Below are 115,343 nucleotides of genomic sequence, written 5' to 3'. Positions count from 1 at the left end.
GCATGGTCGAAGCAAGAAGCTTTTATCGAATCGCAGGAGAACAGGCTCATGAACTTCAAGACAAGCGCGGCTTTGCTTTCAGCCGCCATCGCGGTGTCTTCATGCGTCGCGCCGGGTCCATCGCAGCAAACCTCGATGGCGCCGTCCCTGTCCCGCGGGCCGGCTGTCGACGGCCGCTGGATCGACCGCAACGGCATCGTATCGACCTTCCAGAACGGCGCCTTCTCCACCCGGTCAACCGACACCAACACGCTGCTGGCCTCCGGCACCTATGTCACCATTTCGCCGACACTTTACGAAATCAATATGACGTCGCTGGTGCGCAACACGCAGTCGCGCGTCAACTGCGCCCTCGTCTCCCCGTCACAATTGAACTGCACGACGGACACAAACAGCCAGTTCTCGCTCACGCGTCAGGGCTGATAATATCACCTATTCAATAAGATAAACCCCTCAGACGCACGCCTTTGGCGTGCGTTTTTCTTTATTGCCTACCTGTCATAATTTCGCTTGCGGCGACTGCCGCTAAATGGAAACATCCGGTTTTCGAAAGACTGACATGTTTTCGGACTAAAGAATGAGCGCGGTCGGAGAATGATCAACCGGCCAGGGCTTCCGCTTTGAACAGGAGAGAGGGACCATGAAGAAAATTTTGGGACTGGGCATGCTGAGCGTTTCGGCGATAACGCTTTCCGCCGGCGCGGCTCTGGCCGATTATGAGCTCAACATTCTTCACATCAACGATTTTCACTCCCGTATCGAATCGATCAACAAATTCGACTCGACCTGCTCTGCGGAAGAGGAAGGCAAGAATGAATGCTTCGGCGGTGCCGCGCGCCTGCTGACAGCGATCAACCAGACAAGGGATGCCCTGAAGGCCGGGGGGAAAAACGTCCTGCTGCTCAATGCCGGCGATAATTTCCAGGGCTCACTGTTCTACACCACCTACAAGGGCACGGTGGAAGCGGAAATGCTGAATGCCATGAAGTTCGACGCGATGACCGTCGGCAACCATGAATTCGACGATAGCGAGGACGGGCTCGCCGGCTTCCTCGACAAGGTTCAATTCCCCGTCGTGACCGCCAACGTGGTGGCCACCGCCGCCTCTAAAATCGGCGACCGGGTAAAGCCGTCCATCGTGCTCGAGGTCGGCGGACAGAAAATCGGTATCGTCGGCGCCGTTGCCAACGATACGGCCGAACTGGCAACACCTGGTCCCAACATCACCATTGCCGAAGATGTCGCGAAAATTAGCGAACAGGTACAGAAGCTGAAGCAGGACGGCGTCGATAAGATCATCGCGCTCACCCATGTCGGCTACCCGCGCGATCTGGAATTCATCGCCAAAATTCCCGATGTCGATGTTGTGGTTGGCGGCCATTCGCATACGCTGCTGTCGAACACCGACCAGAAAGCCGAAGGCCCTTATCCGACGCTCGTTGACAATCCCGGCGGCTACAAGGTTCCTGTCGTGCAGGCCGGCCAGTACAGCAAATATCTTGGCGACCTCAAAGTCGTCTTCGACGACAACGGCGTGGTGAAGGAAAGCAAGGGAGACCCGATCCTCGTCGATTCCTCCTTCAAGCCCGATGAAGCCACGCTGAAGCGTATCGATGAACTGAAGGCGCCGATCGAAGCCCTGAAAGCCAAGGTGGTCGGCACTTCTGAGGGCCCGATCGAGGGCGACCGCAAGATTTGCCGCGTGAAGGAATGCTCGATGGGCAATCTGGTGGCCGACGCAACGCTGGCCCGCGTCAAGGATCAAGGCGTCACCATCGCTTTTGCAAATAGCGGCGGCCTGCGTTCCTCCATCGATGGCGGCGATGTCTCCATGGGTGAAGTGTTGACGGTTCTGCCGTTCCAGAACACCGTCGCAACCTTCCAGCTCAAGGGCGAGGATATTCGTGCCGCCCTCGAAAACGGCGTCAGCCAGATTGATGACGGTGCGGGCCGCTTCATGCAGGTTTCCGGCATGAAATATTCCTTCGACCGCTCGAAGCCGGCCGGCAGCCGTGTCGTTTCCGTCGAAGTCAAGGAAGGCGATGCCTTCGTGCCTCTCGATCCCGCCAAGACCTATATCGTTGCGGCCAATAACTACGTGCGGACCGGGGGTGACGGCTTCAAGGTTTTTGCGACCAAAGCCATCAACGCTTATGATTTCGGCCCCAATCTCGAGGAGGCCGTCGCGGCCTATATTACCGCCAACAGCCCCTATAAGCCCTATACGGATGGCCGCATCGCCGAAGTGACGCCCGCAGGTTACGTCGCCCTGGCGAAGCCCGCAGCACCCGCGCCGGCAGCGACGACAGCCGCTCCGGCCGCCACACCGGCACCCGCGCCTGCAGCCCCTGCCACCCCCGCACCGCCCACAACGACGCCTGCTGCAGCTGCTGCAGCCGCTAGCAAATATGTGGTGGAAAAAGGCGATTCGCTCTGGAAAATTGCTGCAGAGAAATATGGCGACGGCGCGCTCTGGCAGAGAATTGCCAAGGCAAACACGCTGAAGCATCCGAACCACATCGAAATCGGCGAGGAGCTGGAACTGCCGGCTCAATAAGCGGGGCTACAGCAGACAGGGCAATATGCCGCAGACACGAAGCCGGCCCTCGAATTTCTGGGCCGGCTTATTTTTTCTAATTAAAAACAGATACTTACGGTAACAATTTTGCCGCCTGAAGGCATGTGCCTGCCGGAATGGCGGAAATAGCCGGTGGCGGTGGTTTAATCCTGAAGAATTTCGTCTAGAACACGATGAACAAAGTAACGCCACGGGCGTATAGCTCGGGCACGTCCGGCCAAACTTCATTGCGGTTTGCGTTGGGGTCAATAAACAGACGATGGAGCGTGTCCAGCCATTATCCGAGGCGGAGCGTCCTTCGCACAACCAGTTCGAGTTTCAGGGTATCATTCATGGTGACAGAACTATCCGCACTCCCCGCGAACCATCCCCGTGTCGCATTTGGCAAGGTGGGCGTGCTGCTCGTCAATCTCGGCACGCCCGATGGTACGGATTATTGGCCGATGCGCCGTTATCTGGCGGAGTTCCTGAGCGACAAGCGCGTGATCGAATGGTCGCGCCTCTACTGGTACCCGATCCTTTACGGCATCGTCCTCAACAAGCGCCCGCAGAAGGTTGGCAAGGCCTACGAGGAAATCTGGAACCACGAGCGCAACGAAAGCTACCTGCGAACATATACGCGCAGCCAGGGCGAGTTGATGGCGCAGGCATTGAAGGATTTGCCCAACGTGGTTGTGGACTGGGCAATGCGTTACGGGCAGCCTTCCATCGCCTCGAAGATCGACGCGCTTAAAGAACAGGGCTGCGAAAAAATCCTGCTTTTTCCGCTTTATCCGCAATATGCCGCGTCCACCACGGCGACCGTGAACGACAAGGCGTTTGAACATCTGATGAAACTGCGCTGGCAGCCGGCGATCCGCACCGTGCCGCCCTATCATGACGATCCCGCCTATATCGAGGCGCTCGCCGCCTCCGTCAAAAACCATCTGGCGACGCTGGACTGGGAGCCGGAGATGCTGATCACTTCCTTCCACGGCATTCCGCAATCCTATTTCAAAAAGGGCGACCCCTATTATTGCCATTGCCAGAAAACCGCCCGTCTGCTGCGGGAGGCTCTGGGCTTGACCGAAAAGAACTTCATGATCACGTTCCAGTCCCGTTTCGGACCGGAAGAGTGGCTCCAGCCCTATACCGACAAGACCGTGGAAAAACTCGCCTCGGAAGGCATCAAACGTATAGCCGTGATGAATCCCGGCTTCGTATCGGATTGTCTTGAGACCCTGGAGGAAATTGCCGGTGAAGCCGGAGAAATCTTCCTGCATAATGGCGGCGAGAAATTCACCCACATCCCATGCCTGAATGACAGTGCCGAGGGCATGACCGTTCTCGAAAAGGTTGTGCGGCGGGAGTTGCAAGGCTGGGTGTAATCTTGCCATAACGATACGGGGGTAAAACCCTGATCATGATGTGCTGGAGGGTAAAGTGATGATCGCATTGGGCGGTTTCGACATCGTCGTCTTGGCAGCCGTGGTTCTGGTCATTCTGGTGCTGTTTGCCGGCATCAAGACCGTGCCGCAGGGATACCGCTATACGGTGGAACGTTTCGGGCGCTATACGCGCACGCTCGAGCCTGGCCTGAACCTCATCGTACCCTTCTTCGAGCGCATCGGCGCCCGCATGAACGTGATGGAGCAGGTGCTCGACATCGCCACCCAGGAAGTCATCACCCGCGACAATGCCAGCGTTTCCGCCGATGCGGTGGCGTTTTATCAGGTTCTGAATGCGGCGCAGGCTGCCTACCAGATCGCCAATCTGGAAAACGCCATCCAGAACCTTACCATGACCAATATCCGCTCGGTCATGGGTTCGATGGACCTCGATGAATTGCTGTCGAACCGCGACGCCATCAACGACCGCCTTCTGCGCGTGGTGGATGAGGCCGTGGGACCTTGGGGCATCAAGGTCACCCGCATTGAAATCAAGGATATCGCGCCGCCGAAGGATCTCGTCGATTCCATGGCGCGGCAGATGAAGGCGGAGCGCGAAAAACGCGCGCAGGTGCTGGAGGCGGAAGGCGCCCGCAATGCACAGATTTTGCGCGCGGAGGGCGCAAAACAATCCGCTATTCTGGAAGCGGAAGGCCAGCGCGAAGCAGCGTTCCGCGACGCCGAAGCGCGCGAACGTCTCGCCGAGGCCGAAGCCAACGCCACCCGGATGGTGTCGGAAGCCATTGCTGCCGGCAATGTCCATGCCATCAACTATTTCGTTGCCCAAAAATACACCGAAGCACTTGCCGAGATCGGCACAGCCAAGAATGCCAAGATCGTGCTGATGCCGATGGAGGCCTCGGCGCTGATCGGCTCTCTCGGCGGTATCGGCACGATTGCGAAAGAGGTCTTCGGCAACAACGGAGACGCGCCCACTGCTCCCGCCGCGCCCGCATCCTCCCGCTCCGTGCCGCCGACACGGGCTTCGGGCCAGACGATTAACGTCACGGCTCCCGGCAATCCCTTCGGTTCTTCCTCGGAGAAGTGACGATGCTGCAAGGGCTTGCCACGGAACTTGGACCATGGAGCTGGTGGATCGTCGCTTTCGTGCTGCTCGCTGCCGAACTCATCGCCCCCGGCGTTTTTCTGATCTGGATCGGCCTTGCCGCACTTGTCATCGGTGCGCTCTCCCTGCTCCTTTGGCAAACAGCGTTTTGGGCGTGGCAATTGCAGTTAGTGATGTTTGCCGCGCTCTCCGTCGTTTTCGCTCTGCTCGGCCGGAAATACTTCGGCAGAAACCGGGCGACAAGCGACGAGCCCTTCCTCAACCAGCGAGAGGCAAGCCTTGTCGGCCGCACGGCGACGCTTCAGGAACCGATTGTCGAAGGGCGGGGCCGTATCAGGCTGGACGATACCTGGTGGCCGGTCAACGGTGAAGACCTGCCGGCGGGAACCCGGGTGAAGATCGCTTCCGCCCGGGGACGAACGCTGACAGTCGAGCCGTTAGAGCGATAGGTTTTCAGGATCAGCCTTCTCAGGATCGGCTGGCCTCAGGCCACGCCGATTCTCAGCAGATCGTGGAAATGCACCAGCCCTATCGGCCGGTTGTCGTCATCGACCACGATCAATGCGCCGATGTGGAATTTTTCGAGCGTTGCCAGCGCACCCGTTGCCAGGACCGATTTTTTGACCGTCTTGGGCGTCCGGGTCATGATATCGTCCACGGTCAATTCGGCAAGATTGCGCGACAGGTTGCGCGCCATGTCCCCCTCGGTGACGATGCCGCACAGACGCCCGTCCTCATCGAGAACGCCGACGCAGCCGAAATGCTTGCGGGAGAGAACACCCACGGCTTCCGGCATGGCCGTTCCCCTTTTGACCAGCGGCACACGATCGCCGGTATGCATTATGTCGCTGACCAGCGTGAGACTGGCGCCCAGCTTGCCGCCGGGGTGAAATACCTTGAAATCGCCGGCCGTAAAATTGCGCGCTTCCAGCAGCGCAACAGCAAGGGCATCACCAAGTGCAAGCTGCATCAATGTGGAGGTTGTGGGCGCAAGGCCAAGCGGGCAGGCTTCCTGCTCATTGGGAACCAGCAATACGATATCGGAAGCCTTCGCCAGAGATGATGTCTCGGAACAGGTGAGCGCGATCAGCGGAATGGAAAAGCGGCGCGAATAATTGATAATGCTGCGCAATTCGGCACTTTCCCCACCCTTGGAGATGGCGAGAACCACGTCGTCGCCGCCGATCATGCCCAGATCGCCGTGATTGGCCTCCGCCGCATGGACAAAAAATGCCGGCGTTCCAGTGGACGCAAAGGTGGCCGCCAGCTTCGCACCTATATGCCCGCTTTTGCCCACACCGGTTATGATGAGACGGCCGTTCGACTGGCCGATTGTTTCGATCGCCTTGCAGAAGGGGACCGAGAGACCGTCTCGCAGAGCCGTCTCGAGGGCGGCAAGGCCCGCCCGCTCCATCGAAATCGTCCGTACGGCGGATTCGATGGCATTGTCTTCGACCAAGTTGACGGCGCGCGTAATCATGGCCGACTGTTACTCTTTCAGCCGGAATAAGTCCACTCCCTGCCGGAAACCGCCTGCTTCAGTGGCGCAGATCCGGCGGAGAAATTTCCTCCATGGTTCCCAGCCGCTTAAAGGGAATGTTTTCTTCATCGACGAGATATCGGCCAGCGGTCCTCACCCAGGAAACCGAACCGTCGGTGCGGCGCACGGCATATTCCTGATTGTAGAAGCTCGCATCCTTCAGGGTGTTCAAGGCGGTCTCTATAACCCGATTCCGATGATCCAGATCCACTTTTTCGAGTATCTGGAAAATACTGATGCCCTGCATTGCCTGTCTTAGTGGAATTCCGAGTAGTTCAGCGCACACTTCATCCAAATAGAAGCGGTCATTGGTAATATCCCAACAATAGAAACCGACCTGTTTGATATTCAAAACGGCTTTCATGAAACGACACTGTCACACAAAATAAAATTCAATACGATTTGCCGGGCAATGGAAGGTCAACTTTCGTTAATCATAGGGCGATTCCGTGCCAAATTGAAACGTTTTAATCTTTTCATATTAGGAATATTTTGCATTTGCGAACAGCCCCGCTGCCGCCAGCTCTGACCGGTGCGCGCAGGTAACGGGAGTGGACGGCACTCCAGGACGCCTCCCCGTGACATCAGGAAATTCCCGCGATCTTTATCAACTGTTAACCATAAAAAACCTATTGTTAAAACGATGTTAAAACTTGCGTCGACTGTTTGGTCCCTGGTTTGTCCATGTCGTTTCGTCGGCCTTTCTGACTGGGGCCTGCGGCAATGTATTGGCAGACTGTCGGTCCGGCATTCGGCCCATTCGCCGGGTGAAAAGGAATGACTGTGAAGGGCACCGCCACACGTCTGCCGACGTCGCGGAAAGCAGCAACCCTGCTGCTCGCCTGCACGCTTTTTTACCACCACGAAGATGCTTCCGCACAGACGGCGACTGCCGCCCCGGCAATGCCTGGCGCCGCTGCCACGGCCGATGGCATTGGCTCCGCCGCTCCCGCGCCGACCCCCGGGACAATGGCGGGCACGGCCCAGGCCACAACGGCACCTGTCCCCACGCCCCAACTCTGGCGCCCCTCAAATAATCCCGGTGACGCGATTTCCGAGCAGCAGGACGAAGCGGGGCAGCCCTATGCCGACGCAGACAACCCCTATGAGCCGACCGTGGACGGGGGCGAAAACCCACGCGTTGTTACCGAACCCGGACAGACTCCGGGAATTCGGCTGGGCACCCTTCTGCTCCGGCCTTCGATCAGTCAGACCATCAACACGGAAAAACAGAGGAATACGGGTGGTCCCTCGCGACGAAACTATCTGACGACGGGCATACGCGGAACGCTCACCAGCGACTGGTCCCGCCATGCTTTGACCGTCACCGGAGACGGCGCGTGGGAGAAAAACTTCGGTGATAAGGACGGAGAAGAACCAAGGGCGCGGATAGAGGCCGATCTGCGTCTTGACCTCGGATCAGAAACAACCGCCAACCTCAAGGCCGGTTACGAATTCAGCCGTGAAGACACGACCGATCCCAATGCCTTGACCGGCGCCGCCGTGCAGGGTGGCGAACACCGTTTCAGCGCCGGGGCATCGATAGAGCGGGATTTCGGCAAGCTGCGAGGTCTGGCTGCACTTGACCTGTCCCGTACGGTGTATACCGACGCGAAGGTTATCGATGGCCGGCCGATAAGCCTCAGTGACCGTGACCAGAATGGTGCGAATCTGCGCGGACGCCTCGGCTATGAGCTGTCACCAGCGCTGATCCCCTTCCTCGAACTGAACGCCGGCACAACGAAATATGACAGCCGCCTCGACAATTCCGGTTATGCCCGCTCCTCCAATGCCTATGGGGCGAAGATTGGGGCAGAGGTCGACCTTGGCGAAAAGACCCGTGGCGAAGCCGCCATCGGTTATCTGCGCAAACAATATGACGATGATCGCCTTGCGTCGATCGGCGCGTTGACGCTGGACGGCGACCTTAACTGGTCACCCCAGCGCGGCACGAATGTCAATCTTGGCCTGCGCACGACAATAGAGGATTTCGCCGGCGGCCCGCAGGGCGGATGGGTTTCCTATCGCCTGGATGCCGGGCTGACCCACGAATTGCGCAGCAATCTGGTAGCGCGACTGACCGGCCAAATCGTGCATCGCACATTCCCCTCCTCCGACACGGAGGACGCCGTGGAATATACGGCGGGAGCCGGCCTGACCTGGGGTCTCAACCGTTATCTCGATCTGACTGCCGATGTCAGCTACCAGTGGACACCGGTTTATGACAGCAGCGAACTTCGCGTCGGTGCAGGGCTTGTCCTGAAGCGATAAGCGCCAAATAAAAATCCCGGCGCGAAGGCCGGGATTTTGTCATCTATTCTCTGGTCTCTCACTTCAGCCCGTCGATCAGGGCCTTGATCGGCTCTTCGATTGCCGGACGGATATCGCCGCGCTCGAGAGCGAAAGCGACATTGGCCAGAATGAAGCCATCCTTGGCACCGCAATCGAAGGTCTGACCGCGGAAATGATAGCCTGCAAACTCCTGCGACTTGGCAAGCGTCAGCATGCCGTCTGTCAACTGGATTTCATTACCGGCGCCACGCTCCTGATTTTCGAGAATATCGAAAATCTCGGGCTGAAGAATATAGCGGCCGTTAATGTAGAAATTCGAAGGCGCTGTACCCTTTGCAGGCTTTTCAACCATTTCCGTGATCTTGAAACCCTCACCCACGGTCTCGCCCACGCCGACGATACCATATTTATGCGTCTGGTCGGGAGCGCATTCCTGCACAGCGATGACGTTGCCCTGGGTCTGGTCGTAAAGTTCGACCATGCCCTTCAGGCAGCTTTTCTGTGAATGCATGATCATGTCAGGCAAAAGCACGGCGAAAGGCTCGTCACCGACGATATCACGGGCGCACCAGACCGCATGGCCCAGGCCGAGCGGCACCTGCTGGCGCGTGAAGCTTGCGGTACCTGCCTTGGGCAGAAGGCCGGCCAGCAGTGTCAGCTCGGCATTCTTGTTGCGCTCGCGCAGCATCTGTTCAAGTTCAAATTGAATATCAAAATAATCTTCGATCACCGCCTTGCCGCGGCCGGTGACAAATACAAAATGCTCGATACCGGCTTCTGCCGCTTCATCGACGACGTACTGAATAACCGGCTTATCTACGACGGTGAGCATTTCCTTCGGAACTGCCTTGGTTGCGGGCAGAAAGCGCGTGCCGAGACCTGCGACGGGAAATACGGCCTTCCGAATTTTCTTATGTTCTACCACATATTCCTCCTGAGAGATAACACTTGATCACAATCCCCGCACGCTGTTGTTATTTCAAAAACAACAACGTTTTGTAAAGGGTGACGCTACCATCTATTAATGGTAAAGAATTTGTTGACGTTCTTTTGTTATCCATGATGACGCCCGATGCGTTTTCGCAATCGAAATGACATTCGAGAGAACGAAAGACAGACGATGACAAAGATGATCCTTTCAGATGTCCGCAAATTCGGCTGCATGGTGGCTGCTGGCCTGGTAATCTCGCTGGCGCCGGTTTCGGCCCGCGCCGATGCCGGATTCCGTCAGTGGATCAACCAGTTCTATGCAACAGCCGCGAAAGAAGGCATTAGCAAGGCGACCTATCAGAAAGCCTTTGCCGGCATTAGCGAGCCGGATCCCGACGCGTTGCGCAAGGCCACTTTCCAACCGGAATTCACAACGCAAATCTGGGATTATCTCGACTCCCGCGTCAATCCGTACACGGTGCGGATTGGCCGCGAAATGAAGATGAAACACGCGACGACCCTCAACTGGATCGAGCGCAACTTCAACGTCGACAAGCACATCATTCTCGCCATCTGGTCGATGGAATCGAATTACGGCGCGGTTCTCGAAAAGCCGGAGCGGCTGCACAACATCCCGCAGGCGCTGGCAACGCTCGCCTATTCCGATCCCAAGCGCGCCAAATTCGCGCGTACGCAATTGATTGCCGCGCTCAAGATCCTTCAGGCGGGTGACGTCACCCCCAAACAGCTGACGGGCTCCTGGGCCGGCGCGATGGGCCATACCCAGTTCATCCCGACAAGCTACCTGCTTTACGCGGTAGATGCGGATGGCAATGGCAAACGGGACATCTGGCATTCCGTCCCGGACGCTCTCGCAACTGCCGCCAATCTTCTCGCGAAAAACGGCTGGGAGCCCGGCCGGACATGGGGTTACGAAACCGCCGTTCCGCGTGGCGGCGCGCGGTATGAAGGCCAGACGAAGACCATCGCGGAATGGGCAAAGCTTGGCTTCACCCGCCCCAACGGCAAGAATTTCACCCGTGGTTCCGACCGCGCGATGCTGAAACTGCAGGGTGGGGCAAACGGCCCGGGCTTCCTGATGATGAAGAACTTCTTCACCATCAAGAAATACAACGCCTCCGACAGCTATGCGCTCGCCGTCGGACTGCTCGCGGATGAAATCGCCGGTTACGGCGGCATGCAGCAGAAGTGGCCGCGTCCGGACGGTACGCTGGATATTCGCGAAAAATTCGAACTTCAGACCCGCATGAAGGAACTCGGCTATTATGACGGTGAAGTCGACGGCAACTTCGGCTCCGGTTCCAAGGCCGCCATCAGTGCCATCCAGTCACGCATGGGGATGGACGCGGACGGCCAGCCGTCGCAGCGGTTGCTGAGAGCCCTTCGCAACTGATAATGTGCCGGCGAGTTCGGCGGCAGTTACGAAACGCCGCCGAAATATCCGGAAGGGCCGATGTCATGAGTACGAAACCTGCGGAAAAAACTGGAAGAACCGGCTGGCGTGTCTGCGCCGTCCTTCTTTCCGCTGTTCTTGCCATGCCGCTCGTTCCCTCCGAGAGCTTGGCACAGGAACAGCGGCGCACCCTGTTTGAAATGCTCTTCGGCAGGCCGGTGGGACGCGATGGCGGATCAGGCCGCGAATACCAGCCCCGCAACCGGCGCGATTTCCCATCCGCGCCGCGTGAAAGATCGGTTACCCGCCCGCAACCAGCAAGGAAAGCGCCTTCGGTGGTGCAGATGCGAACCGCTAAGCCGGAGCCTGCCGCCAAGCTTGAAAATGCCAGGCGCGTCCTTGTTATCGGTGATTTCCTCGCCGGCGGAATGGGGGAAGAGCTGGTCAATGCCTTTGCCAGCTCGCCGGCAATTGCGGTCGATGTGCGTGCCAATGGCTCTTCCGGCCTGGTGCGCACCGATTATTACGACTGGTTCAAAAACCTGCCGCAGTTCATAAGCGAGACCAACCCCGCCACCATCGTCATCATGATGGGCTCGAACGATCGCCAGCAGATGCAGATCGGCGATATCAAGGAAAAATTCGGCACGGAGGTCTGGCTCAAGGAATATGAGAGGCGGATCGATGAGCTTCTCACCCTCGCCGGCCGCCCGAAAGTGCCGCTATTATGGGTGGGTCTTCCCGCCTTCCAGTCTCCCTCGCTTTCTGCGGATCTCGTTGGGTTCAACCGGCTTTACCGCAGCCATGTGGAAAAATTCGGCGGCGAGTTCGTGGATGTCTGGGACGGTTTTGTCGACGAAGCCGGCAAATTCGTCATCACCGGTTACGACATGAACGGTCAGCAGGCCCGCCTGCGTGAGGCCGACGGTATCGGCATGACGCAGGCCGGAAAGCGCAAGCTTGCCTTTTACGTCGAGAAATTCGTCCGCCGGCACCTCGACGGGGCCGGACCGGACCTTGTGAAACTGGACGGCAGCAATCTGCCGGCACTCACCTCCCTGCCGGCACTTGGCATCGATGCGGGACAGGTGCGCACCCAGCCAATCAGCCTTACCGATCCCGCTCTCGATGGCGGCGACAAACTGCTCGGGGATGTCCCTCTTTCGGCCGCGCCGACACGCGTCTCCGTCGTGGAATCCCCGCGCGAAAGGCTGACCAAGCGTGGCGAAATGGCCGATGCGCCGGCAGGCCGCATCGATGACTATCGGATGACGCCCGATACCACACAGGCAAAGCAATAGAAGCTTGCCCGCCGTCTGCCGCCCAGTCGGTCGGCGTAATGTTCAGGCAATCCCACGATGACAGGATAGCTGCAGCTTTGCAGGAATGCGGAGATCGGTCACAAACCTCCGCCGCTCCACCGATTTCGCACGGCGAATGTATTCGACGGCGACGCGTCGCTTGCCATGAGCGTCACCGGCACCGTCGTTTTTTACTTCATGTGCGCGCTTCACCCTAAGCGTGCCGACAATGCCGAGACGAATTCATGCGCCTGCTGCTTGTTGAAGACGAACGTGAGATGGCAGCGGCCCTGTCTGCCGCGCTCCATCGGTTCGATATTATCGTGGATACGGTCGGAACACTGGATCTCGCTCGACACGCCATCATGGATGGCGTCCACGATCTCGTTGTACTGGACCGGCAACTGCCAGATGGTGACGGCATCGAACTGATAGAAAATCTGCGTCTGCTGCCAGTCACCCCACCCGTCATAGTGTTGACGGCCCAGGGCGGGCTCGTGGATCGGGTGAAGGGCCTGAACCTCGGTGCAGATGACTATATGGCCAAGCCTTTCGCTGTCGAGGAGCTACTTGCCCGCATTCGCGCCCTGATGCGCCGACCCGCCGGAACCGTGGCGATGACGGCGAAACTCGGCAGGCTGGAGTTTTGTTTCGAGACGCGCGAAGTGCGTATCAACGGCGCGTTTCTTCCGCTGACGAGACGGGAGTTGCTGATTCTCGAAGCCTTGCTGCGACGACAGGGCAGAACAGTGCTGCGCTCGCTGCTCGAAGAGGCCGTCTATAACTTTGACGATGAAATCCAGTCCAATGCGCTCGATTCCCACATTTCCCGCTTGCGGCGCAAATTGCAGGCCGCGGACGCCGCCGTGGAGGTGCATGGCATTCGCGGCGTGGGATATCTTTTGAGGGCGACGGGATGAGATTGTCAAAGAGAAAGTCACTGAAGCGGCGATTGACCATTCAACTGCTCCTCTTCCAGATCGGCAGTCTGTTGATCGTCAGCGTCGCATTCTTTGCCTATCTGTTGAGCGACGGTGTCGGCAGCGCTCTTCTTAGCTCGGAGGCGGCGCAGATAACTGCAAACGCTTTGATCCGCGATACGGATGGGAAGCTTACGCTGAAAGAGACGGCCGAATATGCGAAACTCCGGAAAAAAATGCCCGATTTCTGGTTTGTTGCGCTGAGCGACAAGGATGAGCTCATCCAGGGTGGCCCTGTGCCCGAGGCCTACAGCAACATGGAGAAGGAGTTAAACGACATCAAGATTTCGAACATTCGCGAAGCCGGGATGTCCTACTCCTATTTTGCCGTTCTTTACCTTGCGGTTGTTCGCCGTGCATCCGGGCCAGCCGGAGAGTTCGTGATGGTCGGAAAAGGCGATCTTTTCAGCATGACGCTCCCTGTTCTGCTGTTTTCCAACATCATGATTTTCCCGGTCCTCGTCCTCATCTCCATTGCGACCACGATAGCAATTCCCTTGATCATCCGCAGGGAATTTCGGGCACTCTCGACGATTGCCAAAACCGCGGAAGCGATCGATATCGACAGACGCGGATATCGCTTGCCCGACAATGATATTCCACGGGAAGTGCAGCCGCTGGTGCATGCCGTCAATGGTGCACTCAAGCGCCTGGACGATGGCTATGAACGGCACAAGCGCTTCATTCTCGACGCCGCGCACGAATTGCGCACGCCGGTCGCCATTCTACAGACGCGTGTCGAAACTCTGCTGGAAGGGCCCGCACGCAGCCGGATTTTGGCGGATGCCAACCGTATCGGCGTGCTGGCCGAACAATTGCTCGATCTGCAGCGTCTCGGCGGCCAGAAGGCGCCATTGGTGCCGCTCGATCTGGTCAATCTCTGCAGATCGGTTGTTGCCGATATGGCACCGCTTGCCATCTCGCAGGGTTATGAGCTCTCATTTGAACCGGAGGAAGAACCGATCCTTGCACTTGCGGACGACCCTTCCCTCCGGCGAGCCCTGATGAATATCGTGCAAAACGCCATAGAACACGGCGGCAACCGCGGAACCATAACGATGACAGTGGCAGCCAATCGGGTGATAGAGATCGCCGACGAAGGCAACGGCATTCCTGAAAAGGAGCGGGAACTCGTCTTTGATGCCTTTCATCGCCTGCAACCTAGAGACCGGGGCACGGGCCTCGGGCTTAATCTCGTGCAGGAAATCGTGCGGTATCACGGCGGAGATATTACTATCGGCGATTCATCCAGCGGTGGGGCCTGCTTCCGGATTACGCTTCCTTATTGCTGAAAAAGGAGCGCTCGTTCTCTGACATCAAAAAAAGGCCTGTTGCGGGTGCGACAGGCCTTTCCATTTTTATCCATTTGCCGGCTTAGCGCGGAAGAACGGTCGCGCCCATCAGCGCTTCGTCAATCGCACGCGCCGCCTGACGGCCTTCGCGGATCGCCCAGACCACCAGCGACTGGCCACGGCGCACATCGCCCGCCGCCCAGAGCTTGTCGACAGAGGTCCTGTAATCCGTCTCGTTGGCGACGACATTTGTGGAGCCACGGCGGTCCGTGTTGAGTGTCAGCTTGCCGTCCATTTCCTTCAGAACGCTGTCCGTGAAGGGACCGGAAAAGCCGATGGCGATGAAGGCGAGATCGGCCTTGATGATGAACTCCGTGCCGGCAATGGGCTTGCGTCGGTCATCCACCTGGCAGCACTTCACACCTGTCAGCACGCCGTCTTCGCCAACGAATTCGAGGGTCGCCACCTGGAACTCGCGGATGGCGCCTTCGGCCTGCGAAGACGAGGTGCGCATTTTGGTTGCCCAGAAAGGCCAAACCGCCAGCTTGTCTTCCTTTTCCGGCGGCATCGGGCGTATGTCGAGCTGGGTGACTTTAACAGCACCCTGACGGAACGCCGTGCCAACGCAGTCAGATGCAGTATCGCCACCACCCACAACGACGACATGCTTGCCGCCCGCGAGGATCGGATCGGCCGGCCAGCCAACGCTGTCAATGTTTTCACGACCGACGCGCCGGTTCTGCTGCACTAGATAGGGCATGGCATCATAAACGCCATGCAGATCCGCACCGCCGATGCCGGCCGGGCGCGGGGTTTCCGAGCCGCCGCAATAAAGCACGGCATCGTGGTCGGCGAGGAGCGCCTCCACCGTCACATCGACTCCGACATTGACGCCGCAATGGAAGGTAACACCTTCGCCCTTGATCTGCTCGACACGGCGGTCGATGAAGTTCTTCTCCATCTTGAAATCGGGGATGCCGTAACGCAGCAGGCCGCCGGGCTTGGATTCACGCTCATAGACGTGAACCTCGTGGCCGGCGCGGCCAAGCTGTTGCGCCGCCGCCATGCCCGAGGGACCGGAACCGATGATGGCGACCTTCTTGCCGGTGTGGATCGTCGCCGGCTTCGGCACGATGAAGCCCAGCTCATAGGCCTTGTCGGCAATAGCCTGTTCGACGGTCTTGATCGCGACCGGCGCATCCTCAAGATTCAGCGTGCAGGCCTCCTCGCAGGGGGCGGGACAGACGCGACCGGTGAATTCCGGGAAGTTGTTGGTGGAATGGAGGTTGCGGATCGCCTCCTCCCAGTTGTTATTGTAGACCAGATCGTTCCAGTCGGGGATCTGGTTGTGCACGGGACAGCCTGTCGGGCCATGGCAATAGGGAATGCCGCAATCCATGCAGCGCGCCGCCTGCTTCTGCACCTCGGCATCCGACATCGGAATGGTGAATTCGCGGAAGTGGCGGATACGATCCGATGCGGGCTGATACTTGCCCACCTGCCGGTCGATCTCCAGAAAACCTGTAACCTTGCCCACGTTTATGTCCTCACATCAAAGCGGAGCGCCTGTCGGGCCCCAGTACCAGGTGGCGAAACCCAAAGCCGCCCCAGCACGATGAACTCAAATCCGGTCTCGCCGCCCGTCCAAGTGGTCGCCACGAATGGCGACCGCTGTTATCAGCGAGATCAGGTGGTGTAGTGTCCTCACGCGGCGGATTACTCCGCCGCCACGCCCATGCGCATGCGCTCCATTTCCTCAAGCGCACGACGGTATTCAACCGGCATGACCTTGCGGAACTTCGGACGGAACTCGCTCCAGCGATCGAGTATATCCTTGGCACGCGACGAGTTCGTGTAATGGAAGTGGTTGGAGATCAGCTGGTAAAGGCGCTCCTCGTCGTGGCGAGTCATGTCTTCGGAAACGTCGACACGTCCCTTGTGCATGAGGTCGCCGCCGTGATGGTGCAGCTTTTCCAGCATGTCGTCTTCTTCCGGAACCGGCTCCAGCTCAACCATGGCCATGTTGCAACGCGTGGCGAAATCGCCCTTCTCGTCGAGAACATAAGCCACGCCGCCGGACATGCCGGCCGCGAAGTTGCGGCCGGTCTCGCCAAGAACGACCACAATGCCGCCGGTCATATATTCGCAGCCGTGGTCGCCGACACCTTCGACAACCGCAACCGCGCCGGAGTTACGCACCGCGAAACGCTCGCCAGCCACGCCACGGAAATAGCACTCGCCGGTTATGGCGCCGTACAGCACGGTGTTGCCGACGATGATCGAGTTTTCCGCGACGATACGGGCGTTTTCCGGCGGGCGCACGATGATGCGGCCACCCGAAAGACCCTTGCCGACATAGTCGTTACCGTCACCCACCAGATCGAAGGTGATGCCTCGAGCGAGGAACGCACCGAAGGACTGGCCCGCCGTGCCGCGCAGCGTCACATGGATCGTGTCATCCTTCAGACCCTTGTGGCCCCAGCGCTTGGCGAGCGCGCCGGAGAGCATCGCACCGGCGGAGCGGTCAACGTTTCTGATCGGCACTTCGAAGACCACGGGTTCGCGGTTTTCCAGCGACGGCAGGGACTTTTCGATCAGCTTGCGGTCGAGAATGTCATCGATCGGATGCTTCTGGCGTTCGGTCCAGAACGTCGCTTCCTTGGGTGCCTCGACCTTATGGAAGATGCGGCTGAAATCCAGACCCTTCGCCTTCCAATGCGCCAGCATCTCATCCTTCTCGAGCAGTTCGGAAGCGCCGATGATCTCGTCCAGCCTGGTCACGCCAAGCGAGGCAAGGATTTCGCGCACTTCTTCGGCCACGAAGAAGAAGTAGTTGATGACGTGTTCCGGCGTACCCTTGAAGCGCTTGCGCAGAACCGGGTCCTGCGTGGCAACGCCGACAGGGCAGGTGTTGAGATGGCACTTGCGCATCATGATGCATCCCGCCGCAATCAGCGGCGCGGTGGCGAAGCCGAATTCATCCGCACCGAGCAGCGCGCCGATGATGACGTCGCGGCCGGTCTTCAGACCGCCATCCACCTGCAGGGCAACGCGCGAGCGGAGACCGTTCAGCACAAGCGTCTGCTGGGTTTCGGCAAGGCCGATTTCCCAGGGCGAACCCGCGTGCTTGAGCGACGTCAGTGGTGACGCGCCCGTGCCGCCATCAAAACCGGCGACGGTGATATGGTCTGCACGCGCCTTGGCGACACCGGCCGCAACCGTTCCGACGCCGACTTCCGACACCAGCTTCACCGACACATCGGCTTCCGGATTGACGTTTTTCAGGTCGTAGATCAGCTGCGCCAGATCTTCGATGGAATAGATATCATGATGCGGCGGCGGCGAGATGAGGCCGACGCCCGGGGTGGAGTGACGGGTCTTTGCAACCGTCGCATCCACCTTGTGGCCGGGCAACTGGCCGCCCTCGCCAGGCTTTGCGCCCTGCGCCACCTTGATCTGCAGCATGTCGGCATTGACAAGGTATTCCGTCGTCACACCGAAGCGACCGGATGCGATCTGCTTGATGGCGGAGCGTTCCGGGTTCGGCTGGCCGTTCAACAGCGGCATGTAGCGGTCGGATTCTTCCCCGCCCTCACCCGTGTTGGACTTGCCGCCGATGCGGTTCATGGCAATCGCGAGCGTCGTATGCGCCTCGCGGCTGATTGAGCCGAAGGACATCGCCCCGGTCGAGAAACGCTTGACGATATCGGCTGCCGGCTCGACCTCATCGATGGAGACTGGCTTGCGACCGAGTGCTTCCGCCGACTTGACCTTGAACAGGCCGCGAATGGTGTTCATGCGCAGCGCCGTTTCGTTCACCATGCCGGCGAATTCGCGGTAGCGATCCTGGCTGTTGCCACGCACGGCGTGTTGCAGCGAGGCGACGGCGTCCGGCGTCCAGGCATGGCTTTCGCCGCGCATGCGATAGGCGTATTCGCCGCCGATATCGAGCGTGTTGGCAAGGATCGGGTCCTTGCCAAAGGCCGCTGTGTGGCGCGCCACGGTTTCTTCAGCGATTTCCGTCAGGCCGACACCTTCGATGGAGGTGGCGGTGCCGAAGAAATATTTCTCGACGAATTCCGAAGACAGACCGATGGCGTCGAAAATCTGCGCGCCGCAATAGGACTGGTAGGTGGAGATGCCCATCTTGGACATGACCTTGAGGATGCCCTTACCCACCGCCTTGATGTAGCGATAAACGACTTCATCGTCAGACACTTCCTTCGGGAAGGCGCCGTGCTTGTGCATGTCAAGCAGGGTATCGAAAGCGAGATAGGGGTTGATCGCCTCCGCACCATAACCGGCCAGAAGGCAGAAATGGTGGATTTCGCGCGGCTCACCGGTTTCGACGACGAGACCGACCGAAGTACGCAGACCCTTGCGGATCAGGTGGTGGTGCACGGCGGCTGTCGCCAGAAGTGCGGGGATCGCGATGCGATCCGGGCCAAGCTGGCGGTCGGACAGAACGATGATGTTGTAACCGCCGCGGACGGCGGATTCGGCTCGCTCGCAGAGGCGGTCGAGCATTTCGGGCATGCCTTCGGCACCGCGCTCCACATCATAGGTGAAGTCGAGCGTCTTGGTGTCGAAACGGTCTTCCGTGTGACCGATGGAACGAATCTTCTCCAGATCGCCATTGGTCAGGATCGGCTGGCGCACTTCCAGACGCTTGGCGCGGGCGGCACCTTCGTGGTCGAGAATATTCGGACGCGGGCCGATGAACGACACGAGGCTCATGACGAGCTCTTCGCGGATCGGATCGATCGGCGGGTTCGTGACCTGCGCGAAATTCTGCTTGAAATAGGTGTAGAGCAGCTTCGACTTGTCGGACATGGCCGAAATCGGCGTATCCGTGCCCATGGAGCCGATGGCTTCCTGGCCCGTCGTCGCCATCGGCGACATCAGGAGCTTGGTGTCTTCGCTGGTGTAACCGAAGGCCTGCTGGCGGTCGAGCAGCGACACGTCGCGGCGCAGCGCGCGTGGTTCGACAGGCTTCAGCTCTTCGAGGATGAGCTGCGTGCGATCAAGCCAGCTGCGATAGGGATGCTTGGCGGCAAGCTCGTGCTTCACTTCCTCGTCGGAAATGATCGCGCCCTTTTCCATGTCGATCAGCAGCATCTTGCCAGGCTGCAGACGCCACTTCTTGACGATGCGCTCTTCCGGCACCGGCAGCGTGCCGGCCTCGGAAGCCATGATGATGCGGTCATCATCAGTGACGAGGTAACGGGCCGGGCGCAGGCCGTTGCGGTCGAGCGTCGCGCCAATTTGCTTGCCGTCGGTGAAGGCAACGGCGGCGGGACCGTCCCACGGCTCCATCAGGGCTGCGTGATATTCGTAGAATGCCTTGCGTTCGGCAGACATGGACTGGTTACCGGCCCAGGCTTCCGGGATCAGCATCATCACCGCGTGGGCCATGGAATAGCCGCCGCGGACGAGGAACTCGAGCGCGTTGTCGAAGCAGGCCGTGTCCGACTGGCCTTCATAGGAAATCGGCCAGAGCTTGGAGATGTCGTCACCGAACAGCGCGGACGAAACCGATGCCTGACGCGCCGCCATCCAGTTGACGTTACCGCGCAGCGTGTTGATTTCGCCGTTATGGGCGACCATGCGATAGGGGTGCGCCAGCTTCCACGACGGGAAGGTGTTGGTGGAAAAACGCTGATGCACGAGCGCGACAGCCGATTCGAAACGCGGGTCCGAAAGGTCCTTGTAATATGCGCCCACCTGATAGGCGAGGAACATGCCCTTATAGACGATGGTCGAGGAAGAAAGGGAAACGGGATAGAAATCCTGTGTTTCCTTGCCGCCGCCTTCGTCATAGATGCGGTTGGAGAGAACCTTGCGGATGAGGAACAGCTTGCGCTCGAAATCGGCATTGCTCGCGGCATCGCGGCCGGCGCCGATGAAGACCTGCACATGGTGCGGCTCGGTCGCTGCGATATCCGGCGCCTTGGAAAGCGAGGAGTTGTCGACCGGGACATCACGGAAGCCAAGGAACTGCTGGCCCTCTTCGCCGATAACGTCGACGATGACCTTCTTGTAGTGCTCGATGCGGGAGGGATCGCGCGGCATGAAGATATGACCGACGGCGTATTCGCCAGCCTTCGGCAATGTCACGCCCTGCGCGGCCATTTCCTCGCGGAAGAAGCGGTCGGGAATCTGCACGAGAATGCCCGCACCATCGCCCATCAGCGGATCTGCGCCGACGGCGCCACGATGGGTCAGGTTTTCAAGGATGAACAGGCCGTCCTTGACGATCTGGTGCGACTTGACGCCTTTCATATGGGCGACAAAGCCGACGCCGCAGGCATCATGTTCATTGGCGGGATCGTAAAGACCCTGCCTTTCCGGCAAGCCGCCCGCGAAACGCGCTTTCGCAGAAACGGGTGCAGCCGCAGCCGCGGTGGGACAGTCAGTGGTCAGGGTTGCGGCGGCGATATCCGCCTGCGGCTTGTTTGTCATTTTTGTCCCTCCTGCAAATTACTTGCACGGTTTCATGCGAAGGTCCGGCGCGACGCAAATTTCGCCCTTTGGCAAAATCCGCATTCTCGCCGGCTGGATCAAATTTAGGACAGCAAGACTGTCTCAATTCCCGAGGATTTTGGCAGAAACCGGCGGAATTGGCAAGGGCGCGAATCCAATTAGTGAGACCGTCGTTTTATAGCGAAGTTTCGATACTGACCTATTGCGCGAAACTTTCTGTCGCAAATCCCGCCTCCCCATTGCTTTCATTGCCGGATTTGCCAATCGCGTAGTTAGGTCCTAGAACTTTGCCAGTCGTCGCTCCATGCATTTCCCAATCAGACCCCCAGCTATCGGAAAGCCTTCAGAGATGTTTTTTGCTTCAGACAATTGGGCTGGCGCCCATCCGGCCGTCAATGAACGGCTTTCGCGGGAATCCACCCGGTTTGCCTCCGCTTATGGCACCAGCGAACTCGATCTCTCCATCGAAAAGCGCTTCAACGAGATATTCGAGCGCGAAGTTGCGGTGTTTTTCGTCGCCACCGGCACGGCAGCCAATTCGCTTTCGCTGGCCAGCATCGCTCGCGCCGGCGGCCTGACCTTCTGCCATTCGGAAGCCCATGTGATCGAGGACGAATGCGGCGCGCCGGATTTCTTTTCCGGCATGCGCATGGTCGCAGTCGAAGGGCCGAACGGCAAGATGCTGCCCGAAAACCTGATCGAGCGCATTGCCCGCTATCCGCAGGATGCCGTTCACCACGGCCGTGCCGCCGCCATCACCATGACGCAGGCGACCGAAGCCGGCACCGTCTACACCCTCGACGAAATTGAAGCCATCTCCAAAATCGCCAAGGAAAACGGCCTGCCGCTGCATATGGACGGCGCGCGTTTTGCCAATGCGCTGGCCGCCCTTGACACCACGCCGGCTGAAATGACCTGGAAACGCGGCGTTGACGTGCTGTCTTTCGGCGGCACGAAAAATGGCTGCTGGTGCGCGGAAGCGATCGTTTTCTTCGATCCTTCGCTCGCTCGGGACTTCTCGTTCCTGCGCAAACGCACAGCGCAACTGTTTTCGAAGTCACGTTTCATCGCAGCGCAGTTTGAAGCCTATCTGCAGGATGATCTTTGGCTCGGTCTCGCCAGCCATGCCAATGCCATGGCTAACCGGCTGCGCGCGGGCTTCGGCTCGCTGAACAGCGCGCGCCTCGCCTGGCCGACCCAGGCCAACGAAGTTTTCGCCATTTTGCCAAAGGCAGCCGCGCAAGCAGCGACGGAAAAAGGCGCGAGGTTCTATGACTGGCTGGAACCGCGCGACATGCCGGAAAAAGTTGGCAAGGACGAAGTACTGATCCGCATGGTCACCAGCTTTGCGACGACCGAGGCCGATGTAGATGAATTCCTGTCCATCTGCGCTGCCGTGTGAGATATCGGAGGGCGTTGCCTTGCGGCGCCCTCAAACCTCCTGCAACCGGTAACCCACCCCGGTTTCTGTCAGGATGTAACGGGGCTGATCGGGGATTTTTTCGATCTTCTGGCGCAATTGGCGCACATAGACCCGCAAATATTGCACGTCGGTCATTTCATCCCATACGTGCTCCAGCAGGAAGCGGTGCGTCAGCACCTTGCCTGCGTGCTGAACCAGCACCCGCAGAATATCGTATTCCTTCGGGGAGAGCTTCACCTCCCGGTCCTCCACCCTGACGATACGCCGGACAAGATCGACCGAAAGATCGCCGGTCTGAAAGACAGGCCTTTCACCCTGGCTCTGGAGCCGGTGGCGCAGCGCGACACGGATGCGGGCGACGAGTTCGTTCATGCCGAAGGGCTTTGTAATGTAGTCGTCGGCTCCCAGTTCGAGTGCCTTGACGATACCTGCTTCATCGGTTCGGCTGGACAGGATGATGACCGGCAACGCCACCCCCTCGCTGCGCCATTTCGCCAGAAGATCGTGTCCCGACATATCCGGCAGGCCGAGATCGAGAATGACGAGATCGGGCTTGTCCTGCTCGACCAGCTCCATCGCCACCTTCGCATTCATCGCCTCGCTTACCGTATAATCCTGCGTCGACAACCCCACCCGCAAAAGCTTGCGGATCGGCGGTTCATCGTCAACGATCAGAATGTTAACGGCGGAATTGGTCATTCCAGGGTCTCCTTTGGCGGCGTAGTGGGAGCGGGGTCGCCATTTCGGCTCAGGCGGCGCCCTTTTCATGATCTAGCACAGGCGCGTTGGCGGGAACGGGCAAAGTTACCGTGAATTGCGCACCTCCCCGACCCTTTCTGTTCTCCGCACGAATCGAGCCACCCATGGCCTCGATGAAACCCTTGCAGATGGATAGCCCCAGTCCGGTTCCCGCCTGCACCTGATCGGTCTTGCGCACCCGGTAGAAGCTGTCGAACACCCGCTCCGCATCTTCGGGAGGAAAGCCCGGCCCCTCATCGGCCACGGACAGGAAGACGTGCCTTCCCTGCTGCCAGCCCCGGAGTTCGATGACCGTGTGTTCGGGAGCATATTTGGCCGCGTTGTCTATGAGGTTGAACAGGACCTGTTCGAATAGCACGGGATCGACCCTAAGCATCGGCAGATCAGGCGGAATATCCAGGACAACCTCATGCCGCACAATGATTTTCTCGGCACGCGAAAGCGCTGTCCCGACCATGTCGCCGAGGAAATGCAGCCCGTAATTCGGCTCCATTGCACCCGATCCGATCCGCGTCATATCGAGAAGATTGGAGATGAAGCGGTTCAGCCGTTCGGATTCCTCAACGATCGTCGAAAGCAGATCGGCGCGCGCATCGGGCGGGATGTCCTCGGCAAAGTCCTTCAGCGTTCCGGCCGAACCCAGAATAGCCGCGAGCGGGGTTTTGAGGTCGTGGGAAATGGAGGTGAGGAGTGCCGTGCGCAGTCGGTCGGTTTCCGCGGCCAGCCTTGCCTTGTCGACATCCGAGGCAAGCTGGATACGTTCGATCGCGAGTGCAGCCTGGTCGGCCAGCGCATCAAACAGGCGCTGTTGTTCAGGTGTCAAAAGCGGCCCGCTTCGGTCATCATCCAACCCGACGACGCCGACGGCACCGCTGCCGGTGCGGAGCGGCAGATAAAGCCGCCGGGCGCCCGGCAATGTGTCTGCGCCGCGACCAGCCGCCTTGTCGTGTTCCCATGCCCATTGCGCGGCCGCGATATCGGCATCCACCAGCGTGTCATCGGGCGGATAACCGGCCTTGACGGCAATGGCGTTATTCTCCGGCAGAAGCAGCACCACCCTCACCTTCAACATCGAAGCCATCTGGTAAGCGGTAGCCCACAACACATCATCCAGCGTGGCCGTTCCGGCAAGCTTTTTGGAAAACAGATAGAGATCTTCCGTCGTGCGCGCCCTTACCCGCGCCGAGGCCGCCTGCCGTTGCACCGCAACCGTAAGGTTGGAGGCAACAAGCGCCACTCCGAGATAAAAAAGCAACGCCAGAACGCTGTCCGGCGCGCTGACCGTCAGCGTGTATCGTGGTTCCAGAAAGAAAAAATTGAATGCGACGGCGCCAAGCAGCGAGGCATACAACGCAGGTCCAAGTCCTCCGCGAACAGCGGCCGCCAGCACGGCCATGAGAAAAACGAGCGCCAGATTCTGAACGTCGAGCGTCCGGTCAAGCACGATGCCGACAACGATGGCGAGCGCTACGAACAGCGTGCTGTTGAGATAGGAGCCTATCGACCAGCGCGAGCGGGACGGTGCGGCCTTCACCGATTGCGCCGGCTTCTCTTCATTCTTGTCGCCGGAAATGACGTGCACACTGATATCGCCGGCATGGTCGATCAGATCATGCGTCAACGAGCGCTGAAAAATTCGCTGCCACCAGGATTTTCGCGGGCGACCGATGATGATGTGGGTGAAATTGTTTGTATTGGCGTAGGAGATGATCTCCCGCGTCAGGTCAAGCGCCGGCAGGGTTACCGTCTCGCCGCCAAGCTGCTGGGCAAGCCGCATGGTGCCGGCCAGCCGGTCCTTCTCCGCCTCCGACAATTGCTGCGACCGCGGCGTGTCGAGATGCAGTGCGGTCCATGGTGCGCGCAGCCGGTCCGCCTGCCTTCGGGCATAACGCACAAGACCGGGGCCGTTGCCGCCATGATCAAGACAGACCAGAACCCTGTCTCCGGCCGCCCAGGGGCCAGAGATGGCATGGGATTGCATGTGATTGAGCAATTGCTCATCCACCCGCTGCGCGGTGCGCCGGAGCGCCAGCTCGCGCAATGCCGTCAGGTTACCGCGCGAAAAATAATTCTCGATGGCGCGCCTGGCCGTACGGGGCAGGTAAACCTTGCCATCCTGCAGTCGCTTGATGAGGTCGTCAGGCGTAATATCGATGATTTCGACATCATCGGCCCGGTCGATGATGCTGTCGGGCACGGTTTCACGGACGCGGATACGGGTGATCTGCGCCACCACATCATTCAGGCTTTCGACATGCTGGATGTTCAGCGTTGTATAGACGTCGATGCCCTGCGCGAGGATTTCCTGAACATCCATATAACGCTTGGGGTGGCGGCTGCCTGCAGCATTGGTGTGAGCAAGTTCATCGACCAGAACCAGAGCGGGACGACGCGCGAGGATCGCGTCGATATCCATCTCCTCCAGCATCTGGCCGCGATAATCGATACGTTTGCGAGGGACGACCTCCAGCCCCTCGACCAATGCCTCGGTCTCCCTGCGGCCATGCGTTTCCACGACGCCGATAATGGTGTCGACGCCATCCGCAAGCTTCGCCCGGCCTGACATCAACATTTCATAGGTCTTGCCGACACCGGGTGCGGCGCCCAAAAAAATCTTCAACCGGCCCCGCGCCTCGCGCCTGGCGTTTTCCAGAAGCGCATCGGGCGACGGCCGGCCGGGCATGTTGCTGATATCGTCAGGCATTTAACCACCAGTGGTCGAGGCTATGGCTTGCGAACAAGCCATAGCCATTTCAATTCATGAGCCGGCCGCGTCAAGAGCCATGTTGAGCGCAAGAACGTTTACAACGGGCTCGCCCATGAAGCCGAGTTCCGGAGCTTCGACGTGACGCTCAACGATGGCGCGCAATGCCGCTTCATCCATGCCCCTCGCTTTGGCGACACGCGGAACTTGGAAATAGGCGGCTTCCGGCGAAACATGCGGATCGAGGCCGCTGCCCGAGGCCGTCACCAGATCGGCCGGCACCGACGAGGCCGGATTTTCAGCTTTCGCGGCCTCGTAATCCTGTTTCACCCGGTCGATAAGCTTGGCGCTCGTCGGCCCGAGATTGGAGCCGGAGGACGAGGCCGCATTATAGCCATCGCCGGCGGCGGAAGGACGGCCATGAAAATAAGTCTCGCCAGTAAAGGCCTGCCCGATCAATTGCGATCCGACCACCGTGCCATTTTTTTCGATCAGGCTGCCATTGGCCTGCGCGGGAAAAAGCGCCTGCGCCAGGCCCGTCATGCCGAGCGGATAGGCAAGGCCGGTGATGGCCGTGGTAGCGAGGATCAGCACCAGTGCGGGACGAAGCTGTCTAAACATTGTCTTTACTCCTCAGGCGAGACCAAGCGCCGTGATGGCGAGGTCGATGGCCTTGATGCCGATAAAGGGAACGATGATGCCGCCGAAGCCATAGATGACCAGATTGCGCGATAGCAGCGCACCTGCACCGATCGGGCGATATTTGACGCCCTTCAGCGAGAGCGGGATCAGCGCGATGATGATAAGCGCGTTGAATATGATGGCCGAGAGGATGGCGCTCTGCGGCGTCGAAAGTCCCATGACATTCAGGACGCCAAGCTGCGGATAGAGCGCCAGGAACATTGCCGGAATGATGGCAAAATATTTGGCGATGTCGTTGGCAATCGAGAAGGTGGTCAGTGCACCGCGCGTCATCAGCAACTGCTTGCCGATTTCGACGATCTCGATGAGCTTGGTCGGATCGCTGTCGAGATCGACCATGTTGCCCGCCTCGCGGGCGGCCACGGTACCGGTGTTCATGGCAACGCCGACATCGGCCTGCGCCAGCGCGGGAGCATCATTGGTGCCGTCACCGCACATGGCGACGAGCTTGCCCTTCGCCTGCTCCTCACGGATAAGCTCCAGCTTGTTTTCCGGTGTCGCCTGGGCGAGGAAATCATCGACACCCGCTTCCGCAGCAATTGCGGCGGCGGTCATCGGATTGTCGCCAGTGATCATGACAGTGCGGATGCCCATGCGGCGAAGCTCCGCAAAACGCTCGCGAATGCCGCCCTTGACGATATCCTTCAGCTGCACGACGCCGAGAAGCTTGCCATCCCGAACAACGGCGAGCGGCGTGCCCCCGGTTTTGGCAATTTCTTCGGCAATTGTCCTTATGCCGCGCATGGCATCCGTTTCGGTTTTGACGGCAAGCGCCACATTGCCCTGTTGCGAAGCGCCGCCGTCAACATAGGAAAGAACGGCGTCGACCGCCCCCTTGCGAATGGAGGAGCCTTCGAAATCGACACCGCTCATGCGGGTCTGGGCGGTGAAGGGGACGAAATTGGCATGCAGCTTCTGCATGTCACGGGCACGGATGCCATATTTCTCCTTCGCCAGAACCACAATGGAGCGACCTTCAGGTGTTTCGTCAGCAAGGGACGCAAGCTGGGCCGCATCGGCCAGTTCCTGCTCGGAAACGCCGGCGACGGGGCGGAACTCGGTCGCCTGCCGGTTCCCGAGCGTGATCGTGCCGGTCTTGTCGAGCAACAGCGTGTCCACGTCGCCAGCAGCCTCGACGGCGCGGCCGGACATGGCAAGCACGTTGAAACGCACCAGCCTGTCCATGCCGGCGATGCCGATGGCCGACAGAAGCGCGCCGATGGTGGTGGGGATGAGCGTGACGAACAGCGCCACCAGCACGATGATCGGGATCGAACCGCCGGCATAGGCCGCGAAACTCGGTATGGTCGCGGCGGCCAGAACGAAAATCAGTGTCATGCCTGCGAGCAGAATGTTGAGCGCGATCTCGTTCGGCGTTTTCTGGCGCTCAGCACCTTCGACCAGGGAAATCATCCGGTCGAGGAAGGTGGAGCCGGCAGCAGCGGTGATGCGGACCCTTATCCAGTCCGACAGCACCTGCGTGCCGCCGGTGACGGCAGAGCGGTCGCCACCGGATTCGCGGATGACCGGGGCGGATTCGCCTGTTATCGCCGCCTCGTTTACCGAAGCAACACCTTCGATGACCTCACCATCGGACGGGATGATATCGCCTGCCTCTACAAGAACGACATCGTTCACCTTCAGGCTGGTGCCCGCCACCATACTGTATTGGCTACGGTCATCGCCGGTGAGCAGTTTCGCCTGGGTTTCTGTGCGGGTCCGGCGCAGCGAATCCGCCTGCGCCTTGCCGCGCCCTTCGGCGACGGCTTCGGCGAAATTGGCGAACAGCACGGTGAACCAAAGCCAGAGATTGATCTGGAAGGAGAAGCCCAGATTGGCACCGCCCGTGATGAGATCGCGGATGAACAGCACCGTGGTCAGCACTGACACCGTCGCAACAACGAACATGACAGGATTGCGCGCAAGCGTGCGCGGGTTGAGCTTTTTGAATGCGGCGGCGATGGCCGGCACGAGAATGCGAGAATCGAGGATGCTCACTTGTTTGGACTGGCTCATGAAGAGGCTCCAGCGTTTGAACAGGGCGACCGATGAGGGTCGATCAGCCCGTGATAACTTCGAGAGCGACAACGGCGGCGAACAGAGCCGCCATCATCGCGAGAATGAGATTGGAGGCGCACCAGCCGCCGGGCGTGGCGCTGCCTCTGACGGGAGCGCCGTTGCGGGCGGGAACGATGCGGCGACGTGCGGATTTGCCTTCGTTCATGACATCACCTCAAAAAAGCTGACCTGCCGCCATGACAAGATGTTCGGCAACCGGTCCGAGCGCCAGCGCAGGCAGGAAGGTAAGGCCGCCGACGATCAGGATCGTGCCGACCAGCAGGCCAACGAAAAGCGGGCCATCCGTCGGGAAGGTGCCTGCAGAGGCCGGAACGGTCTTCTTGGTGACCAGCGAACCCGCAATGGCGAGTGCGGGAATGATGACCAGAAAGCGGCCCATCAACATGCCGAGACCAAGCGTGATGTTGTACCAGGTCGTGTTCCCCGTCAGGCCGCCGAAGGCCGAACCGTTATTGGCGGCCGCCGAGGTGTAGGCATAGAGGATTTCGGAAAAGCCGTGCGGGCCCGCGGTCCCAATCGATGCCACAGCCGAGGGCAGGATGGTGGCCGTGGCGGTGAAGACCAGCATGGCGAGCGGCAGGCAGAGAATGGCCAGAACCGCCATCTTCATTTCCTTGGCCTCGATCTTCTTGCCGAGATATTCCGGCGTGCGCCCGACCATCAGCCCTGCCACGAAGATGGCGATGACGATGAAGAGCAGAATGCCGTAAAAGCCCGCGCCGACCCCGCCGACGATCACCTCGCCCAGCTGCATGTTGATGAGCGGGATGAGACCACCCAAGGCCGTGAAGCTGCCGTGCATGGCATTGACCGCGCCGCAGGACGCAGCCGTGGTGATGACCGCGAAGAGCGACGAGAGCGCCAATCCGAAACGGACTTCCTTGCCTTCCATATTACCGCCTGCAAGACCGAAACTGTGCATCAGCGGGTTTCCGGCTGCTTCCGCCCAGTAGGTGACGGCAACGCCGGCGATGAACAGCACGCCCATGGCCGCAAGGATAGCCCAGCCCTGGCGCTGGTTGCCAACCATGCGACCGAAGACATTGGTGAAAGCTGCGCCGATGGCGAAGATCGATACCATCTGGATCATGTTGGAAATGGCATCGGGGTTTTCGAAGGGATGCGCCGAATTGGCGTTGAAGAAGCCGCCGCCATTGGTGCCCAGCATCTTGATCGCGAGCTGCGATGCGACGGGGCCGACGGCAATGGTCTGCTGCGCGCCTTCCAGCGTCTGCGCGTTCACATAGGCGCCGAGCGTCTGCGGCACGCCAAGCCAGACGTAGACGAGCGTCAGCACGATGCAGAGGGGTAATAGCACGTAGAGCGTGGAGCGGACCATATCCACCCAGAAGTTGCCGATCGCCTTGCCGGAAGCGCGCGAGAATGCGCGGATCAGGCCGATGGCGATTGCCATGCCGGTTGCGGCGGAAACGAAGTTCTGCACGGTGAGACCGGCCATCTGGGTCAGATAGGAAAGCGTGCTTTCGCCGCCATAATTCTGCCAGTTGGTGTTGGTGACGAAGCTGACGGCCGTATTGAAGGACAATTCTGGTCCGACGGCCGCCATTCCCTGCGGATTATAGGGTAGCACGGCCTGAAAGCGCATCAGGGCATAGAGCAGGGCGAAACCGAGAAGATTGAAGAGAAGCATCGAGACCGCATAGGTCGTCCAGTGCTGCTCCTCCCGGTCACTTGTCCCGGCAAGGGCGTAAAGTCCGCGCTCGACCGGCACAAGAACCGGCGACAGCAGCGTGCGCTCGCCATTGAAGACACGCGCCATATAGAAGCCAAGCGGCTTCACCAGCGCAAAAATGATCCCGCAGAAAAGCAGGACCTGGAACCATCCATTGAGGGTCATGGTATCAAACTTTCAACAGCCGCCGCTTCCCGATCAGAAACGTTCGGGGCGAATGAGAGCATAGGTGAGATAGGCAGCGATAAAGACCGTGACGGCGCCGCTCAGGATATAATCAAACGTCATCGCAGCCTCCGTCTAAAGCCGGTCGCAGGCGCGCGTGTAGGCAAAGCAGAGGGCGAAGAACACCGTGGCTGCGCCGATCAGAACAATATCCATCATTGATGGGACTCCTTTTTAATCGAGGAGCCGGACAGGAAGAAAAGCGCCGTCATGTGGGACGTCGCTTTTCATTCTTTCTGGCTGGGAAGAAACACCATCCCTTCCCGCACAGAAGAATGCACCCGAACCGCATAAAGGTTCGAGACGGCCACAGGGGCAATAAAATAGGAATCCTATAGGAATTTCTATGCCCGCTGACCGGACATCGCTTCCGCCAATCAAGTCAGCTGTTGTCACCGAAAGCGGAAACGATGGTTTCCGCCGGACTTTTGTCCGCCAGCAGCGCGGCCAGCAAAATGCGCGCCTGGCCCGGACGAAGTGTGGCTGAATGCACGGCGCCCGCTGCGACGAGATCATGTCCACCGCCGCCGCCGCCGTAACTCGCCACGAGCCGCCCTTCCGGCACACGGCTGGAGACGACGACCGGAACGCCGCGTTCGGCGCAGCGCTTCACCGCTTCGGCGATACGCGGATTGGCATTCCCGGAACCAAGTCCAGCAAGAACGATGCCTTTCGCGCCCGCCTGAAGGCTTGCATCGATATGGGTGGCATCACAGCCGGGATGAATGGCAACGATATCGACGCGCTGATCGGCCACCGGGGCGGCAAGCAACAGTGTTCGGGCGGCAGCCAGTGGCCGGGTCGAGCGGAATGCGTCTGCCTCGTCCGCGCTCAGCTTGTAGAGCCCCCAGGCCGAGAGACAGCGACCGCCGAAGGAGAGAAGCACACCCTTAGCAGCATTCGCCTGATCGAGCGCTGTTTCTATGGCTCGAGCCAGATTTGCCGGTCCGTCTGCGTCCTTATGGTCTGCCGTAAACTGTGCGCCGGTGAAGACCACCGGCTTCGTGATGGCGTGCTGCAAATGCACGAGTAGCGAGGACTCCTCCATTGCATCGGTTCCGTGCAGAACCACGATACCCGCCACTTCGGGATCGTCGAGTTCGATACGAACGGCATCGCTGATGCTCTGCATGTCGGCAAGCGTCAGGCTGGACGAATCCTTCGCCATGAGGTCCACCGGCTTCAGCCGGGCGCTGATTTCCGGTACCAGCGCAAGCAGATCTTCACCGGAAAGGCTGGGCGTGCTGGCACCATCGGCACCGCGCCGACTGGCGATGGTGCCGCCGGTGGCGATGACCGCCACCAGAGGTATCGCGCCCTGCCCGCTCAATGCGATGCTCCCGCGCGTTCAGCCGCAAGGCGATAGATGCGGTCACGCAGCAGATACCAGCCGATGACGAGCGCCGGGATGATAATCAGCAGCGAAGCGATGGTCCAGGAGCCGACGGGATAGTCGAAGGCCATCAGCACCAGCACGCCGAACAGAAAGACGAGCGTGAGGATGCCGGTATAGGGCGCGCCGAACATGCGGAAATCCGGACGCACCAGTTCACCGCGCTGCGAAAGCTGCCAGAGTTTGAGCTGGCAGAGCACGATGACGGCCCAGGCGCAGATGATGCCGAGCGCTGACAGGTTGAGCGCGATTTCGAACGCGGCGGCGGGGACGACGGCGTTGAGTGCGACGCCGAACACGGTAACGACGGCAGTAACCGCGATGCCACCATAAGGCACGCCATTCTTGTTCATCTTCGCCAGCGCTGCCGGGGCCGAGCCGGAGACAGCCATGGAGTGAAGGATGCGGCCGGTGGAATAGAGCCCGGCATTGAGCGAGGACAGGACGGCGGTCAGAACAACAAGGTTCATAATGACATCGGCACCCTGCACGCCGATCGAGCCGAAGAAGGTAACGAAAGGGCTCTCACCGGCCTTGTAGGCCGTGTAGGGCAGAAGCAGCGTGAACAACAGCACCGAGCCGACGTAAAACACGACGAGACGCAGGACGACGGCGCGGATGGCGCGCGGCATGACTTTGCGCGGGTCCTCGGTTTCGCCTGCCGCCGTACCGATCAACTCGATCGAGGCATAGGCGAATACCACGCCCTGGATGATGACGAAGGCTGGAAGAATGCCATTCGGGAAGAAGCCGCCATTGTCAGTAATGAGGCTGAAGCCGGTAACGTGGCCTTCGATGGGCGTACCGAAAATGACGAAATAAACGCCGACGACGAGGAAGATCGCGAGCGCCAGCACCTTGATCAGGCTGAACCAGAACTCCAGTTCCCCGAACACCCTCACCGACAGCATGTTCATCGCCAGTACGACCACCAGCGCCGTCATCGCGAATACCCACTGATCGATGCCCGCAAGCCACGGTACGTATTGCTTGAAGAAATTCATATAAAGCGCAACGGCGGTGACATCGGCCACCGAGGTCATGGCCCAGTTGAGCCAATACATCCAGCCGGCCGCAAAGGCCATCTTCTCACCGTAGAACTCACGGGCATAGGACACGAAGGAACCAGAGCTGGGGCGATGCATGATCAACTCGCCGAGCGCACGCAGCACGAGAAACGCGAAGAAGCCGCAGAGTGCATAAACGAAAACCAGAGCCGGACCGGCCTGTGCGAGACGCCCGCCGGCACCCAGAAAGAGACCCGTGCCGATGGCGCCGCCGATGGCAATCATCTGAATCTGGCGCGGCTTAAGGGCTTTATGGTAACCGAGATCCTCTTCGGCGAAGACCTCACGTTCGGCGGGTGCCGTTTTTCCAGAATGCATGGATTTATCCTCCCGATAAAACGCTTGTAGTCGGCAATTAGCCGGAAATCAAAGTGGAACTGGCGTCGTCCCCAAGGCTGGAAATATGGCCAGCGAATGCACTCATGCTGTAAAGCTGCATGACAGATTTTCGCCGTCATAAGTCGAGACAATGGCTTTCGTCAAGAGCTGTTCGCCAATATTGACCTTCCTCCCCCGCAGGCATATGGTCATTAAATCTGTAAGACAGCTTTACAGATTTTGCAACGCTTGAAGCCAGTGGAGGAAGAAGTGAGCGTGACGCGCAGTGAGCATGATTTGCTCGGGTCGAAGGAAATTCCGGCGAATGTTTATTGGGGCGTGCACACCGCGCGCGCGGTGGAAAACTTCAAGATCACCGGGGTGACCATTGGCCATAACCCTTACCTGTTAAGGGGTTTGGCCTATGTGAAAGAGGCGGCCGCACGTGCAAATCACGAACTTGGCCTGCTCGACAGGGATCGGATGGAGGCGATTGCGGAAGCCTGCCGCGAAATCCGCGCCGGCGCTCTTCATGAGCAATTCGTTGTGGATGAAATCCAGGGCGGAGCCGGCACATCCACCAACATGAACGCCAATGAGGTCATCGCCAACCGCGCGCTGGAACTGCTTGGGCACGAAAAGGGCGAGTATGCCCGGCTTCACCCGAACGATCACGTCAATCTCAGCCAGTCGACCAACGATGCTTATCCGACCGCGGTGAACGTTGGCCTGATCGAGGCGATTGACGACCTGGCAGCCTCGATGGGCGTTCTGAAGGACGCCTTCGACCGCAAGTCGCAGGAATTCGCCGGCTTCATCAAGATCGGGCGCACTCAGTTGCAGGATGCGGTACCGATGACGCTCGGCCAGGAGTTCCGCACGTTCGTGGTGATGCTGGGCGAAGACCAGGCGCGTCTGATCGAATCCGCCGCTCTGCTGCATGAGATCAATCTGGGCGCCACCGCCATCGGCACCGGGCTCAACGCACCGCGCGGTTATGCCGAGCTTGCCTGCCGGCATCTGGCGGAACTGACCGGCCGGCCGCTGGTGACGGCCGCGGACCTTATCGAAGCCACACAGGACCCCGGCGCCTTCGTGCACCTCTCCGGCGTGCTGAAACGCGTCGCCGTAAAGCTGTCGAAGACTTGCAACGACCTTCGCCTGCTGTCGTCAGGCCCGCGCGCCGGTATTGGCGAAATCACCCTTCCCTCCGTTCAGGCGGGCTCCAGCATCATGCCGGGCAAGATCAATCCGGTCATTCCCGAAGTGGTCAACCAGGTGGCCTATGCGGTGATCGGCAACGACATCACCATCACCATGGCCGCCGAAGCCGGGCAGCTGCAGTTGAACGCCTTCGAGCCGATCATCGTGCGTGCGCTGTCCCAGAGCATCAGCCAGCTAAGCGCCGCATGCCGCACACTGGCAGAGCGATGCGTGGACGGCATCGTCGCCAATCCGGCCATCATGGCGCAGCGCGTGGAAGAATCAATCGGTCTCGCCACGGCGCTTAACCCGCTGATCGGTTATTATGCGGCGACGGAAGTCGCCAAGGAAGCGCTTGCCAGCGGGCGTACCGTGCCGCAGGTGGTTCTTGAACGTGGTTACATGACAGAGGCCGAACTGCAGCAAGCGCTTAGTCCACGGCACCTTGCCAATCTGCCAGCGGTCACGGCTGGCGAAGCCGATCTTCGCCAATGATCGTCGTCACTACCTGCTTCACCTGCCCGAGGTGAAGCTCCATCGCCTCACGCGCCTCAGGCGCTGAACCGCGCCGGATCGCCTCGACGATCCGGCGATGCTCGAAATTGGAAGCGACGCGGCGACCGGCCATAAGGTTAACCATCTCTGATTGCTGGGCGACGGCCTCGCGGGCGTCCGCCACCACCTTGGCAAAGAGGCGGTTGGCGGAGGCCTCCGCGATGGCGCAATGAAACTGGCCGTCCAGCAATACCCAGGGATGCGGCCTTTCCTCGGTTTCCATGCGGCTACAGAGATCGAGCAAAACCTGCAGTTGGGCGTCCGTGCGACGCAAGGCGGCCCACCCTGCAGCCGGCACTTCGATGAAGGGGCGGGCCTCGATCAGGTCGCGTGCGGAATAGGCACCGTAATTCAGTTCCGATGGCGGCGTCGGGGTCATCACATACGTGCCGCTGCCTGTGCGGGTCTGCGTCAGGCCGAGCGTCTGGAGAGACCGCAGGGCCTCGCGAATAATCGGCCGGCTGACGCCGTAACGCGTTGCGAGATGTGCTTCCGAAGGGAGCCGGGTACCGACCGCAAGCTGGCCTGTCGTGATGGCGGAACGGATATCATCGAACACCGCTTCCGCGGCATTCTTGCGATTGATCGGCTGTCCATCCGCAAGCCAGTCCGACAAACCGCCCATCTTTAAATCCTCCGCACTCTCAATATATCCGCGATATCGACGCAACCGCCCAAACACAAAAGGACGGCTGCCGCTCTCGCGGCTAAGCCGACCTTCCTAACATCATCCTGCACGCGGGAACAACGACGGTGGATATTTTTATTGGAGTGAGGAGGCAGTGCAGCCACCACCTCGCCCGGCATCCGATATCACGCCTCGATTTCTGCGCCCTCCGGCTTCTCATCCTCGCGCGGAATACGAAACCAGGCAACGTAGAGCGCCGGCAGAAAAAGCAGGGTAAGCGCCGTGCCGACCACAATGCCACCCATCATCGCATAGGCCATCGGCCCCCAGAAGATTTCCCGGGATATGGGGATGAGAGCAAGCGTTGCCGCCGCCGCCGTCAGCATGATCGGCCGCATGCGGTGTTCGGTCGCCTCAATGACGGCACGCCAGGCCGAGACACCTTCGCTTCGCAGATGCTCGATCTGCACGACGAGGATGACCGAGTTCCGGATCAGGATGCCGATCAGCGCCAGCACGCCGAGAATGGCGACGAAGCCCATTGGCGCATTGGAGAAGAGCAGCGCCACCACCACGCCGATCAGGGCCGTGGGCGCCACGGCGAAGACCAGGAACAACCGGCTGAAGCTTTGCAGCTGAACCATCAGGATCGTCGCCATTGCAAACAACATCAGCGGCACCACGGCGACGATCGGCGCTTGCGAATCCGCGCTGGATTCCACCGAACCGCCCGTCTCCACCTTGTAACCCACAGGAAGCGTTTTCTCGAAAGCCTCTATTTTCGGCTTCAGCTGCGTCACGATCGTTGCGGGCTGCGTCGGGCCGATGATGGCAGCCTTGACGGTGACCGTCGGTATCCGGTCGCGACGCCAGATGGTCGGTTGCTCCAGCTCGTAGCGGAAATTGGCAATGGCCGAAAGCGGCACGGCCTTGCCGTTGGTCGCCGGCAATTGCAGATTCTGCAAGGTTTCGATGGACCCGCGCTCCGACAACTGCGCCCGCGCCACCACGTTCACGAGGTAGATGTCGTCCCTGACCTGTGTGACCGTAGATCCCTCGACAATGCTGTTCATGGCGTTGGCGATATCTTCCGAGGAGACGCCGAGCTGGCGGGCCTTGTCCTGCAGCACATCCACCTTCACTACACGTGTCGGTTCGTTCCAGTCCATGACCATGTTGGACAACAGCTGGTGTTCGCCGACAATGCCCGACAATTGCTGCCCGAGCTCACGGACCTTCTGGATATCCGGGCCGCTGAGGCGATATTGCACCGGCTTACCGACCGGCGGGCCGATATCGAGCAGTTTCACGAAGGCGTCAGTGCCGACGAATGTCCGGTCCAAATATTCCTGCAATTCGGCGCGCACCTTGTCCCGCACGTCCAGCCCCTTGGTGACGATGACGGTCTGGCCGAAGGTGACATCAGGAGTCTGCACGTCGAAAGAGAGGATGAAGCGCGGCGCGCCTTCACCGACATAGGTCGTCCAGTGGTCGATATCCGGATTCTTGGCGAGCATTTCCTGCTCGAACTGCGCCATCTGCCGGTTGGTTTCGGCAATCGAGCTGTTCTGCGGCAGGTTCCAGTCAACGATGAGCTCCACACGGTCCGAGGACGGGAAGAACTGCTGCTGCACGAGGCTCATGCCACCCACGGACAGGCCGAACAGGGTTATGGTGAGGATGATCGTCACCCAGCGCCAGCGCAGCGCCCGGCCGAGAAGCCAGGAAAAGGCCGAGGCGAACCGGCCCTTCTTCTCGTGGTGAGATTTCATTGTCTTCGGCAGAATCGTCACGCCGAGCAGGGGCGTGAACAAAACCGCGACGATCCATGACACGATAAGCGAAACCGCAATCACCACGAAGAGTGTGAACGTAAACTCACCCGCTGCGCTGTTGTTGAGGCCGACAGGAATAAAGCCGGCAACGGTGACCAGCGTACCGGTCAGCATCGGGAAGGCGGTGGAGGTGTAGACATAGGTCGCCGCTTTTCTGAGATCGTCTCCGACCTCAAGCCGCGCGACCATCATTTCGACGGCGATCATCGCATCATCCACGAGAAGCCCGAGCGCGATGATGAGAGCACCGAGCGAAATGCGTTGCAGCGAAATGCCTGTGTATTCCATGTAGACGAAGGTTATCGCCAGCACGAGCGGAATGGAAACCGCCACCACCATGCCGGCCCTGAGGCCAAGGCTGATGAAGCTGATGACAAGGACGATGGCGATGGCTTCGAACAGCGCCGAGGTGAAGCCCGACACCGCCTCATCGACGACGGCAGGCTGATCGGACACCCGGTGCACATCGACACCAACTGGCAGATCCGCCACCACGCGTTTCATCTGCGCATCCAGCGCCTCGCCGAAATGCAGCAGGTTCGCGCCGGTTTTCATGCCGATTGCAAGGCCGATGGCCGGCTGGCCGTTGAAACGGAACAGCGAGGACGGCGGATCGACATAACCGCGCCGGATCGTCGCTACTTCCGTCAACGGGAAAAAGCGGTTGTTGACGCGCAGGTTGATCGCCCGCAGACTGTCTTCAGACGTAAACTGGCCGCTGACGCGCAGCGCCACGCGCTCAGGTCCTGCATTGACGAAGCCGGACTGGGTGACGGCATTCTGCGATTGCAATGTCTTGATGATGGACTGCTGATCAATGCCGAGCGCCGCGATCTGTCGCGTGGAAAATTCCAGATAGATCGTCTCGTCCTGTGCGCCGATGACATCGACCTTGCCGATATTGTCGACGGTCAAGACCTTGGCGCGGGCATCTTCCACCAGGTCACGCAATTGCCGCTGGCTGAGACCGTCGCTGGTGAAGGCGTAGATATTGCCATAAACGTCGCCGAAACGGTCATTGAAGAAGGGGCCGACCACGCCGGATGGAAACTCGCCCTTGATGTCGCCGATCATGTTGCGCACCCGCACCCAGGTCGGTTCGACATTGCGCGCCTTGGTTTCCGGCACCAGTTCCACAAAGATCGTCGTGCGGCCCGCCACCGTCTGGCTGCGCAGATGATCAAGATTGTCGAGTTCCTCGAGCTTCTTCTCGATCCTGTCGGTCACCTGCCGCGCCACTTCCTCCGCCGAGGCGCCGGGCCACTGGGCACTGATCACCATGGTCTTGATGGTGAAGTTCGGGTCTTCCTCGCGACCGAGGTTGAGATAGGAAAAAACGCCGGCGAGAACGAAAACCAGCATGAAATACCAGACAAGCGAACGGTGTTCGAGCGCCCAGTCTGAAAGATTGAATTTCTTCACTGACGGACCTCCTGATCGATCCTGATGGCCTGTCCATCCTTAAGCTTGTGAACGCCGGCGCTGGCGACGCGCTCGCCGGGTTTGACGCCGCCGGTGATGCGCACGCTGCCGCCTTCGGCAGGTTCACCCTCTATCATGACCCGGCGCGCCGTGACGGTCGCCGTGTCGGCATTAACGATCCAGACGGACCAGCCGCCCTCCGTTTTCAGCAGGGCCGATGCCGGCAGCATGATCCGCGGTTCGGAAGCAGCAAGCACGGAAGCCGTGACGACGGAACCGAGGCGGAATGCCGCCGGCGCATCCTGCAGACTGATCTTCGTCCGTCGTGTGCGCGTTGCCGTTTCGGCTGCCGGGGCGATTTCCCGCACCACGCCGGTGGTTCGGATTTTTGGATCGAGCTGCAGGGCGATCTCGAAGGTCGAGCCGATATCCAGACGCTGCGCCGCAAATTGCGGAACATCCACCACTACATCGCGCACTTCCGGGCGGGCGATGGTGACGACCGTCTGGCCGGCGGAAACAACCTGGCCGATTTCACCCGATGTGGCCGTGACAACACCGTCGAATTCCGCATGGAGCTGCGCGTAACCTAGCTGTTCTTCCGCCTTGTCCAGGTTTGCACGGGCCTTGGCGACGGAGGCGTTGGCGGTGCGCGTCGCCTGTTGGGCTTCCTCCAGCGCCGCCTCGGTGCCGCTACGCGCCTCCGCCAGCACACGCTGGCGCTGTTCGGTGGTCACGGCATTGGCGAGCTGCGCTTCGGCATTGGAAAGATCCGACTGCGCGCTCTTCACCGACAGTTCAAGCGCGAGCGGATCGATCGAGGCCACCACATCGCCCTTCTTGACCAGATCGGCGACATCGACGTTCCGCGCTATGATCCGCCCGAGGACGCGAAAACCGAGATCCGTCTGAATGCGCGATTCCACCGTTCCGGTGAGCTGCAGCGCATCCGCCGACTTTTCCTCGACCACCACCGAGAGCACCGGTCGCGGCGCCTCGGCGGCGGCCTCCTGCTTTTCCTGACAGGACGAGAGCGCCATCGCGGACAGCAGCAAAAACAAGCTTCTGTTTATCCTGAACATTATTGTGCCTGCCCCTTTTGATAGGCGATCTTTTCACCGGTCCGGAGGAATTTTGTCCCGCCCGTGACCACGAGATCGCCGGGGTTCAGCCCCGCCGAGACGACGAATTGACTGGTCTCATAATCCGCAACCTCGATCGGCCGCATGGAGACTTCGGAGGATTGCGGATCCACCACCCAGACGGCGGGTCGGCCTTTTTGCGACGTCATTGCCGACCATGGAAGCTCGATGGCATCCACCTGCCTGAAGCGGAAATGGCCGGATACCGGCGCACCAAGCGGCATGGTCAGATCGCCGTTAAGACCGACCTTCACCCTTATCGTACCATTGTCCGGATCGATCGTCGGAGAGATTTCCCGCACGGGGGCCGCCACGGCGCGGGCGGGATCCGAAAGGAGGCTGACATTGACGAGATTGTCGATGTCGCGCTCCAGGAAAAGAGATTCGTAGACATCAAACACGGCGTCACGCGGCCCGTCATGCGCCAGCGTGAACACGAGCTGGGCAGCCTGCGCCACCTGGCCTACTTCGACATTTCGCGCCGTGATCACGCCATCCGCATCGGCCCTGAGTTCCGTATACGACAGCGCGTCGCGCGCCGTATCGAGCTGCGCCTGGGCCGATCTGACCGCGCCCTGCGTGGTAAGCAGCGTCTCCTGGGCCTTGTCGACGGCCGAGCGCGAGGTGACCTGCGTCCGGAAAAGACTTTGCTGGCGATCGAATGCCAATTGTGCCTGCGTCTGTTGTGCTTCTGCCGATTGCAGGTTGGCAAGGGCAACATCGATGTCGGCCTTCTGCTCCTCCGGATCGATGCGGGCGAGCAGTTGCCCTGTCGTCACCCGCGCGCCCACATCCACCAGCCTTTCGGTGATTTTGCCACTGACGCGAAACGACAGGTCCGTCTGAACCCTCGCCCTCACTTCGCCGGTGATGATGCTGCCACGGTCGATCGGCTGCTTCTCCGCCTTGACCACATCGACAGTTCGCAGCGGCTTTTCGGCCGGCGGCTCTTCATTGCTGCAGGATGACAGGGCAAAAACGCCGCCCACCGCCCATGCGATAAGAATGGTTCTCATGCTGACCTCTTGATCTTCGCCCTCATCCATAATATTTGACTGACTGTATAGTCAATGAAATTCTTATGCCGTCGCTCTGGGAGCTGTTCGGGGTATCCCTCCCCTAGAGAAGGATCATTGCAGACTGCCCGACGCATTCGCTGGCAAGTAACGGCATATGTTGACATACGGAGCATCAAACCACCTGCAGAAATCGGTTCCGGTTTTTGCACTGGTGCGATAGGCAGACCACCTGTTATTTCCGCCGATCACGACGGGTAGAAGGGCACGCGCCGACAATATGTAAGGATCCGGGGTAATGGCGAAAACGAAACTCTCACGTGCAGAACAGAAGATACAACGTCCGCTGCAAATTCTCGACGCCGCATTTGAGGAATTCACCAAAAGGGGATTTACGGCAACGCGGGTCGAAGACATTGCCGACCGGGTGGGAGTGACGAAAGGCACGGTCTATGTCTATTTCGAAACCAAGGAAACCCTTTTTGCCGCGATGATCGAGCACGTCGGCAGACCGTTCCAAGAGGCATTCGAAGCCTACGAACGCACCTCCGACGATCCGGTCGAGGAGCTTCGCCTGCTTCTCGAATTCCTGTTCGAAACGCTGGTGGATGACCGGCGTATGCGGGAACTCTTTCGTTTCGTCGTGGCCGAGGGAGCCAAGTTTCCGGATCTGATAGACCACCACCATGATATTCTGATGGCGCCGGTGCTCGCCCGCATCAATGCTATCCTGGACAAAGGTGTCGCGAAAAAGAGATTCAGGGCCAACGCGCCCGAACTTGCGCATGTCGTCATGTCACCAATGGTCGGAACATTGGTTTTCAGGCTGATTTTCGACGACCGGCGCAGTCTGGACAAGGAGGCCGTCATCAAGGTTCACCTCGACGTGCTCATGAACGGCCTGCTCCCCTGAGCAGCCAAAACATCCTGCCCGCCGCGGGCTGGATGGAACCCCACCTGGCTGACCTACGATACCGGACCTGGATCGCTCTCCCCCGCCACGAGCACCATCGGCCATATGCAATGGCGGGCCTGGGCGGGATAAAATGGCGCATAGGCCGGCATTGTCGACAAAAGAGTCTGCGCCACCGTAACACCGAGATCATGCAGCGACATGCGGAAGCTTGTCAGGCGCGGTTCGAGAAACTGTCCGCGCGGGCCGTCACGGAATCCGATGACGGCGAGATCCCGCCCCGGTTCGAGCCCCGCTTCCGCAAGACGACGATAAAGACCGACGGCCATCAACTCATAGATCAGCACAATCGCCGTCGGCCGAGGCCGCATCTGCAGCCATTCGCTGGCGGCGTGATAACCGCCCTGCTCGCTCGATTTCGCCCGGATGACCAAAGAGGAATCATAAGCGATGCCATTATCGTCCAGCGCACGCCTGTACCCATCAAGGAACACATGCCCGAGATTGATATCGCTGTCGGGCGCGGCTACCGCGATCGCACGATGCCCGGAGGCCACGAGGCGATCGATCGCGCTTTTCGCGACGCCCTCGAAATCGAGATCCACCCAGGCATGATCCGTGCTGGAGGCGGTCCGCCCGAGCGCTACGAAAGGAAGCCGATTCTGCTTGAGAAAATCGACACGCCTGTCGATTCGCCGGGTGGCGGAAATGATCATCGCATCGACCATGCGGCGCGCCACCATACGCTTGAGATATTCGTCGGGGTCCTCTTCTCCCGGGCAAGGCAGAACGATGAGATCGAGGTTGTGACCGGAAAACACGCTTTGCAGGCCATCCGTCAAGCCGAGAAAGAAGTTGTCGGCGTTCTCCACCGTCTGCGCGTCACTGCCCGTCATCAGACCAATGACATTGGTCGTTCCCTGCCGCAGGCTGCGGCCTGACTGGTTGGCGACGTAACCCAGTTTTTCCGCAGCCTCGAGAACGCGGCGCCGTGTCTCTTCGTTCACGTCGGGCTTGCCGTTCAGCGCACGGGAAACAGTGCCGATCGATATCTCGAGGTAATCGGCAAGCTGGCGAATTCCTTTCATGCGCTCCCCTCCAAATCCCGGCCCGCAATCTGCGCGCCACTTGATGGTCTTGACATATCTAACATCATCGGCATAGTCTCGTAAACGTTTACGACGCTCTGCGCAAAGAGGAGTTTGCGAAAGAGTCCGGGGAGATGAGATGACTTTTAATGCCGTTTTATGCGGGTGCGGAGCCATGGCCAAAGGCTGGCTGCGCGCCATCCAGTCCTCGCCGGAAATCGCCGGCGAAATCAGGATCGCAGGTCTGGTGGACCTGAACGAGGGCACGGCCCGCGCGCTTGCCGAGGAATTCGCCCTCACCGGCGCGGTCATCGGCACCGATCTTCGCGCGGTTCTCGCCGAAACGAAAGCCGACATTCTTTTTGACATCGTCATCCCGCAGGCGCGTTTCGCCGTAGTCGAAGCCGGTCTCGCAGCTGGATGCCATGTGCTGAGTGAAAAGCCGCTTGCAGCCTCGATGGAGGAAGCCGCGACGCTGGTGGAACTGGCGAAAAAAGCCGGCAAAATTCACGCCGTGGTGCAAAACCGTCGGTTCGTGGCCGGCATCAGACGTCTACGCCGCGCATTGGAGGAAGGCGTCATCGGTGATCTGACCGCCATCCATTGCGATTTCTTCCTGGGGCCGCATTTCGGGGGGTTTCGCGAGGAGATGAAAAACGTCCTGCTTCTCGATATGGCAATTCACACCTTCGACGCGGCCCGTTTCGTCGCCAATGAAAAGCCGCTCTCCGTCTTCTGTGTGGAGAAGAACCCGGCGGGCTCATGGTATGCGCATGGGGCCAGCGCCAACGCGATTTTCGAGTTCTCCAACGATGTCGTCTTCACCTATCGCGGCTCGTGGTGCGCTGAAGGCGAGCGGACGAGTTGGGAAGCACGCTGGCGGCTGATCGGCTCCAAAGGCATGATTCTCTGGGATGGCGAAGACGGTTTTTCCGCCTCGGTGGCTGGCAACGAACAGGGTCTTCTGCGTGGCTTCAAGACCGTAAACGTTTCCGATGCTGTGTCAGACAGGGTCGCGCGCGGCCATGCCAGCGTCATTTTATCATTTCTCGAATCCATGCGTACCGGCGAGATGCCGGAAACAGCCTCCTTCGACAATATCAACAGCCTCGCAATGGTGATGGGCGCGATCGAAAGCGCGCGCCTTGGCCAGCGCGTTTCCATTGCAGCATAAGGACCGACAGACGTGAGCAATCCGGCAACATCCATCCGCATCGGCACCATGATCAGCGCCACCAAGGGTCAGGCGGCCGAACGTATCGGGCAGATCGCCGATCTCGGCTTTGAAAGCTTCGAGCCCTTCTTCTGGCAGACGACCAACGGTCAGGAGCTTGCCGAACTCGGCAAGCGCTGCCTTGACGCAATTGGCGACCGCGATATCACCATCAGTACGCTCGGCATGTTCGGCAATCCGCTGGAAGAAACCGATATCGACCTTCAGACATTGCAGGGCTGGAAGGATTGCATCGACAACGCCCATCATTTCGGTGCGAATTGCGTGGCAGGTTTCACCGGCCGCCTGCGCGGCAGGCCGCTGCCGGAGAGCCTGCACAGATATAAGGAAATCTGGAGCGAGCTTGCCAGGCGTGCCGCCGACAAGGGCATAAAGATCGCTTTTGAAAACTGCGCCATGGACGGCAACTGGCAGACGGGCGACTGGAACATTGCGCATAATCCCGATGCCTGGGAACTGATCTTCAACGAAACGCCGGACGAGAATATCGGCATCGAGTGGGAACCCTGCCACCAGATGGTTTATCTGATCGATCCGCTACCGCAGATCCGCAAATGGGCGAAGAAGATTTTCCACGTGCATGGCAAGGACGCGACCATCCGCTGGGACGTCATCCGCGAGCATGGCATTTTCGGCAAGGAGAAGTTCGTCTTCATGCGCACGCCGGGTTTCGGCGACAGCAACTGGACCGACATTATTTCCGAACTGCGCCTCGCCGGCTGGTCCGGCTCGATCGATATCGAAGGCTGGCATGACCCGGTCTATCGCGATGCGCTGGAAATGACCGGACAGGTGCATGGCCTGAACTATCTGAAAAAATGCCGAGGCGGCGATTTCGTCGTCGATCCGACATAACGGAAACCTTTTGGGAGAAGGTTCCCGAGATTGCAGAGACGATAACCAAGAGGAGGAGATTATGGGTATCGCAAAATGCATGATGGCCGGCGTGTTTCTGTTGGCGGGCGTGTCCGCCGGCGCGATTGCGGCACAGGCAGAGGACGTGACTTTGACCTTGTGGTCGCTGGACCGGGATATCCAGCCGGCTCCAAATCTCATCAAGGAGTTCAACGCGCTCAATAACGGCATCAAAATCGAATACCGGCAACTGCAGTTCGATGACGTGGTGAGCGAATCCATGCGCGCCTATTCGACCGGCAATGCGCCCGACATCATCGCCATCGACAACCCCAACCACGCTATGTTCGCCGCACGCGGAGCCTTCCTCGATGTGACCGACATGATAGCCAAGTCCGATGTCATCAAGACGGAGAATTATTTCCCCGGCCCGCTGAAATCGGTAATGTGGGATGGAAAATATTTCGGCGTCCCGAAGGCGACCAACACGATCGCTCTTTATTACAACAAGGATCTGTTCAAGGCCGCCGGGCTGGATGCGGCAAAGCCGCCGCAAACCTGGGATGAGCTGGTTGACGCGGCACGCAAACTGACCAACCCTTCCAAGAACGTCTATGGCATCAGCTTCAGCGCCAAGGCGAATGAGGAGGGCACATTCCAGTTCCTGCCCTGGGCGCAGATGGCTGGCGCCACCTACAAGAACATCAACACCGAGGGAGCCGTGAAAGCGCTCGAGACGTGGAAGCTGATGCTGGACGAAAAACTGGCTTCGCCCGATACGCTGACACGCAGCCAGTGGGATTCTACCGCGACCTTCAACGCCGGCAACGCCGCCATGGTCATTTCGGGCCCATGGGAAATCGACCGCATGCTGAAGGACGCGAAGTTCGACTGGGGCGTCACGCTGCTGCCGGTTCCGGCGCCCGATGCGCCGCGCTCATCGGCCATGGGCGACTATAACTGGGCGATCTTCTCGAAGACCAAACATCCTGAAGAGGCCTTCAAGGCGATCGAGTTCTTTGTCTCGCAGGACAAGGACATGTTCAAGAATTTTGGCCAATTGCCGGCGCGTTCGGACATTCCCGTACCGCCCACCGGCAATGCGCTGAAGGATGAAGCGCTCAAGACCTTCGTCGAGCAGCTCAAATATGCACAGCCGCGTGGCCCCTCGCCCGAATGGCCGAAAATCTCGAAGGCCATTCAGGATGCCATTCAGGCCGCGCTGACGGGACAGATGTCTCCGAAGGACGCACTCGACCAGGCTGCACAGAAAATCAAGCTCGTCGATGGCTGATCAGGGAGGCGGCCGGCATGTCCGGCCCCATCCGCAGGGTTCCTCCCGGTGGGGTCGCTTGCCGTGATAAGCGGCGGCGGCCCCGAGCGGAGCTTGCGAGGATTTCTTATGAAAAAGCTGCTTTCCAGCATCAGCGATGGTCGCGGTTTCGATATCGCCCTTGTCGCCTTTCCTTTGGCTTTCCTCTTCGTGATGGCGGGGTTACCCCTGCTTTACAACATCGTCATGAGCTTTCAGGAAGTCGACATGTTCAGCCTGGGCACCTTCGTGCGCCCGTTCGTCGGTTTCAAGAACTATGTCGATCTGTTCCGGCAGCCGGAAACCTGGCCCATTCTGATGAATACGGTAACCTTTGTCGTCGCTTCCATAGCGGGGCAATTTGTCATCGGCTTCGGTCTGGCTCTGTTTTTCTGGGTCAATTTCCCCGGCGCCACCTGGCTGCGGGGCCTGTTCCTCGTTTCATGGGTCATGCCCGGCCTCGTTGTCGGTGCTATCTGGAACTGGATTTTGTCCGGCGACTTCGGGGTTCTGAACTTCTTCCTGCGCGAAAGCGGACTGATATCAGGCAATATTTTCTGGCGTTCGGATGCGAATTTTTCGCTCTGGGCGGTTGTGATCGCCAATATCTGGCTCGGCACCTCCTTCAACATGATCCTCCTTTCCGTCGGCCTCGCCTCCATTCCCGGCGATCTTTACGAAGCCGCCGAGCTTGATGGCGCCAACGCCTGGCAGCGCTTCTACACCATCACGCTGCCCATGATGCGCTCCACCATCGGCGCGATCATCTCGCTCGGGCTGATCTTCACCTTGCAGCAATTCGATCTATTTGCCGCCATTACCGATGGCGGACCCAATAACAGTTCCAACGTGGCGCAATATTGGGCCTGGGACCTGTCCTTCCGGCAATATGACTTCGGCAAGGGCGCGACGATTTCAGTAATCATGATCGTTTTCGTCATGCTGGCCTCCATCGTTTATGTGCGCTCCACACGGCATGAGGTACGCGGATGAGCATTAACAACCGTAACCGCCTGATGCTGGCAATCGCCATCATTCTTGCCATCATCTACCTCTTCCCGCTCTACTGGATGTATCTGACCTCGCTCAAAAGCGGCTCGGAGATGTTCGCCAACCCGCCCTCCTTCTGGCCTGGTGAACCACAATGGCAGACCTATGCCTATGTCTGGAACAGCCGCAACATGGGCCGTTACCTGTGGAATTCGGTGCTGATCGCTTCGAGTGCGGTGTTTTTGATCACCATCCTCGGCGTCGGCTGCGCCTATGTGCTGGCCCGTTATCGCAATGTCTGGGTGGATATCGGCCTGTTCCTCATCCTGATGCTGCAAGTCCTTCCAGCTTCATTGATGATCACGCCGATCTTCGTCGGTTTCTCGCAATTCGGGCTTCTGGATTATCCACGCCTGTCGGTCATCCTCGCCATTGCGGCGAAAAGCATGCCCTTCTTCGTTGTGCTGGTGCGCGCCACCTTCATGGCCGTGCCGCAGGAACTGGAGGAGGCAGCGCTCGTAGACGGCAATTCGAGGGTCGGCGCGTTTTTCAATATCGTGCTGCCACTTGCCAGAAACGGCATCCTCGTCAGCGCCATTCTCATCTTCATGCAGGCCTTCGGTGAGTTCGTTTACTCCAAATCGATGATCCAGGCGGCGGAACTGCAGCCCGCCAGCGTCGGCCTCAATTCCTTCATGGGGCCCAACACCAGCGAATGGAACAACATCATGGCCTATGCGACCATGTATGTGACGCCCATTCTCGCCCTCTTCATTCTCTTGCAGCGCCGCATCGTATCCGGCCTGACATCAGGAGCGCTAAAATGACCCTTCAGATCGAACTATCAGGCGTCAATAAATATTACGGCGCTTTCCATGCCCTGAAGAACATCAACCTTTCCATCAAGAAGGGCACCTTTGTCGCCCTTGTGGGACCATCCGGCTGCGGCAAGTCCACGCTTCTGCGCTCGCTTGCCGGGCTGGAGAGCATCTCGGCCGGTGACATGCGCATTGCCGGCACGCTGATGAACGGTGTGCCGCCGCGCAAGCGCGATGTGGCGATGGTATTCCAGTCCTATGCGCTCTACCCGCATATGACGGTCGAGGAAAACCTCACCTATTCGCTGCGCATGCGTGGTGTCGCCAAGGCAGAAGCCCGCAAGGCCGCGGAAGAGGTTGCCGCCACGACGGGGCTTTCCAAGCTCATGAAGCGTTATCCCCGAGAACTCTCTGGCGGGCAGCGCCAGCGTGTCGCCATGAGCCGGGCGATCATCCGTAATCCGCAGGCGTTCCTGTTCGATGAGCCGCTCTCCAACCTCGATGCGGCCTTGCGGGTTCACATGCGCAAGGAAATCCGCGCCCTCCACGACCGCCTGCACGCCACCTCGGTCTATGTCACCCATGACCAGATCGAGGCGATGACCATGGCCGATCATGTCGTCGTGATGCGTGACGGGGTAATCGAGCAGCAGGGGACACCGCTGGAGCTCTATGACCATCCCGTCAACCGCTTCGTCGCAGGCTTTATCGGCTCCCCAGCCATGAACTTCATCCCGGCGACCGTGAGTCCGGATGGCGCATCGCTCCAGCTGCGGTTCGGCGACGGTGAACCCCGGCAGTCGATCAGGAGCCCCGCCCCCCTGCAGCCGGGCAAACATCTCATCGTCGGCATCAGGCCCGAACATATCAGCCCCGCTACTGCAACGGGAGCGGTGTTGACACTGCCCGTCTCCGCTGTGGAGACAACGGGCTCGGCAACTTTCCTGACACTTGGCACATCCACGGAACTGGTGATTGCGATACAGGGCCGCAGTCTGGTCAAGGCCGGCGAGGTCATCGGCCTCGACGTTGACCCGTCCGATATGCATCTCTTCGATGAAGAGACAGGCGCTGGCTTGTAAACCGGTGAACCGCAGCGAAGCGGGACGCCGGTCGTCTTCGGTTTGACGATCCCCTATCGTCCAGCCCCGGACTCGAAGCTCTGCTATGCAATGTGGAAAGGCCATGGTCCATGTCGCCGGGACGGTTCAAAAAAAAGGGGCAGCCAAATGGCTGCCCCGCTGTATTTCAGCTACCCCGACCTCATGCAGGCCGCTCTTCACCTGCGTTGGGCCTCCACGTGATCAGCCTTTTCTCTGCGACATCGAGAATGAGGTCGATGATGAGGACGAAGACCGCAAGGATGATGATGCCTGCGAAAACGCCGACCGCATCGAAATTGCCTTCCGACCGGGCAATGAGGTAGCCGAGGCCTGCAGAAGCCCCAAGATACTCTCCGATGATCGCGCCAACCACCGCAAAGCCGACGGAGGTGCGCAGCGACGACAAAATCCAGCTCGCCGCAGCGGGAAAATAGACATGACGCAGCAGATCCGTGCGCCGCGCCCCGAGGATGCGGGTATTTGACAGCACGACCGGATTTACTTCGCGCACACCCTGCATGGCGTTGAAAAAGGTGACGAAAAAGACGAGCGTAACCGCAAGGGCAACTTTCGACCACAGACCGAGGCCAAGCCAGAGAACGAATATCGGAGCCAGGACGACGCGGGGAATGGCGTTTACCGCCTTGATGAACGGATCGAGCACGCGGGCGACGAAGGGGCTGAGGCCCAGCCAGACGCCAGCGCCCACCCCGAGACCGGTGCCGATGAGATAACCGAGCACGGTTTCGCTGAGGGTAATGCCGACATGCTTGTAGAAGCCGGCATCCGCAACCCAGTCGATCACCTGCCTGACGATATCGTAGGGTGCGGGAAAGAAGAAGCGATCAATGGCGCCGGAGGACACACCGAGTTGCCATCCGCCAAGAAGCACGACCAGAAGAACGACCTGGATGATACGAACATTAACGGCTTGCATAGCTTTTCTCCACTTCGCCGCGCAGGGACGCCCAGATATCGCGATAGAGCGTCATGAATTTCGGATCGAGTTTGATTTCAGCGACGTTGCGGGGTCGTTCGAGATCGACGGGAAAGCTCTCGATGACACGGCTCTTCGGACCCGCAGCCAGAACGACGACCCGATCTCCGAGCGCAATAGCCTCCTCCAGATCATGGGTAATCATGACCACCGCCCGGCGATCCTCCTGCCACAGGCGCAGCAATTCGTTCTGCATGAGATGGCGGGTGTGGATATCGAGTGCCGAGAAGGGCTCGTCCATCAGGATGACCTTCGGCTCGGTAATCAGCGCCTGCGCCATCTGTACGCGTTTACGCTGCCCGCCGGAAAGCTGATGCGGAAAACGGTCGCCAAAACCCTTGAGGCCGACTTTTTCAAGCCATGCCGTGACCTTGGCACGCCGCTCGTCCTCGGCAACGCCCCGGAACATCAGACCAAGCTCGACGTTTTGAAATGCGGTCTTCCAGGGAAGGAGGGCGTCCTGCTGAAACAGATATCCGATATTGTTCTGCACACCCTGGACCGCTGAACCGTCGATGGAAACCGTGCCCTGCGCGGGCTTCAGCAAGCCAGCAATGGCATTGAGGATGGTCGACTTTCCGCACCCGGTGGGCCCGACAATGGAAAGAAACTCGCCATCGCCGACCTTGAGGTTAACGTCCTGGACTGCAACAAACGCACCGAATGCCATGGTGACGTTCTCGATCGCGACCATGGGCTGTGGTTTGAAGTCCGCCACTGGCTCTAGCTTTCTGACTGGGGATGACATGGCGGCCTCTCAGTTTGCAGCCTTCGAAGCCGCGGCTTCGACGAACTTGTTGGTATAGGTGGTGTTGAGGTCGATCGACGCCTTTGCCACTGCCTCGTTGAAGGTCTTGAGAACGGCAAGCGGCGTTTCGAGATCGCCGGGCTCGAATTTGCCGTCTTCGGAGAAGATAGCCTTCGCGGCTTCGACGGCCTTGATGTAGGTTTTCTTGTCCCCGGACACGAAGTCGTCAGGAAGCTTCTCGACGATTTCTTCCGCCGAATGCTGCTTCATCCAGTGCAGCGCCCGTACCGTGGCATTGGTGACCTTCTGGATCACTTCGGGATTCGCGTCGATATACTCCTGGGTCGCATAAAGCACGGAGGTCGGATAGATGCCGCCATAAACATCTTTTGCGCCCTGATCGCTGCGTGCATCGATGAGGATTTTGCCCAGCCCGCGTTCGACGACAATCGTGGCCGCCGGGTCATAATTGACGAGCAGATCGATCTTGCCCTGCTGCAGGGCCGCAACGGCGGCAGCACCCGAGCCGACGCCGATGATGGAGATATCGTTGTCGCTTAAATTGTGCTGCTTCATATAGTAGCGAATGAAGAAGTCCGAGGAAGAGCCCGGCGAGGTGATACCGACCTTCTTGCCCTTGATCGTCTCAGGCTTTGCGGGATCGAAGTCAGTATCGTTCTTTCCTGCAAGAACCAGACCCGAGTTGCGGGCGAGCTGAACGAAGCCCACGACGTGCTTGTTCTGGGACTGCATCTGGATGGTGTGGTCATAAAAACCGACGGCGACGTCCGTGGAGCCGGCGACGAGCGCCTGTAGCACCTTCGAGCCTCCCTGGGCAAAGTTCTCGGTCGTCACATCAAGCCCCTCTTCCTTATAAAAGCCGAGGCTGGCCGCAACGGGGAAAGGCAGGTTGTTGAGGTTGTATGAGCCGACGCTCATTCTGACAGATTCGGCATTGGCGGTTGCCGCCAGCGCACAGAGCGCAGCCGTTGCAAGCAGGTATTTACGCATGAGGGTCTCCTCCCGTTTCGCGATATTTTAGCCACTATGGCCTTGTCTATGCTGCGTCTTCAATCGCAGCCATCGGCTTGGCGAAGGCAAAGCCTTCGAACAGCCTGCGCGCCGTCCTTACAAGTCCGGCTGTTATGGCTCCGTTTCGCATTTCCAGCTGTACATCCAGACGGCCTGCGGGATGTTCGATTCGGATCTGGGTCGGCACGGAAAGCCCTCCTGCCGCACTATAGGCGACGGTGCCTTCCGTTACGGCCGCCGTCGCGATGCCGACAGCGCCGGTTGTCGCGAGGGCAGGATGGCACTCGTTCGGCATGAAATACCTGACCGAAAACGTTCCACCCCGCCGCGCCGGCGCAATGAGCACCGGCTTTGGGATGACCATATCCCGAACGTCTCCCATCCCCATCATCGTTCCAGCCTCGATGCGTATGCGGGTCATCCGTTCAATCAGGTCTCGATTGGCGGAGAGCGATTGCGGATCTTCGTAGCCGGTGACGCCGAGATCAGCTGCCCGCATGAGAACCATCGGAATGGCGCAATCTATCGCCGTTACATCCACCCCGTCGATCACATCGACGGGTTTTCCGGTCGGCAGCAGCCTGCCGGTTTTCGCGCCGGCTGCATCCATGAATGTCAATGCGATGGGTGCCGCAAGACCCGGAACACCGTCGATCGATGCGTCACCAAGATAAATTACCTCGCGGCCCCGCGTCGGCACCTTCGCCTCGATCAGTTTGCCGGTATTCACGTTGTGAATCCTGACAAGCGTATCGTTACCCTGCGCCGGCACGAGCCCCGCCTCAATCGCGAAGGGACCGACGGCGGCCAGCATATTCCCGCAATTGGGGGAATAATCGACATGCTGCCTGTCGGTGCGCACCTGTGCGAACAGATAATCAATATCGGCGCCGGCGACCGTGGAAGGTCCGATGATCGCCACCTTCGACGTAACCGGATTGCCCCCGCCGATACCGTCGATCTGCAGCGGATGGCCTGAGCCCATGATGGACAGCAGAGCCGCATCCCTTGCCGCCGGATCTCGGGGCAAATCGGAAGCCAGAAAGAACGGTCCGCGAGACGTTCCGCCGCGCATCAGCACACAGGGTATCTTCATCAGATCGTTCATGATTAGCCTCAATCTTGCATTTTGCGGATCAATGCGCCGCGTTGTTGCAATATGGGCAAAAGAGTCTAATCTGTTAAATGCAATGTTTTGGAGGTTTATTGCGAAATGAGCATCAATTGCGAAATACTGGATTTGCGCGCATTTCAATCCGTAGTTGAGCTTGAGAGCTTTCACAGGGCAGCGGAGGCGCTGCATATCTCCCAGCCGGCACTCACCCGCCGCATCCAGAAGCTGGAGCAGGCCATCGGCGCACCGCTTCTGGAGAGAACGACTCGACATGTCGCTCCCACCGCCATGGGCCAGGAGGTGATGCCGCTTGTCCGGCGTATGCTGGAAGAATTCGATGGGTCGCTGTTCGCCATGAAAGATGGCGCGCAACGGCGCGGCCTCATCACGATGGCCTGCGTTCCCACCGCCGCTTTCTACTTTCTTCCCACGGTTATCAAGACCTTCAGTCAGCAATATCCAAACATCAGGCTGCGCATCAGGGATCTCACGGCAAATGAGGGGCTGCAGGCGGTTGCGAGAGGCGAGGTGGAATTCGGCATCAACCTGATGGGCAATTCCGATCCCGAACTGTCATTCGAACCGCTCATCGATGACCCGTTCGTGCTGGCGATGAGGAAAGATCACCCGTTGGCAAATTTCGAAACGATTGAATGGAATCAGCTGGAAGCCTATCCGCTCGTCGTCGTGGACCGTTCGAGCGGAAACAGGACCCTTCTAGACGGCGCGCTTGCGAGACACAATCTAAAGCTGAACTGGTTTTATGAGGTGACTCATCTCAATACGTCGCTCGGGCTGGTCGAAGCCGGACTGGGCATTTCCGTTCTGCCGCGGCTGGCCACGCCGCAGGACGAACATCCATTTCTCATCACCAGGCCGATCGTCAATCCCGTCGTCTCCCGTACGATTGGCATTGTACAAAGGCGAAGCAGTGCCCTTTCGCCCGCCGCGGAAAAATTCGTCCGGCTGCTGCTGGAGACCTGGAAGACACAGTAGTCACCTGATGGGTCGGGGATGCCCGGGAGGGCCCCTGACCCCGCAATCCTGATCTCCTGAAGTCTTGGAAAGGTTTTTCGCCGTCAGGTTTCTTCGAAGCCGACCGTGCCTCGCACAATCCCGTCGACAGCCTTTGCCGGCACGTCCTGCTGTGGCCACCGCTGCAAAGCTTCGTGTCCGGCCTCTGTCAGACCGTAGACTCCCCGGTCGAGTCGTTCGAACCAGCCATAAACATTCGAAAGCAGTATCTTCCCGGCATCGGGTATATTGGACCTGACCTCACGCACGCGCATCGGACCCGACGCCAGCGCCACGGCGCAGCCAAGCGCCTGCTGGCGATACGCTGTCATTATTGGCATGCGCGTGCTCCCACCCGCCGTGGGATCGCCCCGCCGCCTCTGATGTTCCCGCATGAGCCGCGACCGCCGTTTCGGATTGGTTCGCGGCATCGGCGAAACGGCGCCGACGATGATGCTGACGTCACCGGCATCGGAGATTCCCAGCATACCGATCCCGAGCCTGCGGCAAAGATCGCGGTAACGCCTGTCAGCCTCGCGGCCCTTACCCCTGGCAGAGACCCGGGCGGCGATCCACACCTCATCTGCGATAGCTGCGCGATCGACAGCCTGCAAAATGAGCTCCAGATTGAAGCTCAGCTTTAGCTCGCAGATGACGACGACGGGGGGATCGTTATCGCTCAAGCCAACAAGATCACAGCCACCCACTTCGCCCTTGACGGTATAACCCGCCTCTTCGAGGAAATCTTTGACGGGCAGATAAAGCGAAGTTTCCATATGCCTGAAGGTTCACGTGACTATACTACCCCCAGATATATCGATCCGCCTGCACAGGACAACCTCTTGGTTGGCACGTGAAGCGTCAGACCTGATCCAGTGAAAGGGTCAGGTCGGCGATAAGATCGTCGGGGTGTTCGATGCCGATTGACAGCCGGATCGTGGAATCAAGCACACCGATACGCTGACGGACATCGGCAGGAACGCCTGAATGCGTCATCGTTGCGGGATGAGAAGCAAGGGATTCCGTGCCGCCAAGGCTTACCGCAAGTTTGAATATGTTGAGCGCATTGAGAAATTTGAAAGATGCGGCCTGCCCGCCGACAATGTCGAATGAGAAGGTGGATCCTGCCCCCGAACATTGGGCGGCAAACACCTTGCCAACCGCGGATGCCGGATCGCTGAATGGCAGGTAGTGGATTTTTTCGACCTTGGGATGGGCATTCAGGAATTCAGCCACAAGCCTGGCGTTGCTGTCCGCCCGTTCCATCCTGATTTGCAGCGTCTCCAGGGAACGTCCGAGCATCCAGCACGAGTGCGGATCGAGCTGCGTGCCGATCGCCCCACGTAGGGCCTTCACCTGCTTCATCACATCCTTGCGCCCCAGTGCCGCCCCGGCGATAAGATCGGAATGCCCGCCAACATATTTTGTCAGCGAATAGAGCGAAATATCGGCGCCATGTTCTATGGGCCGCTGGAATACAGGACCAAGAAGCGTGTTATCGCAGGCGATGATCGGCCTGTGCCCCTGCCTTTTGCCAATCACCTCGGCGACCCGGCCTATCATGGCGATGTCGACAATGCTGTTCGTCGGATTGGCGGGGGTCTCGATCAGGATAACGGACACCCTGCCTTTCGCCATCGCCTCCTCTGCCGCCGCCATGACCGAGGTTTCGCTTACACCATCGGCGAAACCCACTGCGGACACGCCGAAATTATGAAAGGTCTTCGCGAGAAGCGTTTCCGTGCCGCCGTAAAGGGGCTGGGAATGGAGCACCGTATCGCCGGGCCGGACGAAGGCGAAAAGCGTCGTCGAAATCGCGGACATGCCCGAGGAGAAGAGCGCACAGCTCTCCGTCCGTTCATAAACTGCAAGACGATCCTCGACGATCTCGCTGTTTGGATGGTTGAAACGCGAATAAACGAGACCGGCGCCTCTGCCCTCCGGCGGCTCCTTGCGCCCGGAGACATAATCGAAGAAGTCGCGACCATCTTCTGCCGACTTGAAAACGAAGGTGGATGTCAAGAACACCGGAGGCTTCACGGCTCCCTCCGACAACTCCGGATCATACCCGTAATTGAGCATCTGGGTTTCGGGATGAAGAGCATGGTTGCCGATATGGGTTTTGGACGGATGCGGCGCAGTCATTTCCGATGATCCCTCAGCTGGCGTTGAACTTCCTGCAGGTTACACGCAATGAAGTCGAAATGCCTTGCATTTTGGAGCGTTTACATGCCCCATGAAGCAATATATTGCGGAGAATTGTAATTTATGTCGCAGAAAATTGCAGACCCGATCGACCGGCGGATACTTCGGGAATTGTCCGCCGATGCACGGATCACGAATAACGAACTCGCCGAGCGCGTGGGGCTGTCGGCATCCGCATGTCTACGCCGGCTTCGACGCCTGGAAGAAATGGGTGCCATCAAGGGATATTCCGCCATCAAGGGATATTCCGCCATCATCGATCCGGCGATCGAGGGATGGACCATGACCGCTCTCGCATCCATTCGCCTCAGCCGCCAGCACGATGATGAAATCCGGATGTTCGAAGCGGCGGTTCTTGAGTGGGACGAGGTTCTCGAATGTCATCTTGTCACGGGCACGAAGGACTACATGCTGAAGGTCATGTGCGGCGGACTGGAGGATTACGAGCGTTTCATCAAGGACAAGATCGCGAAGCTGAAATGCGTGGACACCATCGAGACCAGCTTCGTCATGAACACGATCAAGACGCGGCGCATCTGGTCGTCGTAACGCGCGGACAATGTCGCGCTGGCGGCATGCTGTCCGCACCTTCCGGGGGAAATTTTGATCCGAATTAGGGTCGTGGCGGGTTGAGATGATGTACGGCAAAGGGTATCAGGTGCCCCATTCTCGGGCGGCTCTTCCGCAAGCAACAAGGCACATCCTGACATGAACCCGGACTTCCTCGTCACCCATTCCGGTGGCTTCCATGCCGATGAACTTCTGTCGAGCGTTGTGCTGACGCGGCTTTTCCCGCAGGCCCGCCTCATCCGCAGCAGGGCACCGGAATGGCTCGCTGCCGGTGCGGACCGCATCATCTACGACGTAGGCGGCGCCTACGACGCAGCAAGAGGAATGTTCGACCACCACCAGCGCGGCGCGCCGTTACGCGATGACGGACAGCCCTACAGTTCGTTCGGGCTGATCTGGAAGCATTTCGGCCGCGATTATCTTGCTGCCTTCGGCGTTCCAGAACACCACATCGAAACCATTCACGCTTCTTTCGATGCCGGTTTTGTGTTGCCTGTTGACCTTGTTGACAATGGGGCGCTCAGCCCCTCGACCGCCGGACCGCTCGCCGGGCTGACCCTGCCCGTCCTGCTCGAAACTCTGAAACCCGTTTTTGATGACACCGATCCCGAAGCGGACAATCGCAATTTCCACGCGGCGCTGGGCATTGCCCGCAGCTTCGTTGAGGCAAAAATAACCAACAGTGCCGCAAAGTTGCGCGCCGAAGCGCTTGTGAAGCAGGCTATCGTGGATGCTGGCGAAGGGCATATTCTCGAGTTGCCGATGGGAATGCCGTTCCGGCCCGCCATCGTGAAGGCAGGCGCCGATCATCTGCTCTTCGTCGTTCATCCGCGTAACAACGACTGGTGCCTGACCGGTATCCGGCGCGCCGACGAGGGCTTCGCGTTGCGGGCGGATCTGCCGGCGGCCTGGGCAGGCCTGACTGACAAGGATCTGGAAGCGGTTTGTGGCGTGGAAGGCGCGAGCTTCTGCCATAACGGCCGGTTTGTCGCAGCTGCAAAGACCCGCGACGCCGCGTTGGCCATGGCAGAACTGGCGGTAAAAGAGGCTCTCTCCTTCAGCAACAATGCACCGGCGACAGAGCCGTCAAATGGCGGGACCTGAGCGCCTGGCTGCTGATGCGGTTCGGGCGGGGCAAATCCGCGATCCTGTCTGCATTTTTTAAAACGCGGTTCTGCGCATAGCGTCTGGACGCAAATTTCTGCGGAACAATCTGTAGATGTTGAAGTTACCCTTCGTGAGGAGGAGGACCATCTATGACCAGCAGAGCCATTTTTGCGGGGGCAGCAACTGCCCTGTCGATGCTTTTTTCCACCGCCGCACTGGCCCAGACCGACCTGACGATGTGGTATCACGGCGCAGGCAATGTTGAAGAACGCAAGATTCTGGCCGGCATCATCGAGGACTTCAACTCGTCCCAGTCGGACTGGCGGGTCTCGCTTCAGGAATTCCCCCAGAATGCATATAATGAATCCGTCACCGCTGCTGCGCTTTCCAACAAGCTGCCAGACATTTTGGATGTCGACGGTCCGAACATGCCCAACTGGGCGTGGTCCGGATATTTGCAACCACTGAAGATCGACGAGGCAAAGCTTGCGAATTTCCTGCCCGGCGCCGTGGGCCGGTGGGGAGACAAGCTCTATTCGGTCGGTCTGTGGGACGCTGCCGTGGCGGTTTTCGCCCGCAAATCGGTGCTCGATGAAAACGGTATCCGCATTCCAACTCTTGAACAGCCGTGGACCGGCGAGGAATTCAACGCAGCCCTTGAGAAGCTCGCTGCCAGCGGCAAGTTCGAATATGCCATCGACCTCGGCATGGCCGATAAAACCGAATGGTACAGCTATGCCTTCAGTCCCTTTCTGGAAAGTTTCGGCGGCAGCCTGATCGACAAGGAGAATTATCGAACCGCCGAGGACTTCCTCAATGGAGACAATGCCGTCAAGTTCGGGGAGTGGTGGCAATCCCTGTTCGCCAAGAAGCTTGCACCCGGGACATCGCAATCACCCGCCGACCACGAAACCGGATTTCTGGAAGGTCGCCACGCCTTGCAATGGATGGGCAACTGGGTTGCGGTGAAGGCTCTGGAAAAATATGGAGACGATCTGCTTTTCCTGCCCGCGCCTGATTTCGGGCAGGCTCCGAAGATCGGCGCGGGGTCATGGCAGTTTGGCGTTTCGGCCACCAGCAAGCATCCCGAAGGCGCTTCCGCCTTCATCGAATTCGCCATCCAGGACAAATATCTCGCGCAGTTCTCGGATGCGATCGGTCTTATCCCGGCCACGTCCTCGGCAGCCCAGATGACGAAGAATTACAAGAAGGGCGGCCCGCTCGAAGTTTTCTTCGAACTATCCAGACGCCAGGGTACGTTGCGTCCTGTCACTCCGGCCTACGCCTTCATCTCGCCGGTCTTCTCCAAGGCTCTTTCCGACATTGCCAACGGTGCGGATGTGGCCGATACCCTCGATAATGCAACGGACGAGATAAACAACAATCTGGAACGCAATTCCGGTTACCAACCCAAATAGGGGCGTGATCGATGGCGCTCTTTTCTTCACAGGGAAAACCGGCCCGGGACAGCTTCACGGGCTGGTTCATGGCCGCACCGGCGGTGGTGCTGATCGGGCTCTTCCTGATCACACCATTTCTGCTGGGGCTGGGTTTTTCCTTCACCAACCAGCGGCTCACATCTCCCAACCCGACGGAGTTCGTCGGCTTTGAAAACTACAGCCGGCTGCTGGGCGTCGGTGTGCTAACGCTCAAGCCGGAAAGGCAGGCCGATGGAAGCATCAGCCGGGATGCGGATGGCTCCATCGCCTATCCGAGAATTCGTAATTTCACCCGCAACAACCCCGACTATCCTCATCTGGACGGAATGCGGGAATATAAGAACTTCAGCTGGGGCGAGAACCGGATCGTCATTCTCGCACGCGACGTCGTATTCCTGACCTCCGTCGTAAACACCCTTTCCTTCGTGGTCGTGGTCGCGCCGGTTCAGGCGGCGCTGGCGCTGTTTCTTGCCCTGCTGGTGAACCAGAAAATCCCCGGCGTCACGATTTTTCGTGCGATCTATTTCATGCCTGTGGTCTTGTCGGTGGTGGTGGTGGCGCTTCTCTGGCGGTTTATTTATGCCGCCGATAATGGGCTCTTGAACAGCCTTCTGAGCTATATGAGTTTTGGGCTCTTCCAGCCCGTCGACTGGCTGGGCAGAACCGATACCGCCTTATGGGCCATTCTGGTGATGTCAGTCTGGCAGGGCGTCGGTTTCCATATGGTCATCTGGCTTTCCGGCCTGCAGACTATCTCGCCCGATCTCTACGAGGCAGCGGACATTGAAGGCGCGAGCCGCTGGCAGAAGTTCTGCATGATAACCTGGCCGCTGCTGCGCAACACGGCGGTGCTCGTTATCATCGTCATCACCATGCAGGCTTTTGCGCTTTTTGCGCAGATCGATGTGATGACCAAAGGCGGGCCTCGCGACTCTACGCAGAGCATCGTCTATCAGGCGGTTGAGCGAGGATACCGCCAGCAGGACATAGCCGCGGGCTCCGCAATTTCTGTCGTCCTTTTCCTGCTTGTCCTGTGCATTTCGCTGACCCAGCGCTACCTGACAAGGGAGAAGCAATGATGCAGGCCGGACGCCGCAAAAGTCCCGTTTTTCTCATCGGCAATTACGCGCTCATGCTCGCCTTCGCGGGGATCTTCATCCTGCCCCTGTTGTTCATGGGGTTCTCATCGCTAAAACCGAACGACCAGCTGTTGAGCGATGCTACTTCGATACGAGCCTTCCTGCCGGTCGGAGATCTTTCGCTCGAAAACTATACTGCGGCTTTCGCCCGGGCGCCGATTGCAACCTTCATATTCAATTCCGTTATGGTGACTGGCGTCACCGTATTTCTCGCCCTGCTGCTCGGCTCGCTTGCCGCCTTCGCTTTTACGTTTTTGAACTGGCGCGGCAAGGACGTTCTCTTCTCTATCATTCTCGCCACGCTCATTATTCCGTTTGAGACGATTGCCGTGCCGCTGCTGCTGGAGGTCAACAATCTGCCATGGATCGGCAGCGGCGGGTTTACCTGGGGTTGGCTCAATTCCTGGCATGTGCAGATCATTCCATGGATCGCGGACGGACTGACGATTTTTCTCTTCGTCCAATATTTCAAGGATCTGCCGAGGGAATTGCTGGAGGCGGCACGCATCGACGGAGCCAGCTGGCTGCGTATTTACGCACAGGTGGTAATGCCGCTCAGCGGGCCGGTGATCGCAACAGCTGCGATCTTGAAGTTTCTCGTCATGTACAGCCAGCAGTATCTATGGCCGCTTCTCGTCACGCAGTCCGAGGCTTACCGGCCGGTTATGGTGGGGCTGCAGTATTTCTTCCAGCTCAACACGCCCTGGGGTGAAGTCATGGCCTATCTCACCATTATTACCCTGCCCGTGCTGATATTTTACCTGTGTCTGCAGAGACTTTTCATCTCCAGCATCGCAGCAAGCGGAATAAAGGGATAGCGTTTTGAAGGCTGCCCGGCATCTTAAACCGCCAGGCCCGCCGCCATCCGGTCTTCTCGCGATCCCACGACAACAACATCCTCCTTACCCCCTGCCGGGACGGGCATAATTCCGACAGGGACGCGTGCAACTGCTTTCTCTCAAAAACGGGTTCCAGTCTTTCGCCGCTAGGATTGCCCAGGCAGTAGCGCCGACATGCGGCAGTCTGAAATATTTGAAATCGGCAGAGGTCGAGGCAGGCCCGATCATCAGCCCTGTCGTCAACTCCGGCCCGACAGTGGCATAGACCAGACCATCGGGCGACACCTCAACATCAACGGTGGCAAGCAGGGCTTCGGCGCGCCCGGCGTGGCCTGCATGCTGAAACGCAAGCGCTGCCTGCGCCGTGCCTTCCAGCCAGATGCCGTCCCGGTCATCGTTGAAATCGAAGCCTTCCCCGACCGCATAGTGCCGGTCGATCCATTCCAGCACGCGCTCGGCGCGGCCGCGGAATTCCGGAACGGCGAGGATGGGCCAGAGTTCGGAATCTATTCCCGACTGGGTTAAATTGGGCCGATCGCTGCCGGGCAGGCTACCAACATAAAAACGACCCTGCTGCTCATTCCACATGGCGTCGAGGAACTTGCCTGCCCTGTCCTGCATCGTCTGCCAGGTTTTATCGTCCCCACTCTCGGTGAGCCAGCTGGCAACAGCGTAAACATCGAGATTGTGCTCTGTCGATTTCCAGTCGAGTTTCATCGGAGACGGTTCGTGGCCGAATGTGCCGCCCGTGTAACCGATGTCGCTTTCACCCTTGGTATATGCATCGATCCAGCGCATGATTTTTTCCGCGGCCTGCAAATAGGCTGGATTGTCGGAGTGCTCAGAGGCGGTAAGCAGGGCAAGGGCTGCCCAGGCGAGATTGCCTGTCGCACTGCCGACCTGATAGCCGTCTTCGACCCAGGCATTGCTGGCGGCATTCCAGAAACCGGGCAGGAGCATAAGCTCCGTTTTGCTGACGACCGGGCCGGAGCGATAGGCGTTGCGCAGGCGGCCATCACTGTAACGGCGGTCACGGTTCACGGCCAGCAGCAGCGCATCGGCAACCCTTGTTGCTTCTGCGTCTTTCCCACATGCAAAAAGAGCGATGGATGCCAGCGCATTGTCATAGGTGAAACCCGTATTCGAAAGCGCCGGATCGAGCGCCTTGCCACCGGGCGCAGGCTCGAAGCTGCGGAACACGAAGGGCGCGGGAGAACCATCCATCTTCCCGGCAAGGCCCGCGCATAAGCGCGAAGCGAGCATATCGCGGACGGATCCGGATGCAGCGCGCCCGTCACCTCCAGCCAACACTGTCATGACACAGGACATCAGGATCGCAGGGATGATCGATCTGAGAGGCATGAGCGGAATTCCCGTTTGATCGAAACCTTTCAAGGCGGCAGCCGGCCATCGGGACCGTGTTGTGTCCGGCAAAGTCCTGTTCAATCGCCCCCTGATTAGCTGAAGGCCCTTGCGAGCAACATCTGCATGGATTTTATCAGGTCGCCCTGTTCCGCCACATTTTCCGGTGCAGTGCGGAAAAGCAGCCGCAGGATAGCCCGATGCTGCTCGGCGGTTGCAGCAAGGCAGAATTTTCCGGGTATTAACTGGTCTTTTGTTGCATCGATCTGCAACCAGCCCACCTCCGGCACGAATATGGCCTGCGCTTCTGTAGAAGAAGTGAAACCCGCAAGCGTCACGGTTTCAGTCGACAGTGCCACGATCTTCACCCCTGTCACCGCATTGCCCTGCCGTAATTGTCCGCCAAGGTTTACGCTGATCGGCTCCTCCCTGTCGAAACGCGGCAACTCGATGCAGCAGATAAGGCTAATGAAGGCAATCACCATGGCGACGGCCGACCAGATAAGGTTGAGACAATCGCGCGCCGAAAATTCCACGGGTGCGTCCCATCCATAAACGGCAATCAGCACGGAGATGGCCGAAGTGAGGGTTACAAGGGCAAAGAATAGCGCCGTCGGGCCGTGAACGCGCACCTGTGACCTGTCTCCGCCCTTTTCCGTGACCTTGAAGGGGCGTCCGAAAGGTTTTCGCACGGCCTGAAAAAGCGTGATCGTGATCGGAACGGCGGTCAGTGCGTGTGTCACCTCGGTGAAAAGCGGCAGTGTGCGCTTTCCCGATATCCAGGTGGAATAGGCCCAGAACAGCGCAAGCGATGACAGACCGAGTTGCATGAACATCAACTCATCGGCCTGGAGCGCGGAAACGCCGGTCAGCCAATAGATTGAAGGCGCGAGCAGCAGGCAAAGGATGAAGGGTTTCGAAAGCCAGCAGAACAGGCCGTGCAGATAATGCAGCCGCTGCGTCAGGGTGAAATTGCCGCGCCACAGCGGCCCGGTCCGCAAAAGTCCAATCTGGATGGTGCCGAGACACCAGCGCGTGCGCTGCGTGATATACTCCGGCAGGCCTTCTGCCGATAATCCGACGCTGAGCTTTTCATTGAGCCAGCGTGTCACATACCCCCGTTCCATCAACCGGTAGGTCAGCAGCATGTCTTCCGAAAGTGCATCATGCGGGAAACCTCCGAGTTCGTTCACCGCTGCCCGCCGCAGAACGAAACTCGTTCCGACGCAGAACGCACAACCGACCGCGTCCTTTGCAGGCTGGAATACGTCGAAGAATACCCGTTGATCATCCACGAAGGAATTGCGGATACCGAGATTATGCTGGATGGGGTCGCTGTTGAAATAAAATTGCGGTGTCTGCACCACGGCCACTTTGGGATCGGCAAAAAGTCCGGTCACGCGTGACAGGAAATTGGCCTGCGGCGCAAAATCAGCATCAAGAACCATGATGAAATCTGAAATTTCCGACAGCGCATTGGTGTGGACAAGCGCATTGTTCAGGTTCCCCGCCTTTGCGTGCTTATTGTCCGGCCGCGTCACGTAATTGACGCCGACTGTTTCGCAATAGTCCCGAACCTCGGACCTGCGCGTATCGTCGCAGACGAAAACGCGCAACCGCGGATATTGCATTGCCTGAGCCGCGACAATCGATTTTTCAAGCACGTTCAAAGGTTCATTGTAGGTGCAGATGAACACATCGACCAGCGGCGCATTGGGATCGTCCGTAATCCCGGCTTCGGCTTCGTCTGCAATGGAAGACCAGTCCGTTCGTCTTGTCAGGATCAGGATCGATCCCATCGCATAAAGCACGGAGATCAGTTCGAAAGTGAAATAGATGTAATTCCAGGTGGTTTCCAGCGAAAGCTCGAAGGGAGGCAGCGTATCGGTGGCGCGCCACAAAATATAGACGCTGAGCGAGAGCAGCATGATGGTGCTGAACGCCAGCCGGTCCAGCGTTCGCCGCGGGTCGGCAAGCATGGTGAACAGGATCGCGCAGAGGGCGATGATGAGATTGACATAAAGGACGGACTGAACATCGCCCTCTGAAGTGAAATACATCGCTTGTCCTCATGGTTGACCGGATACGTCCCAAAAGCCGCGCCCGATAGCGTGCGCGAATGAGGCTGCTTCGACTGTGTGAAACAGGTGGGTCGCCCTGCGGGCGTCGTGGACGCGCCCGCAGGGGCTTGCCCAATCCATGCGGGTGTCAGGATTGGGTGCGCGGTGCTTTCGCGGTGGCATCTGCACCGCTGATCGCATGCTGCGTGATGATATCCGGCTTTGTAGTGGGCGCCGCTATTCCCGGCGGCTGTTGCGGCTGCCCGCCCATGCCCATCTGCTCGAATATTTTCTCTCGTGATGTCTCGATGAGCGTCCAGGCGGCCTGCCTCACATCGGGCATTTCGCTGGCGGATGCCTGCGCAAACTGGAAAAGGCTTGCCGATGCCTCGTGCACATATTCCCGGGTCTTGCCGAGCCATTCGCGCGGCAGACTTACACTCACCCAGGTGCCGACCGAACAGACGCCGTTGTTCATAAACTGGCTCTCGGATGTCCCGGCCATGCGGATATAAGCGTAAAGCTCCCGCCGCTCCGTGGGGGGAAACGGTACGGCATAATCGAGGTCGACGCGTTCGGTGGTTCGGGGCACCAGCCGCTCTACCACCCCGTCCGCTTCCTGCGCCCAGGCATCGGCATTTACCTTTACCCTTGAACCCACGGAAAGGGCCTGCGCCTGACGTTCGGAAAAAATTGCCACGACGAAAGCGTTGCGACAGTCGAGCGCCTCCGCCAAGGTGTCGCCGGCCACCACTTCACGTCCCGTCACGGCAACCGGCTTATAAAGCGTCGTGCCCGGCGGAATGGCGAGATCGGCGCGGGTCAGTCTGTCGATACGCGCGGCCTCCGCGGAGGCAAGCGCTTCGAGTTCGCTTTTCCGCGTCTGCATGGTCGTCATCTGCATCTGGATTTGCAGCAGATCGGCGGACCTTGTGCGGATTTCCTGCTGAAGATTTTGCAGGGATTGCAGGTCGGAACCGATATAGATGCCCTGGCGCGCGAAGCTCATTTCCTTGTTAAGCTTGTCGACGGCAACTTTCGCGGCCTGCAGTTTTGTATCTTCAAGTTGTATCGTATCGGCGATGTCGTCGCCAATTCCGAAATAAACACCCTTGGCAACCAGCTTCTGTTTGCGCACCGCTTCTGCTTTCGCGATGCGGGTCGAATAGGTCACCATCTGCAAAGCAGCCTTTGCCGCTTCAAGGTCGGATTCTGTTCTCTGCAGTAAAGCCGCTTGCTGGCTGAGAAGATCATTGTTCAGATTGTCGACCCGGCTAGCATAATCGCCGATAATCGCGTTTTTCTGGCGAAGTTCATTGTCGAGCGCCGCCAGTTGCACTTTCAGGCCGATCAGAGTGGTGTTGTCGACCTTGTCGTTTTCAACAGCCGCCCTGCCGTTACCGGATATTTTCACCACGCCACTGATTGGGGTCGTCAGCGGAATGACGGGAGCATTGATCAAGGCGCGGTTTGTCTGCGAAGTGAAGACAGGTGGAAACACGGAGGAGGAAAACACTGTGGCGACAACACCGAGAACAGTATATGAGGCCAGCCTGACCGAGGCGCCTTGAGGTTTTTCTTTATCTCTATTGCGGAACAGCATGGCACGAACTCCTGTTTTGTTGAACAGCATTTCCTCCCGCAGTATTAAAATAGTCCATCAAGTTTTTTTGCAGCGCAACATCGTTAAGATTGCATTAAGACATTTTCCGAGATTGCCGAAATACTATGCATCTGCCGGCTTTATGGACGCAAAATTTCACCCATGAAAACTTCCTGGGTCAAATTTCAGTCGTTCCATATTAGCTGTGCCTTTATAGCGGCAGCCGGCACCCGCCTTGTGCAGTTTGCTCGACCGGGGCGCACAACCTGAGAATGTACCGCGTTTCCACTATGGCAGAGAGAAAAATTTTAAAGAATCGCTTTTACGGCAGGTCGCTCTGCTCAGAGCGCCGAAAGCGGCTTCACTCTTCCGTGCTTCGCGCAAAATATTTTTACCATTCGCTCGCGCTGAAGGCTATGGGGACGGCCAGGAGGTCCAATCGCTCCCCGCTAGACAGCCGTTATATCGAGATATAATCGCGAGGCACGGCGGCCATGCCGTCACCGTTCATTCCATATCATCGAGAAACGGGTGCCTTTTTTGAGTTCCGGGTGCGTGTGCGTCTGCTCGACCCGGGCGCCAATATTCTGCGCCATCGCCATGATCAGCTTGGTGCCGAGACCGGTGCCGCGAGGGGCTGAATCCGGTTTCACACCGACGCCGTCATCCTCCACAACAAGAATGAACCGGCCGTCCTGGGCGGACAGGTTGATGCGCACTGTGCCTTCTTGATCCGGATAGGCATATTTGAGCGCGTTTGTCAGAAGCTCAGTGACGATGACACCGAGCGCAACGGCATGGTCGGCGTTCAGATCAACCTCACAGAGCGACGTTTCGACCGTGATGGAGGAAGAGCCCGGAACAGCTTGGAACAGGTCGCTTATGATCGAGGTGAGATAGGAATTCAGGGATACGAGCCCCACATTCGCGGTATTGTAGAGACTGCGATGAACGCCGGCGATCGCAGAAATCCGGCTCTGCGTCTCCAGCAACGCCGTTTCTGCTTCCTGGGACTTCAGCGTATTGATCTGCAGCCGGATCATGGCGGAAACCAGTGAGAGACTATTCGCGATGCGATGGTTCATCTCTTTCACCATCATTTCCGCATGCTCTTTGGCCTTTATCAGCAGACGGTCAGCTTCCTCTTTTGTCTGGCGCAGGCGATGGTTTTCAAGCGCCTGGTTGATGGCTGCCAGCAACAGCGGAAAAAAGTCGTCTCCAACATTCTTGATGACGTAATCGGCGGCACCAGCCTTGAGCGCGTCTATGGCGATCTGGGCCTCGTTGGACCCCGTTACGTAAAGAACGGGAACCCGGGCCGGCACCGTCTCGATAGCCGCCAGAAACTCCATTCCCGTCGCCGTCTGAAAATAGTGATCGAGAACGACGACATCGAACTGCCCGTTTTGGAAAAGCTCAAGCCCGGAAGCAACGGACGCGGCATGGACCACCTCCATTCCGTGGCGACCAAGGACGCGGCTCGCAAGCCGCGCCAGAGCCGGGTCGTCATCGACATACAAAACGCGCAGAGCCATCATGCCTTCAGGGTATCTGTATTACGGAAAAGAAAAGGCCAAGATTTTTGATGGCATTCGCGAAGCCCTCATAGTCGACCGGCTTTGTTATATAAACATTCGCACCGAGATCATAGCATTTCTGAATTTCGGTTTCGTCATCAGTGGTCGTCAAAACCACGACAGGCAGACGGCGGGTGTATTCATTGCTTTTGATCTGCTCGAGAATGCTGATGCCGGACATATCGGGGAGATTGAGGTCGAGCAAAACGAGCAGATAGCGATCCTTGCTGACGAGCCCGTCCCGGCTTTGGCCCAGGATATAATCCAGCGCCTTTGCACCGAGTGTGAACGGCACGATCTCGTTGTTGACACCTGCTCTGCGCACATTCTTCTCGATCAGACGGGCATGTCCCTCGTCGTCTTCGATCATCACGATCGTTACTTCCTGACCGGTCGCTTTCATTTGTCGCCTTCCTTCGTTACTCTTCTGAGGTCACTCGGAAGCAGCAAGATAAATTTGCTGCCTTCCCCGAGTCGCGACTCCACCCTAATGTCACCTCCTAAATTTCTGATTAGCGAACGGACATGTGCGAGACCTATTCCTTCACCGGGCTGGTCCTGTTCGCCCGCCCGACGAAACAGTTCGAAGACACGCTCAAGATCCTGCTCACCGATACCGCGCCCGTTGTCGCCAATTTCAATGGCGATCGCGCCGCGCCCGGCCGGATAGGCGCGTGCCGTTAACCTCAGAGGGCGCCCAGGCATCTGATATTTCACCGCGTTATCGAGAAGATTACCTAGAATCTGGTCGAGAGATATGCGGTCCGTCACGACTGTCAGCTTGGGCGTGTCGACATGAATCTCTCCTCCATTGGCCGTGATCTGATGGCGCACGGTCTCTGAAAGCGAGGAGAGCAAAGTTTCGATATCGACTTTCTCAGGCTGAAGCTTGCGCTGGCCGTCACGGGATATCTTCAGAATGGCGTTGATCAGCTGGTCCATCTTGCGGGTCGATGAACGGATAAACCCGATGGCTTCGGGTATGTCTTCCTCAACCGCCAGCCGCGCCTCTCGGATCACGTCCTGCGTCAGCGTTTTTCCATCTGCCAGGACATAGTTGGTGACCGGCTTCAGCGACGTATCGAATTCGGAAAGGAAGCCCATGATGTTGACAAGCGGCGCCCTCAGATCATGAGTAACGATATAAGCGAAGCGCTGAATTTCCTGGTTGGCCCGGCGAAGATCGCGTGTTCTTTCCTCGACACGCTCCTCAAGATGGCGATTGAGTTCGTCCACATCCTCCCGCGACCTGTTTAGCGCGCGAATATAAGTAAAGACGAGCAGTATCGACCCGCCGACCACGATGAGAATTGCAACGGCACCGCCAATCGTTACCCAACGAAGTGTATTGGCGGCGCCCAGTTGATCCGCAACGATGACGCGCAGGCGATCGTCGGTATCCGACTGAAGGTCCGACAGAACACTCCTGATCTCATTCATGAAGCGTTTGCCGTCGTTATTTCGAACGACCTCGGCTGCCTCGGTAATGCGACCCGCGCGCTGCAAATCGATGGTTTCGCGTGTCTCGGAGAGCTTTGCGTCGATCGCCTGCTTCAAGCCAGCGAGAGGTTGCTTATATCGCTCTTCCCCTTTCAGAAGATCGAGAAGTCGCGCCTGGCGTTCGGGCAAGCCCTGAAGGGCCTCTTCGTAAGGCCCCAGATATTCGCGATTGTTGGTAAGCAGATATCCCCGCTGGCCGGTTTCGACGTCCTGCATCGTCGTCAGCACATCCAGAATTGCGGCACGGACACGGCGCAGTTCCGCCGTCTCCTGGGAATAGCGATTATTCACCTGCACCAGCCACAAAGATGTGGAGACCATGCCAATCAAAATTGCAACGCCAACAGCAAGCATCAAAAGGCTTCGCTGGGCAAACGGTGAAAAACCAGTCACAGCAGTAACATTCCCGGTAGGCAGTTAGTTCGCGGCACAAACTAGAGTACGCAAGCGACGGATGCGAATGATTTCTTTTTACACAAGGGTGGAACCACCTCGATCTTCAGGCGTTCAGCGCTGTTGGTAAAATGTCCGGGCGCGCCTGCGACCATGTGAATGCGGTAAGCTATGCAATATGATTTTCAGGGAAAGCATATCCTCGTTCTGGAAGACGACGCCCTTCTGGCGATGGATATGGAGGACTTTCTGTCCGACCTCGGTGTCGACGTCATCGGGCCGGTTTCCGATATAGCCGCAGCGCTGGAGAAAATAAGCGCAACCGATCTGGATGGAGCGGTTATCGACCTCAATCTCAAGGGCGAGTTATCCTTTCCCGTGATCGAACGACTGAGGGCCGAGAGCATACCTTTCGTCATCTGCAGCGGATATGCCGAGATACCCGGTATTCGCACGCAATTGACAGGGCTGACGATCATTTCCAAGCCGTGCGATTTTGATAATCTCCCGAATGTTCTGGCGACCGAATTCGCGCATACCGGGTAGCGGGAAAATACCGCAACGTCCGGTAACGCTGATAGGCGAAACTTCAGTCCAGAGGGAAAATCACCCGATATTTCAGGCCGTCGCGATCATAGCGGATTTCACTGTCGCCCTGCAGCTCGTACTGGGCTCCCCGCGTAACAAGGGTCGTTCCGAAACCGGTCTCCAGCGGAGCGGAAATGGGCGGGCCACCGCTTTCATGCCAGCGCAGCTCGATAAGGTCCCGGCCTTCATCGTTACGAAGCCTTTTCCAGAAGACCTGCACCTTCCCGGTTGCTTCTGAAAGCGAACCGTATTTCTGCGCATTCGTCACCAGTTCATGTAAAATCATGCCGAGCGCCAATGCGGATTTAGGCGATACGCTAACCCCGTCCGGACCTTCGAGCTCGACGCGGCTGGCAAAAGTGTTATGGGGTTCAATTGCCCGCTTCACGACATCCTTGAGATCGGTTTGTCCCCAGTTGCTCTGGAAAAGCAGGGCATGACTTTCGGCGAGCGCACTCACGCGGGCCACGAGCCTCTCTTGATAATCCTCTACGGATGAACTGCCTTTTGCAGTGCGACGAATGATGGAAATGACCATCGCCATCGTGTTCTTGACACGATGGCTGAGTTCGCGGACGAGCAGCTCCTTGTGCATTTCCGCCCGTCTCCGCTCCTCCTTTTCCCGTGCTTCCGCGAGAGCGCGACCCACTGCGGAGGGCAGCCTCGCCAGTCGCTGCTTCAGGACATAATCAGTTGCGCCGCGCCTGAAGGCATCGATCGCCGCGTCTTCGCCGAGAACACCGGAAACGAAAATGAAGGGCGTGTCGGGTCTCGTTTGCATGACGACATCAAGCGCAGCCATGCCGTCAAAGTCCGGCAGGGAAAAATCTGCGAGAATGATATCAAACTGCTGATTTTCCAGAGCCTCGATGAAGGAAGTTTTACCCACCGCCCTGGTTACGACAGGGGGCGGAGAGATCCGTGAAAGCTGATCCTCGATCAGTTCGGCATCGACCGAGCTGTCTTCGAGAAGAAGAAGCTTGCTTTGCTCCATCTGCGGCATCGCCTCACGCACCATTGCGGCGCGCGCCCGGCGGCGGTTCGTTCAGCAGGGCCCAGAACACGCCAAGATCCTGTATCGCCTTAAAAAACTGATTGAACTCCACTGGCTTCACCACAAAGGCGTTCACGCCGAGTTCGTAGCTCTTTACGAGATCCTGTTCTTCACGGGAGGAGGTCAGCATGACGACCGGAATATGCTTGAGGTGATCGCTGCCCTTAACGGTCTGGAGGACCTCGAGCCCGTCAACTTTCGGCAGCTTGAGATCAAGAAGAACCACGGTCGGATCGCCGGCAGGCCGGTTGTGGAAGCTACCCGAGGCATTGAGATAATCAAGCGCTTCGGCACCATCACGCGCAATGACGACCTCGTTCGCCAGTTGACATTTTTCCAGCGCAGTTAGCGTCAATTCCAGATCGCGTGGATTATCCTCCACGAGAAGAATAGGTCTGAGTTCAGGCAATTTTTTCCTCTTCAACTTTCGTAACCGGCAATGTGAAGGAGAACGTGGCTCCCTCTCCGACAGTTCCCTTAGCGCTGACCGAACCGTGGTGGCGTTCAACAATTCGTCTTACCAGCGCAAGTCCAATTCCCGTTCCCTCAAAATCCTCTACCCGCTGCAATCTCTGGAACACACCAAAAAGCTTGCTGTAATAGGCCATGTCAAAGCCGACACCGTTATCCTCGACCGAGTAGGTCACGCCACCTTCGGTTTCTGCCGCGGAAATGGTGATAATCGAAACGGGTTTCTGGCGGGAATATTTGATCGCGTTGTCAACGAGATTGTACCACACCTGCCGAAGCAGGGTCGGATCTCCGAGCGATACGGGCAGATTGCCGATATGCCATTCGATCTGCCGATCAGCGATGGAATGAGCGAGGGACCGGCGAACCTCGTTCACGACTTTCTCCATGTCTACCGGCACCATTGTGATTTGGGTGCGGCCGAGCTGCGAGAAATTCAGAAGATCATCCACGAGCCTGCCTGCGCCGAGTGCCGCTTCGGAGATCATCTGCAGATAGTGGAGCGATTTTTCATCCAGGGCGTTGCTGCGTTCGCGCAAGAGCTGGGCGAAACCGACAATATGACGGAAGGGCGCGCGGAGATCATGCGAAACCGAGTAGGAAAATGCCTCCAGCTCCTTGTTGGTCCTCTGCAATTCTTTCGTCAGATCCGCCATTTCCTCCGCCTTGCGCAGGACGATGCCGATGATCGCGCCACGCAACTCCCGCGCCGCTGCAAGCTCGGGGGCTGACCACGGTGAGGCCGTGTTGCGCACCTGCTCTTTCCAGGTTTCGAACGATTTGCGCGGATGAATGCGCCCGCTCTCATGCACTGTCTTGTGCGGATCCCCGCCCCAGCGCACCGTCTTTACGACTTCCGGCCGAAACCAGATCAGCCAGCTTCCGTGCAATTCCGAAACCCGCATCGCGATGATCCCGCTCGCCACGGACGCAAATGCCGCAGCAGCGGGATAATCGCCGGCAAGACTGTCTGTGGCAAACAGGTCTGCAACCTCGCGTTCGCCGAGCCAGCGGATCAATCCTTCGACCTGCTCCTGCGAGGGGGTCTTGCCCACGAGATGATATTCATCGCCAAAAAGGAGTGCCGCTCCCTCAGCCCCCACCTGCTCCAGCAGATCGTCCTTTTCGCTCTCCCCGCCCAAGAGGCCATCAACCCATCTTTGTGCCGCCGCCATCCGCTTGAGCAGGCGAGCCTGGACATGACCAAGTTCCAGCCGGCGCGAAGCATCCTGAGAACTTTGCTCCATTGCGATCCGCATCGAAAGGAGCTGGGCGGCGAAATCGCAGGCTTCGCGCACGGCCAGCGAGACGGAGTGCGGGGCGGCGTGATGGCATGCAATCAGCCCCCACAATTTGCCATTGACGATGATTGACACCGACATCGAGGCCGCCGTCGCCATGTTACGCATGTATTCCAGATGAACGGGCGAAACGCTGCGAAGCTGTGAAAGGCTCATATCGAGCACTGCGCCCGTTTCCGCGTTGACCTGCGGCATGACAGGCACGGGCCTGTAATCGACGTCCGGGATCATACGCAGACGGTTGACCGTATAAAGCTTGCGCGCCTGCGGCGGGATGTCGCCAGCCGGGAAGCGAAGCCCGATATATGAAGGCAACGCGCCGCTGCCGGCCTCCGCCACGACATGACCGCTCCAGTCGGGACCGAAGTCATAAATGAGGGTCCGGTCATAACCGCTGATCGAGGAAACAAGCTGTGCAACTCGAGACAGTGCGTCGCTCAGCGACGGCGTGCTGTTGAGATATTGGGCGAGGCCTGTCAATTCGCTCATCAGCGCTTCGGCGGCGTCGCCCGGGCCTGTTCTCTCAAGCTCGACGATGATCACGCTTCCCGACCGATGCGCCGAGACATCGAGTTTTTTTTCGGTCCAGACATATCTGAAGCTGCTGTCGTCACCGGAATACCAAGCCGGTAATGCCTCGATAAAAGGCAATGTTCCCGGGTCTGGAATCACCCCGATCGATAGAGGTGCATCTAGAAAATCCTGCAGGTTATCGCTCGCCTGCACGACGGCCAACTGACGCGCGGACAGCACGAAGAGTGCGCCATGTTGCTGGATAGCGCCGGGAATGTGGATGGGCTCGGCGCCGCAACTATCCAGCTTCGGCGTGACTGAACTCATGACTTTCTCCAGCCGCTCTGTGATCGACGGCCTGCTCAAAACGCGGCCAGCCTAGCCATTATTCTACGGATGTAAACGTTTGCTTACGCGAAATTGTTTCGCCGTCGGCCACGTCCCTCTCAGGTTTCGGCAACAACAGCGGGCTTCATGAGATAATGACCCACACCCCAGACGTTACCGTCCTCGTGACCAAACAGCCCGGCCGTTGCGAGAAAAAACAGACGCCAGCGGCGTTCCCATAACCGCGCGTCAGCGCCATAAACACGCTGCAGGATCGGCCTTATGTGGCCGATTTCCCGATCGAAATTCTCAAGCCAGGCGAGAGCCGTGCGCCGATAATGCGATCCCGGCCAGTTCCATTCCCTTTCGACGGTGAGAACCCTGCTGAAACGATGGGGAAGATCAAAAGCGGGCATGATGCCGCCGGTGAAAAAATGCCGGGCAATCCAGTCGGCGGGGTTGTTGTGGTCGAAACGATAGGATCGGCTGCGGTGGTTGAAGACATGGAGGAAAAACTTGCCATCAGGTTTCAGCCAGGTACGAACGCGTTCGAAGAGCACCTGCCAATTCGACATATGTTCGAACATTTCGACCGATACGACGCGATCAAAGTGATCGCCGGTCGCAAAATCGTTCATGTCTGCGGTCACCACGGAAAGATTGGACAGCCCGCGCTCACGCGCGCGGCCAAGGATGGATTCCCGTTGCGATGCGGAATTGGAGACAGACGTGATCCGCGCATTGGGAAAACGCGCTGCCATATAAAGCGACAGCGAACCCCAGCCGCAGCCGAGTTCGAGAATGTCCATGCCGTCCTCCAACTCGGCATGGTCTACCGTCTCGGCGAGAGCAGCTGTCTCCGCTTCACCGAGGCTTGTCTTGTTATGGGGATAATAGCAGCAGGAATATTTCCGCTGGGCTCCGAGAACCAGTGCGAAAAATTCAGCGGGGACTTCATAGTGTTGCCTGTTCGCCTCGTCGGTATGGCTGGCGACGGGGAATTTCGCCATATCCGCCGCAAAAGCCGCCTCGGCATCCGGCGGTATTTTTGCGAGCCGCCGTTTCGTTCTTGCGCAGAGCATATCTATCCCGGCGAGTGTAACGCTGTCGTTGAGCGCCGCGCGTTCTGCGGCATTGATGGCAAAGGCGAGCATATTCATGGCGTTTCCTCGTTTTTGCGCGGCCCCGGAAAGAAGGCGTTGACGCGGCGTTGCAAGGCACGGAATTTTTCTCCGCGCGATTTCAGCATGTGCTCTTCAAGCGGCGGAATGCCGGATACATGGACGAGCAGCCAGTACATCATGACGGGCGCGGCAAGCGACGCCCAGGACAAGCCGTGCGCCTGAAAGGCCAGCAGCGGCAAGCTGCACCAGAAAAGCCATTCGAAGAAATAATTGGGATGGCGTGAATAACGCCAGAGACCGGTTTCACATATACCGGTTTTCGCTTCGGAGGTTTTCCTGAATTTCGACAGCTGGGCGTCCGAGAGCGCTTCACCTGCCAGTGCAACAAGCGCAACCATGGTGGCGAGAAGATCTATGGTACGCGGGAAAATCCGGTCGTTGCTGGCGGCTAGATAAACAGCCAAAACAAGCACAAAGGCGGCAACCGCCTGTATTTGCAGGAAGAAGAAAAGCCGCCGGGGACCGGTTTCGCCCCATTGCTCCATGAGTTTTGCATAACGCGGATCTTCCCCGCCACCCCGCGTGCGCAGGCCTATGTGTCCAGCAAGCCGCAGGGACCATACGACAACGAGACAGAATACGACACTGCGCCGCCCGCCATCGCCCTCCGCCAGCAACACAGCCAAGATGCCGCCGAGCCCGACGCTTGCCGACCAGACGGTGTCGATCCAGCCGCTCGAGCCGGTCGCTCTTTGTAATGCCCAGGCTCCTGCCATCAGCAGCGACATCAGAATGGCAAGCGTCAGGATCACGGAAAACATCACTACTTCGCTCACCACTTTTAATCGATCGAGGCCGGATTTCGTGATGGCAAATACGGCCTAACCAGCAAAAGAGTTTCAGGGTTCGAAAAAAATTCGAAAAACCACCTGCCGCTGAAACTTATCAGACGGCTGCCTCGTATCTGCGCTGTCCAAAGACAATTTCTACAATGCGATAGCGAGGATCGATGACCGACACCGAAACAATGCGACGAGACAACCGGCGCCGCATCGCGATAGTGGGAACGGGAATTTCCGGTCTGTCAGCAGCCTGGCTCTTGTCGCAAAGGCACGATGTCACGGTCTTCGAGGCGGCAGACCGCGTCGGAGGCCACAGCAACACGGTGACATTCGATACGAAGAATGGCCCGATCCATGTCGATACGGGTTTCATTGTCTATAACGACTGGACATACCCCAATCTGACCGCGCTTTTTCGAAAGCTGAACGTGCCGACCGCAGCCTCGAACATGTCGTTCGCTGTTTCCCTTGATAATGGCGGCTTTGAATATTCCGGCGGAAACGGGTTTGGCCTGCTCGCACAGAAGAGAAATGCTCTAAAACCCCGCTTCTGGTCGATGCTTGCGGACCTCCTGCGATTTTATCGCAACGCCCCGCGTGACCTGCACTCGATGGCTGACATGTCCCTCGACGATTATCTGACGCGTAATCGCTACGGCGCAGCGTTCCGCGACGATCATCTCTACCCGATGGCTGCGGCGATATGGTCCACACCGGCCATGGAAGTAGGCCGTTATCCGGCGGCGCATTTCATCAAGTTCTGCCGCAATCACGGTTTGCTGTTGCTGCGCAACCGGCCGGTCTGGCGCACCGTCGTTGGTGGCTCGCGCGAATATGTAAAACGCCTCACGGCACCGTTTGCAGACAGAATTCGCCTGTCAACGCCAGTGACGCGTATTCGCCGCCTGCCGCACGGCGTCGAAATTACAACTGCGCAGGGCGAAATTGCCCGCTTCGATGATGTGGTCATCGCGACGCATGCGGATCAGGCGCTGGACTTGCTGGCCGATGCGACACGTGTCGAAAAACGCATTCTCGGTGCCTTTGGTTATACTCGAAACCGGGCCGTGCTTCACACTGACAACACCTTCATGCCGCGCCGCCGCGCGGCTTGGTCAAGCTGGAATTATGTGGCCGACACGCGCACCGAAGCGGGCCAGCCCAGCATCACATACTGGATGAACCGGCTCCAGCCGCTCGGCGAAGCCGAGGATATTTTCGTGACCTTGAACCCGGCGCGGGAACCGCATCAAGGAAAGATCATCGCCGAAGAGACCTATCACCACCCCGTCTTTGACGCCGGAACCGAACAGATGCGCCAGGAACTATGGGCCTTGCAGGGCTTGCGAAACACCTGGTTCTGCGGCGCCTATTTCGGTTCCGGTTTTCATGAAGACGGCCTCCAGGCTGGGCTTGCCGTCGCTGAAGATCTCGGTGGCCTGTCCCGCCCATGGAAGGTGGCGGACGACAGCGGCCGGATCATCCGCCTCGATTTGGAGACGATCGCCACGGACACGCGATCCATGGAGGCGACGGCATGAAGCCTCCCCTCGTCTCTGCGCTTTTCCCTGGCCATGTTACCCACGCCCGGTTCAAGCCGAAAACCCACAAACTGGACTATCGGATCTATTCGCTGTTTCTCGATCTCGATGAGTTGGAGACGCTGGACCGGAAATTGCGGTTTTTCTCGGTGGACCGGTTCAACCTGTTTTCATTTCATCGCAAGGACCGAGGCAACGGCAGCGGGCTCGGGCTGCGCCAGCAGATAGATGCGGCAATGACGGCGGCAGGCATGACAGCGGATGGAGGGCCGGTGCGCCTGCTTACCATGCCGCGTTTGCTTGGCTGGGCCTTTAATCCGCTCAGCGTGTTCTTCTGCCATGGCCGCGACATGGAACTCAAAGCCATCCTCTGGGAAGTGGACAACACTTTCGGCCAACGGCATTCCTATCTGATCCCCGTAGAGGCCGGCATGGGCGCGGAGATCGTACAGCGCTGTGACAAGGCTTTTTATGTCTCGCCCTTCATGGACATGAACCTTCACTATGTTTTCCGCGTCATCCCGCCTGGGGAGAGGCTGAAGATCGTCATTGAAACATTCGACGATGATGGCGCCGTCCTGACCGCCCGGCATCTTGCCCGAAGGGTCGAACTGACCGATCGAGCCTTGCTGAGAGCCTTTGTCACCATTCCTTTCCTGACCCTGAAAGTCGTTCTCGGCATTCACTGGGAAGCGCTGAAAATCTGGCTGAAGGGGGTGGCGCTGAGAAAGCGCCCGCCGCCACCCGCACAGCCAATATCCTTCGTTCACCCTTCATCGTCGCAAATCGAGGCCAGAATTCATGACCCCGTTTGACAATCTCTCGGAATTACCGGTGCAGAACACCCGCGTCAGCGGCCGTATGGGCCTCGGCACTTGGCTCATCACCCGGCTGCTGAACAATATTCACCGCGGCCGGCTTCGCATCACCCTCCCCGGCGGCGGAACCATCGAAAAATCGGGGACATCGGAAGGCATCGACGCCATTCTCGTTCTGCATAACTGGCGGGCAATCCGCCGTCTGTTCGTCAATGGTGATATTGGCTTTGCGGAAGGCTTCATTGAGAACGACTGGTCCACACCGGACCTGACCGCGCTTATCCGTTTCGCCGCGCAAAATCGTGATGCTTTCACGAAATCAATGCGCGGCAGCCTGCCCATGCGCCTCATCAACCGGCTTGCGCACGGGCTGAACGCCAATACCAGACGTGGCAGCCGACGCAACATCGAGGCGCATTACGATCTCGGCAACGAGTTTTACCGGCAGTGGCTCGATCCCTCGATGCTTTACTCCTCGGCGATTTTCGACCTGATGACACCAACCCTTGAGGCAGCGCAGCAGAGGAAACTCGAGCGTATTGCGGAAAAGTTGCAGTTGACCGGCAACAAGGATGTGCTGGAAATCGGCTGCGGCTGGGGCGCGCTCGCCATTCACCTCGCCACGCAGCACAATGCCAACGTGACCGGCATAACCCTGTCGCCCTCCCAGTTGCGCTGGGCGGAAAATGCTGCGGAAAAAGCAGACAAGGCTGACCGGATCAAACTGAAGCTGCAGGACTACCGCGACGTCAAAGGTCAATTCGACAACATCGTCTCCGTGGAAATGTTTGAAGCCGTCGGCGAAGCCTATTGGCCAAGCTATTTCGGGACGCTGAAGCGCTGCCTGAAACCCGGCGGTCGGGCGGTGCTGCAAATCATATCCATTGAAGAAAACCGCTTCGATAGGTATCGGCGCAAGGCCGATTTCATTCAGAAATACGTGTTTCCTGGCGGCTTCCTGCCCTCCGATTCAGCTCTGGAAAAAGCCGTGGGGCAAGCCGGCCTCAAACTCACGGAAAAGGAGCTTTTCGGCCAGTCCTATGCGCTCACACTGGCGGAATGGCGCCAGCGTTTCCATGCCCGGTGGCAGACTATTTCCCTGCTCGGCTTCGACGAGCGCTTTCGTCGGATGTGGGACTATTACCTCTGCTATTGCGAAGCAGGTTTTGCCGAGGGAACCATTAATGTCGGGCTGTACACAATAGAACACGGATGAGGCGGGACTAAAAAACGGAGAACCACGATGAAGATCCTTGGATTGGCAATTGCATCCGCCCTGTCTCCGTTGCTGGCAGGGACAAGTGCGACCGCGGCCGATATCAACGGCAACTGGGCGCGGGGCGACGGCAAGGCGAAAGTGCTGATCGCACCCTGCGGCGAGAAAATATGTGCGACAAACACATGGATCAAACCCGGCACCCAGAAAGAAAAGACCGGCGATCGCCTGATCATGGACATAAGGCCGGGCGAGACGGGCAATTACACCGGCACGGCCTTCGACCCACAGCGGGATAAATCCTACAAGATAACGGTGACGGTGGCAGGCAACAACATGACTACGAAAGGCTGCATCATCGCCGGTCTGCTGTGCAAGGGCATAAGCTGGACCAGGATCGACTAGCCACGTCCCAGATCCTCCCTCTCTCGTCAACCAGACCAAAAAGTCGCCTGATCAATGGCAAAGGAAAAAATCGATGAAGACATATCTTGCCGCCTATTTCTTCACCCTGGTTGCCTTTCTGGTGATCGATTTCATCTGGTTGAGCACCATGGCGTCACGACTTTATCGACCGGCCATCGGCGATCTTCTGGCGGAAAATTTCCGTCTCGCTCCGGCGTTCATCTTTTATCTCATCTACGCCGCCGGCCTTACTTTTCTCGCCGTGCGTCCGGCACTTATTTCGGGACAATGGAGCACGGCGCTGCTTTACGGCGCTGCCGTGGGCTTCATGGCTTATGCCACATATGATCTGACCAATCAGGCGACGCTGAAAAGCTGGTCGACGACCCTGACCGTTGCCGATCTGCTGTGGGGCACTTTCGTCTCCGCGGCAGCGGCCGTCATCGGCTTTCTTGTCACGGTACGCATCATTGGCCCGTTGGAAAACTCGGCAGGCTGGCCATGATGACCGTCGCCTCCTGCGGTCTGCGCCCGATGATCACAGGGCGTGTCCGGAACGAACTTCCCAAGCATCTCTTGTCTTCCTTCGAAAGACGATCCTATAAAGGAAGAATAGCAAGGAAGGTTCGAATGCAGGGCACAGAGATCGCAAGCCTTATCCACCGCGTCGGCATGGGTGATCGTTCAGCATTCGTCTCGCTTTACCAGGCAACAAGCCCGAAGCTTTTTGCGATCTGCCTGAAAATCCTGCGGGACAGAACGGACGCCGAGGAGGCGCTGCAGGAAATTTATATCAAGGTGTGGCAGCGCGCCCGCACATTTGCCGCTAGTGCCGGCAAACCGGCGACATGGCTCGCCACCATCGCGCGCAACCACGCCATAGACACGATTCGCGCCCGCAGACCTGCTGGCGATGACATTGACGAGGCATATGACCTCGTCGACGAAAGCGTTCGCGATCCTGAACAGAATGTTGTTCTGGCGGATGAAGGCCGCAGGATCGACGACTGCATGCGGGAACTTGAGACTGTGCACGCACAGGCAATACGCCGGGCGTATGTCGAGGGTCTGAGCTATCTCGAACTCGCCGACGAATTACGCGTGCCACTGAATACGGTTAGAACCTGGCTGCGGCGCAGTCTTCTCAAACTCAGAGAGTGCATGCAGCGATGACGACGGGCGACCACAGCGGCGGAATGCACTCGCGCGATGAAATACTCGCAGGCGAATATGTGCTCGGTGTCCTGCCGCTTGAAAAGCGCCGCGAAGTGGAACAGCGTATCCAGGAGGACAGGGTCTTCGCGCAACTGGTGCAGCGCTGGGAGACCGAGTTTTCGGACTTTAACGCCGATTACCAGGAAGAGACGCCCAGCGCCGCTATTCTTGCCCGTATTCAAGAGCGTCTGTTCGGCAGCAGAGCGGTCAACACGAATGGCACCTTGTGGAACTCCGCATCTTTCTGGCGCTGGATATCTGTGGCCACCAGCGCAACCGCCGTGGCTGCCGTCGTTTATGCCGCGTTCCCGGAACAACGGGACGGCACAAGCCCGCTTGTGGCCGAGCTTGCGACAACCGACAGCCAAGTCAATCTCCTCGCGTCCTACGACGCGGAATCGGGCCGAATGCGTATCGTTCCCGTGGCGACCGGAAAGACGGACGAAAAGTCACTGGAACTGTGGCTCGTCATGGACGGCGGCAAGACCCGCTCGCTCGGCGTTTTCCAGCCCGGCACGAATGGCGACCTCGTCATTCCCGCCGACATGCGTGGCAATATAAAGGAAGGTACGACTTTCGCGATCAGTGTCGAACCATTCGGTGGTTCACCGACCGGTCAGGCAACCGGTCCGGTCATTGCTGTCGGCACCGCCCGGTGGGGTTGATGCCCCAGTGGGCCGTCTCCAGCCATGGTATTGTCATGCTGCCGCCGGAAAAGAAAGACGCAATTCCGTGTCCAGCATGGCTGCAGAATCCAGGACTGGCAAGGGTGATCCGCCGTATCTGAAGCGAAACGCCGCGCTGCTGCGGCCGTTCTCAATTTTACCGCCACCGCCATCCGTCTTTTCGCAACGTGCTGCAGCCCAACACGTAACCCACACCCGCGGCCAGGCAAAGTGAAGCCCAAGGACTTCTGCCGATCGCGCGGCGTGCGGCGCGGCGATTGATCCGGGCAACCGCATTTACAGACACCAAAGCCCGTGAAGCGGTTTCGCCAGCACGGACTTTCAAACTGTCGATCTCGGCGCGCAGTGCGTTTATCTCATCGCTCAATTGCGCTGCAAGGCTGTCATCGCGCTCCGCTACCTCTGCAAGCGCCGCGTCAGCGAGGGGAGCGTCGGAGATTTGCGGCTGGACACCCGCGTGGTTCGGCTGTCCGTCGCCCTCTGATGGCGCGGGAACAGAACTGCCATGTTGTTGAAAGGTATTTTGGTTCATCGAAGCCTCCTTGATCAGCATCTAACCCGCGCCTCTCTCGGATGTTCCAGCAAGAATGATTGCTTTGCGTCGCGTAAAGCCCTGGCCGGTGGGTCTTGCGAACACTTGCTTCAGCTATCGCACAACACCGGGACCGCGCCTCGTCAGACGTCGCCGTCAATGGGTCAAACTGTCGAAGGTTCTTTAGAGGCCGGCGACGCGAGATAAGACACATCGCAGACAGGGAATCGGTCTTGAATCCGGATTTGCCAGCGACGGCGATCGGGGGTGAAACTTTTTTGAGCGCGACGAGTTTGGTTCACGAGCAATAAAGCTCGCATTTCCCACAGCATGCAGTCATCCGCCATGCGGAGAATCTGCCCCCTTTCGGAGGAGATACCGTGAACTCTATCATTTACCTAGTCGGGCTGGTCGTGGTCGTCCTGTTCATTCTCTCACTGTTGGGGTTACGCTAATGGTTGATCCAATCGTTACTGACGCCAATCGGAGCTACGTCGACTGGCCTGCCATTTTTGCCGGAGCGTTTATTGCCTCCGGGGCAATGGCGGTTCTCACCGCGTTTGCCAGCGGATTGGGACTGAGTTCAATCTCGGCGGACAATGGCGGTGAGATCAGTTCAGTCTGGCTGATCATAACCGGCCTCTTCGTAGTCATTTCCATGGTCGGCTCTTACATGCTGGGCGGTTACATCACCGGCCGGATGCGCAGACCCGCAGGGCAGGCGGACCGAAACGAATTGACCGTTCGTGACGGCCTGAATGGGCTGGTGGTTTGGGGGATTGGAACGGTCGTCTCGGCATTCCTGGCCCTGGGCGTTCTTTCAGGTGGTGCAAGAGCAGTTGGAAGCGCCGCCCAGACAGCAATTGAGGCAACCGGAACGGCGGTTGGTGGAGCGGCGCAAGGCGTCGGACAGGTCGCCGGGGGAATCGTTTCAGGAGCCGGCAGTGCCGCTGGCGGTATCGCGCAAGGGGCCGGGCAGGCAGCAGCGCCCAGCATCGAGCAGATGCTTCCGCAGGGCCTCAGGGCCAATCCGCTCGATTATTTTACTGATACGCTGTTGCGAACGGATGGACAGGCAGCGTCGCCGCAGGCCGATCAAACCGTCGGTGACTACCAGCGGCAAATAAGCGGCATCCTGGGAAATCTGCTGTCGACAGGCGAAATTTCCGACGCTGACAGAAACTGGCTCACGACACAGATTGCTACGCGTACCGGCATCAGCCAGACCGATGCCCAGAACAGGGTCAATCAGACGGTGGAGCGGGTGCAGGCCGTACGGACGGAAGCGCAGCAAAAAGTCGATGAGGCCCAAAAGCGCGTCGACGAAATGAAGGCGCAGGCAGAGAAAGCGCTGGAGGATGCCAAGAGGCAGGCGGCTGACGTTGCGGAGAAAGCACGAATCACCGGCATTCTGACCGCATTTTTATTGGCAGCTTCAGCAATCGTGTCCTCTGCAGCAGCTTACATCGGCGCTGTTCACGGTGGTCGACATAGGGATGAAGGAAGAATCTGGGGCGGACTCGCCTACAGGAGATAGCCCTTCATATCTGCAAAGGAGTCCCGCCCGTCTCGGGCGGGGCCCCGATCATAAGCCATTCCGCGCTCTTCGGCCTCATTACGCCGCGCCATCATCATCCTTCGACATTTCCGCCTCAATGACGCAGATCACACCGCTCTTCTCGTAGACGAATTTCGTCTCGCCCTTCAATTCGGCGGACAGAAGCCGCTCGATGAGAGTCGAACCGAAACCCCTGCGCCGGGGCGGAGCAACCTCCGGCCCCCCTCGCTCCTCCCACACAATCCGCAGGCGGTTGTCTGCAAGAGGCTCGAATTGCCACGAGATGGATACCTGGCCGCCAGGCGCGGACAGTGCACCGTATTTTGCCGCGTTGGTCGCCAGTTCGTGGAGAGCAAGGGAAAGTGACACGACCGCTCTCGGGGGCAAGGGAACGCTAGGCCCGCCAATCTGAAAGGCGTCGACGGGATAAGGTGACAAGGCCTGCTGCATGACGGCCTTGAGATCTGCGTGCTGCCAATCGGCGTGCACCAGCAGGTCCTGCGCTCTGCTCAGCGACGCCAATCTGCTGGTGAAGGCTTCCACCTCCTCGTGGTTTGCCTTGTCGCGACCAAGCGTTTGTCTCGCAATTGCCGTCACAGTCGCAAGGACGTTCTTGACGCGATGATGGAGTTCATTGACGAGAATGGATTTCAGCCGCTCTGCATCCTTGCGGGCGGTGATGTCATGCGCCGTCTTGGAGGCGCCTATAACACGTCCGTTGGCGTCGCGGATCGGCGACACGCTGAGAAGCACCTCGACAAGCCGCCCGTCCTTTCGACGACGCTGCGTCTCGTAGGGTTCAACGAAACGGCCTGCCCTGACCTCCGTGAGGATCCTCGGCTCCTCTTCCTGCCTCCCATCCGGAACCAACATTAGCACCGACCGGCCGACGACTTCATCTTGCGAATAACCATAGAGCTTTTCCGCAGCTGCGTTCCAGCTGGTGATCTTCATATCGAGATCGATGCCCATAATCGCGTCATTGGAAGAGGCGATCATCGACGCGAGGTGTTTCTCGATCTCCTGCGCGTGTCGTCTCTCGCCGATATCGACCGAAATGGCGACAGCTTGCGACATGTTTCCCCCGTCATCGCGGATTGCGGAGACCGAGTTCGCGACCCACACCAGACTTCCGTCACCACGGACGTAGCGCTTTTCTATCTCGAAGCTTTCACCGGTCTGAACCATGTGCTGGAACAGGCGCTGGTTTTCGGGAAGATCGTCGGCAAACGTAATCTCCTGCATGCGGATGCCGATCAGCTCGTCCCTCGGCCGACCGACGATCCGACAGAAATGATCGTTCACGCTGAGGAGTTTTCCGGTCAGATCGCCGAGGGCTATGCCAGCGGCCGACTGCGCGAAGATGGCCCTTAGACGCTCCTCGCTCTCTCGCAAAGCCGCATCCGCCTTCACCCGCTCGGTCGTTTCGTTGACGATACAGAACACACCACGCACGATGCCATCCTGATCCGCGACCGGAGAATACGAAATGTCGAAGTACACCGTTTCGGGGTAACCGTGTCTTTCGATATAAAATGGCCTGTCTTTTGCGGCGACCGTTTCTCCCTTCGCAAGGACGCGCTTCAGCAGCGGCTCGAGGTCATCCCAGAGTTCGTTCCAGTATTCTCGGGCGGGTCTGCCGAATGCGTGTGGGTGCTTGTTGCCTATGGTTGGCGCGTAGGCGTCGTTGTAGAATGCGACAAACTCCGGTCCCCAGAACATCACGATCTGCGCCTGTGAGGGAAGCATGATGCCGATGGCGGCATGCAGACAGGCAGGCCATTCCGATTTCGGGCCAAGTGGCCCTGATGCCCAGTCCACTGTGTCGAGGAGGCTGGATACGGGAACTGCGAGCGTGTTAACCTTGTCCAGGACGATGATCTCCACCTGAGGATTTATAGAAGTTAGCCTATAGAACTTTCGGGTGCGAGCAAAGTGTCTGTCACGGTTGCGGCATGTTTCCTGTGTCCGACCGTCGATATCAGCCGAAAGTCATAATGGCCGATCGTATCTCAATCAAAGCCCCATATATCTCAATCCGAGCGGCCCACCCCCGATCACCTCCGCCTGACTCTTGCAATCCAGAGTCCTTTTTGGTGTGTCACTGGACCGTCTCCCTGCCCTGCATGAATACACGCATGAAGGAACGAGATGACTGCTTGCAAGCTATTTGGCCCGGCTTAAGAACGATACACATCACGTCAGCGATAACCGCGCTGCCTTTTAAATAAACCTCCGTGCGGCACCGGAGTGCTGCCAAACCGTATTAGGATTGGCTACTTCGCCCCGAACCGCGGACGATACCTGCCGGGCCCCGTCACGAAATACAAAAACAGGGCCCCAACGATCGCCAGATTCTTGAAGAATTGCCCCTGCTGGGCAGAGCGCGCTCTTCCACGCCCTTTGCGGCAAAAGAAACCGCAAAGCCGGAAATTTCGAAGAGCTTGCCGACACCGGCCTGCAGGAAGAGCGCGCTGATCGAAAGGCGCCCAAGAAGAATTATCGCATCATTTATCTTTGCAGTCATTGGAAGTTGCTGTTGAATCTTGCTTCGGCACTCTCGGCAGATTTATCATCGCGCCGCGCCTGTGGGCGCTACGAAGCGGCATGATCCATGCCGCCTTCCCTTCACGGCGCGGGCTGCTGCCATCCGTACGCGCGCTTCTGGACTTTCTGGCGGATGAATATGCAAGACTTTCGGCTTTCGAGAGACAGCAAATTTTACCGTGAACCCCGCACAGGTGAGCGTTGAACGTGCACGCTGGTTTCTGCGCACGTTGCGCAGTCAACGGTAAATGACAGACGGCCCAATCCAGTATCAGTTTCTCCCGATCCTCACCTTTGGACTGCTGCCTGGATGCCGCTTGCAGCTATCGATCAGGTTCCGCCGACCGAATGGAATGGCGTTGTTGTCGCCCGCGCCAACCATACGCAAAACAAGGAATCGTGCGCCGAACCGGCAGCCACGTGCCGCTACGTATCAGGCCCTTGCGATTTGCCATACAGCGATCGCAGCTATTGCAGCCGGTATTGCGGCGACAATCAAGAAGATGGGCAGTTCCTGCATCACCGTGTAACCCGCTTTGGTCACGCCCACCCACATGTTAACCAGCGCCATCGCAAGCCAGAGGGGAATGAAAGCTTTCGCGGCGACAGCCACACTTGCCGAATCCTCGCCCCACAGCCAACCGAACAGGCAGAATACACCGAACAGGGCAATGCCGCCCAGAATCACCAACATCATATGCATGATGCCAACCTTTCATGCCTCGCAGGCGAGAACGGGCGCTGAAGCCCGTTCCCCCAGTCGTTACTTGGTCGTATAGCCGCCGTTGACGAGAATGGTTTGGCCCGTCATCCACCAACCATCGGAGACCATAAAACGGATGTAGGGGACGATGTCCTCGATGTCGGTAAGTCCCGTCTTGGAGAAACCGGAGAGCGCCGCCGCGGTCTTATGGTAGGCGACGGCATCCGCTCCTTCGGCGGGATAGAAAAACGGGGTGTCCATCGGGCCGGGCCCGATCGCCGTGACCGAGATGCCGCGCTCACCGAACTCCTTCGAGGCTGCGCGGGTGAAATGCTCGACCGGCGCCTTGGTGCCGGCATAGCTCGCATAGAAAGGTGTGAAAGCGCCGAGCAATGAGGTCACCAGCGTTACCAGCTTGCCGTTGTCATTAAGGTGCCTGCCGGCTTCCTTGATGAAGAAGAATGCGGTTTTCGCGTTGACGGCACTCATTTCATCATATTCGGCTTCAGATATCTCCAGGATTGGCTTTTTGAGGACCTTACCCACCGTGTTGATTGCAATGTCAGGCCGGCCGATGGCAGCCACAGCCTCGGCGAACAGCTTTTCGACGGCGCCCGCCGTTGTCAGGTCCGCTTGCAATGCCACTGCCTCGGCACCGGCCGCCTTGACTGCGGCCACTGTTGCATCCGCCTCCCCTTTGGTGGCAGCGCTGTTATAATGGATCGCGATTGCTTTTGCGCCGTGTGAGGCGAGATCGCGTGCTATCAGCCCGCCCAAATTCTTGGCGCCCCCGGCGATGATGACGGTTTTACCCTTGATGCTGTGATCGGTCATGGATGGCCTCCTTTGCAGATGGGCAGCCGCATCTGCGCCCGCCGTCGCCAGCCAGAGTATCGTCTGGATTTTCGTGATAAAGTCATCCATTCTGGTTTCACTTGTTTGAAACCCCGCACAATCTGAGGCTCTTGTGGATCGCATCGACCTCTTTCGTGTGTTCACCCGCGTTGTGGAGTGCTCAAGCTTTACACGTGCAGCAGACACACTCGGCCTGCCACGGTCTACGGTTTCGGCTGCCGTTCTGGAACTGGAGGCGCGGGTCGGCGCCCGCCTGCTTCACCGGACCACCCGCAAGGTTTCAGCGACGCAGGATGGGTTGGCTTTTTACGAGAGGTGCCAGCGCATTATCTCGGATGTCGAGGACACCGAGAACATCTTCCGACAAACCATCTCACGGCCATCGGGCAGGCTGAGGATCGACGTTCCGGGCCGGATCGGCCGGTTGATAATCGCGCCCGCCTTGCCGGATTTCCTTCATCGATTCCCTTTGATCGATATCGAGCTGGGGGTCACCGACCGCGCAGTCAATCTCATTGAAGAGAGTGTGGATTGTGTTTTGCGGGTCGGCGCATTGACCGACTCCGGTTTGATCGCGCGACAGATAGGCAGGCTGCCACTCATCAACGTCGGCAGCCCAGCCTATTTTGCCGCGCATGGCACACCTTTCGCCCCGGACGATCTGTCGCAACATTGGGCAATTAACTACGCATCTCCTTCCACGGGGAGAATTGAAAGCTGGGAATGGCTGGAAAACGACACCGTTCGCTCGATGTCTATGCGTGCCCGCGTGACGGTCAACAGTGCAGAGGCCTATATTGCATGTTGTCTAGCAGGAATGGGTCTTATTCAGATACCTGCCTACGACGTCCGAGATCACTTGCAAAACGGCGCCCTGATCGAGGTGATGCCGGATTACAGGGCCCAATCCCTGCCCATGGCGCTGCTCTATCCACACAGGCAGCACCTCTCCCATCGTTTGCAGGTCTTCATAGACTGGTTGGAGGCACTGCTTAAGCGGGAGCTCCTGAGCGACGCCATTCTTCTTGAGGATTGACCTGGGGCCGAGATAAAAATGAGATTGCCCGGCAGCGGACCGATCACGCAACACAACTGACACCCAGGCAAATCACCACCGCGATAATGCTGGCGGCGAAGGCTCCATGACGCGCCCTCAACGCATGTGTCACCTTCCGGCATGATGGACACAGGCCGAAACAGTCATCATAGTGCAGGAATAGAGCGACGCCACGGTCCGTCACTGAATGGCGTCACGGGCAGAGGCCGACTCTTTCCGAGAGCGAAGAGAAAGTTCGGGCAACCATCCCTGCCTCGGCCATTATGGGATTCACCGGCCTGCCGGCTCAGCTGGATGCTCTTCTCATGTTAACGCGGTGCGCCGCTCTGGAGGAAAAGGCGAATGAAAACGAGATTTCTCGGTGGGACTGTCCTCGCCTTGGTGCTCTCCACCGCAATTGCCTCCGCTCAGCAGGCCTCTGACACTGTCGCGCCCGAAAAAGCGACGGGAGCTGCAACTGCCAGACGTGTCGAGTCAAAGAGCTTCATGGTCGCCGCGGCCAATCCGCTCGCGGCTGAGGCGGGACGCGACGTGATCGCAGCGGGCGGAAACGCCATAGATGCGATGGTGGCGGTGCAGACCGTGCTGGGCCTTGTCGAACCGCAGAGTTCCGGTCTCGGAGGCGGTGCCTTCCTGGTTTATTACCATGCAAAAAGCGGCAAGTTGACGACGTTGGACGGCCGCGAGACGGCGCCGCGGGAAGTTACGCCGAAGCTCTTCCTGGATGATAAAGGTCAGCCGCTTAAATTCCTGGACGCAGTCATTGGCGGCCGTTCCGTTGGCACACCGGGAACGGTGCGACTTCTGGAGGAAGCCCATAAACGGTATGGAAAAGCGGAATGGGCGAGCCTTCTGAAGCCCGCCGAAAAGCTGGCGACCGAGGGGTTCAAAGTATCACCGCGTCTTGCCTCCCTCATCGCTTCGGAGGACGACCGGCTGAAGAAATATGCAGAAGCCCGGTCATATTTCTTCGACGCCTCAGGGGCCGCCCTGCAAACCGGTGCCGTGTTGAAGAACCCGGCCTATGCCGAAACGCTTGCCGTGCTTGCCAAAGGCGGCGCCGACGCTTTTTACAAGGGGACAATCGCCGAGGCGATCGTCAAGACCGTGCGCGAAGCCGCCGACAATCCGGGCGTCTTGTCGCTGACCGACCTGTCCAACTATCGTGTGATCGAGCGCGCACCGGTCTGCTTCAATTATCGCGCTCTTAATGTGTGCGGGATGGGACCGCCGTCTTCGGGTGCCGTCGCCATCGGTCAAATACTCGGCCTGTCGGAGAATTTCGACCTGAAGAGCCTGGGGCCGAAGAATGTCGAAAGCTGGCGCATTATCGGCGATGCGCAACGCCTCGCCTTTGCCGACCGCGAGCGTTATGTCGCTGACGCCGATTTCGTCCCCCTGCCGATCAAGGGCCTGCTGGACAAGAGCTACCTAAGCGAAAGGGCAAAGCTGCTCGATGGCGACAAGGCGTTGGCCAAGGATGCCGTCAAGGCCGGCGAGCCTGAATGGGACCACGCGCTCCTTTTGGGCCGGGATGCCGCGCTCGAGTTGCCCTCTACGAGCCATTTTGTCATTGCCGACAAGGACGGCAATGTGGTCTCTATGACGACGACAATCGAAAACGGCTTCGGCTCGCGTCTGATGACGAATGGTTTCCTGCTCAATAACGAGTTGACAGACTTCTCGTTCAAGACTCACGACGGCGGCCTGCCGGTCGCCAACCGCGTTGAGCCCGGTAAACGGCCGCGCTCGTCGATGGCCCCGACTATCGTGATGAAGGATGGAAGACCCTTGCTCGCCATTGGTTCACCCGGCGGCAGCCAGATCATCGGCTATGTGGCACAGGCGCTGATCGCCTACATTGACTGGGGCATGCCCGTTGAGGCGATCGTCGCCCAGCCACATCTCATCAACCGGTTCGGCACATACGATGTCGAGGCCGGCACCAGCGCAGAAGATCTGGTGGGATCGCTCAAGGCGCTGGGTTACGAGGTAAAACCGGGTGAAATGAATTCCGGTTTGCATGCCATTGAGATGACCCCCAAGGGGTTGGCCGGCAGCGCCGATCCCCGGCGCGAGGGAGCCGTTGTCGGAGAGTGAATGCGTCACGGCCACGAGCACCAGAACAGCGTGGAGGGTGTCTATCCGCCAAGATTACAGGCACGAGCCGACACCTCCCATATGATCTGGATACCTGACTAACGCCGCAGCCCATCCATGACCAGCCGGACGATCCTGTGCGCGCGGTCACGCCAATCCGGCCCTTCCGGTATGGAATAGATGCCGAAGAGCGCGTTCAGGACATCCGCACCTGCGATGTCTCCCTTTACGGCGTCAGCCTTGACGGCATTGTCGAGTAGCTCCTCGAACGCCGTATGCAACAGCTTCGAGCCCTCCGCAAAAAGGGCGGAGTTGGAGGTGAACAGGAGTTTCAGACTGTTGGCCATGCCCCTTTTTGCCGCCATGTAGCTAACAAACCGGTTCATCCATTCTTCAACGGCTTTCGCGGGCTCTTCTTCCCGGATCAGGTCGCGCGCGGCCGTCGCAAGAATTTCCAGCTCGCGCCGATAGACGCCCTCCACCAGATGTTCGCGCGTCGGGAAGTGCCGGTACAGCGTCCCTATGCCAACGCCTGCACGCCTGGCAATATCTTCCAGCGAAGCCGCCGCGCCCTGCTCTGAAAATGCCAGCGCCGCGACTTCAATCAGCTTTTCCCGATTTCGCCGGGCGTCTGCACGCAAAGGGGCCGGTTCAACCGGAGGCGTTTGCTCCTTGGGCACGTGAAAGGCCGCTCCATTAAAAAATAGCTTGACGGACGACTGCAAGCCACTAAGTTAAACGGAGGCGCCTCCGTTTATGGGTGCGCCATTCGCTTCTTTAAATCAGATATGAGGCGGATGTCATGCTGAAATCAACGATTGGCGCTGATGAGCTCCCGACAACTCCAGAGTTCCTGAGGAACTTAACCTTCTGTCGCTCATTCTGATGTCACAATGCAGGAGGCACTTATGACACGATCGGCCGATAGCATCAGACATAACGATAATCCCGCAGATTGGTTGCGTCGCAGTGCCGATGCCTCAATCTTGGCAACACCGCAGCAAGCTTTTTCCACTGACAGGGCCTACGACGTCCTGAACTTTGCCATCGAGACCATGAAGGCGGGGCTTGAGGTGGCGCTGTGCACCTTGGTGGAAATACGCGGAGGCTCGTCCCGGCCGCTTGGCGCGCATATGGCGGTAGCGGAGGATGGCAGGTACTGCGGATATGTTTCTGGCGGATGCACGGAAGCGGCTATCGCAGCCGAAGCCTTGCAAGCCATGAAGAGCGGCCATGATCGCTTCGTCATGCTGGGCGAAGGCTCGCCGTTCTTCGATATCGTGCTGCCCTGCGGAGGCGGTATTACGGTTGCGGTTCATCTTGTCAGGAACGTTGAACCGCTCTGTTCCACCAACATGCAGGTCGATCACCGGCAATGCGCATCGCTTTGTTATGCACCGGGTCTCGAGCAACTTTCGCCCGGCCTCCAGAGCAAGCCGACCGGCTGGGATGGCGATGTCTTCGTCACCCACTATCGGCCAAAAGTACGGACGGTTTTTTCCGGGCGCTCGCTCGAAGTGGAAAACGCCGTCAGCGTCGCGAGAGCTGCAGGATACGACGTTGTTCTCCTTGAGGATTCGCCGGGAACCAACATCGATGCATCGTTGATTGATCCCGACACGGCCGTTGCAGTTCTCCAGCATGACCTGGATCGGGAAATCCCGTTACTTGAGGCCGCTCTGCGCGCATCGCCTTTTTACATAGGCGCACTCGGCAGTTCCCGCACCCATGAGAAACGCGTCGAGCGATTGCGCCAGAGGGGTCATTCGGATGAGTCAATCGCCCGGATCAAGGCCCCGATTGGCGTTTTCGGGCGGGCAAGAGACGCTCAGTCACTGGCGCTGTCGGTCATCGCCGACATCGCAGCGTCGCGACAGCTCGACGTAACAAACAGCTAGAACAGAAGACCGTCGCATCAACAAGCCGACGGCTGGTCACAGGCAAACCATTACCGTGAGTTCCATGGGTGCCGCGACAGATCCTCCAGCGCGGGCCTTCAGAGGAGGGAGATGTCCAATGCGATTTAACATCAACGGAACGGCAGTGGAGGTTGAGGCAGACATCCGCACTTCGCTGCTTGATCTCATGCGCAACTATCTGGGATTTACCGGCACCAAGAAAGGGTGTGATCAAGGCGCATGCGGCGCATGCACCGTTCTGGTGGATGGCGAGCGCATCAATTCCTGTCTCGCGCTCGCGGTCCAGTATCAGGGGCGTAACATCACGACGGTCGAGGGCCTCGCCGCAAACGGCAACCTTCATCCCCTGCAAAAAGCCTTCATAGAGCATGACGGCTTTCAATGCGGCTATTGCACACCCGGCCAACTCTGTTCCGCCGTCGGCATGGCGGCAGAAATTGAACGAAACATTCCGAGCGTCGTCACCGCCGATCTTTCGAGCGACAGCATCGCCGTCGACGACACCGAGATTCGCGAACGCATGAGCGGCAATCTCTGTCGCTGTGGAGCCTATAACGGCATCGTTGAAGCCATATCTGAAACGCTGGTGCAGCAGACGGCGGTCCAAACCGATGAGAGGGCACGGGCATGAATATCTTCTCCTATCACCAGGCATCTGATGCTGGGTCGGCGATCGCGCTCAAACAGGCCGGACCGGCGGCGAAATATCTGGGCGGCGGCACCAATCTTGTCGATCTCATGCGCGAGACGGTCGAAAGACCGGAAACGCTGATCGATGTCACGCGGCTATCGAGCAGCATCGAACAGCGCACCGATGGCAGCCTGCTGATCGGTGCGGGGGTGAAGAACACGGCGCTCGCGGCCCATGGCGCGGTGCGGACCCAATTCCCGGTTCTCTCCCGGGCCATCCTGGCAGGAGCAAGCGCGCAGATTCGAAACGTCGCGACGGTCGGAGGCAATATCCTCCAACGCACCCGGTGTCGGTATTTCTATGACAATGCCGCCCATTGCAACAAGCGTGAACCGAGTTCGGGCTGCGACGCGCTGGAAGGTTTCAACCGCTACCACGCAATCCTTGGGGCATCTCAAAGCTGCATCGCGACCCATCCTTCCGACATGTGCGTTGCGCTCGTCGCACTGGATGCAATGGTGCACCTTGAGGGGCCATCCGGCACGCGCAGCCTGCCGCTGCGCGATCTTCACCGTCTGCCGGGCGACACACCCCAGATAGAAACGGCACTTCATCCGGACGAGCTCATCACGGCCGTCGAAATCCCAGCGCTGCCTTTTGCAAAAAGATCCGCTTACCGAAAGGTCAGGGACCGTGCGAGTTACGCCTTCGCTCTCGTTTCCGTCGCCGCGGCGCTTGATGTCGATAGCGCAGGTAACGTGAACGACGTGAGGCTGGCGCTCGGCGGCGTCGCGCACAAGCCGTGGCGCGCTCTCACGGCTGAATCGCATCTTAAAGGCCAGCCGGCAAACGCGAAGAGTTTCCGCGCTGCGGCGGAGGCCGAACTCGCGGACGCTGTCGGTTTACGAGACAATGCTTTCAAGATCGAACTGGCAAAACGCACTATTGTCGCCGTTCTGGAAGAACTGAAGGGAGAAAACGCATGAGCGCTGATACCCACACGCTGCCGGAAGCGGGCAGACAAGGTCGCTGGCAACCTGCCGTTACGAAAGATCCGCTGCTGCGCAAACATGGCGCCCTCGGGCAATCCATATCGCGCATCGAAGGTCCCATGAAGGTTCGGGGCAGGACGCGATTTGCGGCGGAATTTCCCTATGACAACATCAGCTATGCGGCGCTCGCTTTCAGCACCATTGCCCGCGGTCGCATCTCCGAGCTGAATGTGAGTGCAGCGGAGGCCGCGCCCGGCGTCATTCTCGTCATGACCTACACAAACGCACCGAGGATGAAGGCGCCGTCGCTTATGATGTCGTCTCCGACAGCTGCCGGGGCGAGCAATCTTCCCGTCATGCAAAACGACGAAATCCACTGGAACGGTCAGCCGATCGCTCTGGTTCTGGCCGAAACGCAGGAACAGGCGGATTACGCTGCATCGTTGGTCACGGCAAAGTATGAACTGCTGCCGGCGGTCACGTCCTTCGATGAAGCCAAGAAATCGCCCAGGCAGCTCGAAAACCTGCTTGGTCAGCCTCCATTTGTTGAAATCGGCGACGCGGAAGCCGCGCTTGCCAATTCGCAGGTGAAGGTCGATCTCATCTACAGAACACCACGACACAATCACAATGCCATAGAACTGCATGCAGCAACGATCGTCTGGAACGATGATGAGCTGCGCGTTCATGATGCGAGCCAGCTGCTAGACCTTACCACAGGCCAGCTCGCGGATATATTCGGGCTCGATATCAGCAAGGTCCATGTAACCTCGCCCTATGTCGGCGGTGGCTTCGGTGGGAAATGTTTCTGGGATCATCAGATCCTGGCTTGCGCGGCAGCCAAACTTGCGGGGCGCCCCGTGCGCATCATGCTGTCGCGGGAAGGTGTCTTCAGGATCATCGGCGGTCGCACCGTAACCGAACAGCGCGTGGCCTTGGGTGCCAGGACCGATGGAACACTTAATGCGTTGATCCACACCGGAACCGCGGCGATGACGACGCACAATTCCTGTCCGGAACAATTCACCTTTCCGGCCCGCCATCTCTATGGCGCCAGAACGTTCCGCATCGGTCAGGATGTCGCCGATCTGGACATGCTGGCAAATACTTTCATGCGTGCGCCGGGCGAGTCCGTCGGGACTTTCGCACTTGAATGTGCACTGGATGAACTCGCGGAGAAATTGGAACTGGATCCCATCGAGCTGCGCCGGCGGATCGAGCCGGAAAAGGACCCGACGACCGGCAAGCCGTTCTCGTCGCGCTATCTCATCGAGGCTTACGACAAGGGCGCAGGGCAATTCGGCTGGGATAAAAGGAGCCGGACACCACGTCAAAGACGTGAAGGCGAGTGGCTTATCGGCATGGGATGCGCCACCGCGACCTATCCTTACCATCGCTTTCCCGGCGGCGCGGCCCGGATCAAGCTGACAGCAGACGGCCATGTTACCGTGTCGACGGCCGTCCATGACATGGGTATGGGCACCGCCACGGCTCAGGTGCAGCACCTGGCGGCACGACTGGGGCTGCCGCTTGAGCATGTCACGTTCGAGTATGGCGACAGCAGACTGCCGAGAGGCGTGATCGCCGGAGGCTCCACTCAGACCGCCTCCATAGGCGGGGCGATCATTGCCGCAACCGAGGTCTTCATGGAAGAGCTGATCAAGCTTGCCGGGAATGACTCGCCCCTTGCGGGGCTGTCGCTTCCTGAAGTCGAGGCGAGAGATGGTGGGCTATCGCATGTGAGCGATAGCAGCCGGTTTGAGAGCTACCAATCGATCCTCCAGAGGGCGGGTCGAGAAGAGCTCGTCTGCGAGGCAGAGGCACCAGCCCCAGCCGAAATGGAAGCTTTTTCAATGCATTCCTATGGTGCGCAGTTCTGCGAGGTGCGCGTCAGCGCACTCACCGGCGAGACGCGCGTCTCCCGCTTCCTGGGTTCCTTCGACGCCGGGCAGATCCTCAATCCCAAAATGGCGACCAGCCAGTTCAAAGGCGGCATCATAATGGGCATCGGACTTGCCCTGACCGAAGAAACCTATTTCGATGAGCGGACTGGACGCATCGTGAACGCCTCCCTGGCGGATTATCATGTGCCGGTGCAGATGGACGTACCGCCTATTGAAATCCTCTACACCAACAAGCCCGACCCGCAGGCGCCGATGGGCGCTCGCGGCATCGGTGAAATCGGTATAACAGGGGTTGGCGCAGCCGTTGCAAATGCAGTCTATAACGCAACGGGTATTCGTGTTCGCGATCTGCCCGTCACCCTGGACAAGCTGATGGCCCGTCTCGACTGACGCGTTCGACAACATCAACGCCCTCAGCATTTCCGCCCCGGTCCAAACCGCTCGCCGCCGACACGGAGCGCCAAAATTCGAGGTCCAGCTTGGACCTCGACCCCGCCTGCAAGCGACAGCAATGTCGGTAAACGGTTCACAAAATCTGTCTGCCTGGATGGGCAGTAAGCCCTGCCCATCGGCAAAGAGCGCAGAGACCACCGGCATTACCCTTCGCCTATGGTTTTTGCGGTTTGCATACCGTCGAGTTGGCCGCTCTGGCGGCCTCCTTACCGCTACGGGCATGACCTACGGCATTCGTTTGTTCCTGGGCGGATCACGCGGCAGTCATAGCGAGAGGTTAGCCGTTGTTGGCTGCGCTGAGGACGGCCTTGACCGAAGCCGTGGCGATGTCATCGTCGATGCCGATCCCGAAAACCGTGACGCCATCACGAGTGCGGCATTCCAGGTAGGCGACCGCTTGGGAATTCGCGCCGCGTTTCAGAGAATGTTCGTGATAGTCGAGGACTTCCAACGTCACCCCACAGCCCTCCTCCAGCGCCGAGACCGCACTGGAGATCAGGCCATTCCCACGACCTGTGATCGCGATCACACGACCTCTGTGACGGATGCGCCCGACAAAAACGCGTTCCTTCCCGGCGCTCCGACGGCTTTCATCCTGATAATCAACCAGTTCAAACGTCTGCGGCCCGGTTAGATGGTAAGCATCTTCGAAGATCGACCAGATCATAGCGGCCGTGATTTCCCTGCCGGTGCTCTCAGCGAACTCCTGCACACGGCGGCTGAGATCGATCTGAAGGGAGCGCGGCAGTTTCAAACCCTTGTCCTGTTCAATCACCCAGGCAATACCTCCTTTGCCGGACTGGCTGTTGACGCGGATGACTGCCTCGTATGTCTCGCCTATGTCCGCCGGATCAACTGGCAGATACGGCATTTCCCAGATACCGTCATTGCGTTTTCTGTGGGCCGTGAACCCTTTCCGGATCGCGTCCTGGTGCGAACCCGAGAAGGCCGTGTGCACCAGTTCGCCGGCATAGGGATGGCGCGGGTGCACCGGCAGTCCGTTGCAATGCTCGACGGTATTCACGACATCGCGGATCGCGGGAAAATACAGTTTCGGATCGATCCCTTGGGTGTAGAAATTCATTGCCAGCGTCACCAGGTCCACATTGCCGGTCCGCTCGCCATTCCCGAACAGGCATCCCTCAACACGGTCGGCCCCGGCAAGTAACGCCTGCTCGGCCGCCGCCACGGCCGTTCCCCTATCATTGTGGGGATGCACGCTGATAACCACCGCATCACGGCGCGAGATGTTGCGGCCGAACCACTCGATCTGGTCTGCATAAACGTTGGGTGTCGCGACTTCGACCGTTGCCGGCAGGTTGAGGATCGCTGGACGTTCGGAGGTCGGTTGCCAAACGTCCAACACCCGTTCACAAATCTCAAGCGCAAAATCAGGCTCGGTGAAGCAGAAGGTTTCGGGCGAATACTGAAAGGTCCAGTGGGTGTCGGGTCGCTTCAGGCTTTCCTCCAGCATCGCCGTGACGCCGGTGACGGCCAGATCGATGATCTGATGCCGCTCCATCCCGAAGACCACGCGGCGGAACAGCGGAGCCGTTGCGTTATAGAGGTGAACGATCGCCCGGCGCGTGCCCTCGAGCGCTTCGAAGGTGCGGACAATAAGATCTTTACGGGATTGGGTAAGCACCTGAATCGTTACGTCGTCGGGAATCCGATCTTCTTCGATCAGCGCACGGACAAAGTCGAATTCGGTCTGTGACGCCGATGGAAAGGCGATCTCAATTTCCTTGAAGCCTACGGCGAGCAGCATGTCGTAAAAGCGTAGCTTGCGTTCCACATCCATCGGATCGGCAAGCGCTTGATTGCCGTCGCGCAGGTCGGTGGACAACCAGCGAGGCGCTTTCGTGAGCCGGTTGGACGGCCACCTGCGGTCTTGCAGCTCGATGGGAGAGACGAAAGGGCGGTATTTGATTTCAGGATTGGTCAACATGGCGCGATCCGTTGCGATGCGTTTTGTGAAGGATTCGACACGGCCATTACGATCGCCGGGAAGCCGTCAGGCCCGGCGATCGCCGGTAAGTCGCAGCACAACGCAAACCATCAAACTGGCAAGCGCTGGGGCCGCGTGTCCAACGGCCACGCCGAGCACCGCAGGATATGGCTCTTCGATGCAGTCAATGAGGCGGTTGCGGTCGGTCACCTGGCGAAAACTCTCTGCTGTTAGATGGCCTACCGTAGTTAGCGCGAAGCTGATATTCTAACGCCGGGTGATCATCGATCGTCGCAAAAGGATCAGTTTTGAAAAGCGGCATAAACATTACCAACGAGATCGCCGTCATCACCCACGACGAAAACCGCTTTTCGGGGCCGAGGCACAGTCACGAAGAGGCTCAGCTTCTATATGCCGTCAGCGGGGTTGTATCGATCAGGACGGATCGGGGCACCTGGGTCGTTCCGCCAAGCCGGGCGGTCTGGCTACCGCCCAAGCTGGCGCACGAAACGTCGAGCCATGCAGGCGTGCAGTTCAGGTCACTTCTGATTGACACAAGCGAAATAGGGGGGCTTCCCGACGAATGCCTTGTGGTGACGATCACCCCTCTTTTGCGGGAATTGATTCTGAAACTTGCCGAGCTTGCTGAGAAGCCACAAAGTCGGGAGCAAGCGGACGCCGTCGTCAGGCTGCTTCTGATGGAACTTTCCTTTCAGCCAGCGCAGCCGCTCAACCTGCCGATACCGAAGCATTCCGGCTTGGCGCAAATGTGCGAGCAGTTCCGTACCAATTCGGCGGAAAATCTCTCCATCGAAGATGCAGCGACCAGGCTTCACATGAGCAGAGCCACCTTTATGCGGACATTCAGGCGTGAAACCGGCATGAGTTTCGGGCAATGGCGCCAACAGGCCCGGATGCTCGATGCCTTGACGATGCTGGCAGAAGGCAGAAGCGTCCTCGATGTCGCCCTTGAGTGTGGCTACAATAGCCCAAGCGCCTTTTCTGCCGTGTTTCGCCGATCACTCGGGTGCCCGCCCAGCACTTATTTTTAAGCCAGCCCGGATTCTGGTCATCACCTCGTTTAGCGCATCGACTGCGCGTTTGCATGCCAGACAATCAAGCCTCCGCAATTCAGTTGCAGTCAATCCCGCATGAGGCTGAATTCGGCTTGTCGCGCTGATCCGTCCACCCCTGTACAATCCGCATCGCCACCGCCGGTCAACAACTTGAACGCCGTAACGGGGCCGCCAAACCCGCGAGGTTAAACCGACAGACCGAACGGTTGCTGAGCGACGAGATGCACGACTTCCGCTCCCCGCGGAATCCAGCCATTGATCACGTCCATAGGATATTGCAGGTTCCAGCAGCGCCTCGTCACAGAGGCTCATGGAAAGCCCGCAAACCATGGGAGGAAAACTGTGTCTAACAGAGACGACAATGAGCCGCCGCCCAAAGAACGCCCTGTCGGGGCCCGTGTTTTCGTTATCCTGCTTGCCGCAGGGCGTTCCAGTCGCATGGGAGAGACAGGTACATCCAAGTTGCTTGCGGAATTTGACGGCGTTGCTCTCGTACGACGTTCTGCGCAGGTCGCGCTCGGTTCGACTGCCGACGGTGTGGTCGTGGTAACGGGGCACCGCCGGCTTGAAATCGAAGCTGCGCTTGATGGCCTGGGAGTCGAGTGTCTCGAAAACCCGCTATACGGCCGCGGCATGGCGACGTCGATTGCGGCGGGGGTCTCATACTGCCATGCTCGGGGAGCGGATGCAGTTCTGGTCCAGCTTGCCGACATGCCGGGCATGGCAAGCGGCGATCTCGATCGGCTTATTGCGGCTTTTCGAACGACCGATGGTGAAGCGGTTGTACGTGCGACGGGAAACGGGAAGCCGGGGAATCCCGTAATACTTCCTAAATCGCTGTTTGAGGCCGTCACCCACCTCGAAGGCGATGTTGGGGCTCGTCGGATCATAGAAACATCCGGCCTACCCATCATTTATGTGGAGATCGGAGAAGGTGCGTTGCTCGACGTAGACACGCCCGATGCGATACACGCCGCGGGCGGAACGCTGAAAGGTTAGTCCCAGCGCCATCGTCGGTCAGCGTAACAAGACCCGTCGCTCGTTGTTCAGCAGTGCAATGTCAGGGACCTTTACAAAGCCCTCTAGATTGAAGATCTCGCCTTCTCCCATTTATAGTTCTTCATATAGTCGAGGAACGCACGCATCGCCGCGCTCGGAAGGCGGCGGCTGGGATAATACAGGAACCAGTGCGGCAGGGTCGGGCTCCAGTCGGGGAGTAACTCCACCAGTCGACCATCCTGAAGGTAGGGCTTGGCGTAGTCATCAAAGACATGGGCGATACCTCTTCCCGCAAGTGCTGCCTGTAGTTCATTGTGCGCCGAACTGACCGTCAGGCGGCCGGTTGGGGTGACTTCAATTTCCTCGTCGCCCTCAGCAAATCGCCAGGTGACCAGCGTGCCGCCGGGAAAGCGGCGTTTGACACAGTCATGACTGACAAGTTCGTGCGGCGTCTGTGGTTGCCCGCACCTCTCGATGTAATCAGGAGAAGCAACGATTGCATAACGAAGTGCAGGACCAAGCGGCAGAGCGATCATATCCTGCGCCAGTTGCTTGCCGAACCTGACACCGGCATCGAAACCCTGTTCCACGATGTCTATGACGGCCGCGTCGCTGATAATTTCGATCTTCACCTCGCGGTATACCTCCATAAAATCGAAGACCAGTGGGCAGAGGAAGTGATCGACTGCAGGCGCAGGCGCGTTGATCCTGAGGGTCCCCGACGGGCTATCGCGTAATTCATCGACCTCTGCGATGGCGAGCCTGATGTCGCTCAACGCAGGCGCAAGACGCTCGAGAAGACGCTGCCCTGCCTCGGTCGGAGACACGCTCCTCGTTGTTCGATTAAGAAGCCGGATGCCCAGAGCTTCCTCCAGAGCATTCATCGTTTGGCTCAAGGCCGATGAAGAAACCCCCCGTTCAAATGCCGCGGCTCGGAAGCCGCCGCAGCGCACGATGGCGACAAACACGTCGAAGCTGTCTAGCCGAACAGGGTCCATTGCTAAGTTTTTCTAATCAAGTTGATAAAGTTAATGCAGGTTATCAGATCAATGGCGCCATGTCATGGTTCCCTGAGTTAAGGCCTGCGCTCTGGTGCACCTCTGCCCCATTGAGGGCCGAGGCAGTGCGCTCAATGAAAGAGGAAAGAAAGATGAACGCCTTCACTCTGAACAGACGTGCCATCATGCTGTCCGCGGTTGCAGGCGCGTCAAGCATGATCCTCCCAAGCCTGGGCGGCCCGGGCAACGCCCGCGCCCAGCCAGCTTCAGCGGCGGCCGGCAATGCCGGTTATTATCGCTTTCGGGTGGGAGAGATCAGCGCAACCGTCTTGAGCGATGGAGTGATTGGTGGTCCGCCACGCATTTACGCCAGTGATGCCCCGGAGGCCGAGCTTCAGGATGTGCTGCGACAGGCATTTCTGCCGACCGACCACATGACACTCAATCTCAACACGCTGCTGATCGAAACCGGTGGCCGGCGGATTCTGATCGAAGCCGGCGCTGGCAAGACCATGGGTCCGAACGGTGGCCGCATCTTCGATAACCTCGCGGCAATCGGTCTCGATGCCGCTGACATTGATGTGATCGTCATCTCGCATACCCACCCGGATCATGTCGGCAACTTAAGAACTGCAGACGGTGGCAAGGCCTTCCCTCGTGCCACAGTCTTTGTCCCGAGGGCGGATTGGGACTTCTTTGTCCGCACCGATCCGGACCTATCCTACATGCCTGTCCCGGAGGATTTCCGGACACGATTTGCGGCAAACATCAAGAATAGCCTCGAACCCTTCAGGAACGATGTTGAACTATATGAGGCCGGCACCGAGATTGCGCCGGGTCTGGCGACGATCGTCGCGTCTGGCCACACACCCGGCATGGCGACCTTCCTAGTTCATTCCGGAAATGACCAGCTGCTGCTGACGGCAGACCTTGCCTATCACCCTGTCGTCAACGTCGACAGGCCTTGGGTGCCAGGCCCCGACCGCGATAAGGAAACAGCCCTTTCCTCCCGTCGTCGCATATTTGACAGGGCGGCCGCCGAGCGTATGCCGGTTCTTGGCTTTCACTATCCTTTCCCCGGTCTTGGCCGGATGCTGAAGACCGATGGCGGCTATGCCTGGGTCCCCGCCAACTGGCAGTTTTGACGTCAACAACAATCGAGCAGGAAATCTCCCATGGATCAGTCAAAGATCAATCGTCGCGGCTTTCTCGGCACGGTGGGTGCGGCGGCAACCGGACTTGCACTCGCCAGCAGCACTACCGCGCAGGCTCAAGGCACGAACGTGTCGCCGGCCGCATCTGCCTCGAACCCGGAGGTACTGACCCGGACCTTGCCTCGCACCGGGGAACGGGTCACAGCCCTCGGTCTCGGCACCTTTCTGACATTTGATCTAAAGCCCGGGGATCGCCGCGATGCCCTGCGACAGGTCTTTGAGCGATACGTCGCTGCAGGCGGTCGCGTGGTCGACACATCGCCTCTCTACGGCTCAGCGGAGGTCAGCGTCGGTCAGTTCATGGGCGAATTTGAGGGATCGGATGAGATGTTCCTCGCCAACAAGGTCTGGTCGACAGGAGAATATCTCGGAGACGAAAGCCATGCCGTTGAAAGCTTTCGGCAGTCACGCATGCGGACATGGCGTGACACGATCAACCTGATGCAATGCCACAGCATCACCAATGCGCCGGTCGTTATTCCGCTGATGAAGGCATGGAAGAAGGAAGGTCTTATACGGCATGTCGGCGTGACCCATCACGAGTCGGCGGCACAGGACCAGCTGCTGGCGATTGTTCAACGCGACGATGTCGATTTCATTCAGACGAACTACTCGATCTTCAATCGCGATGCGGAACGACGCCTCCTTCCAGCCGCCGCCGACAAGGGCGTTGGCGTCCTCATTAATCTACCGCTGGAAAAGGCACGTTTGATGAAGGTCGTCGAGGGGCAACCGCTTCCCGGATTCGCAACCGAGTTTGGAGCGACCAGCTGGGCGCAGTTCTTTCTGAAATGGGTCATGGCACACCCCGCCGTTACGAGCGTGCTCTGCGGTACGTCAAACCCTGACCATATGAGTGACAATGTCCAGGCGATGACAGGCCCGCTTCCGGACGAGCGCATGCGTGCCCGGATGGTCGCGCATATGGAAACAATTTCCGGGTTCGGCTCCATCGGCGCGATGCCATGGTACCCGGGCAAGGAGAATATGTATTCCGGCCTCATCCGCGAGGCGCAGGCCAATGCGGCGCAGCGCCTGCGGTAAAATACGCGGCCAGCTCGCCTTAGAGCATTTCGCCTCACCCTGTATTCTCGAGATAGTTTTTGGCATTCGGCGGGCCGGATGGTTTCGACCAGCCTGCCGATATATCGCTTGCGCTTGAGTCAGGATGCCCCAAAAGACCGTAAAAGAGTCACCTAACGGCTGCTACGACGGGCACAACGCGAGCTGCTGGCTCTGCCATGGTGCGGGCGGTTTGTCTAAGCGCCGCAGAAGTAACGGAGCCGGCCGCCTCCAGGTGGAACTGCGAGACGAGCTCCCGCAGCTTTCTCGCCTCGGTCACGAGAGCAGCGGATGCCGCCGTTGACTGCTCGACCATCGCCGCGTTCTGCTGCGTCGTCTGGTCCATCGTATTGACCGCCCCATTGACTTCGGAAAGACCGGTCGACTGTTCCCGGGCCGCCGTCGCGATGGCTTCCATATGCCGGTTGATGCCGGAGATACGCTCACCTATTTCCTTGAGTGCCACACCAGTTTCGCGCACAAGCTTCACGCCGCCGTCGACCTCGGCGGTGGAGGTATTGATCAATGTCTTGATCTCCTTTGCCGCCGTCGCGGAACGTTGCGCCAGCTCGCGCACCTCCTGTGCAACGACCGCAAAACCCTTGCCGGCGTCGCCGGCCCGGGCAGCTTCCACGCCGGCATTGAGCGCAAGGAGATTCGTCTGGAAGGCGATCTCATCGATCACGCCGATAATATTGGAAATCTGCTGCGCGGAATTCTCGATCCGCTGCATGGCTTCCTCAGCCTGGCTGACCACTGCAGCCGAGCGGGAAGCGCTCCGATCGGCCTCCGTCGCCGCCCCGCGTGCCTCCTCTGTCCGTCTGCTGGCATTGGTCACATTGGCGGTGATCTCATCTAGGGCAGCAGCAGTTTCCTCCAGCGAGGCAGCCTGCTGCTCCGTTCGACGCGAGAGGTCGTTGGCACCGGATGCGATCTCCCGCGTGCCGTTGTCGATGACCGTAATGCTCTCGGAAATCGCGCTCAGCGTCCTACCCAGTTGCTTCAGTGACGTGTTGAAGTCATGCCTGAGGGCTTCGAAATCCGGAGCGAAAGGCTCATCGAGCTGGAAGGAAAGGTCACCGGAGGACAGTCTTTTGAGACCGTTGGCAAGACCGGATACCGCCACCTGCAGCCGTTCTGCGGCATCGGCCTCAGCCTGCTGCTGCGCCTCGAGCCTGTCAGCTTCGGCTTGCCCGCGTGCACGCTCCGCATCCTCCTCCAGCTGCCTGTTGACGATTGCCGCCTTGCGGAAGACCTCGACAGCCGCCGCCATCGTCCCGATCTCGTCTTTCCGTCCGGTACCCGCGCAGGTGATGTTGGTCTCACCCTCAGCCAGCCTTGTCATGTCGGCAGAGAGCGCGAGGATGGGTTTGCTCACGGTGCGGCGGAACAGGACAAAGAGCAAGATCGAAAACAATCCTGCCAGACCGAGAAGAGCTTGCAGCACATCCTGCATGGCAGCGGCTGTCTGGGCGCTTTCGGCGGAGATAGATTCCGACACTTGCTCTATCTGGTCGCCCGTCTCCTCCATGGCGGTTTCCAAGGCTGAGAACTGCTTCATAAAATCGGGCAATGCCGCCAGGGCGACGATCGGATCCTTTTCTGCCGTACCGACGATCTTGTTCGCACTATCAATGTAGGCGAGCAAGGGTTTCTCGACCCCGGCCAGTACCGTCTGGGTGGCCGCATCCGTTGCAAGCGCTTTGTTGGCGGCAATCATTTTGAGAAATGACTCAACGTGTTCTGAAAGATCGGCCTTGACGCTGTCGAATGCGACGCCGGCCGCTGGATTGGAAGCAAGGAGAGACGCAAACACATCTGCGCGCAGGGCGTCATGCATCATGTCCGCCTGCATATGGTTGCGAAGGATCTGAGCCGATCGGGTTACGTTTTCAGAGTTGTGGGTCAGCGTCGATGCCGACCATATCCCCACCCCGGCGGTGCCCCCGGCTATTGCAAATATTGCCACGCCCGCAAAGATGATCTTCTGCTGAATGGATGCCATGACACTGTTCCCAAGTTCGGCCTTGGAAAATAATACCCCGTTATTCTTAATTATCTGTCACAACAATTATCTACGGTGTCTCCGAGAAATCTGATGTCTCGGATGGAACAATAACATTCGCGCTGTCCGATCTTTAATTAGAGCTGTCGGCGCAAATATTCTATGGACTGCGCGTGATACAAACCTTCACTCAAAATTCCACCGGCAATGTGAAAGCCGGCCGCCTTTAAGCTTCAATCGTGCAAAAAGAGCGCTTTCAAAGCCGCGATTTTGGCCACTGGGCCAGTTGCGTGGTTCCGACGGGGTGCCGACCCGTCTCCGCTTACTTTTAAAGGTCCCGGTTGCTTCGTTCCGCATCTCAAAAAATGACTGCCGCTCCAAGAGGCTTACGCGATTTCAGGTCAGACTTTTCGCTCGCCATCAGTCGATGATGTTGTTTAATCGCTTCGCGAAACGAACAGGCTATGGAACTTTTGGTTGCTAAAATACTTACTGATACGTTTTCCTGTGCCTCGATCGCTGCATTTGGTCGCACAGACCGCTTAGCCGTCATATTTTGGTAACCACGATCTTCCTGAAGGGGATTTTTGCAGGGCATTCCCTAGACAATTTGCTCGTCATGCGCGTAGCTCTAGCCCGGCCGGTTTGTACGCTTGATTTGCACATCTTGAGAGGATGTCGAATGTCGTTCGTTGCCGAAATTTTCCGCCAATCCCCTGAAATCGCGCTCTTTTTATCCCTGGCTTTTGGCTATTGGATCGGAAAGGTCCAGTTCGGCAGGTTTCAGCTCGGAGGCGTCGCGGGCTCCCTTCTTGTAGCGGTCGTGATAAGCCAGATGGGAGTTCAAATCGACAATGGGATCAAATCCGTTCTCTTTGCGCTCTTCATATACGCGGTCGGTTTTGAAAGCGGGCCACAGTTTTTCCGCTCCTTGGGAAAACAATCTATACGAGAGATCGTCTTGGCTGCGGTTCTTGCGATCAGCGGTCTTGCCACCGTGGTCGTGCTCGCAAAATTGACAGGCCTTGATAAGGGCATCGCCGCGGGGATTGCCGCCGGGGGACTGACACAATCCGCCATTATCGGAACGGCGAGCTCCGCTATTGAAAAACTTGGCCTTGCCGCCGATGAGACGCAGAGGCTCCAGGCGAACGTCGCGATCGGTTACGCGGTCACCTACATATTTGGTTCTTTTGGAGCGATCATCGTCTGCGTGAATATTCTTCCCTGGTTCATGAAACGGGGGATACGGGATGACGCCGTGAAAGCGGAAGCAGAGATGCTCAAGGGCGCCCGAGTATATGGCGTCGGTGAAGCACCTGCCCTTCCGGACCTGGTCGGACGGATATTCAGGGTCGAGGGTGCGGCTGGGAAAAGCATTGCCGAATTGGAAGCACTGTCGACAAAAGGGCCCATCACGATCGAACGCGTGAAACGCGGCAGCGCTCTGGTTGGCGTTGAACCCGAGCTTCGTCTGCAGAACGGTGATCTTGTGCTGATAGTCGGACGTCGTGCGGGCGTCGTCGGTCTTGAAAACCTGATCGGCAGGGAGGTGGCCGCGGCGGAAGGCCTGGAACTCGTGGTCACAACGCGCGACATCGTCGTAAAAGACAGGGACTTCGCTGGCCAAACCGTTGCCCGGATATTGGAGCGAAGCAAAGACCTGCGCCACGGGATCTACGTGATCCAGGTAACTCGGGCCGGTGTGAAACTGGAGTTGACCAACGATACTGTTATACGTGCCGGCGACATAGTGACCGTGCACGGAGTACAGGAGGATTTACAGCGCCTCTCGAACAGAGTTGGCAGCGTCATAACTCCCAGTGACAAGACAGACTTCGTATACCACGGGTTTGGTGTGGCCATCGGCCTGCTGGTTGGTCTTCTCGTGTTGAGGATCGGTTCAGTCCCGCTGACGCTTGGCGCGGGCGGCGGGGCTTTGCTCGCCGGTCTCGTATTTGGCTGGTATCGCAGCCGCAATATGACGCTTGGCAACATGCCAACACCCGCATCAACTCTCCTGAGAGATCTCGGTTTGGCAGGGTTCGTGGCCGTGGTCGGCTTACAGTCAGGTCAACAAGCGGTACACACCGTCGCCGAAAGTGGTCTTTCGATATTTGCAATAGGCGTCGTCGTCACGGTGCTCCCGCTGTTGATAACAATGCTCGTTGGTCGCTACCTTCTAAAGTACGACAACGTCGCGGTTTTCGCTGGTGCTCTGAGTGGATCTCGAAGCGCCAATCCCGCCTTCGGAGAAATCCTCGATAAAGCGGGAAACTCCATTCCCACGACCCCTTTTGCCATAACGTATGCACTTGCCAACGTTTTCCTGACGTTGCTGGGCCCACTCGCGGTGGCACTCGTTTAACAGACAGGAGAGAGAAGTATGAACGATTACAGTCAGTTCGCAAAACTCAGCCCCTTCGAACTCAAAGACGAGCTCATCAAACTGGCGTCCACGAAAAAAGAAAAACAAATGCTGAACGCGGGACGCGGCAACCCGAATTTTCTGGCAACCCTGCCCCGGCGAGGCTTTTTCAGGCTCGGCCTATTCGCTGTTGCGGAATCAGAGCTCTCATACTCCTACATGGAGCAGCACCTAGGTGGCTTACCGCGCATAGAAGGCATCGAAGCGCGATTCGAACGCTTCGTCTCAGACAATCGAGACCAGGAAGGCGTCGTGTTTCTTGGTCGCGCCATAAGTTACGTGCGTGACCAGCTCGGACTTTCCGCTTCCGATTTCCTCCACGAGATGGTGGAAGGCATATTGGGCTGCAACTATCCTGTTCCGCCGCGCATGCTGCGTGTCAGTGAACAGATTGTCCGTCAGTATTTAGCGAAAGAGATGATCGGCGGACAAATATCGCCCCAGGACATAGACGTTTTTGCCACTGAGGGCGGAACGGCAGCAATGACGTATGTTTTTGACACGCTGCAGAAAAACCGTCTGATCAAAAAATCGGACAAGGTGGCTATCGGTATGCCTGTGTTCACGCCGTATATCGAGATTCCACAACTGGACGCATACGGGCTTGAAGAGGTTTCGATCAGTGCGGACCCAGAAGCTGGCTGGCAGTATCCGGACTCCGAACTCGAAAAGCTTAAAGACCCCTCGATCAAGATCTTTTTCTGTATCAACCCAAGCAACCCTCCATCGGTAAAGCTCGATCAACGGAGCCTGGAAAAGATCGCCGACATCGTCGACAATCATCGGCCGGACTTGATGATACTAACCGACGACGTCTACGGGACTTTCGCGGACGACTTCAAATCGCTGTTCTCCGTCTGCCCAAAAAACACGATCCTGGTCTACTCTTACTCGAAATACTTCGGAGCTACGGGTTGGCGGCTGGGAACCATCGCATTAAGACGGGACAACGTGATCGATCAAGCGATCAGGAACTTGCCGGAGGAAGACAAAGCGTCGCTCGACAAGCGGTATTCATCGATTGTCACAGACGTTTCGGCATTGAGGTTTATCGACCGCTTGGTTGCTGACAGCCGTACCGTGGCGCTCAATCACACCGCAGGGCTCTCAACGCCTCAGCAGGTCCAAACGGTGCTGTTTTCGTTATTCGCGCTTATGGACGAAAACGACAACTACAAGAAAACACTGAAGCGACTTATCCGGCGCAGACAGGCAGCCCTCTACGCTGAGCTCGGCCTGGACACTCCCGACGACGAAAATTCGGTCGATTATTATACCTTGCTGGATCTTGAGAAGATTTCCCGCCGGCTTTTTGGCGACGAGTTTGCAGCATGGGTCAGACACGAATTTTCGCCGAACGAGCTGCTGTTCAGAATTGCCGATGAGACCGGAATCGTTTTGCTGCCGGGACGCGGCTTTGGAACCCAGCACCCTTCTGGTCGGGCGTCGCTTGCCAATCTCAACGAGTACGAGTACGCGGCGATTGGCCGATCGCTCCGTAAGATGGCTGACGAGTACTACGCGAAATTCCAGCAAACGCATCGATAACGCGCTTCCTGCCATCGTCCAGATGGCGGGACGCCTCTGTCGCCGACCACCCTGATGATCAAGAGAGTGTAAGAGTGCTCTCGCGGATCCTCATGGTGGACAACGGCTATGTCGTGCCAATCGTGATCATGAACAGGTTCATCGGCACGCCGCCAAACTGAATCTTAACCTCACAGCATGGACACGCCATAAGGAGAGTGAATTGCACGGCACACGATCCTCGCAAATTTGTCCGCGCCTCCTGGGATGCCGCCCTGACCGATTTCGGCAATGTATGGGTTCTGAAACCCATTGTAATCAGACGACGTCGCTTCCGTTCCGGCAACACCATTATGACCCTAACTGCGAATGGTGACTTGGATGTCACGTCGCAAGCTGTTATGTTCTTGTTTCGTTTCTCTCCGCGAACTTGGTTGCAATGGACCTCACCACCGCCTCAGCCGCCAGAAAAATCATCCATGTCGACATGGATGCCTTCTACGCTTCGGTTGAGCAGCGCGACAATCCTGAACTGCGCGGCAAACCCCTCGCTGTTGGCGGAGCGGCTGCCCGTGGCGTCGTTGCAGCAGCAAGTTACGAGGCACGGGAATTTGGGGTGCGCTCGGCAATGCCGTCGGTCACGGCGGCTCGAAAATGCCCTGATTTGATCTTCGTGAAACCACGATTTGAAGTCTACCGCGCCGTCTCCCAGCAGATACGCGAGATTTTTACGGAATATACGCCGCTCATCGAACCTCTGTCGCTCGACGAGGCCTATCTCGACGTCACCGAAAATCTCAAGGATATGCCAATTGCCACTGAAATCGCTCTGGAAATCCGCGCCCGGATCAAGGCGGTGACCGGGCTGAACGCTTCGGCCGGCATCTCCTATAACAAGTTCCTGGCAAAAATGGCGTCCGATCTGAACAAGCCGAACGGTCAGGCGGTGATTACGCCGAAGAACGGTCCGGCCTTTGTCGAACAGCTCGCAGTCAAGAAATTCCATGGCGTCGGCCCGGCTACGGCGGAAAAGATGCACCGGCTTGGTATTGAGACCGGAGCGGATCTGAAAGCAAAATCCTTGCCGTTTCTGGTTGAGCATTTCGGGAAGTCCGGTCCGTACTTCTATGGCATTGCCCGGGGCATCGATGAGCGGCAGGTCAGGCCAGACCGCGTGCGTAAGTCGGTCGGCGCGGAAGATACATTTACCGCGGACATCGATGACCTCGAGCTCGCAACCAGGGAACTCCGGCCACTTGCGGAAAAGGTTTGGTCCTATTGCGAGGCCAAGGGTTTCAGCGGCAAGACGGTGACCGTGAAAATCAAATATTCCGACTTCACCCAGGCGACGCGGAGCAGGACAACTGCCATCCCCTATTCGAACGCCGAAGACATTCTAGACGCGGCCAATACCCTGCTGGCCGGTGTCTATCCATTCAAACGGCCGGTCCGGCTCCTTGGGGTAACGCTGTCGTCGCTCACCAATGACAAAGAGGCTGAATACGAGGACCAATCGCAGCTGGGCCTGGGTTTTTGATCAGAAGAATGTGCTTCGGGGCCTGAGTTGATTTAGGCGACGTGCGCGTCAGCTGGGTTGGCTTGATCGCGTCGCTGCCTCCGCAGGCAAAGCGAGGAAAGAGCAGTATCCGAGAGTCCTCGGAGCGGCCACCCTGATCGATCGCCCCCGGAGCGCCGAGGCGGCCGCTGATGGCGACCGGACGCCGGGCGGTCGTCACCACCCCAATGATGTTCATCAGCCTTCCGATGATGTCGCGAACGTCGCCACGAGCAGCCGCTTTGAACATCCAAAAAACATCAATGGGTTTGGATTAAATGTTGCAATTACAACATTAATATTGTTGGATTTGCCAATCATGATCAAAACAGGCGCGATAAATGTTGTATCATACAGATTTTCTTTCCAGGTTGGGACAAGGCCTCAAGGACCTCTCGCCAGTATGGGGCGTCTCGCCGGACGCAACCCTGACGCTCCTGACGATCTCCGAGAACGCGACCTTCCGTATCGCTGACGAGACCACTGGAAGCGATCTGATCGTGCGTGTGCATCGCCCTGACTACCATACTGAAGCGGAGATACTGTCCGAGCTCGCATGGATTGATGCGCTACGGCAAGATGGGGTCGTTGTTACGCCGCGGCCAGTCACGGCAAACGACGGCAGCCTCCTTCAAGTCTTCTCGGACGGCGAAACCATGCGCCATGCCGTCGCCTTCGAATATATGGCGGGCAAGGAGCCAGATGCTGAGTCAGACCTCGTCCACTGGTACAGGACACTCGGTGAAATCAATGCGAAACTGCACGCCCACAGCCGCAGATGGACGCGACCGGAGAACTTCGTCCGCAAGACATGGAGCTTCAACCGGATTCTGGGGGACGGTGCCTATTGGGGTGACTGGCGTGACGCCCTCGGACTGACGCTCGGCGGCAAGTCCGTTTTAGAGAGAACGCACAAGCTGCTCGAAGCCCAGACCTCCGCTTACGGCTATGGTGAGGACCGCTTCGGCCTCGTTCATTGCGACATGCGCGCCGCCAACCTTCTGGTCGATAATGGCAGACTGGGAGTGATCGATTTCGATGATTGCGGTCTGTCCTGGTACGCCTACGATTTTGCAGCCTCGATCAGCTTCATGGAACATGAGCCTTTCATCCCCGACCTCAAAGCCGCCTGGCTCGAAGGCTATCGGCGCGTCACCGCTCTTGATGAGCAACATGAGGCGGCCCTGCCGATGTTCATCATGCTTCGCCGCATGCAACTCACCGCGTGGATCGCTTCCCATGCTGAAACGCCGACGGCCCAGTCCATGGGAACAGGCTATACCGATGGTACCGTGGCGCTCGCGGAGCGCTATCTGGCCGAACACCGTTGAGGAGAGCCCGATGAGCGTCGCCACCAAGGAAATTCTAGATCTCAACCGTTTTGATGCAAGCCGTGCCGAGGGCTTCCCGGCTGAACTTGCGCAGCGCGTCGCCAAGCGCCAGGCAACGTTTGGAGCGTCATCCGTGCTCTTTTACGAGCAGCCGATTGAGATGGTGCGTGCACAGGGCGCCTACCTGTATGACGCCGGCGGACGCAGATATCTCGACGTCTACAACAATGTACCGTCGGTCGGCCACTGCCATCCGCGGGTGGTCGAGGCCGTTGCGCGCCAGATTGGCGAACTCAACATCCACACGCGCTACCTCAGCCGCGTCGTCGAGTCCTATAGCGAAGAGCTTCTGTCAAAATTCCCGGCGGCGCTCAGCAATGTGGTTCTGACCTGCACCGGCAGCGAAAGCAATGATCTTGCCATGCGCATCGCCCGCATCGGAACTGGCGCCGAAGGTTTCGTCGTCACCGAAGCAGCCTATCACGGAAATACTGCGCTTGTGACCGAGATTTCCCCCTCGTCCCTGCGCAAGCGCAAGCCCGCACCCTTTGTGGCGGTCATTCCGGCGCCGGCGCCCCGTGACGGCATGAGCGTTGCTGCAAGCTTTGCCGCATCTGTGGAACAGGCGATTAACGAACTCAAATCGCGCGGCATCAAGTTCGCCGCCTTGATCGTTGATACAATCTTCTCAAGCGACGGTATCTACGCCGATCCTGCCGGCTTTCTCAGGGAGGCGACAGATGTGGTGCACCGTGCTGGCGGCCTGTTGATCGCCGATGAGGTCCAGCCGGGTTTTGGCCGGACGGGAGGCAGTCTTTGGGGCTTCGAGCGCCACGGCGTCACACCCGATATCGTCACGATGGGCAAGCCAATGGGGAACGGTTTCCCGATGGGTGGTGTCGTAACGCGACCTGACTTACTCCAGAGATTTTGCGAGGAAACCGGATACTTCAATACTTTCGGCGGCAATCCCGTGGCGGCCGCCGCTGGCCATGCCGTGCTCAGGGTGATCGAGGAAGAAAATCTGATCGAACGTTCGGCCGCTGTCGGTGGTCATTTCCAGCAATCGCTCCAGGCATTACAAACCCGACATCCGGTCATCGGCGGCGTGCGGGGGGCCGGCCTCTTTATCGGCCTCGACTTTGTCGACCCCGCCACGGGGGAGCCGGACACGGCGTTCGCAACGACAGTGATCAATAAATTGAAACAAAACGGTATCCTGATCGGGGCAGCAGGCAAGTATGGCGCAACGCTGAAGATCCGCCCGCCACTGTGTTTTTCGAATGAGGATGCCGATCTTTTTTCGGCTACGCTGGACAGCATCCTGAACGCGCGTTGAGCCGCCTGAAATCTTTCAGGTACACCGGGC

General features: G+C 58.5%; 93 protein-coding genes. 49 read left to right on the top strand and 44 right to left on the bottom strand.

Going from position 1 to position 115,343, the window contains the following annotated elements; all coding sequences use genetic code 11:
• Positions 1-48: 48 nt before the first annotated feature.
• The 5 genes from omp10 (at position 49) to WA845_RS09625 (ending at position 5,520) form a co-directional block, all read left to right on the top strand.
• Positions 49-423, top strand: coding sequence for an outer membrane lipoprotein Omp10 (gene omp10, locus WA845_RS09645; protein ID WP_003506132.1), 375 nt, complete (start codon positions 49-51; stop codon positions 421-423).
• A 217-nt stretch (positions 424-640) separates the two neighbouring features.
• A complete protein-coding gene (locus WA845_RS09640) occupies positions 641-2,557 on the top strand; it encodes a 5'-nucleotidase C-terminal domain-containing protein (RefSeq protein WP_037092001.1) in 1,917 nt (638 codons plus the stop codon).
• Between the two features lie 353 nt (positions 2,558-2,910).
• The gene (hemH, locus tag WA845_RS09635) at positions 2,911-3,945 is read left to right on the top strand and encodes a ferrochelatase (protein ID WP_006697190.1); all 1,035 of its coding nucleotides are present in this window, start codon (positions 2,911-2,913) and stop codon (positions 3,943-3,945) included.
• A 58-nt stretch (positions 3,946-4,003) separates the two neighbouring features.
• Positions 4,004-5,053, top strand: a complete 1,050-nt coding sequence (locus WA845_RS09630; RefSeq protein ID WP_077985797.1) for an SPFH domain-containing protein — start codon at positions 4,004-4,006, stop codon at positions 5,051-5,053.
• A gap of 2 nt (positions 5,054-5,055) precedes the next feature.
• A complete protein-coding gene (locus WA845_RS09625) occupies positions 5,056-5,520 on the top strand; it encodes an NfeD family protein (protein WP_004445832.1) in 465 nt (154 codons plus the stop codon).
• Between the two features lie 35 nt (positions 5,521-5,555).
• On the opposite strand, the gene WA845_RS09620 is transcribed toward WA845_RS09625, so the two are convergent.
• On the bottom strand, positions 5,556-6,551 hold the full coding sequence (locus WA845_RS09620; protein WP_006697193.1) for a KpsF/GutQ family sugar-phosphate isomerase: 996 nt from the start codon (positions 6,549-6,551) through the stop codon (positions 5,556-5,558).
• A gap of 58 nt (positions 6,552-6,609) precedes the next feature.
• Positions 6,610-6,975, bottom strand: a complete 366-nt coding sequence (locus WA845_RS09615) for a PAS domain-containing protein (RefSeq protein ID WP_035208590.1) — start codon at positions 6,973-6,975, stop codon at positions 6,610-6,612.
• Positions 6,976-7,388: 413 nt separating this feature from the next.
• On the opposite strand from WA845_RS09615, the gene uppP reads away from it, so the two are divergent.
• On the top strand, positions 7,389-8,882 hold the full coding sequence (uppP, locus tag WA845_RS09610) for a polysaccharide biosynthesis protein UppP (RefSeq protein WP_337322301.1): 1,494 nt from the start codon (positions 7,389-7,391) through the stop codon (positions 8,880-8,882).
• 58 nt (positions 8,883-8,940) lie between these two features.
• Here the strand turns inward: uppP and galU are convergent, their stop codons facing one another.
• A complete protein-coding gene (gene galU / locus WA845_RS09605; RefSeq protein WP_004445838.1) occupies positions 8,941-9,828 on the bottom strand; it encodes a UTP--glucose-1-phosphate uridylyltransferase GalU in 888 nt (295 codons plus the stop codon).
• A gap of 195 nt (positions 9,829-10,023) precedes the next feature.
• On the opposite strand from galU, the gene WA845_RS09600 reads away from it, so the two are divergent.
• The 4 genes from WA845_RS09600 (at position 10,024) to WA845_RS09585 (ending at position 14,820) form a co-directional block, all read left to right on the top strand.
• A complete protein-coding gene (locus WA845_RS09600) occupies positions 10,024-11,247 on the top strand; it encodes a lytic murein transglycosylase (RefSeq protein WP_112556355.1) in 1,224 nt (407 codons plus the stop codon).
• Positions 11,248-11,312: 65 nt separating this feature from the next.
• Positions 11,313-12,548 carry an SGNH/GDSL hydrolase family protein gene (locus WA845_RS09595; protein ID WP_112556236.1) on the top strand — a complete coding sequence of 412 codons (1,236 nt, stop codon included), beginning with the start codon at positions 11,313-11,315 and terminating at the stop codon, positions 12,546-12,548.
• A gap of 245 nt (positions 12,549-12,793) precedes the next feature.
• Entirely contained in the window at positions 12,794-13,468 is a 675-nt protein-coding gene (locus WA845_RS09590; protein ID WP_004445841.1) for a response regulator transcription factor, read from the top strand.
• Entirely contained in the window at positions 13,465-14,820 is a 1,356-nt protein-coding gene (locus tag WA845_RS09585; RefSeq protein ID WP_174151343.1) for a sensor histidine kinase, read from the top strand. The genes WA845_RS09590 and WA845_RS09585 overlap by 4 nt, the downstream gene beginning before the upstream one ends.
• A gap of 82 nt (positions 14,821-14,902) precedes the next feature.
• On the opposite strand, the gene WA845_RS09580 is transcribed toward WA845_RS09585, so the two are convergent.
• Both WA845_RS09580 and gltB read right to left on the bottom strand, forming a co-directional pair.
• Positions 14,903-16,357: a glutamate synthase subunit beta gene (locus WA845_RS09580; RefSeq protein WP_004445843.1), complete on the bottom strand. Its 1,455-nt coding sequence runs from the start codon at positions 16,355-16,357 to the stop codon at positions 14,903-14,905.
• A 179-nt stretch (positions 16,358-16,536) separates the two neighbouring features.
• Positions 16,537-21,282, bottom strand: a complete 4,746-nt coding sequence (gene gltB / locus WA845_RS09575) for a glutamate synthase large subunit (protein WP_006697197.1) — start codon at positions 21,280-21,282, stop codon at positions 16,537-16,539.
• Between the two features lie 370 nt (positions 21,283-21,652).
• Here gltB and WA845_RS09570 point away from each other — a divergent pair, with 370 nt between their 5' ends.
• The gene (locus tag WA845_RS09570) at positions 21,653-22,705 is read left to right on the top strand and encodes a threonine aldolase family protein (RefSeq protein ID WP_004445845.1); all 1,053 of its coding nucleotides are present in this window, start codon (positions 21,653-21,655) and stop codon (positions 22,703-22,705) included.
• Positions 22,706-22,735: 30 nt separating this feature from the next.
• On the opposite strand, the gene WA845_RS09565 is transcribed toward WA845_RS09570, so the two are convergent.
• The 9 genes from WA845_RS09565 to WA845_RS09525 form a co-directional block, all read right to left on the bottom strand.
• Entirely contained in the window at positions 22,736-23,425 is a 690-nt protein-coding gene (locus WA845_RS09565; RefSeq protein ID WP_022563075.1) for a response regulator transcription factor, read from the bottom strand.
• 49 nt (positions 23,426-23,474) lie between these two features.
• Positions 23,475-26,189, bottom strand: a complete 2,715-nt coding sequence (locus WA845_RS09560; protein ID WP_112556240.1) for a DUF4118 domain-containing protein — start codon at positions 26,187-26,189, stop codon at positions 23,475-23,477.
• Positions 26,190-26,243: 54 nt separating this feature from the next.
• Entirely contained in the window at positions 26,244-26,810 is a 567-nt protein-coding gene (kdpC, locus tag WA845_RS09555) for a potassium-transporting ATPase subunit KdpC (protein ID WP_072493319.1), read from the bottom strand.
• A 12-nt stretch (positions 26,811-26,822) separates the two neighbouring features.
• A complete protein-coding gene (gene kdpB / locus WA845_RS09550; RefSeq protein WP_112556242.1) occupies positions 26,823-28,907 on the bottom strand; it encodes a potassium-transporting ATPase subunit KdpB in 2,085 nt (694 codons plus the stop codon).
• A gap of 43 nt (positions 28,908-28,950) precedes the next feature.
• Positions 28,951-29,115, bottom strand: a complete 165-nt coding sequence (locus WA845_RS09545; protein WP_004445852.1) for a hypothetical protein — start codon at positions 29,113-29,115, stop codon at positions 28,951-28,953.
• A 9-nt stretch (positions 29,116-29,124) separates the two neighbouring features.
• The gene (gene kdpA, locus WA845_RS09540) at positions 29,125-30,828 is read right to left on the bottom strand and encodes a potassium-transporting ATPase subunit KdpA (RefSeq protein WP_035208600.1); all 1,704 of its coding nucleotides are present in this window, start codon (positions 30,826-30,828) and stop codon (positions 29,125-29,127) included.
• A 33-nt stretch (positions 30,829-30,861) separates the two neighbouring features.
• Positions 30,862-30,951: a K(+)-transporting ATPase subunit F gene (kdpF, locus tag WA845_RS09535; RefSeq protein ID WP_003506089.1), complete on the bottom strand. Its 90-nt coding sequence runs from the start codon at positions 30,949-30,951 to the stop codon at positions 30,862-30,864.
• Between the two features lie 319 nt (positions 30,952-31,270).
• Complete coding sequence (locus tag WA845_RS09530) at positions 31,271-32,218, bottom strand: asparaginase domain-containing protein (RefSeq protein WP_112556244.1); 948 nt, start codon at positions 32,216-32,218, stop codon at positions 31,271-31,273.
• Complete coding sequence (locus tag WA845_RS09525; RefSeq protein ID WP_060942256.1) at positions 32,215-33,666, bottom strand: amino acid permease; 1,452 nt, start codon at positions 33,664-33,666, stop codon at positions 32,215-32,217. The genes WA845_RS09530 and WA845_RS09525 overlap by 4 nt, the downstream gene beginning before the upstream one ends.
• 270 nt (positions 33,667-33,936) lie before the next feature.
• Here WA845_RS09525 and WA845_RS09520 point away from each other — a divergent pair, with 270 nt between their 5' ends.
• On the top strand, positions 33,937-35,364 hold the full coding sequence (locus WA845_RS09520; protein ID WP_245425376.1) for an aspartate ammonia-lyase: 1,428 nt from the start codon (positions 33,937-33,939) through the stop codon (positions 35,362-35,364).
• Here the strand turns inward: WA845_RS09520 and WA845_RS09515 are convergent.
• The 4 genes from WA845_RS09515 to WA845_RS09500 all read right to left on the bottom strand — a co-directional run bounded on the left by WA845_RS09515 (position 35,333) and on the right by WA845_RS09500 (position 41,467).
• Positions 35,333-36,049 carry a FadR/GntR family transcriptional regulator gene (locus tag WA845_RS09515; RefSeq protein WP_004445862.1) on the bottom strand — a complete coding sequence of 239 codons (717 nt, stop codon included), beginning with the start codon at positions 36,047-36,049 and terminating at the stop codon, positions 35,333-35,335. The two genes, WA845_RS09520 and WA845_RS09515, sit on opposite strands and share 32 nt — an antisense overlap.
• 188 nt (positions 36,050-36,237) lie before the next feature.
• Entirely contained in the window at positions 36,238-39,309 is a 3,072-nt protein-coding gene (locus WA845_RS09510; protein ID WP_004445864.1) for an efflux RND transporter permease subunit, read from the bottom strand.
• Positions 39,306-40,391 carry an efflux RND transporter periplasmic adaptor subunit gene (locus WA845_RS09505; protein ID WP_112556246.1) on the bottom strand — a complete coding sequence of 362 codons (1,086 nt, stop codon included), beginning with the start codon at positions 40,389-40,391 and terminating at the stop codon, positions 39,306-39,308. The genes WA845_RS09510 and WA845_RS09505 overlap by 4 nt, the downstream gene beginning before the upstream one ends.
• On the bottom strand, positions 40,391-41,467 hold the full coding sequence (locus tag WA845_RS09500; RefSeq protein WP_112556357.1) for an efflux RND transporter periplasmic adaptor subunit: 1,077 nt from the start codon (positions 41,465-41,467) through the stop codon (positions 40,391-40,393). Before WA845_RS09500 ends, WA845_RS09505 begins: the two co-directional genes overlap by 1 nt.
• A gap of 298 nt (positions 41,468-41,765) precedes the next feature.
• Between WA845_RS09500 and WA845_RS09495 the strand changes: the two genes are divergently transcribed.
• A complete protein-coding gene (locus tag WA845_RS09495; protein WP_112556248.1) occupies positions 41,766-42,380 on the top strand; it encodes a TetR/AcrR family transcriptional regulator in 615 nt (204 codons plus the stop codon).
• 53 nt (positions 42,381-42,433) lie between these two features.
• Here WA845_RS09495 and WA845_RS09490 read toward each other — a convergent pair whose 3' ends face one another.
• Positions 42,434-43,468, bottom strand: coding sequence for a LacI family DNA-binding transcriptional regulator (locus tag WA845_RS09490; RefSeq protein WP_112556250.1), 1,035 nt, complete (start codon positions 43,466-43,468; stop codon positions 42,434-42,436).
• 139 nt (positions 43,469-43,607) lie between these two features.
• On the opposite strand from WA845_RS09490, the gene WA845_RS09485 reads away from it, so the two are divergent.
• The 6 genes from WA845_RS09485 to WA845_RS09460 all read left to right on the top strand — a co-directional run bounded on the left by WA845_RS09485 (position 43,608) and on the right by WA845_RS09460 (position 49,759).
• Positions 43,608-44,642, top strand: a complete 1,035-nt coding sequence (locus tag WA845_RS09485) for a Gfo/Idh/MocA family protein (RefSeq protein WP_112556252.1) — start codon at positions 43,608-43,610, stop codon at positions 44,640-44,642.
• A 12-nt stretch (positions 44,643-44,654) separates the two neighbouring features.
• Positions 44,655-45,557 carry a TIM barrel protein gene (locus WA845_RS09480; RefSeq protein ID WP_112556254.1) on the top strand — a complete coding sequence of 301 codons (903 nt, stop codon included), beginning with the start codon at positions 44,655-44,657 and terminating at the stop codon, positions 45,555-45,557.
• A 61-nt stretch (positions 45,558-45,618) separates the two neighbouring features.
• Positions 45,619-46,851, top strand: a complete 1,233-nt coding sequence (locus tag WA845_RS09475; RefSeq protein ID WP_022563091.1) for an ABC transporter substrate-binding protein — start codon at positions 45,619-45,621, stop codon at positions 46,849-46,851.
• Between the two features lie 108 nt (positions 46,852-46,959).
• Complete coding sequence (locus WA845_RS09470) at positions 46,960-47,862, top strand: carbohydrate ABC transporter permease (RefSeq protein WP_006697215.1); 903 nt, start codon at positions 46,960-46,962, stop codon at positions 47,860-47,862.
• Positions 47,859-48,686 carry a carbohydrate ABC transporter permease gene (locus WA845_RS09465; protein WP_004445880.1) on the top strand — a complete coding sequence of 276 codons (828 nt, stop codon included), beginning with the start codon at positions 47,859-47,861 and terminating at the stop codon, positions 48,684-48,686. Before WA845_RS09470 ends, WA845_RS09465 begins: the two co-directional genes overlap by 4 nt.
• Complete coding sequence (locus WA845_RS09460) at positions 48,683-49,759, top strand: ABC transporter ATP-binding protein (RefSeq protein ID WP_034497356.1); 1,077 nt, start codon at positions 48,683-48,685, stop codon at positions 49,757-49,759. Before WA845_RS09465 ends, WA845_RS09460 begins: the two co-directional genes overlap by 4 nt.
• A 181-nt stretch (positions 49,760-49,940) precedes the next feature.
• Here the strand turns inward: WA845_RS09460 and WA845_RS09455 are convergent, their stop codons facing one another.
• The 4 genes from WA845_RS09455 to WA845_RS09440 form a co-directional block, all read right to left on the bottom strand.
• Complete coding sequence (locus WA845_RS09455) at positions 49,941-50,717, bottom strand: ABC transporter permease (RefSeq protein ID WP_004445883.1); 777 nt, start codon at positions 50,715-50,717, stop codon at positions 49,941-49,943.
• Positions 50,704-51,471 (bottom strand): ABC transporter ATP-binding protein, encoded by a 768-nt coding sequence (locus tag WA845_RS09450; protein WP_060942253.1) that lies wholly within the window; start codon positions 51,469-51,471, stop codon positions 50,704-50,706. The genes WA845_RS09455 and WA845_RS09450 overlap by 14 nt, the downstream gene beginning before the upstream one ends.
• 63 nt (positions 51,472-51,534) lie before the next feature.
• On the bottom strand, positions 51,535-52,536 hold the full coding sequence (locus tag WA845_RS09445; protein ID WP_022563095.1) for an ABC transporter substrate-binding protein: 1,002 nt from the start codon (positions 52,534-52,536) through the stop codon (positions 51,535-51,537).
• A gap of 46 nt (positions 52,537-52,582) precedes the next feature.
• On the bottom strand, positions 52,583-53,665 hold the full coding sequence (locus WA845_RS09440) for a 4-oxalomesaconate tautomerase (RefSeq protein ID WP_034497360.1): 1,083 nt from the start codon (positions 53,663-53,665) through the stop codon (positions 52,583-52,585).
• A gap of 105 nt (positions 53,666-53,770) precedes the next feature.
• Here WA845_RS09440 and WA845_RS09435 point away from each other — a divergent pair, with 105 nt between their 5' ends.
• On the top strand, positions 53,771-54,667 hold the full coding sequence (locus WA845_RS09435; protein ID WP_004445891.1) for a LysR family transcriptional regulator: 897 nt from the start codon (positions 53,771-53,773) through the stop codon (positions 54,665-54,667).
• Between the two features lie 83 nt (positions 54,668-54,750).
• Here the strand turns inward: WA845_RS09435 and WA845_RS09430 are convergent, their stop codons facing one another.
• Both WA845_RS09430 and WA845_RS09425 read right to left on the bottom strand, forming a co-directional pair.
• Positions 54,751-55,461, bottom strand: coding sequence for a DUF2161 domain-containing phosphodiesterase (locus tag WA845_RS09430; protein ID WP_072493329.1), 711 nt, complete (start codon positions 55,459-55,461; stop codon positions 54,751-54,753).
• An 85-nt stretch (positions 55,462-55,546) separates the two neighbouring features.
• Positions 55,547-56,830 (bottom strand): cystathionine gamma-synthase family protein, encoded by a 1,284-nt coding sequence (locus tag WA845_RS09425; RefSeq protein ID WP_004445895.1) that lies wholly within the window; start codon positions 56,828-56,830, stop codon positions 55,547-55,549.
• A 123-nt stretch (positions 56,831-56,953) separates the two neighbouring features.
• Here WA845_RS09425 and WA845_RS09420 point away from each other — a divergent pair, with 123 nt between their 5' ends.
• From WA845_RS09420 to WA845_RS09400, 5 genes are all read left to right on the top strand, one after another.
• Complete coding sequence (locus WA845_RS09420) at positions 56,954-57,439, top strand: Lrp/AsnC family transcriptional regulator (protein WP_337322300.1); 486 nt, start codon at positions 56,954-56,956, stop codon at positions 57,437-57,439.
• Between the two features lie 159 nt (positions 57,440-57,598).
• The gene (locus WA845_RS09415) at positions 57,599-58,564 is read left to right on the top strand and encodes an MYG1 family protein (RefSeq protein ID WP_112556255.1); all 966 of its coding nucleotides are present in this window, start codon (positions 57,599-57,601) and stop codon (positions 58,562-58,564) included.
• Positions 58,565-58,716: 152 nt separating this feature from the next.
• Positions 58,717-59,985 carry a sugar ABC transporter substrate-binding protein gene (locus WA845_RS09410; RefSeq protein ID WP_112556256.1) on the top strand — a complete coding sequence of 423 codons (1,269 nt, stop codon included), beginning with the start codon at positions 58,717-58,719 and terminating at the stop codon, positions 59,983-59,985.
• A gap of 11 nt (positions 59,986-59,996) precedes the next feature.
• Positions 59,997-61,085, top strand: coding sequence for a carbohydrate ABC transporter permease (locus tag WA845_RS09405; RefSeq protein WP_112556258.1), 1,089 nt, complete (start codon positions 59,997-59,999; stop codon positions 61,083-61,085).
• Positions 61,082-61,963, top strand: coding sequence for a carbohydrate ABC transporter permease (locus WA845_RS09400; protein WP_112556260.1), 882 nt, complete (start codon positions 61,082-61,084; stop codon positions 61,961-61,963). Before WA845_RS09405 ends, WA845_RS09400 begins: the two co-directional genes overlap by 4 nt.
• A gap of 84 nt (positions 61,964-62,047) precedes the next feature.
• Here WA845_RS09400 and WA845_RS09395 read toward each other — a convergent pair whose 3' ends face one another.
• The 6 genes from WA845_RS09395 to WA845_RS09370 form a co-directional block, all read right to left on the bottom strand.
• Positions 62,048-63,346 (bottom strand): hypothetical protein, encoded by a 1,299-nt coding sequence (locus WA845_RS09395; RefSeq protein ID WP_112556262.1) that lies wholly within the window; start codon positions 63,344-63,346, stop codon positions 62,048-62,050.
• A gap of 95 nt (positions 63,347-63,441) precedes the next feature.
• Complete coding sequence (locus WA845_RS09390; RefSeq protein ID WP_112556264.1) at positions 63,442-65,406, bottom strand: glycosyltransferase family 2 protein; 1,965 nt, start codon at positions 65,404-65,406, stop codon at positions 63,442-63,444.
• A gap of 148 nt (positions 65,407-65,554) precedes the next feature.
• Complete coding sequence (locus tag WA845_RS09385; RefSeq protein WP_004445911.1) at positions 65,555-67,009, bottom strand: HlyD family efflux transporter periplasmic adaptor subunit; 1,455 nt, start codon at positions 67,007-67,009, stop codon at positions 65,555-65,557.
• Positions 67,010-67,509: 500 nt separating this feature from the next.
• A complete protein-coding gene (locus WA845_RS09380; RefSeq protein WP_042935498.1) occupies positions 67,510-68,547 on the bottom strand; it encodes a sensor histidine kinase in 1,038 nt (345 codons plus the stop codon).
• A 4-nt stretch (positions 68,548-68,551) separates the two neighbouring features.
• Positions 68,552-68,989: a response regulator gene (locus tag WA845_RS09375; protein ID WP_004445914.1), complete on the bottom strand. Its 438-nt coding sequence runs from the start codon at positions 68,987-68,989 to the stop codon at positions 68,552-68,554.
• Complete coding sequence (locus WA845_RS09370) at positions 68,986-70,440, bottom strand: sensor histidine kinase (RefSeq protein ID WP_112556266.1); 1,455 nt, start codon at positions 70,438-70,440, stop codon at positions 68,986-68,988. Before WA845_RS09370 ends, WA845_RS09375 begins: the two co-directional genes overlap by 4 nt.
• Before the next feature lie 210 nt (positions 70,441-70,650).
• On the opposite strand from WA845_RS09370, the gene WA845_RS09365 reads away from it, so the two are divergent.
• Positions 70,651-71,025, top strand: a complete 375-nt coding sequence (locus tag WA845_RS09365) for a response regulator (RefSeq protein WP_006699868.1) — start codon at positions 70,651-70,653, stop codon at positions 71,023-71,025.
• A 43-nt stretch (positions 71,026-71,068) separates the two neighbouring features.
• Here the strand turns inward: WA845_RS09365 and WA845_RS09360 are convergent, their stop codons facing one another.
• From WA845_RS09360 to WA845_RS09340, 5 genes are all read right to left on the bottom strand, one after another.
• On the bottom strand, positions 71,069-72,061 hold the full coding sequence (locus WA845_RS09360; protein WP_048902966.1) for a sensor histidine kinase: 993 nt from the start codon (positions 72,059-72,061) through the stop codon (positions 71,069-71,071).
• Positions 72,062-72,074: 13 nt separating this feature from the next.
• Positions 72,075-72,530 (bottom strand): response regulator, encoded by a 456-nt coding sequence (locus tag WA845_RS09355; RefSeq protein WP_037092067.1) that lies wholly within the window; start codon positions 72,528-72,530, stop codon positions 72,075-72,077.
• Positions 72,523-74,733 (bottom strand): ATP-binding protein, encoded by a 2,211-nt coding sequence (locus tag WA845_RS09350; RefSeq protein WP_112556268.1) that lies wholly within the window; start codon positions 74,731-74,733, stop codon positions 72,523-72,525. Before WA845_RS09350 ends, WA845_RS09355 begins: the two co-directional genes overlap by 8 nt.
• Before the next feature lie 119 nt (positions 74,734-74,852).
• Positions 74,853-75,893 (bottom strand): SAM-dependent methyltransferase, encoded by a 1,041-nt coding sequence (locus WA845_RS09345; protein WP_174151347.1) that lies wholly within the window; start codon positions 75,891-75,893, stop codon positions 74,853-74,855.
• Positions 75,890-76,678, bottom strand: a complete 789-nt coding sequence (locus tag WA845_RS09340) for a DUF1295 domain-containing protein (protein ID WP_112556271.1) — start codon at positions 76,676-76,678, stop codon at positions 75,890-75,892. Before WA845_RS09340 ends, WA845_RS09345 begins: the two co-directional genes overlap by 4 nt.
• 188 nt (positions 76,679-76,866) lie before the next feature.
• On the opposite strand from WA845_RS09340, the gene WA845_RS09335 reads away from it, so the two are divergent.
• The 7 genes from WA845_RS09335 (at position 76,867) to WA845_RS09305 (ending at position 82,559) form a co-directional block, all read left to right on the top strand.
• A complete protein-coding gene (locus tag WA845_RS09335) occupies positions 76,867-78,240 on the top strand; it encodes an NAD(P)/FAD-dependent oxidoreductase (RefSeq protein ID WP_112556272.1) in 1,374 nt (457 codons plus the stop codon).
• Positions 78,237-79,055 carry a DUF1365 domain-containing protein gene (locus WA845_RS09330; RefSeq protein WP_112556273.1) on the top strand — a complete coding sequence of 273 codons (819 nt, stop codon included), beginning with the start codon at positions 78,237-78,239 and terminating at the stop codon, positions 79,053-79,055. Before WA845_RS09335 ends, WA845_RS09330 begins: the two co-directional genes overlap by 4 nt.
• Positions 79,042-80,274 carry an SAM-dependent methyltransferase gene (locus WA845_RS09325; RefSeq protein ID WP_112556274.1) on the top strand — a complete coding sequence of 411 codons (1,233 nt, stop codon included), beginning with the start codon at positions 79,042-79,044 and terminating at the stop codon, positions 80,272-80,274. The genes WA845_RS09330 and WA845_RS09325 overlap by 14 nt, the downstream gene beginning before the upstream one ends.
• A gap of 27 nt (positions 80,275-80,301) precedes the next feature.
• Positions 80,302-80,679: a DUF2147 domain-containing protein gene (locus WA845_RS09320; RefSeq protein ID WP_004445928.1), complete on the top strand. Its 378-nt coding sequence runs from the start codon at positions 80,302-80,304 to the stop codon at positions 80,677-80,679.
• A 73-nt stretch (positions 80,680-80,752) separates the two neighbouring features.
• Positions 80,753-81,184, top strand: a complete 432-nt coding sequence (locus tag WA845_RS09315; protein ID WP_112556275.1) for a DUF2177 family protein — start codon at positions 80,753-80,755, stop codon at positions 81,182-81,184.
• 125 nt (positions 81,185-81,309) lie between these two features.
• The gene (locus tag WA845_RS09310; RefSeq protein ID WP_044459366.1) at positions 81,310-81,852 is read left to right on the top strand and encodes a sigma-70 family RNA polymerase sigma factor; all 543 of its coding nucleotides are present in this window, start codon (positions 81,310-81,312) and stop codon (positions 81,850-81,852) included.
• Positions 81,849-82,559, top strand: a complete 711-nt coding sequence (locus tag WA845_RS09305) for an anti-sigma factor (protein WP_004445932.1) — start codon at positions 81,849-81,851, stop codon at positions 82,557-82,559. The genes WA845_RS09310 and WA845_RS09305 overlap by 4 nt, the downstream gene beginning before the upstream one ends.
• A 157-nt stretch (positions 82,560-82,716) precedes the next feature.
• Here WA845_RS09305 and WA845_RS09300 read toward each other — a convergent pair whose 3' ends face one another.
• Positions 82,717-83,133, bottom strand: coding sequence for a hypothetical protein (locus WA845_RS09300; RefSeq protein ID WP_337322299.1), 417 nt, complete (start codon positions 83,131-83,133; stop codon positions 82,717-82,719).
• 433 nt (positions 83,134-83,566) lie between these two features.
• Here WA845_RS09300 and WA845_RS09295 point away from each other — a divergent pair, with 433 nt between their 5' ends.
• Entirely contained in the window at positions 83,567-84,649 is a 1,083-nt protein-coding gene (locus tag WA845_RS09295; protein WP_112556276.1) for a hypothetical protein, read from the top strand.
• A gap of 78 nt (positions 84,650-84,727) precedes the next feature.
• On the opposite strand, the gene WA845_RS09290 is transcribed toward WA845_RS09295, so the two are convergent.
• From WA845_RS09290 to WA845_RS09280, 3 genes are all read right to left on the bottom strand, one after another.
• Positions 84,728-86,557, bottom strand: coding sequence for a PAS domain S-box protein (locus WA845_RS09290; RefSeq protein WP_112556277.1), 1,830 nt, complete (start codon positions 86,555-86,557; stop codon positions 84,728-84,730).
• 1,093 nt (positions 86,558-87,650) lie between these two features.
• Entirely contained in the window at positions 87,651-87,920 is a 270-nt protein-coding gene (locus WA845_RS09285) for a hypothetical protein (RefSeq protein ID WP_034497418.1), read from the bottom strand.
• A 60-nt stretch (positions 87,921-87,980) separates the two neighbouring features.
• On the bottom strand, positions 87,981-88,754 hold the full coding sequence (locus tag WA845_RS09280) for an SDR family oxidoreductase (protein WP_112556359.1): 774 nt from the start codon (positions 88,752-88,754) through the stop codon (positions 87,981-87,983).
• Between the two features lie 133 nt (positions 88,755-88,887).
• Here WA845_RS09280 and WA845_RS09275 point away from each other — a divergent pair, with 133 nt between their 5' ends.
• Both WA845_RS09275 and ggt read left to right on the top strand, forming a co-directional pair.
• Positions 88,888-89,811 carry a LysR substrate-binding domain-containing protein gene (locus WA845_RS09275; RefSeq protein ID WP_112556278.1) on the top strand — a complete coding sequence of 308 codons (924 nt, stop codon included), beginning with the start codon at positions 88,888-88,890 and terminating at the stop codon, positions 89,809-89,811.
• Positions 89,812-90,174: 363 nt separating this feature from the next.
• Positions 90,175-91,932: a gamma-glutamyltransferase gene (ggt, locus tag WA845_RS09270; protein ID WP_112556279.1), complete on the top strand. Its 1,758-nt coding sequence runs from the start codon at positions 90,175-90,177 to the stop codon at positions 91,930-91,932.
• Positions 91,933-92,030: 98 nt separating this feature from the next.
• Here ggt and WA845_RS09265 read toward each other — a convergent pair whose 3' ends face one another.
• Positions 92,031-92,612 (bottom strand): TetR/AcrR family transcriptional regulator, encoded by a 582-nt coding sequence (locus WA845_RS09265; RefSeq protein ID WP_022563124.1) that lies wholly within the window; start codon positions 92,610-92,612, stop codon positions 92,031-92,033.
• 228 nt (positions 92,613-92,840) lie between these two features.
• On the opposite strand from WA845_RS09265, the gene WA845_RS09260 reads away from it, so the two are divergent.
• The 4 genes from WA845_RS09260 (at position 92,841) to WA845_RS09245 (ending at position 97,768) form a co-directional block, all read left to right on the top strand.
• Positions 92,841-93,830, top strand: coding sequence for an XdhC family protein (locus tag WA845_RS09260; protein WP_112556361.1), 990 nt, complete (start codon positions 92,841-92,843; stop codon positions 93,828-93,830).
• A 118-nt stretch (positions 93,831-93,948) separates the two neighbouring features.
• A complete protein-coding gene (locus tag WA845_RS09255) occupies positions 93,949-94,482 on the top strand; it encodes a 2Fe-2S iron-sulfur cluster-binding protein (protein WP_006699848.1) in 534 nt (177 codons plus the stop codon).
• Positions 94,479-95,468: an FAD binding domain-containing protein gene (locus WA845_RS09250; RefSeq protein WP_006699847.1), complete on the top strand. Its 990-nt coding sequence runs from the start codon at positions 94,479-94,481 to the stop codon at positions 95,466-95,468. Before WA845_RS09255 ends, WA845_RS09250 begins: the two co-directional genes overlap by 4 nt.
• On the top strand, positions 95,465-97,768 hold the full coding sequence (locus WA845_RS09245; RefSeq protein WP_220367306.1) for a xanthine dehydrogenase family protein molybdopterin-binding subunit: 2,304 nt from the start codon (positions 95,465-95,467) through the stop codon (positions 97,766-97,768). The genes WA845_RS09250 and WA845_RS09245 overlap by 4 nt, the downstream gene beginning before the upstream one ends.
• 340 nt (positions 97,769-98,108) lie before the next feature.
• Here WA845_RS09245 and leuA read toward each other — a convergent pair whose 3' ends face one another.
• Positions 98,109-99,779 (bottom strand): 2-isopropylmalate synthase, encoded by a 1,671-nt coding sequence (leuA, locus tag WA845_RS09240; protein WP_112556281.1) that lies wholly within the window; start codon positions 99,777-99,779, stop codon positions 98,109-98,111.
• A gap of 308 nt (positions 99,780-100,087) precedes the next feature.
• Between leuA and WA845_RS09235 the strand changes: the two genes are divergently transcribed.
• Both WA845_RS09235 and WA845_RS09230 read left to right on the top strand, forming a co-directional pair.
• On the top strand, positions 100,088-100,831 hold the full coding sequence (locus WA845_RS09235; RefSeq protein WP_112556282.1) for an AraC family transcriptional regulator: 744 nt from the start codon (positions 100,088-100,090) through the stop codon (positions 100,829-100,831).
• Between the two features lie 366 nt (positions 100,832-101,197).
• Entirely contained in the window at positions 101,198-101,854 is a 657-nt protein-coding gene (locus tag WA845_RS09230) for an NTP transferase domain-containing protein (protein WP_112556283.1), read from the top strand.
• 83 nt (positions 101,855-101,937) lie between these two features.
• Here the strand turns inward: WA845_RS09230 and WA845_RS09225 are convergent, their stop codons facing one another.
• Positions 101,938-102,852, bottom strand: a complete 915-nt coding sequence (locus tag WA845_RS09225; protein ID WP_112556284.1) for a LysR family transcriptional regulator — start codon at positions 102,850-102,852, stop codon at positions 101,938-101,940.
• Between the two features lie 152 nt (positions 102,853-103,004).
• On the opposite strand from WA845_RS09225, the gene WA845_RS09220 reads away from it, so the two are divergent.
• Together WA845_RS09220 and WA845_RS09215 are read left to right on the top strand one after the other, a co-directional pair.
• Positions 103,005-103,997 carry an MBL fold metallo-hydrolase gene (locus WA845_RS09220; protein WP_044459361.1) on the top strand — a complete coding sequence of 331 codons (993 nt, stop codon included), beginning with the start codon at positions 103,005-103,007 and terminating at the stop codon, positions 103,995-103,997.
• Positions 103,998-104,027: 30 nt separating this feature from the next.
• Complete coding sequence (locus tag WA845_RS09215) at positions 104,028-105,110, top strand: aldo/keto reductase (RefSeq protein WP_112556285.1); 1,083 nt, start codon at positions 104,028-104,030, stop codon at positions 105,108-105,110.
• A 148-nt stretch (positions 105,111-105,258) separates the two neighbouring features.
• Here the strand turns inward: WA845_RS09215 and WA845_RS09210 are convergent, their stop codons facing one another.
• Positions 105,259-107,133, bottom strand: coding sequence for a methyl-accepting chemotaxis protein (locus WA845_RS09210; RefSeq protein ID WP_174151350.1), 1,875 nt, complete (start codon positions 107,131-107,133; stop codon positions 105,259-105,261).
• Positions 107,134-107,815: 682 nt separating this feature from the next.
• Here WA845_RS09210 and aspT point away from each other — a divergent pair.
• The 5 genes from aspT (at position 107,816) to WA845_RS09185 (ending at position 115,313) form a co-directional block, all read left to right on the top strand.
• On the top strand, positions 107,816-109,501 hold the full coding sequence (gene aspT, locus WA845_RS09205) for an aspartate-alanine antiporter (RefSeq protein ID WP_337322298.1): 1,686 nt from the start codon (positions 107,816-107,818) through the stop codon (positions 109,499-109,501).
• Positions 109,502-109,519: 18 nt separating this feature from the next.
• Entirely contained in the window at positions 109,520-111,109 is a 1,590-nt protein-coding gene (locus WA845_RS09200) for a bifunctional aspartate transaminase/aspartate 4-decarboxylase (RefSeq protein ID WP_004445962.1), read from the top strand.
• A 418-nt stretch (positions 111,110-111,527) separates the two neighbouring features.
• Positions 111,528-112,625, top strand: a complete 1,098-nt coding sequence (dinB, locus tag WA845_RS09195) for a DNA polymerase IV (RefSeq protein ID WP_112556289.1) — start codon at positions 111,528-111,530, stop codon at positions 112,623-112,625.
• A gap of 359 nt (positions 112,626-112,984) precedes the next feature.
• Positions 112,985-113,974 (top strand): phosphotransferase enzyme family protein, encoded by a 990-nt coding sequence (locus WA845_RS09190; RefSeq protein ID WP_022563141.1) that lies wholly within the window; start codon positions 112,985-112,987, stop codon positions 113,972-113,974.
• A gap of 10 nt (positions 113,975-113,984) precedes the next feature.
• Positions 113,985-115,313: an aspartate aminotransferase family protein gene (locus WA845_RS09185; RefSeq protein WP_004445965.1), complete on the top strand. Its 1,329-nt coding sequence runs from the start codon at positions 113,985-113,987 to the stop codon at positions 115,311-115,313.
• Positions 115,314-115,343 lie beyond the last annotated feature (30 nt).

Source organism: Agrobacterium sp. CMT1 (assembly GCF_037203725.1).
In the GTDB taxonomy this organism is placed as follows: Bacteria; Pseudomonadota; Alphaproteobacteria; order Rhizobiales; family Rhizobiaceae; genus Agrobacterium; species Agrobacterium pusense.
The sequence above is the reverse complement of the archived record's forward strand: the minus strand, read 5'-3'. Positions and strand labels throughout refer to the sequence as shown.

Bases quoted from the DNA above. Each gene is read 5' to 3' on its own strand.
- WA845_RS09595 (WP_112556236.1), top strand. From the start codon at position 11,313: ATGAGTACGAAACCTGCGGAAAAAACTGGAAGAACCGGCTGGCGTGTC.
- ggt (WP_112556279.1), top strand. From the start codon at position 90,175: ATGAAAACGAGATTTCTCGGTGGGACTGTCCTCGCCTTGGTGCTCTCC.
- WA845_RS09190 (WP_022563141.1), top strand. From the start codon at position 112,985: ATGTTGTATCATACAGATTTTCTTTCCAGGTTGGGACAAGGCCTCAAG.
- WA845_RS09255 (WP_006699848.1), top strand. From the start codon at position 93,949: ATGCGATTTAACATCAACGGAACGGCAGTGGAGGTTGAGGCAGACATC.
- WA845_RS09395 (WP_112556262.1), bottom strand. From the start codon at position 63,346: ATGCCTCTCAGATCGATCATCCCTGCGATCCTGATGTCCTGTGTCATG.
- WA845_RS09245 (WP_220367306.1), top strand. From the start codon at position 95,465: ATGAGCGCTGATACCCACACGCTGCCGGAAGCGGGCAGACAAGGTCGC.
- WA845_RS09525 (WP_060942256.1), bottom strand. From the start codon at position 33,666: ATGCATTCTGGAAAAACGGCACCCGCCGAACGTGAGGTCTTCGCCGAA.
- WA845_RS09365 (WP_006699868.1), top strand. From the start codon at position 70,651: ATGCAATATGATTTTCAGGGAAAGCATATCCTCGTTCTGGAAGACGAC.
- WA845_RS09570 (WP_004445845.1), top strand. From the start codon at position 21,653: ATGTTTTTTGCTTCAGACAATTGGGCTGGCGCCCATCCGGCCGTCAAT.
- kdpA (WP_035208600.1), bottom strand. From the start codon at position 30,828: ATGACCCTCAATGGATGGTTCCAGGTCCTGCTTTTCTGCGGGATCATT.
- WA845_RS09450 (WP_060942253.1), bottom strand. From the start codon at position 51,471: ATGGTCGCGATCGAGAACGTCACCATGGCATTCGGTGCGTTTGTTGCA.
- leuA (WP_112556281.1), bottom strand. From the start codon at position 99,779: ATGTTGACCAATCCTGAAATCAAATACCGCCCTTTCGTCTCTCCCATC.
- WA845_RS09335 (WP_112556272.1), top strand. From the start codon at position 76,867: ATGACCGACACCGAAACAATGCGACGAGACAACCGGCGCCGCATCGCG.
- WA845_RS09615 (WP_035208590.1), bottom strand. From the start codon at position 6,975: ATGAAAGCCGTTTTGAATATCAAACAGGTCGGTTTCTATTGTTGGGAT.
- WA845_RS09435 (WP_004445891.1), top strand. From the start codon at position 53,771: ATGAGCATCAATTGCGAAATACTGGATTTGCGCGCATTTCAATCCGTA.
- WA845_RS09370 (WP_112556266.1), bottom strand. From the start codon at position 70,440: ATGCTTGCTGTTGGCGTTGCAATTTTGATTGGCATGGTCTCCACATCT.
- gltB (WP_006697197.1), bottom strand. From the start codon at position 21,282: ATGACAAACAAGCCGCAGGCGGATATCGCCGCCGCAACCCTGACCACT.
- WA845_RS09600 (WP_112556355.1), top strand. From the start codon at position 10,024: ATGACAAAGATGATCCTTTCAGATGTCCGCAAATTCGGCTGCATGGTG.
- WA845_RS09185 (WP_004445965.1), top strand. From the start codon at position 113,985: ATGAGCGTCGCCACCAAGGAAATTCTAGATCTCAACCGTTTTGATGCA.
- WA845_RS09560 (WP_112556240.1), bottom strand. From the start codon at position 26,189: ATGCCTGACGATATCAGCAACATGCCCGGCCGGCCGTCGCCCGATGCG.
- omp10 (WP_003506132.1), top strand. From the start codon at position 49: ATGAACTTCAAGACAAGCGCGGCTTTGCTTTCAGCCGCCATCGCGGTG.
- WA845_RS09490 (WP_112556250.1), bottom strand. From the start codon at position 43,468: ATGAAAGGAATTCGCCAGCTTGCCGATTACCTCGAGATATCGATCGGC.
- WA845_RS09425 (WP_004445895.1), bottom strand. From the start codon at position 56,830: ATGACTGCGCCGCATCCGTCCAAAACCCATATCGGCAACCATGCTCTT.
- WA845_RS09440 (WP_034497360.1), bottom strand. From the start codon at position 53,665: ATGAACGATCTGATGAAGATACCCTGTGTGCTGATGCGCGGCGGAACG.
- WA845_RS09260 (WP_112556361.1), top strand. From the start codon at position 92,841: ATGACACGATCGGCCGATAGCATCAGACATAACGATAATCCCGCAGAT.
- WA845_RS09455 (WP_004445883.1), bottom strand. From the start codon at position 50,717: ATGCAAGCCGTTAATGTTCGTATCATCCAGGTCGTTCTTCTGGTCGTG.
- WA845_RS09200 (WP_004445962.1), top strand. From the start codon at position 109,520: ATGAACGATTACAGTCAGTTCGCAAAACTCAGCCCCTTCGAACTCAAA.
- dinB (WP_112556289.1), top strand. From the start codon at position 111,528: ATGGACCTCACCACCGCCTCAGCCGCCAGAAAAATCATCCATGTCGAC.
- WA845_RS09445 (WP_022563095.1), bottom strand. From the start codon at position 52,536: ATGCGTAAATACCTGCTTGCAACGGCTGCGCTCTGTGCGCTGGCGGCA.
- kdpF (WP_003506089.1), bottom strand. From the start codon at position 30,951: ATGACGTTTGATTATATCCTGAGCGGCGCCGTCACGGTCTTTATCGCT.
- WA845_RS09465 (WP_004445880.1), top strand. From the start codon at position 47,859: ATGAGCATTAACAACCGTAACCGCCTGATGCTGGCAATCGCCATCATT.
- WA845_RS09460 (WP_034497356.1), top strand. From the start codon at position 48,683: ATGACCCTTCAGATCGAACTATCAGGCGTCAATAAATATTACGGCGCT.
- WA845_RS09385 (WP_004445911.1), bottom strand. From the start codon at position 67,009: ATGCTGTTCCGCAATAGAGATAAAGAAAAACCTCAAGGCGCCTCGGTC.
- WA845_RS09295 (WP_112556276.1), top strand. From the start codon at position 83,567: ATGGTTGATCCAATCGTTACTGACGCCAATCGGAGCTACGTCGACTGG.
- uppP (WP_337322301.1), top strand. From the start codon at position 7,389: ATGACTGTGAAGGGCACCGCCACACGTCTGCCGACGTCGCGGAAAGCA.
- WA845_RS09515 (WP_004445862.1), bottom strand. From the start codon at position 36,049: ATGGGCGGTTTGTCGGACTGGCTTGCGGATGGACAGCCGATCAATCGC.
- WA845_RS09345 (WP_174151347.1), bottom strand. From the start codon at position 75,893: ATGAATATGCTCGCCTTTGCCATCAATGCCGCAGAACGCGCGGCGCTC.
- WA845_RS09280 (WP_112556359.1), bottom strand. From the start codon at position 88,754: ATGACCGATCACAGCATCAAGGGTAAAACCGTCATCATCGCCGGGGGC.
- WA845_RS09410 (WP_112556256.1), top strand. From the start codon at position 58,717: ATGACCAGCAGAGCCATTTTTGCGGGGGCAGCAACTGCCCTGTCGATG.
- WA845_RS09315 (WP_112556275.1), top strand. From the start codon at position 80,753: ATGAAGACATATCTTGCCGCCTATTTCTTCACCCTGGTTGCCTTTCTG.
- WA845_RS09250 (WP_006699847.1), top strand. From the start codon at position 94,479: ATGAATATCTTCTCCTATCACCAGGCATCTGATGCTGGGTCGGCGATC.
- WA845_RS09360 (WP_048902966.1), bottom strand. From the start codon at position 72,061: ATGGAGCAAAGCAAGCTTCTTCTTCTCGAAGACAGCTCGGTCGATGCC.
- WA845_RS09545 (WP_004445852.1), bottom strand. From the start codon at position 29,115: ATGAACGAAGGCAAATCCGCACGTCGCCGCATCGTTCCCGCCCGCAAC.
- WA845_RS09220 (WP_044459361.1), top strand. From the start codon at position 103,005: ATGAACGCCTTCACTCTGAACAGACGTGCCATCATGCTGTCCGCGGTT.
- WA845_RS09210 (WP_174151350.1), bottom strand. From the start codon at position 107,133: ATGGCATCCATTCAGCAGAAGATCATCTTTGCGGGCGTGGCAATATTT.
- WA845_RS09225 (WP_112556284.1), bottom strand. From the start codon at position 102,852: ATGGACCCTGTTCGGCTAGACAGCTTCGACGTGTTTGTCGCCATCGTG.
- kdpC (WP_072493319.1), bottom strand. From the start codon at position 26,810: ATGTTTAGACAGCTTCGTCCCGCACTGGTGCTGATCCTCGCTACCACG.
- WA845_RS09430 (WP_072493329.1), bottom strand. From the start codon at position 55,461: ATGGAAACTTCGCTTTATCTGCCCGTCAAAGATTTCCTCGAAGAGGCG.
- WA845_RS09630 (WP_077985797.1), top strand. From the start codon at position 4,004: ATGATCGCATTGGGCGGTTTCGACATCGTCGTCTTGGCAGCCGTGGTT.
- WA845_RS09565 (WP_022563075.1), bottom strand. From the start codon at position 23,425: ATGACCAATTCCGCCGTTAACATTCTGATCGTTGACGATGAACCGCCG.
- WA845_RS09500 (WP_112556357.1), bottom strand. From the start codon at position 41,467: ATGAGAACCATTCTTATCGCATGGGCGGTGGGCGGCGTTTTTGCCCTG.
- WA845_RS09470 (WP_006697215.1), top strand. From the start codon at position 46,960: ATGAAAAAGCTGCTTTCCAGCATCAGCGATGGTCGCGGTTTCGATATC.
- WA845_RS09400 (WP_112556260.1), top strand. From the start codon at position 61,082: ATGATGCAGGCCGGACGCCGCAAAAGTCCCGTTTTTCTCATCGGCAAT.
- WA845_RS09350 (WP_112556268.1), bottom strand. From the start codon at position 74,733: ATGAGTTCAGTCACGCCGAAGCTGGATAGTTGCGGCGCCGAGCCCATC.
- WA845_RS09380 (WP_042935498.1), bottom strand. From the start codon at position 68,547: ATGATGGCTCTGCGCGTTTTGTATGTCGATGACGACCCGGCTCTGGCG.
- WA845_RS09485 (WP_112556252.1), top strand. From the start codon at position 43,608: ATGACTTTTAATGCCGTTTTATGCGGGTGCGGAGCCATGGCCAAAGGC.
- WA845_RS09300 (WP_337322299.1), bottom strand. From the start codon at position 83,133: ATGCTGATCAAGGAGGCTTCGATGAACCAAAATACCTTTCAACAACAT.
- WA845_RS09415 (WP_112556255.1), top strand. From the start codon at position 57,599: ATGAACCCGGACTTCCTCGTCACCCATTCCGGTGGCTTCCATGCCGAT.
- WA845_RS09495 (WP_112556248.1), top strand. From the start codon at position 41,766: ATGGCGAAAACGAAACTCTCACGTGCAGAACAGAAGATACAACGTCCG.
- kdpB (WP_112556242.1), bottom strand. From the start codon at position 28,907: ATGAGCCAGTCCAAACAAGTGAGCATCCTCGATTCTCGCATTCTCGTG.
- WA845_RS09375 (WP_004445914.1), bottom strand. From the start codon at position 68,989: ATGAAAGCGACCGGTCAGGAAGTAACGATCGTGATGATCGAAGACGAC.
- WA845_RS09505 (WP_112556246.1), bottom strand. From the start codon at position 40,391: ATGTTCAGGATAAACAGAAGCTTGTTTTTGCTGCTGTCCGCGATGGCG.
- WA845_RS09305 (WP_004445932.1), top strand. From the start codon at position 81,849: ATGACGACGGGCGACCACAGCGGCGGAATGCACTCGCGCGATGAAATA.
- hemH (WP_006697190.1), top strand. From the start codon at position 2,911: ATGGTGACAGAACTATCCGCACTCCCCGCGAACCATCCCCGTGTCGCA.
- WA845_RS09475 (WP_022563091.1), top strand. From the start codon at position 45,619: ATGGGTATCGCAAAATGCATGATGGCCGGCGTGTTTCTGTTGGCGGGC.
- WA845_RS09330 (WP_112556273.1), top strand. From the start codon at position 78,237: ATGAAGCCTCCCCTCGTCTCTGCGCTTTTCCCTGGCCATGTTACCCAC.
- WA845_RS09590 (WP_004445841.1), top strand. From the start codon at position 12,794: ATGCGCCTGCTGCTTGTTGAAGACGAACGTGAGATGGCAGCGGCCCTG.
- WA845_RS09405 (WP_112556258.1), top strand. From the start codon at position 59,997: ATGGCGCTCTTTTCTTCACAGGGAAAACCGGCCCGGGACAGCTTCACG.
- WA845_RS09320 (WP_004445928.1), top strand. From the start codon at position 80,302: ATGAAGATCCTTGGATTGGCAATTGCATCCGCCCTGTCTCCGTTGCTG.
- WA845_RS09390 (WP_112556264.1), bottom strand. From the start codon at position 65,406: ATGTATTTCACTTCAGAGGGCGATGTTCAGTCCGTCCTTTATGTCAAT.
- WA845_RS09310 (WP_044459366.1), top strand. From the start codon at position 81,310: ATGCAGGGCACAGAGATCGCAAGCCTTATCCACCGCGTCGGCATGGGT.
- aspT (WP_337322298.1), top strand. From the start codon at position 107,816: ATGTCGTTCGTTGCCGAAATTTTCCGCCAATCCCCTGAAATCGCGCTC.
- WA845_RS09340 (WP_112556271.1), bottom strand. From the start codon at position 76,678: ATGTTTTCCGTGATCCTGACGCTTGCCATTCTGATGTCGCTGCTGATG.
- WA845_RS09325 (WP_112556274.1), top strand. From the start codon at position 79,042: ATGACCCCGTTTGACAATCTCTCGGAATTACCGGTGCAGAACACCCGC.
- WA845_RS09285 (WP_034497418.1), bottom strand. From the start codon at position 87,920: ATGCATATGATGTTGGTGATTCTGGGCGGCATTGCCCTGTTCGGTGTA.
- WA845_RS09420 (WP_337322300.1), top strand. From the start codon at position 56,954: ATGTCGCAGAAAATTGCAGACCCGATCGACCGGCGGATACTTCGGGAA.
- WA845_RS09640 (WP_037092001.1), top strand. From the start codon at position 641: ATGAAGAAAATTTTGGGACTGGGCATGCTGAGCGTTTCGGCGATAACG.
- WA845_RS09625 (WP_004445832.1), top strand. From the start codon at position 5,056: ATGCTGCAAGGGCTTGCCACGGAACTTGGACCATGGAGCTGGTGGATC.
- WA845_RS09215 (WP_112556285.1), top strand. From the start codon at position 104,028: ATGGATCAGTCAAAGATCAATCGTCGCGGCTTTCTCGGCACGGTGGGT.
- WA845_RS09620 (WP_006697193.1), bottom strand. From the start codon at position 6,551: ATGATTACGCGCGCCGTCAACTTGGTCGAAGACAATGCCATCGAATCC.
- WA845_RS09585 (WP_174151343.1), top strand. From the start codon at position 13,465: ATGAGATTGTCAAAGAGAAAGTCACTGAAGCGGCGATTGACCATTCAA.